The organism is Ktedonobacter racemifer DSM 44963 (genome assembly GCF_000178855.1).
GTDB lineage: Bacteria > Chloroflexota > Ktedonobacteria > Ktedonobacterales > Ktedonobacteraceae > Ktedonobacter > Ktedonobacter racemifer.
Genome location: NZ_ADVG01000002.1, coordinates 2,018,323 through 2,133,665, shown reverse-complemented (window position 1 = coordinate 2,133,665; position 115,343 = coordinate 2,018,323). Strand labels below are relative to the sequence as shown.

The window sequence follows — 115,343 nt, the reverse complement described above, 5'->3', positions numbered from 1 at the left end:
GTCCTGGGGTTTCCCGTCCAATTTAGCTCATCGCGCATCTCGTGGGCTATGGGTGGTTACGTGGTCGTGTGGGAAGTGAGGAGAGGGAGAGCGTTTACATAGAGTCTTTGTTACCCCTTACCAAACACCCTTCGCCTTCCTGATGAGGGGTGTATTTTGTGTGTTACTAGGAAAGATGATGTATCATTAAGCATCATAGATCATGCTATTTCTTTTGATTTCCCTAATCCTAGCTGTTACTCCTTATTCCTTCCTACGTTCTATTATTGCCATATTATTGATGGGTTTATATTCATATTGTAGAAAGAGAAAACCTATGTATCGACAGCCGGGGGGATACTATACGCCACCACCACCTCCCCCTCCAAAATCTTCTTTTATTAATCGTATGTCTAGCTGGTATAAAAGGCAGAGGAGAGGCTCGAAGATCGGTATTGGTTGCCTTGCCCTTGTCATGGTATTTCTGCTATGTACCTGTTCCTTAGCAGCAATTGGAGGAAACCAAGCCTCTCCTTCTACTAATCAAGTTGCTGCTGCTTCAACTCCTCAGAGCCAAGCGACAGCCAAGCCAACACAAGCTAAACCAACACAAGCTAAGCCAACCCCAACACCTACGCCTAGCCCTACGCCATCACCAACACCACAGCCACCAACACCTACTCCACAGCCGCCACCACCAACACCTACTCCACAACCAGCAGCGCCCGCAACGGGGGTGAATGGGAACCCCTGGGGGTATAACTTTAACCCAGGGAATGTGATCTACTCACCGCCTGGGGCGTTCTGCAGTTACTTTAGCTGCATTAGTAGCTTCTGGTCAGGAGGCGGCTATGTTATGGAATGCAATGACGGAATGTATGGTAAGTCAGGGGGTATTAGCGGAAGCTGCTCCCATCATGGGGGTAATATGAGGCCCTTGTATTCCCACTAGCCTCTTGAAACATTTAGAAATCAGGCTCCTAGACGTTTCCTCTAGGAGCCTTTTATGTGTGTGTAATGAGAACGTTTATCAGGGAGTCTGCCCACGGGAGAACCTGCGCATCTAAAATGAGACTGGGGAGACAGGTTCCTGCTCACCGTTCTCATTCTAGGGGTAGCACTACGTAAGCTTTTTACCCCTTGTACGTTCAAGGATAATCACTCAAGATCCAAGGTCGTCTGGTGATATGCACTGGTAGTTTGTAGCACAAAAGATACCCATATCCTGACAGGGTTTCAGACAACTCGACGTTTTTGCACATCTTAGAATGCGAGGCACCATTTCATAAACCTGTACCGAGACATGCAACCGACGCTGATCAGGGAAATATGGCACCAGTGGCACTGATCCGTTCACAGAGCGTTTCTAGATTTTTGTTGTACGCACCGTAATGTGATGCTCGTGCAATTCGACTGCAAAACGCTCTTGGATCATTGCGATCAGCTCATCGATGGAAATTGGCAAAATCCCTGTAGGAATATGCAGAGGAGTGAGGAAATTTGAGCGACGATGAAAATAAATATTGATTTGAACGGTAAGACGTGATAAGAAGGTCCTCGAATTTTGAGCGACAATGCGGGCGATAATAGCCTCAGAGTCCTGTGGGAAGATCCCTAAAGAGATGATGGACTGTCCAAATATGACCGTGTTATAAGGACCAAGAGAAGAAATTTCGTCCCATGCAACCATGGTAGGAACCTGTGTTCCGCCGAAAAGCTGAGTAAAGCAAAACCCTTCACGATCGATGCGTATAAAGTGTCGTTCGTTTTGCCAAAGCATCATCGAGCAAAGCAGACAGAGGATGGCGAAACCGATGAGCAAAATGGGCAGAAGTATTTCAGGGATGTGCCCCCAGTCAGCAATGAGCCAAACAATGCCGATACTGAGCATGGCACTACCGCCAATACCCAGATAAGAGATCATCTCTCTACTGGAGAGAGGACTATTTTGAGGACTATTTTTAAAAGGGAGAAGAATCTCCGTGTCGGTCACTTGCAAAAGAGCGTTCCTTTCCTGCGGATTTCCACCTGGTTGATGCGTGGAAATTGGGCAAAGCCATAAGCTGGAAATCTTTATCTCATCCACAATGTAGCAGAGGAAGGCGTCGCTGTCTAGATGTGCAAATGTGCTGAGTGGTCAGAACCCCTGTTTAAATAGCGTGAAGTCTTTCTTCTCCTTTGCCCACACGACGGGCTATATCTCTCTGAACGTAGGGGCGGCTCTCAAGCTCCCAAAGCTAAAGAATACCCTTGCACAACGCATCATGTCGGAAGAAGACACAGTTATGCTGATCGGGAGCCAGAAAGACAACCCTCGTAACCATGCCTTGCTACGCTTGCTCTATCATTGTGGCTTACGTGTCAGTGAGGTCGCGTCTCTTACCTGGGATGATATCACCCCACGCTCTGAAGGTGAGGCACAAATAACGGTCTTTGGTAAGGGTGGCAAAACACGGCAGGTACTTATATCAGCATCGATGTATAGCGAGCTTCTAGCCCTGAGAGGAGAGGCAGAAGGAAACAGCCCCCTATTCCGCTCTCGCAAAGGTGGTAAGGCTCTCGATACACGACAGGTAGAGCGCGTCGTAGCGGAAGCAGCTAAGAAGGCTGGTGTGAAGGGGAATGTTTCACCACACTGGCTTAGACATGCCCATGCTTCCCACAGCCTCGACAGAGGAGCACCTATAAACCTCGTGAGAGAGACGCTAGGACATGAGAACTTAGCCACGACAGGCAAGTATGTACACGCAAAGCCTAACCAGAGTAGTAGTAAGTTCCTTCCTCTGTAGAGGATTCTGAGATATGCAGAAGCAAGCAACATAACCAACCAGGGCGTAAAATTTTCTTAACCTAGTCTTGATGCTCATGTGCCTTCTGCAATGAAGTCTTAATGAGGTACAATGTTTAGAAGCACATCAATACACAGGAGAGCCTTTTTAGTGAATCAAAGAGCTACGCTTATTGTTTCAATCTCAGCAACGTCGATATTGTTACTACTCAAAGTCATTTTCAACTTTCCTGTCCACCAGTTGACTATTTATTGCACATTTGGCGTTATTAATGTAGGGAATTTGGCTTTGCTCCGATATAGAAACAAATAGCAGAATGTGTGGTATACACGTTTCCCTCTGGCATGGTACATTGCAATGCTAGGTATTCTGCTTTTTCGTTTGACTATTGATACAGCATTTGCCCTTATGCACAAAGATGCGGAGCCTATTTTAGATATTGCAACCTGGTTATAGCGTCTATCGCTCTCGTGGTGATGTGCGTACCAATCGCTGGCGCGCACATGAAACTCAACATCGCCACAGAGGCGCGGAGCCTGGAGGACCTGGCGCAGGCCAGCTGGGGCTAGTGGCGAGGACGATGCCAGGGGACGTAGGACCGCGTCGCGTATATCCGGCCCTTTAGAGCCTCCGGGGCGCCCGGCGAAGAGGAGTTGATAGGTCTCGCCCGTATCCAGAGGCAGAAGCGTATCTAGAGGCAGGCGCCACCAGCGACGCGCAACCTCTATCTCATCCGGTAGGTGCCTGTATGACTGCTCGGCAAGGAGAAGCATCGCTTACCGCTCTCTGCGCTTTTTCGTGGCGCTTACCGCTTTGAACTGTGCGATAGCGGCGCGGATGGCCTGTTCTGTTGCTTCAGCGATGGCACGAGCGCTCACCGCTCGTGCTTTCCCCGTAGATTGATGCTTAGGTGTTGTCATCGAAGAACCGCCTCCCACCTTCAAACTAACTTCGTCTACATTTCTGATCAATTGATGTTTACCTGAAACTGAGTTTGGACTGGATCATGTCCGGCCCGTGTGACCTTGACGTCAACCGTCCAGACGCCACTCATGCTAAAGGTCTGTTGCTTGTCAAAGACAGCGACATAGGTTGCGCTGTCGTTGCCTTTGACGACTGTCTGTGTTGTTCCCATATCCATGGCCACCATGTTGAGGGTGAGTGTTACCTGGGCATCGGTGACGGGTTGCCCCGCTGCATCTTTGATGGTCAGGATCGCGGTATTACTCTCGTTGAGCCTGGCTGGCGTCACCAGTAGCGAGAGCGAGAGATTGCCCACCTGGCGTGTCTGCGTAGTTGGCGCATTGGCTGCTTGTGAGGTGCTGGTGTTATAGTTTACCTCGGGATAGACAATAGGGGGTGCGTAAAAGGCCAGGAGCGCCAGGCAGAGCAGCACACCAGCGCCTATGATCGACTGCGCGCTGACCACCTGTTTGAGCGTGCGCCCGGTGTTAAGCAAGACGGACTGGCGAGCGCGACGTGTGGGTAGGTCTGAGGTAACGACCGGCAGGAAGAGCGCCTGGCGCATCAACTTAGGCCGTAACACCGCCATGCCGACCCAGCTTAAGATCAACATCAGCACGAGGAGCACAAACAGGACCAGCAACGTGCGCCCATAGGGGTCTTGCAAGAACGCCTCTCGGTTCGGAATGCTGGCTTCACAGAGGTAGAAACCGCTTGCCAGGAGCGCCGCGATACTACCAAGCTGGAAGGGCGTGAAGCGTCGCTGGATGACCACCAGGGCATCGGCGTAGTGATCGCGCTCGACTGCTGAGAGGAGCGGAAACAGGATAAAGCCCAGGTAGGTGAGCCCACCCAACCAGATGCCAAGGCTGACCAGGCTGATCCAATCGAAGAGGACCGCGCTGGCATGTGGTTGCAAGACCTGCGCGGCCTCGCTTGAGAGCGAACGTGTGAGCAGGATCAAGCCGCCCAGGGCGAGCCATATTGGCGCATAGCCATGTTGTGAAGAGGCGAGCCTGTTTGCCCTGCTCTCTTGATCGCGTGTGACCTCGCGCGTATCGTGTGTCAGGCTACGCGTCGTCCCTGGATTGGATGAACGCTTCCCTGGATTCGAGGCCTTCTTGCCTGGATTTGAGTCGGTAGGTTGCTTCAGTGAACTGGTAATGCTTGCGCCCGTCGTGTTCAGAGTGCGCGTCGAGCTAGTAACGATGCCGAGCTGCCCTGTGACTGGGCTGAGGGAGCCTGTGATTGAACCCAGAACGCCGGTGCGCGTGACCAGGCGCGGGGTGGGAGTGGCTGGATAGTTCTTCAGGCTTGTGCGCCGCGTCCAATAGAGGAGACCCATCGCGACGAGGATCAGCGCCAGGCGGATGATGAGTAGAATGCCATACGTGGTTTGCAGGAGCATCGCGAGCACAGAACTGACAGAGAAACTGCTATCAAGCGCCTGTGACATCTGAGCCACGCGCAGGATAAAGGTCACACTTTCGCCAATCAGCAGCGCGCATAAACAGAACCATTGTAGCGAGGTGGTGCGCTTGCGTGCTCTTTCGAGCAACGATTGGATACGTGATTGCCTGGCAAGAATCCAGTTCTCTGTGATGAGCAAGCCTATCCAGAAGGTGAGCGCAATGAGAACGAGCCAGTCCCAGCCCACGCTCAGGATGCTCAGAGTCGTGAACTGGCGAGAGCCACCTGTGCCATAGAGATTATTGCTTGTTGTTGGGCCAAGTACCTTCTGCCCCGAGATACCCAGGCTGGAGACCGCGACATCAAAGCCTATAATACCGTTGGTTGTTTGTCCATCATTCGCCGCGACCGCGACCCACTTGATTTCATAGCTACCTTCGGGCAGAGAATCGGGGGACTGGAGGGGAATGTTGAGTTGGCGTGGATTAGCATGAGAGACGCTGGCCTGTCCATCGGTGACATCGACAAGCGTTCCCTTCTGTAGTGAGTAAATATGAGCACTACTGAGCGTACTAATAGGGGCATTGAAAGTGATATGTGCGACGCTGGGGACTTTGGCGATCGTCGAGCCGTCAACCGGGTCAGAGCCAATGACGAAGGCGTGCGCCTGCGCGACTGGTGGGGGCGTGCAGAGTAGCCAGCCCGTATGCATCACCAGAGCCAGGATACATGAGAGTAAAATAACAAGCAGTCTGCGCTTTTGCATGATGACCTTGAAGCCTTACTTTTCTCTACCTACTTCTGATCCGAAAACCCTGAGCGCGAAGCGCTAGGCACGCCAGTGACGTTGGGTTTCGGAATAAGATCTTAAAAAACCAGCCAGTACATGCAGCTATCAGCTATAAGCATGTCTATATTGTAGAACAAATATATCTCAGTTTTACACGGACGGGAAGTTTAGATAGATGTATGTATGTGGATTGTACCTCAGGCAGGCGTATGTCGCAACATATTAAGGTTCTATATGTACGTGGGTACTGTTAGATAAGTTTCACCTGGATACTGCTGTGGCTCTGTTCTTGCTGCTCACGCTCAATCCGCTCCAGAAAGGTGCTAAGCGTAGCGAGATAGGCCTCTGGCTCCTCCAGGTGCGCATAGTGTGCGCTTGCTGCAAAAAGCACGAGCTGGCTATCGGGAATGCCCTGCTGTAGGATGGAGTACTGCTGATTGGTCATACCCTTGCAAGCTGGTTTCTGCTTCTGCATTCGCGCCTGCGGTGCTCAGGGTGAAGGGATGAGAGCAAGCTGGTCTCTGCTTTTGCATTCGCGCCTGCGGTGCTTAGGGTGAAGGGATGAGACGGCTGATTGGCTGGCTCCGCCAGCCAATCAGCCGTCTCATCCCTTCACCCCCGGTGAGCTTGCGAACCGGGGCAGATGGCAGAAGAGCTGTAAAACCTAGAGAGCACCCAGCGCTCTCTGGTTGATTGCTGAGCGCAAGTGTTACAATGAAGGTGAACTGGCCCTTGCCTACAGGAGTTGGCGAAGGCTGTAGTGAAAATAAGTGCATGTAGAGAAGCTAGAAAGAGGGTGCGATGACTGCAAGTTCATCCACGAAACTACGCGTAACAGTGTGGAACGAGTTTCGCCACGAACGCCACAGCGAAGAGGTTCAGAAGCACTATCCAGAAGGTATTCATAAAACTATCGCCGGTTTTCTCGGCGAGGCAGGCCTGGAGGTGCGCACTGCGACCCTTGATGAGCCAGAGCATGGCCTGACCCAGGAAGTGCTGGATTCAACAGATGTGCTGACCTGGTGGGGGCATATGGCGCATGGCGATGTCAGTGATGAGATCGTCGAGCGCGTGTACAAGCGCGTACTGGACGGTATGGGTCTGATCGTGTTGCATTCTGGGCATTTCTCCAAAATCTTTCGTAAGTTGATGGGCACAACCTGCGACCTCAAATGGCGCGAGAGCGGTGATCGTGAGCGCCTCTGGGTTGTTGCGCCAGGACACCCCATTACTGAGGGCCTGGGCGACTACTTTGAGATCGAAGAGGAGGAGATGTACGGCGAGCACTTCGACATTCCCACCCCCGAGACGCTAGTCTTTATTAGCTGGTTTACTGGTGGAGAGGTTTTCCGTAGTGGCGCCTGCTATACACGAGGTCGCGGCAAGATCTTCTATTTCCGCCCTGGCCACGAAACGCTGCCAACCTACCATAATAAAGATGTACAGCGCGTAATTGTGAACGGGGTGCATTGGGCCGCGCCCACGCCGGGACAGCCTCGCGTCTTTGGCAATACTCCCGCCCTGGAAGGCTCCAAATAAGCGAACTCTTGTTAATAAGCACGAGGCAAGCAATCATTGCTTGCCTCGTGCTTATTTATCACTGTACGATGGGAATGTCGATCCCCAATTGCGCGATTAAGCCTTTGATGCCGCCACCATAAATCTGCTCGATCTCGATACGCTGTATCTTCTCGTCACCCAGAATGTAGATGACATTCTCCGAGGGCATGGAGATGCTCTGGGCGGTTTGTGGGATTGGTGGCGTCCCTAATACTGGAATAATAAATGAATTACTTTGATAGCCAGTAACCTGCCAGGTTGCGCTGACCTTGTTTTCGCCCTCCTCCAATACATTGTGCAAATGATAGGTGAGACCAGGAAAACCCTCCTCAAGCGCGTGTACGACCTCTAAAAATCCATGTCGGTCCAGCGGCCTGGGGGTCCAGCCCGAGAAAACAAAGTTATCGGACAGGTAGCCCTCATAGACATCCTGCTCATTATTGTCGAGCGCCGACATAAACTCGCGCACAATATCGATCTCTCTCTCGCTCATCTTGATATGCTCCTCTCTATGCCAGGGATATTATAACGCTTCTAAGAGAGACACGCTTTGTGGAGGCGAGAAGTAGATCCCTGCTTGTGCTTACCACCCCTACTAAAAAGACGCTCCTCAAAGTTAGGCTGAGTAGTATCGCTGGGATAGAAATAAGACGAGCAAGTTAATAAGGTATTAGGACTAAAAACATTCATCTTGCCGATACGCACTTTAATGATCTATACTACATGTAGGAATAGCAGAGCTATAGATTATGCGTAGTGTTGTTGTGTAGTGTTAAGGAGGGGTGTATGCTGAGTCGAGGGATACAGCTATTTCTCGTTGTGGCTTTGATTGTGTTCCTCGTGTTTCTCTTCCGTCCAGAGTATATAGCGAATGCTGGTAATGCGCCGTTGAAGTCTGTAGATGGCTCCAATGCTTCGGGAACAGCTCAACTTATCCCCAAACAGAGCGGAGGTGGAAGCGACTTCCAGGTGGCATTGCAGGGTTTGAAAAACAACTTCGAGTACGTGGTCACTCTGGATAAGGGACGTTGTGGAGGCAGTTCAGTCGCAACAATTGGCACGGTGGCTTCAGACCAGGGAGGAAACGCCCTGGTAACGGTTGGGCACAATGATCTCAATGCCAACTTACAACAGGGATTGTGGATTGATGTGCGCCGGGGAGACGCCTCTGGACCGAGTGTGGCCTGTGGGCAATTGCAGTTGAATAGCCAGCAACTCGCGCAGTTTAATACCAGTCAGAGCAGCCAGGTGAACCCTCTGAGCACGAGTACGAGCAACGCGACTCCGACTACCAGCACCAGCAGTGGTACCATCTGGGATAATCTGCTCGTGGGCTTTCCACAAACAGGCGCGGGCCCTGGCAATAGTCATAGCTACGATAACTATACCTATCCCCGTAAGCGCTAGTAACCTTTGTTTACGAAAGAGAAGGACGGGGGGCATGCCCCTGGCCTTCTCTTTCGTAAACAAACTATTTAGCGTTTGAGGATTAAGACTTTGAAGCCGCCCAGGCCGCCCGGGCTGGTCAGCGCGGAGACGCGTTGGCGCACATTGTACCACTGGAGCAATTGTACCTGGCCCTGGTCGCTGGCCCGATTCTGGATATCATCGAGCGCGGCAAAATCGCGCTGACGGATACGTTCTAGTTCCTCGTAGATTCCCATGTCTGTGAGCCAGGCGCGCTGCGTCGTGAATTTATGGAGGCGCAGTCCCTGGCGCCTTCCCTCTTCAATGAGCGTGCTGAAGTTGACGTGCGCGGTAATATCCTGCTCTCCGGGGCGCAGTAAAGGGCGTTCGGTGAGTTGGTGCTGGTAGTAGCAAGCCAGCGTTCCGGTAAAGCGCTCAGGGATATAGTGCTGGCGCGCCAGGTCGCCGTAATCAATAGCCAGGAGAAAGCCGCGTCGCTTGCGTTTGGGATTTGAGCCGAGCAGGAGCTGGGCCGAGCGCCTCATCCAATGGCGAGCATCCAGGTTGATTTCGGCGCGCCAGCCATCGGGGTAGGTGCGCCAGGGAATCTTATAGTCATCCAGGTAGCTCGCGACCTCCTCGCTACTGGGTGCCTGGAGCAGCTCACCGAACCTCCCATTCTGTTCGCCTACGTAGACCTCATACAGCTCACTGCCACGCTTCTCAACGAGATGGACTGGAAAGGCATCCACCAGCTCATTGGAGAGCAGGACAGTAGGCGCCTGTTCAGAAGCGACTGAGAGGGCATCCTCACCCGCGCCGATGTCGCTGCTTACATAGTGCAAGGCCTGGTGAAAGGCTGGGTGTTCCTGGCTCGCCCAGGCGCGGATGCCCTCTCCTAAGAGGCCCCGATTGGCCCCCTGTTCCAGCACGAGAAAGTGTGCAGGTTGCTTGAGCATCTCCCACATCTGGAGCAGTTGCCGCCCCGTACAGTGGGCAAAGATTTCGGAGACATCACTACTGGTGAAGAAATCGCCCTCCCAGCCCACACGTGTCTTGCCGCTGACATAGTAGCCCTGCCCTGGTTCATAGAGGGCCATCCGCATATACTCAGCGAAGGGAATGGGGCCGTGCTGGCGTATGGTGTCAAGAATATGTGCTTGAAGTGGTGTGGTTGTATGCATGTGCTCTATGTGCCGAAGTTAACGACCAGCAGGTCGAGCGCCATCTCTGGCTCCAGGCGGCTACGCTTGAGTGCCGCGTCGGTATCCAGGAGCTGGCGATAGGTATGTTCAAGCTGGGCCGTACTAAAATTATGCACCTGGCGCAAGGCTTTCTCCGCCACAAAGGGTGCGATACCCAGGGTAGAGGCGACCTGTCCGCCGCGCATCCCCTTCTGGGCCAGTTCCTTGACCAGGAGCAGGGTGCGTACCTGGGAGGTGATGAGGCCTATCAGCTTGAGAGGGGCTTCCCCATCGGCCAGAAGGTCATGGAGAATATTGAGCGCCTGTTTGCGATTCTTCTGGGCCAGGGCATCGGTGAGATCGAAGATGCGTGCCTCCTGCACCTGCGCCGAGAGGGTACGTACCTCCTGCACGGTAATCGTGCCGCCTGGACCCACATATGTGGCCAGCTTTTGCAGCTCATTGGCCAGTAAGCGCAACTGATTGCCGATAAAGTTAGCGAGTAAAGCGGTCGCCTCGGGTGCGATCTTGACATCCAGGGTGCGCGCACGCGCGGTGATCCAGCGTTCGAGCTGTGCTCCCTGGGGCTGTGTGCTCAGCGTAGCTTTCCCATGTTGCTCTGCGGCCTTGACCAAGGGATTTGCCTTGTCCAGGGCTTCTTCAACGATGAGAATGAGCACAGTGCTCTCTGGCATCTGACCGACGTGTTCTGCTAGGGCCTTCTCATAGGCAGCACGCGTGAGGGCGCCACCCTTCGCGCCTTTCTTGCTACGCTTTCCCCTGGCACCTTTAGTGGCCTCCTCCTGCGGAGCAGCAGAGGTGGTTGAGGACTCTCCGCGTTTCTTCTTGGGGAGTCCATCAATAACCACCAGGCGCTGCTCAGAGAGAAAAGGCTGTGTTCCGCTGGCCATCATAATCGTTTTCAGATCCGCCGTCGTACCATCATAGGTATCCTGGTTGAAGCCGAAATCGCTTTGTTGACGCAGCTTTTTGAGAAGTTCGCGACTGGTGAACTCATCATCGCCATGCAGGAGGTAGAACATACGTGTGCAGTCTAAAGCCAAAAGGCTATTCGTGAGCGGGACGACGATAATCGCGGTTGCTTCTGCTTGCCACCAGAACGTCGACCAAAACACCGCCAGCCAGGCCGAGGATGGAGCAGAAGAGCGCCGAGGCGAAGAAGGCCGCACCGGGATTCGAGGAGAGCACAGGGGGATCAGAAACCAGGGTACCAACCCAGGCATAGATCGCTACAAAGCCAATGAAAGATCCCAGGAATGCTCCGAGAATCGCGAAGACGCGGTGCTTAATCGCGCTAAACCAGAACGCGAGAAAGAGCGCGATTGGCAGCGAGATGAGAAAACCAAAGAAATCACCAATGAAAATACCATCAAGTGGGTTGATATGCAAAGCCATTATAGCAGCCTCCTGAAGGATGGTTAGAGTTGATAGACTATGTTCCAAAACTATTTTCAATTATACGGCAATTTCGCCAGTGCGACAACTGAGGTAGAAATTGCTCAGAGAAAAGAGGGTGAGGTGGCGGGATTGGCGCAGCCAATCCCGCCACCTCACCCTCTTTTCTCTGAGCAGCTTATTATTGTCAGGGCCTAGACTGCGCTTGTTTGGGTTGCCTTGAGCATCTCCAAGCGCTTAAGGCGGCGTTGCATATGCCACTGTTTGAGGCTATGGCGTATAACGCTGAGCATAGAGACATCCTGGTGGGCGCGATAGAGTGCCCAGCCAATCTTAGGCAGGCTCAGGGCATCTGAGTAGACCAGGAAGCGGCTCTCCCAGGCGGGATGAAACTTCTTTTTGAAGTTGAAGAGTGACTGGTTCTTGGTGGGATCGCCAAAGCGATTACTCAGGAAATCGATGCTGCTCCCCAGGAAGGTATCATCATCCGCGTTAACATCACTGAGCGGTGCCAGGCCCAGGCTCATCATGGTCGCGCCCGTATTTTTGATGAATTCAATCGAGCGTGCAAGCAGTAGCTCCATGGTGCCAGGGGCGGGCTGTTCGGCGCGGCGCATCAGGTCAAGCCCCCAACCATTGCGACCATAGATGGGCACGAAAGAGACAAAGGCGTGAACCTTGTTATGGTCATCGACGGCAACGGCATAGATCAGCTCTTCATCACCCGTGGGATCAAAGTGCCCCATGCTAAAGCCCATCTCTGTGCCGCCTTTTTCATCGAGCCAACGCTGTGAGATGCCCTCCATCTGCGCAAGTTGTTCCAGGTCGGTCAAATGACCTTTGTAGAAGTCGATATGAACGTTGTCTTTCTCGGCGCGTTTGGCGCTTGAGCGTACATTGGCCATCGCCCCACCTTTCAAGGTAAAGGTCTGGGGGTTGATGACTGCATCTTCACCAATTTTAATCAGGTGCAGACCCAGGGTTTGATAAAGCCGTTTTAACTCATCACGGATCTGCCAGAAGACCACGGTCCAATCCTGCTTATTGCAGAATTCTACAAACTCACGCATGATAATGGGGAGTTCCGTCTCTGGTCCAATGGGGTCGCCTGCTACCACTGCTGTACTGCCCTCCAGGACATAGCTAATGACTGCTCGCCCTGAGGAAGAGAAGAAGTAGAGCTTCTCTTCGGTGAGCGCGAAGTAGGCGATGGAGTTTTTGCCGTAGAGATGGGCTAGCTCCCGGGCCTTGCGACGCTCAGTATGCGCAGGTAGGAAGGCGGCGGCCACGGGGCGGAAGATCTGGATCATACCATAGAGCACGGCACAGATGCAAAGCGTGCGCAGAATGGGCGCGAAGAGAAAGGCTGGCGATGACATCGGAACATGCAGGTGTGCGCGGGTAAAAATGCGGAAAATCAGGCCTGTAAAGCCGATGCGCCGCGAGATTGGTTCTAGATCGTCAAAGAGGGCCAGGAAGCCACCGATGGCGTAGAAGAAGACGATGCCCAGGCTTAGGACCAGGGCGGCGTAACCACGTAGAACCGAAGGTGGATCGCTGCGTGCCTGGAAGAAGCGAACTGAACAGGCTATCAAGATGGCCAGAACCATTGCACTAACGGTAGCCAGGATCGAGCCACCGCGAAGCACATGCAGAAAGATTGCAGAGAGGAGGAGCAGAAAAATGCTGATCAGCCAGGCGTGACGCTTCCCCCGTGCCAGGCCATACGAGAGCATAATGAGGAAAAAGCCCACTACAACGGTGAGTACCTGCGCGCGTAGTTGCGTATGGGGCAGCATCGCTGGCCACTGACCAAACTGTAAGATCCAATCAAACCTGGGCAGAAACGCTGAGAGCATATCTGAAAGCCCAACCAGGCATGTAATTACTGCCAGGGCATAGCACACAATATGTTTTAATGGTCGGTTGGCTGGGATGCGAAGTGAAACACTCTCTTTTTGCATAGAGCTATTACAGAAAGCGGCACCATACTCCGTGTCACCTGTTGAGGAAGGAAGGCCGCGCTCCTTTCTTTGACTGAAATTCACCCTTCCCTACGGAGAGGACATTTTGAATAGGGGGAATGTCCTGGAAACTCCCCATGTAAGCAGTTACTACACAAAGTATAATTATGTTCAAAACAATGTATTTTTGTGCCACAAAAATACATTGTTTTGGTGATTGTCTGGGTGCAGCGTCTCCTATTGATAATAGACGTATACCTACCCCAAAACGTCTCGTCTATATTACCGATTTGGTACAGGTGCTTGCAACACATCTATTGAGCAATGCGTATATAAGACAAGCAAAAGACTTGATGAAGCATGTATGCATAAGGCTATACAGCTAGGAAAATGAGGAGCAGGGTAATGATGCATCGAGCAACCTCTTTAGGCTTGAATGAGCGTGTTGAGCGTGTACTGGCGTACGCACTCTTCTGGGTTTCGGGCCTATTCTTTTTCTTTCTTGAGAAGAACCGCCAGGTTCGTTGGCACGCCCTACAATCACTCATTACTTTTGGGGCACTCTCCCTGGTGATTTACGGGGTCGGAATGTTACGAGCCATGTTGAACCTGATTCCTCTGCTGCGCTTGATCACGAATTTTGGCCTGGGCCTGTTTATTGATATGTTGTGGTGGGCCTGGGCGCTACTCTGGATCTGGCTAATGATTATGGCGTGGCTCAAGCCCGATTATCGCCTGCCCTTTGTAGGTGAGTGGGTGCGGCACATCATCTAGATAATAAATAAGAGTGTGTGCTGGTGAACTGGCTCTGCCAGTTCACCAGCGCACACTCTTATTTATTATCTCTGTTGGGATAGAGAAGCCCTAGAGCCAGGCCATAGGAGGCGTGGCGGAGCATATTTTGCCAGAACGAGCGCCAGCGGAAGAGGTGGGGCATCTCGCCATTGCGAATCAAGGGGTGGTACTTATCGGCCAGGGGCGTAATCCACCAGATGGCGAAGACGAAGGTCTCGCCAAAAATTGTGCCCCGTAGCCAGGCTGGTCCTGGCAAGAAGCGCTTGATGACCGCGGCATAGAGCTCCGCCAGGACCACACCATTCAGGAGGTGTAGCAGCCAGGCCAGAGCGGTGATGCGTTTGCTTCGCTTCTCGCCAGCGAGCATCCCTTCTAGAAAGCGTACATCGCTAAAACGGTTCCCGATAAGAACTTTATCGCTCTCCATGGCGATACTATAAATGAAGGTTGCTATAAGGCCTGCGAAGGCGGCTCGTCCGGGTTTCCAATCGCGAGCGAGCAAGCCTGGAAGCACCTTCCCTACTTTTTTCATATCGTCTCCATCTCTTCAATGTGTGCGGGACGTGCCTCTTGCTAAAAAGATTGCTACAATAGACCCACACAATGTAGCCAGGAAGTTTACTGTATCGTTATTGATATGACGAGATCCGCGCAGAAAGAGGGTCGGTGTCCCACAATTATGGACCCGGCGCTCGGTCTCTTTGGCGCATTGTGGACAATAGTACATGGCCTGGACGGTTGCGCCCAACAGGCTATCAAAGAGGCTACCAGTCAGGCCACTGAGCAGGGCGATAAGAGGTAGGCGGCGCGCAAAGCGATCTCTCGGCTGCATGAGCCAGTTGAAAAGGCCCAGAGAGAGTGCTCCCGCCGCCGAGGCCGTGGTTCCCAGGGGCGTAATCCCCCCCGAGGTACCTGGCGTTGTGATACGGCCATTCGTAATCAGGCGTGGAGCGTGAGGGCTGAGAACGCCTAGCTCCGTGGCCCAGGTATCGGCGTTGGCCGTGGCGAGCGCGCCTATATAGCCAGCGTGCAAGGCCTGGCTTGCCTGGGTATTGCTGCTAAACGCGTGTGCGCCTGCCAGGAGCGAAGCGACTCCACCATTGGCCATGACCTGGGCGAAGTCGCGTTGTGCGCCCTTGCTAAACTTGTCAGCGGCGGTGGCGGCCTTCTCTTGCGCGCGAAAGTGTGAAAAGAGGCTGGACGAGACAAAAAAGAAGATCAACGAGAGTCCCCAGGAGCTTCCTCCTAGCCCAAAAGTGGAGGTGCCGGTGATGACCGCGCCAGCGACTCCACTGCGATCAAGGGAGCGCCTGCGATAGGCGAGGGTACTAATACCCGCGCTTAAGAGCAGGCCAAGAGCGACACGAGGGAGCTGGTGTGTTAACATACTGGACAGGGGGGCCTGGTGCCTGGGAGCTCGAATCATGTCTTTTATGGCACACTCACGCCAGCGAGGCTGACCAGTAACTCTGTTATAGGTGCGTCTACATGCTTGGAGAAACATCAAAAGTACCTCTTAAAGAATTGTTTGCGCATTCTGTTACAGATTATAATCCTTATCAGTTTTATCATAGAGACAGACTTTGTTGACTGGCAAGGGGGAATCTGTTTAGCCGAGAAGAATGTACTCTTTATCAAACTGCCAGTCGTCAATGACCTCAAGCTCAACGTAGAGATGTGGCTGGAGTGGATCAATGTGCTTTGTAAGATGGATGTCGACAACCCGGTTATCATTGATGTTAAGTTCCTGGCAAAGCGCATCTTGAGTGATCTTGAGTCCTCCATCCAGGTCCCGTTTGAGCGGGGTGGAGAAGAAGAAGTCCAGAAAGAGTGCCAGATAACCTTGTTGAAATCGCTGTCGTAGTGCATCATGGAGTGTACCCTGGCGTTCGAGCGTGCGTATGGCGTCGCGCACCTGGCGCTTAAATTGGCGTGCAACAGCCGTGCTGACGCGGTGTCCATTGACCGTCGCATATTGCTCGTTGATGCTGGGTGGAAGCGGGAGGGTCAGACGGAGCAGAGCTGGCGGCTGTTCTGACATGGATGGTCTCCTGGTAGGTAGTACTTTTGGAATCGACAACGCGTGTATTGTATCATATCAGCATGCCTTATTATGCAAATTATCATACGTATCTGACCGACAATACGTCTGTGACCTGGCACCTGGAAATGGTTGGCTGCTATTTCACTGCTTAAAGATGAAGAAGCGGGTGCGTTCACCCGCTTGGAGACACACGCGTGTATGGAGAAGCTCTGAAGGGTAAAAGCAACTTTGGAACGCTGTAAGCGCGTCTCGTCAATGCGCCAGGGCTTCGCTTGCGCACAGCATAGTACAGCTAGAAGCATCTTGTTCTTGTGGTTGGGCGAGTATCCTAGCAGGAAAGTACATGGCTACGTTGTATAACAAGCGCGACTGGCGAAAGTGAGGAGTTATTGTGATTAGATGTAATCGTTGTGGGAATGTCTCCCCTGCTAGTGCGGGGCAGTGCCAGATGTGTGGTGCGCCGCTTGCTAGCAGTGTAGAAAATGGGCAGCCACTTGAAAACTGGCAGACGGGAAATATGGCTCCTAACCGGAGCGGGCAGGGCCAGCAGGAACTTCCCGCGTGGCTAGAATCGCTACGAGCAGGAGAGATGCCGGCTGCGCCTCCCAAGAGCCCCGCGAGCTTTACGGCTGGGGACTTGGTTGAAGAGGGATCGTTACCGACATGGATGCGTTCAGAGCGGGGTGAGACCGGAGAGGTGCCGCTACGTCCCTCGGGCTTTTCGGCCGCGACCACTGGCGAGGGGGGCATGCCCAAGCAGGGCTTCGACGCCAATTCCTTGATTGATGAGAATTCGCTACCGTCCTGGATGCATGAGGGGAAGAAGAATGAAAGCGCTCCTCTGCCTCAGGGCTTTAATGCCTCTAGCCTGGTAGATTCCGAGGCGCTGCCCGAGTGGATGCGTCAGATCCATCCGCAGGCTCAGGCTTCCTCGCCTATGACGCCTACTCAGCAGCCTGCGCCAGCCATGCCAAATATCGCGCAGACGCCGCAGCCAGCGTCGATGCCTCCAATGCCAGTTGTGCCAGAGCCATTCACACAGGCACCTTCTCCCTTCAATTCCACGCAGAATGCGGCTGCAGAGGTGAATTCCGGTGCTTTCTCGGCCAACTCGCTTATTGATCCACAGGCTCTCCCCTCCTGGATGAAGGAAAATGAGGCGGGCGGCGCTCAGAGCCCTGCTAGCGCACAGTCGTTTCAGCCAGGCTTTGCCGCTTCATCACTGGTTGACGCGAATGCGCTTCCAGGCTGGATGCGCGAGAATGCACAAGGTGCTCCATCGCAGTCGAACCCGGCAGCGAACACTGGGGGGGCTATCTCTGCATCGTCTTTTGTTGATGTAAATGCCCTGCCCAGCTGGATGCGCGAAAGTGAAAGCTACGCTCAGGGGAGCGCGTCCACAGGTCCGCAAAGTGCCAATCAGGCGAGCATGCGTGTACCCAGTCGTCCACGTAGTGAGGTGAGTTCCACCGAGGGTAGTGAAGTTGCAGCCAATGTCTTCGCTTCAATGCTAGGCGTGGCCTCGGCCGCGCCACAATTCCCCGGGCAGCCACCAATGCAGCCACAGCAGCCACAACAATTACAGCCAGGTTCGGTTCCAATGAGCAACGGTTCACCTTTTATGGGTGGAGCGCCAGGCGTTCAGGGTCCCGCCTCTGTGGGTATGCCACAGGGACCTACTTCCTCGCCAATGCCTCAGCCAGGTGGATATGCAGGGAGCGGTTCATTACCGGGTGGTATGCAGGGAGCAATGCCTGGTATGATGGGGCAGCCGCCACAGCCTCAGCAAGGTCAGAGCATGTCTGGTATTTATAATAATCCCTACGCCTATGGCAACGCGCCTGCCGCGAATCCTAATCCTTACAGCATGGGTGGAAACAGTCCGATGCCTATGGGAAGTATGGGGCAGATGCCAAATAGTACTAATAATATGCCCGGCGCGATGCCTTCACAAAGTGGTATTGGTCCAATGGCGGAGCCGTCCCGATTGGAGTCGCAGAAACCCGCGAAACGTGGGTTGTTCAATGCGATCCGCGAGCTATTCTTCCGCTAATTATTAGAAGAGTGGTTATCCAGATATGTACACACAATCCTATCCAGAGGTCGGACGGGGGCCAGCACAACACGCGCTGGCCAATTCATTGCTCGTCGCTGACTGTGGGACCGTCTTTACGAAGGTCTCACTTTTTGGGCTTGTTGAGGGCCAGTATCGCTTGATGGCGCGTGGAGAAGCGCCAACTACTATCGTACCTCCGCACGAAGATATAACCCGGGGTGTGATGCAAGCGCTCAACACCATTGAGTTCGTGACAGGCCGTAAGCTGGTGAAAGATGGCTTGGTTCTGACGCCAGAGCAGTCAAATGGCGATGGGGTGGATGCCTTTATTGCTACTATCAGCGCGGGTGGTCCACTGCGCCTGGTCGTTTTAGGTGCGGTCGATGCCAAATTAGAGAGTCTCGCTTCTCAGGCGATTTCAGGCCTGTACGCGGAGATGCACGTTATCCCGGCCCCCTCGTTTCAGGCGGCAACCTCGCGGACCCCTCTTTCAGTGGGAGCAGCGGGGACGGAGGAGAAAGCTCCCACCGAGACCTCCTCCTGGACACAGGAGCGCGTCACCAAAGAGTGGGAGCGCCAGCTGGCGCGTATGCGCGAGCTACAACCACAGGGAGCCTTAATTGTAGGCATGACTGATAGTCCCGCAGGCCCCAGTCCTCTGCAAGAGGCGTGCCAGTTGCTGACCAACGCGGATCGCCAGCGCAAAGAACTCGGGAGCAAGGCTGTCGAAGTGCCAACCCTGTATGCCGGGGCACCCCAATATGTAGAGGCCGTGCGGCGTATGCTCAATGGTGTCTCCACCGTGACACGCCTGGATGCGCTTACCGCTTCCGAGCAGTTGGGCCAGGTGAGTCTGGCTGTTGGCGGCCTGCATGAGCGCAATGTAATCCAGAGCTTGCCAGGGTATGCGCGCTTACAGGAGTGGTCTGGTGGGGCCACTCCTGTCGCAACCGCTACCTCACTGAGCAGTCTGGTGCGTTTCCTGGCGCAACACTATGCCATGAACGTGACCGCGGTTGATGTGGGTGGGCTGACAACAACAGTGATGCTGGCTGGTGAGCAGGGCGAATTTGTGCCCACCGTAAATGCTGGTATTGGTGTCGGGCCAGGCCTGAGCGCGTTGTTGCAGCGTGTTGGTTGGCAACGTGTCGGTCGCTGGCTACCTTTCGTGGTGACGGAAGAGGAACTGCGCCAGTACGCGCTAAATCAGATGGCGCATCCCGCCTCTCTCCCCACGAGTTCGCGCGAGTTAGCCTTTAGCCAGGCTTTTGCGCGTGAAGCAATGATGATCACCATGGAGGAGGCTCAGAAGGCCAGCAGCGATGAACTCAACTCTGATCTCATTCTTGCTACAGGCGGTATTCTGGCCCATACACCCAAATATAGCCAGGTGGCGATGATGCTGCTTGATGCGCTCCAGCCACGTGGTATTACGTCACTCGTACTGGATCGCACCATGCTGATCTCACAACTGGGGGCTGTTGCCGGTATCGCGCCCATCGCTGCGGTGCAGGTGAATGAGAATGATGCCGTTTCGCACCGCCTGGGAACCTGTGTGATCCCCTATGGCGATTTGAAACCAGGGCAATTAGCCGTGCGTGTTGGTGTAGTATATAATAACGGACGCCAGATTAATGTCGATGTAATGGCTGGCTCTATCGAGGTCATTCCTCTGAAGGTAAACGAGCAAGCCCTGTTGACCCTCTTCCCCGCGCCGGGCGTTGATGTGGGTCTTGGTCCTGGCGAGCGTGCGCGTGCTGCCGAAGAGATCGATGGTGGCCTGGTGGGCCTGATTATCGACGCACGTGGGCGTCCCCTGGCGCTTCCTGCAAATGATGTGGAGCGGCATGCCCGCCTCACACAATGGATGCAGGCGTTGAACGTCTAAGTGCCTTTCAAAATGGACGCGGGCGTGCGGTAGCACCCTGGCAATAAGCAGAGGCATCCGGGAGGTCAAGCCATGGCCAATTCTCTTGGTCGGTTGGTGGTTCCACGTATACAGGTGCAGCGCGAACGCTGGCCTGGTGCCCACACAATCAAAGCGATACCCCTGGTTCAGCCCGGTCAGGAAGTCCTGCCTGACCAACCTGTTTTGCAAATCGAAGCAACGAAAGCGCTTTATGAGCCGTCGGCGCGAGCATTGCTCGCGCCACGGCTTATTTCATCTTCACCTGGCTCACCTGAACTGGTGCTCTCTGGTCTCCGTGGGCGTGTTCTGGCTGTGACGCCGCGCAATGGTGTGCTTATTGAGAGTCGCGCGGCTGTTGTTCAGGGCTGCATGGGTGCGGGCTACCAGGTCGTAGGGAAACTGGTCATGTGGGATGGCAAGGCGATTAGCGAGGAGCTTCCTGGTTCGCTGCTCATTGTGCCCGGCCCGGCGAATCTCGCGTTACTGCACCAGGCCCTACAAGCGAAAGCCATAGGCCTGATTGCCAGCAGTATTGCGCTGCCTGACCTGGAAGGCTTTCTGCATACCGACCTGCTGCAACTCTTCGTCAGCCGGGATATTGAACTGGCCTCCTCTTATTTCCCGCCGTTAACTCTGCTTTTTACCGAAGGCGTAGGCGAGTTTCCCATGCCAGAGAGCTTGAAGGGCATATTGCAAAGCTATGAAGGCTCCTTCGCGCTCCTATCAGGTCTGACCTCCCTGGCGCATCGCCTGTTGCCCGAACTGGTGATCTCGCTGCCAGTGGAGGAGACTGGGCCTGATTGGCAGCCAGTTGTGCCCAAACATGCCTTAAAGATAGGTGTTCCGGTGCGTGTCATGGGGGGAGAGTACGCGGGTGTGAGTGGAATCCTGGACCATCTCTTTTCTCATGAGCAGCAGTTTCCCTCCGGCATTCGCACGCGTGCCGCGCGTGTGCAACTAGAGAGTGGAGCGCATATCATTGTCCCTGTCGTACACCTGGAACGTATCGGATGACGAGGTTATCCACAAATAAAGGTAGTTATCCACAAATTCACTAGTATTTTGTGGATAACTTGTCAAGCGTTTACAGCGTTATGTAGTAATATTGAGCTATGTGGGAGGCGCGGGGAGGCCGACGTGCTTCAGCAGCGTCGGCCTCCCCGCGCCTCCCGCCCTCTCTACTTCTCTTTGTGGCTAGAATTGGAGCAGGGAGTGCCCCGACATCTCTTTGGGTTGGGGAATATTCATCAGTTGTAGGAGGGTGGGGGCGACATCGGCCAGAATGCCGTCGGTGCGTAGTTTCGCCTGAGCCAGTTGAGGCGAGATCAGGTAGAAGGGGACCGGGTTAGTGGTGTGAGCGGTAAAGGGTTTGCCGGTATCGTAATCGATCAACTGTTCCGCGTTGCCGTGATCGGCGGTAATCAAGATGCTACCGCCAGTGGCGAGCGCGGCCTCAACAACCTGCCCAACCCCCGCATCGACGGCCTCAACCGCTTTCACGGCGGCATCGATCACTCCAGTATGTCCCACCATATCTGCGTTGGCGTAGTTCATGACCACGAAATCATAGTCGCCACTGCGAATATGCTCGATGGCGGTCCTGGTAATGCCAGCCGCGCTCATCTCAGGTTCCAGGTCATAGGTGGGAACTTTAGGCGAGGGCACGAGGTCGCGATCTTCACCGCTGAACGGAGTTTCGCGGCGCCCATTGATAAAGTAAGTGACATGGGCGTACTTCTCGGTCTCGGCGGTATGGAACTGGCGCAGGCCACGCTCAGCAATGACGCGTGCCAGAGGCATCTCAACCTCGTCTGCACGATAGGCTACCCCGGCATCCAGGCCTGCTTCGTACTCAGTCATCATGACAAAGGCCAGGTCGGTGAGTCTGGGGCCGCGCGCGAATTTTCCCTCGGCCTGTGGAGGCAGTTCAGGCATGACAAAGGCCTTGGTAAGCTGGCGTGCGCGATCCGGGCGGAAGTTATAGTGGATGACGGCATCTCCCGCCTGAACGGTAGCTACAGGCTTGCCATGCTCCATAATGACAGTTGGGAGGATAAACTCATCGGTCACTTTCTGATCGTATGACTGCTGGATGGCTTCCAGGGCTGAGCTGGCCTGCAAGCCCTCGCCCCTGGTCATCGCCAGGTAAGCCTTGCCAGTGCGATCCCAGCGGTTATCACGATCCATGGCATGGTAACGCCCGGAGACTGTCGCGACCCTGGCGGTGTGGTCGCCGCCTATCTCCTGTGCGCGGGCCTGTAAGCGTTTCATAAACTCGACCCCGCCAGTGGGCGAGGCGTCGCGCCCATCGGTAAATGAGTGGATATACACTCGCTCCAGGTCATGCATATGAGCCAGGGTGAGAAGGGCCTCCAGGTGGCTCTCATGCGCGTGCACACCGCCATTGCCGAGCAGGCCACAGATATGTAGTTGGGAGTTGTTTTTCTTCACATGCTCGATGGCCTTTAAGAAGGCGGGATTCTGAAAGAAACTGCCATCGCGAATCGATTCACTGACACGGGTATAGTCTTGCAGGACACGCTTGCCTGCGCCGATATTCTGGTGTCCAACCTCGGAGTTGCCCATCTGCCCCTCGGGAAGACCCACAGCCTCACCGGAGGTCTTGACCGCTGTGTGGGACCACACGCGCCCAAGTTTATCGAGGCTGGGGGTGCGTGCCAGCGCAATGGCATTCCCCTCGGTGCGCGGATTAATGCCCCAGCCATCCATAATGATAAGGACAAAAGGGCTTTTGTGTCCAGCTGGTGTAATACTCATATCAACAGAACTCCATCGAAGTTATTGTAGTGCTCATTTGCCCCTCCATTGTAGCATGCTGAGGAAGAGTAGAGCATTATGTTTACAGTAAAAGCAGAGGAGAGCATAGATGCCTCGTGCGAGGCATCTATGCTCTCCTCTGCTTTTACTGTAAATCTCTTTCAAGAGATCTCCAACATTTCTCATGGTAGCACGTATTTGATACGGAGGTTGCTCTAAAGAGGCTGAATCTGCTTGCGGAGAGTCGAAAACAGGCAAGGGGGCGTATAGTAAATAGAGTTGGGCATCCAGAAATATGTTACTCATACGTTGATTTGATAGAGCGAGCAGAGATACGTTAGTAATCTGTGACATGCTAGAAATTTCCTATGAGGTGCGATAGAGCTAAGTGGAGGAACTTGTACATATGCGTAGAGACCGAAAGTGGCCTTCTATGAGGAGGCATTTGGGACTGAGTTCAATGGCGCTGCTTGCCGCGCTGTGCCTTGTGCTTATGTCCACCTTGAGCGTACTGGCGAACTCTGTCAATATCTATGACAACGCCGGTGTGTTGAATCGAAGCCGCGTACAGAGCGCGGCGAATTCCCTGTCTTCCAATGTGAGCATCTATACGACTTCGAACTTCAACGGCTCCAAGTCGTCTTTCCAACAGACGACAGCCAGTAAGGTGAGTGGCTCCAATAACGTCGTCATGGCGATAGATACCACCCATCATTGGGTCTGGTTTGCGGGAAAGCCCTTTACAACTAACCAGTATAATGACGCCGCTAGCGCTTTTAGTAGTAATTTCCACGGTGGAGATTACACTGGCGCAACGGTTGCGGCCCTGCAATCGCTCCACAATGCTAATAGTGGCTTTATGGGCCTGGGCGCACAAAATGGAAGCTCCTTTGGCGGCTCGACGCTCTGTTGCTGCCTGGGCTTGCTGGTATTGCTGGGTCTGGGTGCCTTTGTCTTCTCGCGCAGGCGTCGGGGAGGCGGTGGCTTTGGTGGCGGTGGTGGTTTCGGTGGCGGCAGTGGCTTTGGCGGCCTCTTTGGTCGGCGCAATGTACCACCTTCGGGAGGCTATCCGCCCTACAATCAGTATGGACAGCCCTATCCACCCAACTATAACCAGGGTGGCGGGATGAATCCCTGGGCGGCTGGTGGCCTGGGTGCCGCGGCTGGTGGTCTGGTAGGCTATGAACTGGGCCGTGAACAGGGTGAGCGCGAGAGGCGCGAAGATGATTACGGTCAGGGCGGAGACTTTGGTGGCAATCAAGGTGGTGGAGATTTCGGCGGCGGCGGAGACTTTGGTGGTAATCAGGGCGGCGGAGATTTTGGAGGAGGTGGCGGAGACTTTGGAGGAGGTGGTGGAGACTTTGGAGGAGGCGGTGGCGACAGCGGTGGCGGCGGGAGCTTCTAAGCCATATATGGCTCTCGCAGAAACAAAAATATTGTCCGGGTTCGTTCCGAACCCGGACAATATTTTTGTTTTGTTTCTTACTGTTGCATGCCTGCCGTGTCAATGCGGCGGCGGCTGCGACGGCGCGCATATTCCGCGACCCTGATGCGGCTAAGTGCACGCTCCAGGGCTGCCTGAGCCTCAGCACGATCGTTCTGGCTGCGCGACTCGACGAGGCGCTCCTCCGCTAGGCGGCGGGCCTCCTGTGCGCGAGCTTCGTCAATCGTTTCGCCCTCTTCTGCGGCATCTGCCAGGATGGTCACGCGATCATGCGAGACCTCCAGGAAGCCACCGGAGACGAAGAAAGGCTCTTCGGCATCGCCCAGTTCGATACGCAGTTCGCCGGGCTTGAGAAAGGTCAGGAGGGCCGCATGATGCGGGAGAATGCCCAGACGGCCCTCGACGCCAGGAGCGCTTACCAGGGTAGCTTCCCCGTTATATAGCTCACGCTCGGCGGTGACAACCTCGACATGCAGGGTATTGCGTGTTGTCGTTGTTGCCATGTCTTACCCCTTCTTCTGATCAGCCTCGTACTCGGCCACGACCTCATCGATAGCACCCTTCATGTAGAAGTAGTTCTCAGGAATGTGGTCATGTTTGCCCTCAAGGATCTCCTTGAAGCTGCGCACAGTATCCTTCAGCTTCACATAGCGACCCTCGCGGCCAGTGAAGGCCTGTGCGACGGTCATGGGCTGTGAGAGATACTGCTCAAGCTTACGCGCGCGCGTAACGGTCAGCTTGTCATCTTCAGAGAGCTCATCGACACCCAGGATGGCGATGATATCCTGAAGCTCTTTGTAGCGCTGGAGGACCTTCTGGACGCCGCGAGCAACATCATAATGCTCATTACCCACGATCTGGGGATCGAGGATGCGGCTGGTCGAAGACAACGGGTCGACGGCAGGGAAGATCGCTTTCTCAGCAATCGAGCGCTCAAGCACGATGGTTGAGTCCAGGTGAGCAAAGGTCGTTGCAGGTGCGGGATCGGTGTAGTCGTCAGCAGGCACATAGACGGCCTGCATCGAGGTGATCGAACCCTTCTTCGTCGACGTAATGCGCTCCTGTAGCTCACCCATCTCCTCAGCCAGGGTGGGCTGATAACCCACGGCGGAAGGCATACGACCGAGCAGAGCGGATACCTCAGCACCGGCCTGGGTGAAGCGGAAGATGTTGTCGATGAAGAGCAGAACGTCCTTACCCTCTTCATCGCGGAAGTACTCGGCCATGGTCAGGCCAGTCAGCGCGACGCGGAGGCGGGAACCGGGAGGCTCGTTCATCTGGCCGAAGACCATGGCCAGGCGGTCGATAACACCGGCTTCGATCATTTCGTGGTAGAGGTCGTTGCCCTCGCGGGTGCGCTCACCCACGCCAGCGAAGACGCTATACCCGCCGTGACCCTTGGCGATGTTGTTGATCAGCTCCTGGATGGTGACGGTCTTGCCGACGCCAGCGCCACCGAAGGTACCAATCTTACCACCCTTCATGAAGGGGCAGATCAGGTCAATGACTTTGAGGCCGGTTTCGAAGATCTCAATGTTTGAGACCTGGTCTTCAAGAGTAGGGGCATGACGGTGGATAGGATAGCGAGGGGCATCCTCGACCTCTTCCTTGTTATCCACGGCCTGGCCGAGCACATTGAAGATACGTCCCAGGGTTTTAGGGCCGACAGGAACTGCGATAGGCTCGCCCATGTCGATGGCATCGAGACCGCGCTGTAAGCCATCAGTTGGACCCATGGCTACGCAGCGAACCCAGTTATTGCCAAGGTGCTGCTCAACCTCAAGCGAGAGGTCTTTCTCGGCACCTGCTATGCGGATGCGCACCTCGTTGTAGATTTCTGGCAGCTGGTTGGCGGGAAACTCGATGTCGATGACAACTCCCAGTACCTGTACAACTTTACCCTTTGTGCGAGTAGGTGTTGTAGTCATATATTTCTCCAGAGATAGAGGCATTGCGGTATCCTCCACATGCCTCTACCAGTATGCTTGCTTCTGTCTAGGTCTATCTCTAGACGGCTTCAGAACCGGCCACGACCTCAAGAATCTGCGTGGTAATAGCGGCCTGACGCGCTTTATTATAGGTCAGAGAGAGATCTTGAATAAGATCGTTCGCACTATCGGTCGCGTTTTTCATTGCGATCATCTGTGCGGAATACTGGCTGGCGACCATTTCCAGCAGAGCCTGGTAGACCAGGGTATCCACATAACGTGGCAGGAGAGCCTTGAAGATCTCCTGTGGGTTCGGCTCATAGATGTAGTCTTGCTTCTCGGCCTTCGCGCCTTCCTCAGACGTCGGCGGCTGCACAGGCAACAACTGGACCGTCGTTGGCTGCTGCGTCACCGTGTTGATGAATTTCGGATAGACCATGTAGACCACATCCACATCGCCATTGAGAAAGCTCTCAACCGCGACTTGAGCGATAGCCCTGGCATCACCCATGCTGGGACGGTCACCCAGGTTGACGAACTCGGCAACCATGTTCTGTTTCGTCCGCACAACAAAGTCACGACCTTTGCGACCAACCGCGACGTAGTCTACGGCGGGACGCTGGCCGTTTTCAGCCAGGCGTTGCTGCTCCTCAAGCACGCTGGCCGCAAGCTTGCGGTTGACGTTGCTGGGAAGCGCGCCACTCAGGCCGCGATCAGGTGAAATGACAATGTAGCCAATCTTGCGTACGGGTCGCTGCTTCAGCAGCGCTACCTCATCGCCCAGGTCCTCGGAGCCAACGGCCGCGAGGCGCGAGACAAGCTCGCGCAGCTGGTCGGCATAGGGGCGGGCCTGTGTAACCCGGTCCTGCGCGCGACGCATCTTGCTGCTCGCCACCATCTGCATGGCCTTGGTAATCTGAGCAATGTTTTTAATTGACCGAATACGCTGGCCAATTTCTCGAATCGATGCCATCAGCCTACCTCCTAGCGCGCCAGGGCGGTTTGCTTGTACTCTTCGATAGCGGCACCCAGCTTCTTCTGCAATTCGGGAGACATCTTATTTTTCTGTTTGACCGATTTCTCGACGATCTCCTGGCCGAGTGCTGGATAGGTGGTATCCAGGTAGCGGTAGAGACCACTCTCGAAGTCAGCGACTTTGTCCAGCTCGATATCATCGAGATAGCCATTGGTGGCGGCGTAAATGATGATGACCTGTTTCTCTACAGGAACCGGGCTGTACTGTGGCTGCTTGAGAATTTCTGTCAGGCGGCGGCCGCGATCAATACGTGCCTTGGTGGCCTTATCCAGGTCTGAGGCGAACTGAGCGAAGGCGGCGAGGCTGCGGAACTGCGCCAGGTCAAGGCGAAGTGTACCGGCTACCTGGCTCATACCCTTCGTCTGCGCGCTACTACCCACGCGGGAGACCGAGAGGCCGACGTTAAGGGCCGGGCGCTGACCAGCGTTGAAGAGGTCTGTCTCCAGGAAGATCTGGCCATCGGTAATCGAAATGACGTTGGTTGGGATGTAGGCCGAGATGTCGTTCGCCTTGGTCTCGATGATGGGTAGCGCGGTCAGCGAACCACCACCGTAATCCTCGTTCAGGCGGGCGGCGCGCTCCAGCAGGCGAGAGTGGAGATAGAAGACATCGCCAGGGAAGGCTTCGCGGCCTGGAGGGCGGCGAATGATCAGGGACATGTTACGATAGGCTTCAGCGTGCTTGGTCAGGTCATCATAGATGATCAGTGCATCGCGTCCGCTCTCCATGAACTCTTCACCTATGGCACAACCCGCGTAGGGGGCCAGGTACTTCAAGGGGGCGGGATCGGATGCGCCAGCGGCCACGATAACGGTGTACTCCATCGCGCCGTGCTGCTCCAGGATGGCGCGCGTGCGGGCGATTGAGGAGTTCTTCTGACCGATTGCGACGTAGATACAGAACAGGTCCTTGCCCTTCTGGTTGATGATCGTATCGATGGCGATAGCGGTCTTACCAGTCTGGCGGTCGCCGATGATCAGCTCGCGCTGGCCACGGCCGATAGGAATCATGCTGTCAATAGCCTTGATACCAGTCTGTACAGGAGTGTTCACCGTCTGGCGGGTAATAACGCCAGGGGCGACGCGCTCGACAGGGCGGGTCTTATCGGTCACGATAGGACCACGGTCGTCGATAGCCTGGCCCAGGGAATTGACCACGCGACCTAGCAGGGCGTCGCCGACGGGTACCTCAATGATACGACCGGTCGTGCGCACCTCGTCGTCCTCGCGGATCTGGGTGTAGTCGCCCAGGATTGGGCAGCTTACGGTTTCTTCTTCAAGGTTAAACGCCAGGCCAAAGAGACCTGTGCGGGGAAATTCTACCAACTCAAGATATTTTACATCTTGCAGGCCGTACACACGGGCGATGCCGTCCTGCACCGCAATAACGGTGCCGACGCTCGCGGTCGCCGTTGTTTCGGTGCCGAAGCCTGCGATGTTTTTCTCTATGATGGCACTGATTTCGTCAGCCCAAGATGCCATCGTATTCCTCCTAGTTTCGTATCCTAGTGGTCTGTCTGCTTACGGTTTCTTGTTGTCTGCTTTGCCGGTGCGCTTAGTCATTTCAAGCTTGTTTCAAGCTTGTTTTAAGCCCGTTTTCAGGCCGCATCCCGTAAGGGATGGCAGGACGAGAGCGGACGAAAGCGTGACAGGGGGTCTTCTCTACGAGACGTATCCAGCCGCTACCTCTACGGAAACCTGAGCGCGAAGCGCTAGCCACGATAGTGGCGTTGGTTTTCGCATAAGGAGCCAATGGGCGGATAGCGAAAGGGTAGTATCACAGTGGTGAGGAAGAGACCTCGCGCGCCTTAGCGTAGTGCCGGCTCTTCCTCAGAGAAAAAATCTCGACTGCTGGAAGCCGCTTCATTGAGCAAGCGTTGCTGCAAGGCATGCAAACGGAAACGCACGCTTCCATCAATGACCTGATCTCCCACACGAGCCACGACACCACCCAGAATGCTCGGATCGACCCGGGTCTGCATGATAACACTCTTCCCGGTTCGCTTCTCTAATGCTTGTTGCAAGACCGTGCGCTGCCCTTCATCGAGGGGCTGTGCCGTTGTCACCTCGGCGATTGCCTGATTGCGATAGTCCAGAACCAGTTGTTCCAGTTCGACAGCAATTTTTGGCATAGCGTCGACCAGTTCACGCTGAACGATCAACAGAGCGAGGTTGAGCGATGTCGGCAACACCCGAGGCTCGAGAGCCTGGCGCAGCGCGGTCTCTTTGCGCTTAGTCGGAACCTTTGGCTCGCGCAGGAGGTACGCCAGTTTACGAATCGAAAAGAGGCGTGCGATCTCCTTCACGTCCTCAAGCGTGCGATCAAGCGTATTCTGCTTGCGCGCGAGCTCGAAGATGGCTCCGGCATAGCGGCGTGCTACCGCTCCTTTTAACATTAGTTGTTCCTCGTCTGGTCAGTGGCAACGATAAAATCTTCCACCAGGCGGCGATTGTCTTTGCTATCAACGGATTTGTTGATGACTTTGCCGGCGGCTTCGATAGAGAGGTTGATTACCTGGCGGCTCAGCTCATTGCGAGCGCGGTTGGCCTCTTGCTGGATGCGAGCGATCTGCTGCTGCCCCACCTGCTCAGCGCGGGCCTGGGCCTCTTCGATGATGCGGTTGGCTTCTTGCTGTGCGTTCTTGCTGGCACGCTCGATGGTCTCAGCTGACTGGCGGCGTGCTTCCAGAAGGAGCTGCTCAGCGCGGTTATTGGCCTCAGCGAGATCTCTTTTGGCCTTCTCAGCGTTTTCGATACCTTCACGGATGATCGCCTGGCGCTTATCCATGATCTTTAGCAGGGCTGGGAAGCCCCAGCGCCACAGGATCAGGAAGACGACACCAAAGCTAATCAACTGCGAGATAAAGAAGGCACCGTTAATACCAAGTCCACCGCTGCTCGCACTCGCTTGAGCGAGAATAAGTGCTTGCATTTTTTTGCCTCCTTGATGGCGTTATGCCATCACTTGTCCCCTATACGCGACACGGAGACGCAGCTCATCGTGTCTGTCTCCACGTCTACGACTGGCTGTGTCTCTGTGTCGTGCGCATATAGGGAAGCCTCAGAATAAATAATTCAGGGCTAGACAAATTTGATGAGCAGAGAGACCAGCAGTGCGTAGATAGCAATAGCTTCGGCGAACGCCAGGCCCAGGATCAGGTTGGTCTGGATAACAGGGGCGGCTTCAGGGTTGCGGCCGATGGCGTTGAAGGCCTGACCGGCGGCGATACCAATACCAATACCAGGACCGATGGCTCCGAGACCGATAGCGAGGGCGATAGCGAGTTCTTTGTACATCTGAATAATCCTCCCTGGACGTTGCGTCCAGTAATTTTAATGTATAATTAATTTATGCAATCGCAGAGTGATTCCGCGAGTAGCAAGCACATTGAAAAGGTACGATACGTTGATGGGACGATGCAGTCCGCCCCACATGGCTCTTGCGCTCTTTTAGGCTAGGCGTGGCTCCCTGCTGCCGAGGTCTGACTGAGATCGACCTCCTCACCATGCTCTTCGTCGTGACCGTGACCGGTGACGGCGAGCTGCAGATAGATGAGCGTCAACAGGGCGAAGACAAAGGCCTGGACCGCGGCAACAAACAGTTCAAATGGGATGAAGATGACGTTTGCCACAGCAGGTAGCAGGAAGGCGAAGACCGCCAGCACGATGCTGCCAGCGAAGATGTTGCCAAAGAGACGGAAGGCCAGCGAAAGCACGCGGCTGAGTTCACTGACAATCTCGAGCAGGCCCACGAAGACTTCAATGAAGCCAGTCCCTGAGAACTTGAGCAGGCTACGAAGATTGATGTACTTCATAGTATGCTCTTTAAAGCCAAGCGTCGCGAAGCCAACGCACTGCGCGGTGATAACCGCGATCAGAGCCATCGCAATCGTTAGATTGAGATCGGTCGTGGCAGGGCGAATCCAGGGAATGAGCGCGTTTGAAGCGTCACCCCACAGGAGAATGCCTGGATGGGCTCCCTTGGGCAGTTCTTCCGGATTAATAGAACCAATCGAGTCGACACCAGGGATGACGTCAAGCAGGTTGGAAACCAGGATAAAGCAGAAGAACGTAGCGGCCAGGGGAAAGAACTTACGCGCGTTTTTCTTTCCTGTTATATTTTCGGCCAGATTCAGCAGAAATTCAACGATAACCTCCATGGCATTTTGCAGACCACGGGGAATCATATCACCTCTGCGTGTCGCGAAAAAGAAAAGAGCGATAAGTACGACAATGGAAATCCAGGTACAGAATAAGGTATTAGTAACCTGGAAACCTGCAATCGTGAAGATAACTTCCGGTGCGAGTTGTACGTGAGGAAGTCTCCAGAGATTCACGTGGCGTCCTCCAGTTGCGGCGGACCCTGCCAGCTGGATCTCCTTGTCAGTAAATAGCGGTTCCGTTTTGCTCCCAACAGTAGGCCCTGTATCCCTGGCTTATGTCCAGGATATGCAAAAACCTATAAAACCTGTGAGTTTTTTAACAAACGGTATGCACCGTAGATGCCAGAGATCAGGCCAAGCAGCAGCCCGAGCAGTATAAATAACGGTTTGGTGTGTAACCAACCGTCGAGCAAAGTTCCTACAACGGCAAGTAGAATAATGGGAACTGCGATAGTGAAGCCAAGCTGTCCAACTAACGCCAAGTTCGCCCAGACTGGGTTCGGCGGCTGTCGCTTCATCTTAAAAATCCCATCTATCTTCTCTTCTTATTGTACCTATGGGATTATAGCACAGGCAACAAAATTTGTGCAATGTTAGTTCTTTTTTCTCCCATGGCTTCTCAAAAGTCGCCCATTCCAGCTCGCAAGCTTGCTGTAGGTATAATTTAATGGAAGAGTAGAATGGGATGGGATGCGGGCCCCGCCCGCATCCCATCCCATTCTACTCTTCCATTAAAGGTAACCATGTTCGCGGTACCAGGCAATGGTATAGTGGATGCCGTCATTGAGTTCAACCTGAGGCGTAAATTGCAGCTCACGCCGAGCACGTTCGCAGCTATAGATGCGGCTATGCGTAAGAAAGTCGATCCGGCTGGTGGTCAGAGGGGCACTGGCCTCGCCTATGCCTGGCAGCCAGCGAAAGATCATTGCCGCACCATAAGCCATCCAGGTGGGGAGACTCAGCGGACAGGGGTGGCGTTTAAGAACGTTGGCAATTGTACCTGCTAGATCCGTAAAGCTGACCGGGAAATGTCCCGCGACGTTATAGCAGCGTCCAATGGCATGCGGGAGGCGTGCTGCCAGGAGAAATGATCGGCTCATATCATCGATGTAGATAGGGTGAATATAGGCACAGCCGCCAGCGATAGTGGCGGGCAGACCGCGAGCGACCTGGCGGAAGAAGCCGAGGAGGTGAAGGTCTCCCGGCCCATAGACCAGGGCGGGACGTACCACTGTGACGGGAAGCTGCGCTTCGGCATGAGCTTGTATCACCAACTCTTCTCCCGCCAACTTGCTTTGCTCATAGGGATTGGTCGGCGCGTATGGACTGGCTTCATCAACCGCGTTCAGGCCAGTGACGCCATAGACGCCGGTAGTACTACAGTGGACCAGGCGGCTCAGCCCTGGGAGGTCGCGACAGCACTGCAGGAGCACGCGCGTGCCCTCCACATGCGTCTCGAAATAGTGTGCTGCTGGAATGCTGGGATGGTAGAGGCGCCCTGCGAGGTGATAGATGACCTCGATATCCTTGAGCGCGGCCGCTACCTTGGGGGCTTCCAGCAGGTTACCCTGGAGAATCTCTACGCGTGTACCGAAGAGGCGATGAGCTTTATAGGCATCGCGTGCCAGGACACGCACCCTCTCTCCTTCCGCCAGGAGCCGCCCGACCAGGGCCGCACCCAGAAAGCCAGTCGCGCCAGTGACCAGGACCTTCATGAGCGCGCTCCTGAATAACCCTTGACGCTGATCGCCTGCTCAGGACAGGCCTCGTAGCAGAGCAGGCAGCGCTGGCAGGTAGTGTAATTGACCTTGAGTGTCTGGAGGTTGATGGCCTCGGGGAGAGGGCAGGCGCGCACACACTCGCCGCACCGGGTGCATCGCTCGCGCTCGATGACGGGGTGTGTACCTACCAGACCTGTACTATAGAGAGTGGTACAGAGATGTTTGCCGCGCTGGGCGAGCCAGGTATAGGGGTAGTCGAGGGGGTACATCAGCCAGAAGAGAAGACGGTAGAGGCTATTTTGCCGGGGAAGACGAAAGGTCTTGAGAGGTTGGGGCAGTTCGTGAGTAAAGTGTATCTCGGGCTGACCAAAGTGTTTCAGGGCCAGGCGCAGGTGAGGAATAGCGCGTGGTGACACATTCACCAGGCTACAGCAGGCCAGGTCGACGGCCAGGCTACTGCGACCAGCAACCAGGACCTGGAGATTCGCCTTCTCGCCATACAGGGGACCCTCGCCATCCTGTCCCACACTCCCATCGACAATGTTGAGATCTGCTTGCAGGCCCAGATTCATATCCACGATACATTGATCTATCCCCAGGGTATGCATCGCGCGACGGGCGGGTCTGGGAAGTAGCCCCATAAGGTTCTTCATGCTCAGTGTCATGCCAGAGACGACGTGGGTTTTTAAAACGGGCAGGTTGATCAGACGAGCATCATCCAGCAGGCGTGGGAGCTCGAAGGAGCGCAGGCGTTTCGCTCCCGTGGGATGCACCTCGCGCCACTCGCTCGTGCCGCCTTCGAGGTCCAGGCGAGCAATGCGAATCTTGTGGCGTGCGCAGAACCCCTCTACTCCCAGCAGAGTATAGGTCGCCTCGCGATCAAACTCTGTCCCTGGCATTTCGCAGAGCACAGGCTCGGCCCCGCAGGCGTGCACCTCCTCAGCCACGGCTTTGAGTACGGCGAAACTGGTGGTAGCTCCCGTCTCGGCACGCCTTCCCGCGACAAAGTTCGGTTTGAGTACCGCCACTTTCGCACCCCGCATTACCGTTTCCATGCCGCCTATGCCCGCGATGGCGCGGTGCGTTGCCTCTTCAATCCCCTCAACGGTACGTACAATGCTGACAGGCTGGTATCCAGCAGTTTTGCTTGCATCCATATCTCACTCTTCCCTTCCAACAAATCCCACTTCTCGTGCCCGCCACACCACCTACCAGAATATGATACCGGCTGTGTATTAATCATACTGCTTAAATATGCAGTTATCTAGATGCGTGGTACTTATAGATATTTGAGGTTTATATGCAAAATTATCTATTTAAGATCTGATTTGATGGATGAGAGAGCATGGCGGCCGCAGGTCGCCATGCTCTCTCATCCATCAAATCTTATGTTGAACCTGGTAGATGCTGATGTCATAGAAGTGTGCACGCTCAACGGAGTGCTTGAGGGCCTGCTGGAGGATGGAGCTGCCACCTTTAACTTCCCGGATCATATTGAGATGGAGTATGACATCGGGATCGACAAGGATGTAGTCAATATTCTGCCAGTTGTCTTTGAGCTGGTCGTGATAGATGGATGGATCAGTGGCAACGTTAAAGAAGAGTTGCGCTTTCGGAAAGGGAGAATGCGCTCCCACGGCCTCGCCTCCACTTACGCGCATATCCACAAAGTACTGGGGGGGAATGACGACAACAGTGTTGCGGGGCAGGTGCTCACGCATCCAATCCATGGCCTGGCGCTGCTCCTGTGCATAGTCGTGAGTATAGATGGGCTGGGCGTGCAGGATATCGTATGGGACTATGGCCGCGATAGCGAGCAGGACCAGGATACCCTGCAAAAGGGGTAAGCGCGTGACCTGGCTTATCCAGCGCGCCAGAGTAGCGCAGGTGAAGGCGCAGTTCATGGCTACGAGGGGAATGAGCGGAATAATGTAGTAGGGAAAGACGACCCCTCCACGAATGAAGAGCAGCCAGAAGCTGAGTGCCAGCAGGGAGAGGAGCAACTGATTGCGCTGGCGGAAGCCAAACACCAGGTTAAACACGGGCGCTACAATACTTATGACGACCAGGAGACTATCCAGCCCCATCCACTGGCTGAAGCTGGTGCCCAGGCTGCCTTCGCTCTGGGTCCGTTTTGTCTGCTCAAGGATGGTCTGTAACAGGCTCAAGTGCGCGTGGTTATCCCAGGGGAGATGCCATGTATAGGAGAAGAACTCGCCACGCATCAGAGCCATGAGAATCCAGGCCGAGCAGAGTGCTAGCGTGGTATAGCCAAATGCCACCAGCGCGAACTTGCGTTGGAAAGATGTCGTATACAGCCAGACAGCATATAGCATTGCCGGCATAAGGAGGATGAGCACCTCTTTAGAGAGAATGGCTATCCCCAGCGTGAGGGCCGAGAAGATGATCGCTCGCAGGCGGCTATTACCGGTGACGAGCAGGAAGAGCGAGAGCAAGAACCAGAAGATGGCGATATTATCGAGATAGATCTCACGCTGATAGGTGATACCAAGAGGTGTCAGCGCGAAGATAACCATAGCAAGCAGCCCCAGACTGCGCCGAGCCGAGAGGCGGCGTGTTATCAGGTAAACCAGGAGCGCGCTTCCCAATTTATAGAGTAAGACAATGGCGCGCCCTGTATTGAGCGCGTTGCCAAAGGCAAAGAAGCCATTGAAGAGTGGAATCCAGGTGGCAAGCTGGATCCAGCCCGCGGGTGGATGCGCGTAGCCATAAGCATAGGGCATGAGTTGTCCCTGGAGAATGGACCAGGCACTGGCTATATAGGTGCCCTCGTCCAGTTCGTAGCGTGGATAGTTGAACATATTATAGGCGTGGGCGAGACCAATTCCAACAAGAACCAGCAAGAGTCCAAGCGTCTCCAACCAGAGAGGGATCGGAAAGCGTGATCTTCGCGTTGTGTTGAGCGTGTCCAGACGAGGCATGCGACGTGTCTCGCTGTCGGCGATGCGTGTCTGTTGTTGCGGTAGAATCTTGGGGAGCGCGCTGGTTACCCCGGTTGGCTTGCGCAAGGGGTGGACACGTTGGTGTCTGCGATTGACTGTACTGACATAAAAGTTTTCCTGCTTATGTAAGATGAGCCGCCCCTGGGGCAAGGAGTGGGTCTGTGGCCTCTCAGGAAGCTGCTGCTCTGCACCTATACCTGGCCATGGAGTCGTTGGCAGGGATTGCGCCGGGGTATCTATATGTCTGCTCGCTTGCTGTTGTGTTTCATCTCTTACCACAAATCAACCACCTATCTAAATAAAAGTGTTTAGCTCTTTCTGTCTATGCTGACCAATATGGGCCGTTTTCTCCCAATTGGTCGCGCCCTGAATAAAGCGGGCGACCGCGCGCAGGGCGCCCAGGCCTAGAAGAAACTGGTAGGGAACCGAGGCGAAAAGCATGATGGCGGCCTCGCGTATACTCCATGAACGCCCATGCGCTTTAAGAAACTCATACAGCCCTGCCTGGTCGATAAAGATGCCCATGATAAAGATGTAGAGTGGCAAGAACGTCAATAAAGATATCCAGAGAGGTAATTTAATAAAGAAAAAGGTGAGCAGCGAAACTGGGACGAGCAGGGTAAAGAATGCCTGTACCTCTGGGAGCACCAGGACATAGAAAGCGAGCAGGCGTTGGTAGAGACTCTCCAGTTTTAGCCACTCGCCTTTGAAGAGAATCTGGATAAAGCCCTGGTTCCAGCGAGTCCGTTGCTTGATAAACTGCTCAATAGTGTGGGGGGTCTCCTCGCGTGTCACAAACTCATCGTCGTAAATGACGCGCATGCGTGCGTGGGAGAGCGCCAGGCGAATGCCCAGGTCGGCATCTTCGGTCAGGCAGGTCTCGTCCCAGCCACCCAGAGTCTCCATCAGTTCGCGCCGGACGAAGACGGTATTGCCACCAAGGGGCGTCATGCCTACGTTGGCGAAGAAATGCAGGGAGGATTTAAACCAGAAGAAGTATTCGAGAACATTCAGGAAGCAGAACCACTTCGTGTTGTGGTTCATTAATTGTACCCCACTCTGGACCACGTCGATGTCCTCAGTAAGCATCGTGGTATTGATAATGTTGAGGATATCCGGGTGAGGCTCATCCTCGGCATCAAAAATCGTCACGACATCGCCGCGTGCGACCTGGAGCGCGAGGTTGAGTCCATGCGGTTTATTGATGGGTTTGTCATTAAAGACCAGGAGTTGTACATTGGGGTCACCTAATTCATCGATCTTGGCCTGGGCTTCGGCAATGGTGTTGGGATCGTCCTCGCGACAGATAGCGATAATTTGTAATAAATCTTTTGGATAGTTGAGATCATAGATTTTCTGCATTGTTTCGCGTAGGACCTCTTCCTCGTGGCGCGCCGGCAGCAGAATAGTAAAGGTCAGGCAGGGATCGAGGTAGACGGTCGGGGCGCTATTGAGCCAGGCATGTTCTGGCGTTTCCCAGATGAAGAGACGCAACCGAATATTGAAAATGGCTTGTACGGCCATAATAAACGCAATAAGTAGATAGACACCTTCGAGAATGGTAATAAGAATGCTCACACGTTCTTTCTCCGCTTAGGTATAGAGATATGCGCAATAAAGCGTCGTGTATAGCGACACATGAATATTTAAACGCATTACTCTAAATAAAGGAACAGCATGGGAAAAACGTCATGCTTAAAATGCTTGAAAGCTAGCTAGAGCGTGCGTTTTATGCGTCACTGCTATATAGTGAGTGGAGAGACTTGCGCACCTGTGATGATTTCGGATAGACTGAAAAAGATGGAGCAGGGGTGTCCACAATAGGCCTTCACAAAGTAGTTAAGGAGTTGAGTATGGCGCAAGGTCTGCAAGTAGTCAGTACGTTTCCTTTTTCTTCCGCCTCACAAGCTGTGTTAAGTGAGGCCGCGGGTAAGGAGATCTTATGCCTTAGCGATAGTGATGAGTTTGAAGCGAGCCTGGGCGAGGCCGATGTGCTTTGTGCCTACAAAGTACCCACGAATTGGCGCGAAATGGCGCCGCGCTTACGCTGGTTGCAGGCGTCGGGAGCCGGTGTGGATGGTCTGCGCATAAGTGGTATCCTGGCGGCCGATAGTGGGGTACAGGTCACAACGGCGGTGGGTATCCATGCCACCACCATTGGCGAGTACGTGTTCGCGAGTATGCTTATGTATAATCGCTCCTGGCCCACGATGGTGCGTTTACAGGATCAGCGCATATGGCCACGAAGCGCGAACTGGTATAAACTGGGGGGACGCGAACTGGCGGGACAGACGCTAGGGATTATTGGTCTGGGGAGTATTGGTCAGCGCGTGGCCTTCCTGGGCCAGGCTTTTGGCATGCGGGTCCTGGCGACCAGACGCACGGTACAGGCGGGGGCGCACCAGGAGCATGTAGATCAGCTTTATCCTATGACGCAGTTGCATGCTATGCTAAGCGAGTGCGATTATGTCGTGGTCGCTGTTCCATTGACGGCCGAGACTGAGCACCTGTTGGGTGAGGCCGAGTTTCAAGCGATGCGCCAGTATGCCTACCTGGTTAATGTAGCGCGTGGGCGCGTGGTGGATGAGCGAGCGCTTGTCAGGGCGTTGCGCGAGGGATGGATTGGAGGCGCGGGCCTGGATGTAACCGAAGAAGAGCCTTTGCCTGCCGAGAGTCCCTTGTATACGTTAGCGAATGTCATTCTGACCCCTCACATCTCGGGCGAGAGCGTGCATTATGACCAGCGTCTCGCCGCGCTTTTCGCGGAAAACTTGCGGCGCTATCGAGCGGGCCAGTCACTACAGAATAGATATGATCCCGCGCGTGGGTACTAGCTTGAGATTAGCTTGCTCCTGGTTCTGGCGCTTATAGCGTCGAGGGAGAAGGTCTGTAGAGGGCACGATAGTTCATTTAGAAGGAAGAGGCTTGTATGAGCAATGATCTTGGTCGCATCGAGACACTCGGTGCGGATGCAGTGGGTATGCCCGGGCAGCGACGTTTCCGACTCTATGCCAGGAGTGGGCTTGGATCAGCGGTTGTGTGGATGGAGAAGGAACATTTGCGCACCCTTGCCGAGACCCTGGAAGGTATTCTCGGCGTGATTGCGGATGGCGAGGTCTTGCGCCTTGAGGCGCGTCCAGGGGGCTTGCCATCTCCCACAGGAATGCCAGGAGATTTTCCGCTTACGCCAACATACGATTTTCAGGTGGGGCAGATGAAGCTCAACTTTGATGAGCATAATGAAATGTTTCTGTTGAGCCTGGCCCCAATGGAGATTATTGAGGAGCGCGGGGAGCCGCAGGCACTCATTCTAGAGGATGAAGCTGTTGTGCTGCGTTTCTCACCCCAGGAGGCCTTAGAGCTCTCAAATGAGATTGGCCTGGTAGTGGCCGCGGGTCGCCCAGTCTGCCCCTTCTGCCATATGCCCCTGGATGGTGGTCCCCATGCCTGTGTCAAGCAGAACGGACACCATAAGATTGTGCAGATGGAGATTCAGGATATCGATGAGGATGAAGAAGAGTAAGAGCGCATGATGACGCGCTCTTACTCTTCTTTTATCGACTACCTGAATAGCGAGCATTACTCAATACAAAGGTATTTATTCGCTTTTTGGAGATACGTCTCTTCGTTTGCCTCGATCATAAGCTTGTGCAGTACCACTAAATCGCTATCGGGCAGCGATTCCACGGGTTGTAGGCAGAGACGCATGATCGCGCGACCATGTTCGAACACCTGCACATAGCCACTATGGCGTGGTACACGATACACGCGATGCGGAGCCGTAGGGCTTGGGATTTCCAGGTACCCATACCAGAAGAGCTGCCGAAATTGCTCATGGGTGAGAAGATCGCGCAGCAAGTGACTAGCTCTACGCTCCGCTCGTGACCATCCCTTCACATAGGGCTGAAAAATCAGCCAGAGTATGGGAGAGATGGCCAGGGCAATTGCGAGCCAATATAGGGCCGTCAGCATCGGGGTACCAAGTTTATCCACCAACCACTCTTGGCACTAGAACGATTTGTTCCGCGGTGGCATCAAAGGCTTCGATGCGTTCGGCTGGTTTGCCAGGATCGAGGCGGAAAGCGGTCGCGCCTCGTGCACGCTCTTGGGCAAAAATGCGCTCAGCTTCTTGAATTGCAGCCACAGCTTCAGCATCACCCGCGAGAACTTTCTGCTCGTCCCAGGTGAGACGGTCGTCACCACGCCGTGACATCACCCGTAACATACCCACAGTCGTTCCTCCTTCGTAGTCTACGCCATTTTTGGATGGCAGCTTCCAACGAATGTCGTGGAACAACCTTGGCGTCCGTTAGCAAACGGTGAGGGCGCGGTATATCTCAATGAGCATATATGGCTCGCCCTCGCATTGCTGGTTGTTCCTCCTGGCGCAGGAGCCCATGGAAATCTTACATGGGGAGGAAGCGCCCATACTCCTTGTGTGCGTGCCTTGCTAGTTGTCCATGTATAACAAGTATACCAGAGCACCCTACAGACGACCGGGACAAGCTTCAGGCAGGCGTTGGTGGAAACACTTCCCTGCGTGCTGTATAAGAGGCACGCATAGTTCCGACTCTCGGTTTGATCCTCAGGCTTGAGGTTAGCCGACGCGCTACGACATACAACATTAGTATACGGTACGCGATGAAGTACAATGCATGAAACATGCTGTAATACTATTGTACGCGAATACCCTTCATCCGTCAATCGTTTGCGCCTGCCTGTTATCTTAGAAGCTTGCTTGCTGCACCTGTTTTCGCACTTGCGGTATTCATGGAGAGAGGGTATGGATGTGTGGTGTGGGCGATCGCCCACACCACACATCCATACCCTCTCTCCATACACCTCTTTAGACGGCGTTTTGGAGCTTTGTACCGCATTCAGGACAGAAGCGGGCTCCTGCTTATTTTGCAGTTACCACCGAGATCGCGGCCGTACCAGGACCAGTATGTGTGCCTAGCGCTGCGCCTAGCTTCCAGATGGCAATATCGCCAGAATAGATGGGCTTAAGGGCTTCCGATAGTTGTTGCCCAACCTCTTCACTGGACTCAGCAATGGCCAGATATTCGATCGAGCCTAGCTCCTGAAGAATCTGCGCGACGCGGGCATAAGCCTTGCCGCGCGTGCGCGCGCGCTCAACTGGAACGACGACCCCCTCCTTCAGGGAGATGATAGGTTTAATGTTGAGCACATTGCCCAGCATTGCTGTTGCGCCACCAATACGTCCACCGCGCCTGACGTACTCTAAGGTATCGAGAACTGCGAAGATGCGTGTCCGCTCCAGGCGATCGACGAGGTGCGCTTTTATCTCTTCAAGTCCCAGGCCTGCCTGCACCTCTTCTGCGGCCTTAATTACGGGATAGCCCATACCCACACTAACACTTGTAGAGTCAACGATCTCAATGGGGATTTTCCGCAGATCTTCTGGCAGGGCGTCGCGCGCGGTACAGGCCGATTGATAGGTGCCACTTAGCTGAGAGGTGAGATGGACCGAGAGGATGCCGGTTGCGCCTTCTTGAATCAAACGCGTAAAGGTCTCTTGAAAGCGTGCGGGCGCAGGCTGCGATGTGCGGGGAAGCTCTTTGCTTCCTTGCAATTTCTGATAAAATGCCGCGTTATCCATTTCGACATTGTCGAGGTAGGCGTCATCGCCAAAGGCGACGGTAAGTGGCACGATTTCAATGCCGAGTGCCTTTGCTTGCTCGATAGGCAGGTCTGAGGTGCTGTCGGTAACGATACGAACGGTCATACTGGCCTCCTGGCAGGAAGAAGCGGCGTTCTCTCACGAGCATCAACTCTGATGAGTGGTGATAGTACTAGAACGCCTGCTGCTGCCTTTGTAGTGTAGTGGGTGTAGCTTGAACGGGTAGGTATCTTGCACAAGCACCTGCCTGTAGCAGTCCTGGCATGCCAGGTGCATAGCAGGCGGGTGCCTGGGGTTCCCTTATTCTGCCGAGAGAATGTAGGCGTAGTAGGGCTGGCCTCCGCTGACAACCTCAATCTCAAGATGTGAGTGGAGCTGCTTGAGCCGTTTGCAGGTTGCGTGTGCCTCTTCGGCGGTAACTTCTGCTCCATAGTACATTGTAACTATTTCATAGTTATCGATATGCATGCGTTGGAGCGTATCTTCGAGCACGGGCTGCATCTGCTGACCGGCAACGGCCAGGTTTCCATTGATGACACCGATGAAATCGCCTTCACGCACGCTGATGTTATGAATATTGACGGTGCGTACCGCGGTAGTGATCTCGGCGGTCTGGATGGATTGAGAAGCTTCTTTCATTGCCTGGCAGACGTCCTCGAAGTCATCCTCGTAGTTATAGGCCATCAGCGCGGCGATGCCCTGGGGCATTGTTTTGCAGGGAATGACAAAGACTTTTTTCTGCGTCAGGCCATCGACCTGCTGCGCGCTTAAGATCACGTTGCTGTTATTGGGGAGGATGATCACCTGCTGCGAGGGGGCGTTTTCTACGGCGGCGAGTAGCTCTTCAATGCTGGGGTTCATGGTCTGGCCGCCCGAAACGATTGATTGGACGCCCATGCCCCTGAAGACCTCTTCAAACCCCTCGCCCGAGGCGACGGCTACCAGGGCGATAGGTACCTCTTTTTGTGCAGCCAGTTCTGGCTCTTCATCTTCGGCGTGCTCGGCCGCGCTCTCAGCGGCGTAGGTCAGGCTCTGTTCCTGCAAGTTCTCAATATTGATATCGTTCAGGCTACCGAGGCTGACGCCATAATCAAGGATTTTGCCGGGCGTGAGCGTATGAGTATGGACCTTGAGGAGGGTCTCGTCGCCTGCCACCACTGTTGAGACGCCCCCCATATCAATAATGGCCTGGCGAATGCCTTCGACGTCCAGATTCTTGCCGCTGAGCAGGAAGACGACCTCGTAGCCGAACTCTTCCTCAACCGTGACACGCCCTTTTTTGGCGGCACGCTCTTTTTGCTGGAGCAGTGGTTGCAACTGGGTGACGGTTGCAGCGGGGCTAGCGGCCTCACCACGAATGTAGCGCAAAATGCCCTCCAGAATTGTGCAGAAGCCCTGTCCGCCCGCGTCAACGACGCCTGCCTGTTTCAGCGTGGGCAACTGATTGGGGGTATTGGCAACGGCCTGGCGTGCGGCCGAGACCGCTTCTTGCATTAAACCGACCAGGTCATCATCGCGTTCCGCGCTCTGTTTGGTTGCCTCAGCGGTCTCGCGTACAACCGTTAAAATAGTGCCCTCAACGGGTTTGATAACAGCGCGGTAAGCCAGACGCTGGGCTTGTTGAAAGGCTTCAGCCAGATCAGTGGCGGAAAAGGTTGGTTTCCCCTCTAGACCCTGGGCCAGTCCACGCAACGTCTGCGAAAGGATAACTCCTGAGTTACCACGCGCGCCCAGCAGGGCATCGTGGGCGAGGCGTGCGGCCACAGCCCCCGCGGAGGTTTCTGTCGTTTCTGCGATATTGCGGATGGCTGAGCGCATAGTGGCTGACATGTTGGAACCAGTATCCCCGTCGGGAACGGGAAAGACATTCAGGGCATTGATGGTTTCGCGATTTTCTTCCAACCACGCCGCGCCTGCCAGGATCGCTTTCTTGAGATCCTGACCATCAAAAACACTGATACGTCTGGCCCGCTGTCGGATTGAGCGCGGTGAGTGTTCCTGCATAGCGTCTGTGCTACCTTTTTTACTGTTTTTCTTGTGTGTCAGGTCCATGAAGGAGGCCCTGGACATTCACGTTGACTTGAGCAACGGGCAGACCCAACATCTTCTCAAGTGAGAATTTGACGCTGCTCATGATATTGTGTGCTATTTCGGAGATGCGCAATCCGTACTCTAGCACGACATAGATATCTACAATGAGCTGATCATTGACCACATTGACCCGCACTCCCTGATTCACATGTTGTGTTGAGAGCAAGATAGGCTCTCCATAGTGGAGGCGTGGGGAAGCCAGTCCTAGTACACCATAACACCCAGTTGTAGCCTGTACTACAATCGTATGAATGGCGTTAGGAAGGACTTCAATTTTACCTCGGGGGTGAGAGCTGGATTGTGGTTTTAGAGCATGTGCTTTTGGCATACGCAATTGTCTTCTCTCTTGCCAAATTAGCCTATATGGGTTATACTCGCATAACGTGCCAGGGATTCCCAGGCGAAGCACGAGTTGTCCTCTTGACAACGTAGATGTTTCAGCTTATCATCATTCTGGTTTTGCGACTATGGCAAACGGGTGTTAGCCCGAACTCCCTCGGCAGTAGCACAAGGGAGTAGCCACTGAAGCAGTATACCAGAGACCTCGATCATAAATCAAGCAGCAGCGGAACGTGTGTCGGCAGGCATGGACTTTATGGCTGTCGGAACCTCTTATATGACAAGCAGGTATCTATCACAAAGTATGTTTCCGTCGCAATCTGGTAGGAAGGAAGAGTAACATGGCAGCAGGTCGTTGTGATGTCTGTGAGCGCAAGCCCATGTATGGTAACAACGTGCCACACTCTCAGCATCGTACGCGCCGTCGCTTCGTGCTCAATGTACAGCGTCGTCGCCTTGAGGTGAATGGTACCGTGCAGAACGTCAATATCTGCACACGCTGCATGCGCACCATGAGCAAATTGCCGAAGGTGCGCTAAGCAGGCAGGCAGAAAAACAAGAAGGTACCCACAAAGGTTACTTCTCTCCCAGCAGGGAGGTGGTCTTTGCGGGTACCTTTTTGCGTAGAGAAGATTGGTTATCTAAGATATGACCTGGACCTTCGGCTCAGGTCCAGGTCATATCTTAGATAACCGGAATAGCTTTGCGGCGATCCTCGAAGCGGGTGCGCAGTTGTCCACAGGCGGCGGCGATATCATCGCCGCGCTCCGCACGCACGCTATTACTGATGCCACGTTCAAAGAGAATATTGCGGAAGGCGCGAATGGCGTCTGGACCTGGGGGGCGATAGCCAGCCGAGGTCGCATTCACGGGAATACAGTTGACGTGCGCGAACTGCTTGAGCGGGGCCAGCAGTTCGGCTAACTGCTGAGCGCGCTCCGGCGTATCATTGACGCCTGCCAGCAAGACATATTCAAAGGTGACCTGCCTTCGTGTTGCCGCGATATAGTCCTGGCAGGCAGCAAGCAGCTCTTCCAGCGGATACTTGCGGTTGACAGGCATGGTCTGGCTGCGCGCCTCATTGGTGGGCGCGTGGAGGGAGATGGCCAGGTTGACCTGGAGCTGCTCCTGGCTCAATTTGCGGATGGCTGGCACCAGGCCAACGGTTGAGACGGTCATATGCCGCGCCCCCAGGTTGAAGCCTGCGGCACTATTGAGGATGCGCAGGGCCTGGAGCACATTGTCGTAGTTGTGTAGTGGCTCGCCCATGCCCATCAAGACGATATTGGTGATGTGATCGATAGGTGTACTACCGGGAAGACCAGCCGCGCTCCAGGGGGTGGCGCGTAGCTCGCGCGCGAAGTGGAGCACCTGGGCGATAATCTCGCCTGATTGTAAGTGGCGATCAAAGCCCATCTGGCCTGTGGCGCAGAAGGTGCAGCCAAAGGCACATCCCGCCTGGCTAGAGACGCAGATGGTGGCGCGTGCGCTACTCTCGCCCAGGGGGGGATAGAGCATCAACACCGACTCGATCAATTTGCCATCGGCGAGTTCTAGCAGAATCTTACGTGTGCGGTCATCTTTCGAGCTCACCTCGCTGCGCACGACGAGTGGGCCGATACAGGCCTCCTCTTCCAGGCGCTGACGGAGCTTCAGCGGCAGGTTCGACATGGCCGCGAAGTTGTCGACAAGCTGCTGGTAGATCCAGCTATAGATCTGCTTGGCGCGAAAGGTAGCCTCGCCTCGCGCGGCTAGCCACTCCTGCAACTGCGGCAGCGTCAGCGTGAGCAGATCGGTTTTAGGTTGTGTCTGTTGTGTCATATTCATATCTGTTGTCGGTGTTGGAATCATAGTCCGTATATTATACTGCCTCAACCCGACTTCGTCCAATGTTAATTGGCTTCAACTCTGAGCTCGATAGTTTTTATTTTTGTCCAATCTTGTATATCGTTGAGCATACGAATTTATCGTATCTGCTGTCAAAGCTGCTGTCAAATTTGGGAGATTTTCGTTAGTTAACTCTGTTCTTGTGATTTTCAAGATCTGCATTGGTAGTCTCTTCTGAAATGTTGTTGAAGAAGGTCTGAAGCTCATTTACAATTTTATCAACATCACTTTCGAGATAGAATCCGTGTTTCCTTCCTGGTGAAACTATACGCTTTATTTTACCTTGTTGTACGTAGTTAGCTATCATTGCTCCACTAATATTGAGTCTTTCTTTGACTTGTGTAGAGGTCAAATATCCCTTTGGTGGTTGTTGTCTTGGCATTTTTTTACTTTCATTTGTATTCATTGGTTATAACGATACAGTCCTATTGGCTTGCCATTGATACTCATAAGAAGGTTAGAAGCTGGTTTATCTATTCTATTTCTAGCCTTCTTATAGTGGAGATGGGGAGAGTTGAACTCCTTTTGATGGGTTTTTAGTGCGGCTTCCATTGGTCTCCTATAGGCTTCTTGAGCCGGTTTATGGGATTATTCTTGCCTATTCTTGTCTAACTTTTTCGATGTCTGTTGAGCGGTTTTGCTCTCACTTTTGCTCTCAATTACTGTTGATTGATGTCTATTTTTCTTTGTATCCCAAAACAAACTTGCCTTTATATTCCTCCCTAGCGTATGCCTCAGGTTGGAGCGAGACTCCCAGGTCATTCAGATCAGCGACTGTCAGTGTCTCAGTATCAAGATCATCTTGGCAATAGTAGTATCGCGTGTCAGGTTCTACCATGACGCGATGATAGGCGCTCCCTCGCCTGTTACTTGAGAGTTGCTCCAAGGGGTCAACCTCGAAAAAGTATCTGGCCCAATAGAGCATGCAAGGCCACTTACTCTTGTCCTCACCTTTCAGTCCCCACCATGCTCCTCGAAATGCGAACAACCCCTCCTCACGTGTCACCTTGACACTGCTTGGTTCTAGCATGCGGATCTGCTCGTTACCTTTGTAGGGATGCAACTCTACCAGATCATACAATCTTACCTGAATAGAGCTCTGATCTATGGGATGAATTGAAAACTTCCCCTTGACCACCGAGAGGACGGAATGACCGGCTCCATCAGCCATATCTACAGAACCTGATGGTGAGAAACTCAATCGATGAAAGTAGTCGGAGAGGTGTGGGTTGGCCACAAGCGTTTTACACAAAGGGAATGCTACTTCAATCTCTTCTTGCATTCATTTTTCCTCGATAACGTTGTAAGCGAATCTATCAGAGATGCTCTTTTCATGTCCTCATTCTAACTGCTCTTCCTCTTTTTACACAAGAGTTTTCTCGGGCCTGTACTAGGGCGTAAGCTAGTATGTATCTCCTTTCTTTTAGACTCGCTCTTCACAATCCGTACCCAGTAAATGCTCCATCTTCCTTGTACAGTTGCTCGATCTCTTGGCTCGAAAATATTCGCCCTTTCGTCTCAAAGCTATCAACGACGCATGGCCAATGCTGACAGCAAGTATAGGCAAAGCGGACGGCTAACCGCTGACTGCCTGGTTCTCTGCCAAGATGGATATAGATCCAGGTTTGAAACTCACCGCCGAGCAACGCTTTGGTCTGGTCGAGTAACACGATGTCGTCCTTATCTAAGGGATTGCCTTCATCATCAAAGACCCCATCATAGCAGGGTATACGAAAGACATATACATAGGCCTCCCCATCAATGAAGCCTCCGAAGTACCCCGCTGCTGATCCTGGCGTCAATCTTCCATCGGCCTGAAGGATAACTCCCGCCAGCTCTTCTTCTGTGATGTCGTAGCTACTGTAGTGCCCTACTCCAGCACTCATAGTTTGAAAGGCTCCTTTTTTAGAAATATGTGATGCTCTATTATATCTTTTTGCTCGGGGAGAGTTGAATTCCACGACACGAGAAACTAGACACTCTTCTGATGCGGTTCCATCGGCTTGTTAAGCGGAAGGACGTTTTATTTTTGTCCAATCGTGACAAGTCGAATTTAGAAGAGTCTAACCTCTAAGATGTCAAAATGGATGTCAGAATTGCTACTCTATGGCTTTAATCAGCCTTCATTATCTCGTGCAGCAGATGTGTCTTTTATGACTGTGAAACGCATATTTCGCGATCCGTATAAAGAGTTTTCAACGGTTCTCAAAAATTGGTGTTTAGACTAATTTTGTATGAAGCGGCCTGGGGAGCGGACTGGATCCATTTAGCTATGAATTGTATGAAACCGCTTCCCGTCTGGCTTTACAAGAATTTAGTCTAAACGCCAACAAAAAGAGAGGAGAATGTAGGCAAAGCGTGGCAATATGCCCATAAAGTACTCAAGTACATTCTCATAGACAGATGCGAAAAAATGTTCTATACTAGAAGAAATAAGAGGGTTTAATATATGCCAGGAGCTGTGGGCAATGATTCGCGCGCATAAGATACGCCTCCATCCAACTGAAGAGCAGAAAGGCTATTTTGTCAGAGCTGCAGGTGTTTCTCGCTTTACCTGGAACTGGGCACTGGCAGAATGGAACCGACAGTATCAAGCGGGCGAGAACCCAACAGCCTTGAAATTGAAGAAGCAATTCAACCAGATCCGACGGCAAGCGTACCCCTGGACCTGGGAGGTCACCAAGAATGCCTCCGATCAGCCCTTCCTCGATCTGGCAAAAGCCTGGGCTGCTTATTTTGACGGCTTGAAACAGGGAAAAAAGACCGGTCGGCCCACATTCAAGAGCAAGAAGAAAAGCAAACTGAGCTTTTATCTCGCCAACGATCAATTCGAGCTTGGGGACCATCGGATCTGGATCGTGCGCCGTGTCGGTGCAGAGAGTAATACCTGTCACAGACAGGAGAGGTCGAGAGTGAAAACCTCTAGGACAAGAGCTAACCCGGAGGGGAAACCCAAAGGCGACTGTAGCATGCTCATAAAGCGAGAAATATCAGAAGGCATGTATGATAGAGTCTCGCAAGTCCTGTGTGCATGAAGCCCCGCTAGGGGGAGAGGTGAAACTGGCCAATTGTTGAACCTACGTTTCCGTGCGATGAAATGCGCATCCATCCTACCATGCCCAAAGGGATGACACTGAGAATACATCATAGGGGATCCAGATGATGGAAACACTCTCTCCAGTGAGCAGCGGGTAATGAACCCGATAGGAAACAAACGGGCACCTAAACACACTCAACGTTCTCTTTGCGCAAAAGCGGGATCGCCTAAAAGACGCGAGTCTCATGGCGACGGAGTTGCCATAGTAGTGCGCCTTTGTGTCACAAATGTCTCTCTTACCCGTCGGGGTAAGCTCACTAGAGCAAGGTGAGTAACACAGCGACTTACTCGCTCTCTTACGAGAGCGGGGACACCTTCACCCGAAAGGCGTGAGGGGAAAATAGCATGTCGTGCAAAATGCTGGTGAAGCTCCAGTCCCAGGAGCCAGAGGGAAGTCAAGTGAAGCTGTATATGGTGAAGTCTTGATTGGCTGAATCCAAGTCACGGCGGAAATGCGGCAGCCCACAGGAACGGGATAATCGCCTGTGTCCAACGTGCAGGGGAACGGTACTATTTTCTCTGCAAGCTCTCGTTGGAGCCAGCCCTCACGGAGAGGGAAATGACGAAATGGGCACCTACGTACAGACTGAGACATTTGATGGAACTGAGGGATTGCCTAAACTCCGTAAGGAGCAGGGTAACGGAGCGGCCATAGGAGTTTCCCCATGTGGGAGACAAAGGGTCGCAGGAGGCCAGACTCAAAAGTGGCGGTTGACATGGATGTGTCATAAGACCGCTATGGGAGCGGTGTTGAAAAGACACGGGCCTCTGGAGAGCTTAATGCATCGAAAGGGTGCACGTTAAGTTCGGAGGGGAGGGGTTGATGCTCCCGAGTAATCGGGACTTGGCCTCTTACCCTACCTCAAAGGCTTGGAGTAATGTCCGAGACATGGGGAAGGGCAACAGGTTATATGGGAGCGGAAAGGCAAGGGACGCGAAATGCGAAGAGCCAAACCTGAAAACTCCCAGAAGCTGGAGAGCCGGATGCTACGGAAACGGGCATGTCCGGTTCGGTGGGGGGCCGAGGGAAAAGGGCTGCCACAAGGCAATACCTCGCCCGCGGCCTACCCAACCCCAAGCTCGGCTGGGTGAATATGGCCGAGAAGTTGCGCTTTGTGGGCAAGGTGACAGGTGCGCGCATCACCAAAACGGCAGACTGGTGGTTTGTCTCGATTCAGGTCGAACTTCCAGATGCGATCCCGGTGAACAAACCGGCTGCATGTGGCATCGACGTCGGACTGAACCGACTGGCAACCTTGAGTACAGGAGAGGAAGTCGAGAACCAAACCTTCCTCAAAACGGCGCTCAAAAAGCTACGTCAGGCCAACAAACGCCTGCATCGCCGCACACTCGGCTCGAAAAACCGGGAGAAAGCACGCGGCAGATTGCACGCCTGCACTACCGAATCACCTGCATGAGAGATGATGTGCTCCACAAGCTGACCACCCGGCTCGCGAACTGCTATGGGATCATTGGCATTGAAGACCTCAACCGGAAGCGGGTTGCTCAAGAATCGTAAGCTCGCTCGTTCGTTCTCGGATGCGTCATTAGGCAAACTCTTGAACATGCTGAAGGCGAAGGTGGAGCAACGAGGTGGGCAAGTTATCAAGGTAAACCGTTTCTTTGCTTCCAGTAAAACCTGTCACGGTTGCGGCTGGAAGTGGGAAGACATGCAACTCTCAGATCGGGTGTTTCTCTGTCAGAACCCTCACTGCGCGTATGCTCAATTCGAGCAGGATAGAGATTATAACGCCTCTCTCAATATCCTGGCGGAAGCCCTCCGCTTGATCGGGCTCATTGATCAAGCCGTCTCCGGTACTGGCTCGGACGAAGACGCAAAATTGGCTGTGGACGCGGGGTAAGACCAAAAATGTGCTGGTTACATTGAGGCACCTACGGATGAAGCAGCAACAACGAACGATGTGAGAGAGCTATGCTCGCATACGTTTTCCTACATTTATCGGAGCAGGTTACGAAAACGACATTAGAGAAAATAGCAAGGGCGCTTCATGTGAAGGTTGCTGACTTAATAGAAGAGATTGCAGATAGTGGTGATTAGGAGAATAAAGCCTGGGCGAATACCCAGGCTTTTAAGTTGACACTGTATTGATTTATTTATTGCTTGCTATTGTACGATAATGGTAGCTGTCATTGATGGATGGACGGAACAGTGGTAACTGAAGGTTCCAGCCTTACTAAAGGTAAAGCTAAAACTATTGCCAGGGGCAAGCGCATTAGAATTGAAGGCTCCCTGGTCAGCTGTGACTGTGTGAGTCACGCTATCGTTGTTTGTCCATGTCACTTTGGTTCCCACTTTGACCGTGAGATTATTTGGGGTGAAAGCGAATTGCGCGATGGAAATACTATTCCCGCTGCTGGGGACTGTGGTTGGTGCTGTAGTGGGGACTGTGGTTGGTGCTGTAGTGGGGACCGTAGTGGGTGTTGTGGTTGTTGGTGCGCTAGTAGTTGCGGAGGCGCCACCGCATGCCGCCAGCGCCAGCAAAAGGCTAACAACAAATAGACAAAGCCAGGCTTTGGTCGCGGCGCTTGTGAGGTCTTTCTGGTTCATCTTTTTCTCCTCAGTTGTGAGATACTTTGTTGTATGCGTGTTGTCAAATGAACAAGGATACTTTACCGACAAGATGTTTTCTCTCGAGAAGCTTTTGCAAATGCCTATCACATTCAAGTTCCAAGGCATAACACGAACACCGCACCATATAGCAGAGTATGCTTTCGTAAACTCATAGTCTCTATTCTCCATAAACTAGGTCTTCAAACCGTGAACACAGATGAAGAATGCAAAGGCTGTCAATCCATAGAAGTATTTCACTTCTCCCCAAATAAATACATCCTTTCCCTGAATTACACCTGAAAATCTCCCACTATATTCCACAACTAATGCAGTTTTATTGCTTAGACTTTCCGTTGTATTACCTCCTCCAGGACGACTTTGGCCTCGCGCTCGCGCTGGGCGCTGCCTATGTGGATGATGAGCTGTTGGAGATGCTCGGGTTGAAGTTGCCCCAGGGCATGGGCCTGGATAATGAGGCGGGGGAAGCGCGCTTCGATGATTTTGAGCAGGATGTGATGCAAATTCTGGCACTGTTGAGCCTGTAGATCTGCCTGGACCTGAGCTTTGATCTCCTGGTAGATCCAGGTGTTATGCAAATCATGATATTTGCTTGCCATCGAAATTATCTCCTCTCTTCACCCTGGAAACTATACGTGCTTTATTTCTCTTATACCGCCCCCGGCTGGAAAAGCGGAAAGTCTGTCGAGAGAAGACGCGCAACCCTTTTGCGACTGGGAGAATTTCCTACTTAGCAGCGGGGAGAACGCAGTTGCTACGGAGCAGCGTCTGACTTTTTCTGTTTTGGGACGTATTATCAAGAGAACCATTTTGCTATGAGGCGTGGTAACAGCGGTACAAACGCAAACGTAGTAAGGTTAGCTGGACGTATTGGGGAGATTGGTAGAAAGTCTGGTAGACCATGGTGCAGAGTACAGATCAAGCGCAAAACGCTCAAGTATCCAGTAAGAATAAGAATAGTTCCGGTCGTGTGCGACGTGTGTTGCGCAACCGCAACTTCTTATTGCTCTGGTTGGCACAACTTATCTCCTTGACGATTCTCAATGCCACAAACTATGGCGTGATCGTGCTCGTCAACAATGTGACGCAATCGGTCTTTATGGCTGGCCTGGCTATTATTTCGTTTACCCTACCTGCCATCCCTTTTAGCGCCATCGCGGGCGCGATTGTGGATCGCTTGAATAAGCGCCAGGTGCTCTGGGTGAGTAACATCTTACGCATGGTGACGGTGCTGCTGATGTTCGTCTGCATTGTCTTCAACAGGAGCAATCTCTGGCCCCTCTTCCTGCTGACCTACTGTACCTCGCTGATTGGACAGTTCTTTATTCCCGCCGAGGGGTCGTCTATTCCCTTGCTGGTCGGCGAACGCGATCTGATGCCCGCTCTCTCGCTTTTTAATATCTCCATCACTATTTCGCAGGCCCTGGGGTTTCTTATTCTTGGGCGCCTGGTAACCTCGCTCTTCTCACCCTTTACGGTATATATAGGCAAGCTGGCCTTTAATGTGCAATCCATCGATATGCTTTTCCTGCTGGTCGGCGTGCTCTACGCGGTCTGCGCTGGCTTAATTCTGCTTATCCCATCGCGTTGCTTTGCCGAGTCGCACCTCAAGCAAGAGCGGGAGCCGCGTGGAGATCGGACGGTGAAGGAGACGCTGGCACGCCTCTGGGCAGACCTGGGTCAGGGCTGGCGCATTGTGCAGGTCGATAACCTGCTCTTCTTCTCGGTGGTGCAGCTTTCGGTTGTAGGTATCCTACAACTCCTGATTGGTGAGCTGGCGGGTACCTTTGTCCAGCAAGTGCTGCACCATCCACCCGAGGATATGGCCTTGATCCTGGCACCAGCGGGTATTGGTTTAGTGGGTGCTTCGATCCTGATGACCCCGCTGACAGAGCGGATTGGGCGTATACGTTTGACGTTGATCGGGTTTATCTCGCTCGCGGTAGGCTTCTTACTCTTGCCAGCCATGCAGTGGCTCTCGTTGCGCCTGGACCCGGTGCATGGTGCATCATCCTCCTGGCTGCTCTGGTCGGTCATTCTACTGGTGACATTGCTGGGCGTGGCTATGGCGTGCGTGAATATTCCTACAAACACGATTATGCAGGAGCGGGCGCCTGAAAATGGGCGTGCACGTGTCCTGGCTTTTCAGTTTATGCTGTACAATGCCGGCTCCATCCCCGTCTTGCTTTTCGCGGGTGCGATTGCGCAGTTTCTGGGCTTCAATCTTTTGATAGTGGTGCTGGCGGTCTGTATGTTCTTCTTCTGCTTCTGGGCCTCGCGCTTTGGCAAACGTCAGCCTGAACGCAGGTTGCAAGCAGATTCTACTCCCAATGAGCAGCAACGCCCCTCATGAAGATGTTTGCAGAGCCACAAAGTGGCGAGAACTCGTATTCATAGGCTACCTTCTGGTGCTGGAAAACCTATTTGTGACGCTTGTTCTGGCTGTCGCGTTTTCGTATAATAAGAAACTCATTTTCGAAGAAACTCATTTTTGCTACTATGCCTGCCTTATAATTGGGTGCTTGCCAGGCGGAGGAAGAATATGCCTGATCTATTCCATCTGAGTGTGATTGATATTCTGTTTGTGCTGACCGTTCTCCTGATGGTGTTCAATGGTATTCGCAATGGTGCGATATTTAGCCTGATCAACATTATTAGCATACCCATAGGCTGGTTTGTCGCGTACGCCTATGGGCCAGAGTTCATCTCGATCATGGCCTCTGACGGGTTCGCGGCTACTCCGCTGATTGCCTTTCTGGCGCTGTTTCTCGGCGTTGTGCTGATCTTTCATATCGCGGCAACGCTTATTCGTGGCACGACGCACCGTATTCCAGGCGTTGGCCTGGGGGATGCGTTGCTGGGTGGACTGGTAGGTTTTGTGGAGTCCTGGCTCCTCTGGCTGTTGCTCCTCATTGTGCTGGGAAATTTCCTGGCGAGCGCACAAAGTGGGGTCCCTCTGGGCATGCACGTTGATGCCGCGCAGTTGCGGGCCTGGCATGATTTTTACAATGACGCGGTCAATAACAGCCTTTTTGCCCGTGTGAACGCATTCTTTGTTCACGCGCTACCGCCACTACCGCAGCCTCCAAAGAGCTTCCTATCACCAATCCACTAGTAGGTAGTTGTGGAGAGGGAATAGAAGCGTGTGGCGTGAGCTAAGCTCACGCCACACGCTTCTATTCCCTCTCCACAACAATAGTTTGCGTTTCCCCTGAAGCTAGCGTACAATGAGCAGAGAGGCCAAAGAATGTAGCGTGCATGTAGAAGATCGGAGGACGTTACGACACATCGTTTGATCGATACCGGAATACGTCGGGGTCCAGAACGGGCTTACCTGGTGGCAGTTGAAGCTGATGAGCAAGAGGGGATGTGGGGCGCTGAGGACTCGCTTCAGGAATTAGAGGCTCTGGCAACGACTGCGGGCGCGGCGGTGCTAGGACGCATGATTCAACACCTGTCCCAGCCCGATGCACAGACCTATCTGGGCAAAGGCAAAGCCCAGGAACTGGTGGCACTCGATCAACAGCTCCAGCTCGATGTTATCATTTTTGATGATGAACTTACCCCCACTCAACAGCGTTCACTCGATAAGATGCTGAACGCGCGCGTCATAGATCGCACGGCTCTTATCCTCGATGTCTTTGCGCGACGTGCTTATTCCCACGAAGGTCGCCTTCAGGTAGAACTGGCCCAGGCCGAATATCGCCTGCCACGCCTGGCGGGCAGTGGGACTTATACCCGGCAGGCTGGTGGTTCCCTTGGTGGTGGTGGTGTAGGTGGCGCGATTGGTGTGCGAGGTCCAGGTGAAACTCGGTTGGAACTGGATCGACGCCGGATTCGCAGCCGTATTTCCGCGTTACGCAAGGAGATTGAAGAGGCCCGGAGTCAGCGCGCTCTCCAGCGCAAGCAGCGTGTGGCCCAGGGGCTTCCCGTGGTTGCGGTCGTAGGCTATACAAACGCGGGCAAGTCGACGCTGTTTAACGCCCTGACGGAGGCTGGCGTACTGGCTGAAGATAAGCTCTTTGCCACGCTGGACCCGGTGACGCGTCGGCTCTTGCTGCCCAACAATCAAGAGGCCCTGCTCTCCGACACGGTTGGCTTTATCCAAAAGCTGCCAACCCAGTTGATCGCCGCCTTTCGCGCCACGCTTGAAGAGGTGATTGAGGCTGACCTGTTGCTTGAAGTCGTCGACATCAGCCATGAGAACGCTTTTGAGCAGAGCGAGACGGTACACGATATTCTCGATGAGCTGGGAGCAGCCGCGAAACCCCGTGTGACCGCGCTCAACAAAATTGACCTGCTTACCGACCCCGATGCTCTTGATCCCAGTCTCTACAGCCACGCTGTGCCCATCTCAGCGGCTGAAGGCAAGGGCCTGGAAGAACTGTGTGCTGAAGTGGCTTCCGTACTTGCGGATACGATGGAGCAGCTAACGGTCTTACTCCCCTTTAGCCGGGGCGACCTGGTAGAACTGTTTCATCGTCGCGGCCTGATTGCCCATGAAGAACATGAAGATGAGGGGACGAGACTGGTGGGGCGTCTCCCCCGCTCGCTCGCAGGCTATTACTTCCCCTATATCCAACCCCTTGCCTGAACAATGGCTTGTTTCTCCTCAGCACCTGCGGTGCTTCGTACTTAGGGTAAATATGTGTGGTGGCAGTGTGGCTCCGCCACACTGCCACCACACATATTTACCCTAAGTACGAAGAGGTGACTGTGCCTATGACCCGATGTGCAAACTTGCGCAAACAGGGACGAGCGACAGAGCCGGAATGCAGGAACAGGGTCCAGGGGCAGAGCCCCTGGCGGGGTTTGGGGCTTCCTTTCCGCTCACCTGAGCCGACAGGCTAGGTGCGAAAGTGCCGCGGCGCCCCCGAATGGGGGTTGGTGAGCGGAATAAGGAACCAGTCCCCAATTTATTTCCCCCTTGCCGCCGCAGGCGGCAGAAACAATTTGCACATAGCATCACTCAGGAACGAGGCATAACAAGAAAATAGCAGGCAGATAGTTACAAGGGCTATGAACTGTACAGAAAAATACTAAATGTGATATGGTAAGAGGCGATACTCTCAAATATATACCTGTAGAGTATGGGTATTAATTGCTAGATGTTTTTGCTATTCTTTTGCTGAAAGTGCCAGGGAAGCGCTATGGCTGAACTACATCCTAAGTTGAAGAGTCGACCGATACCTCTGCGTGTCCGCTTGCGTGCTGCACCCAGTGTTGAGCAGCATGAGCGTGCTCAGGTGGCTGAAGAGCAGGCTATAGCGGAAGTACTCTCCACCCAGTCCATGCCCAATGGTGAGGCCAAGGGATTATTTTCCTATGCCCTTGATGACGTCTCGCAGCGGCGGGGCCTGCATATCAAGGAGCTGCTACGCCTGGGGAATCTCTTGCATGCTGACCTGCGCCTGGACGAGGTGCTCCAGCAGATTGTGGCCTCAATCGCAAATTGTACCGGATTTCGCGCACTGGCCATTAACCTGGCCTATGAGCAGGAGCAGGTGACACGTGTGGTGGCCTGCATTGGTGTCTCAACGGAAGATATCCAACGCTTGAGGGAGAATCCAGAACCGCTTGAGGGGATGCTGGCCCTTATGCGTCCTGAATACCAGGTCAGCCAGAGCTATTTTATTTCACATACCCAGCTCCAGGAGAAGTTCGCGGACATCGTCAGTGTCCCGGCTGGCATGCTGGATAGCTATGAAGAAGGACGCTGGCATCCTGAGGATACGTTGCTCATCCCACTGTACAGTTTACGCGAAGAACAACTGCTCGGTATTCTCTCACTTGGGGACCCGGAAGACGGCTTGATACCATCGCGGGAGAATGTTGAGCTGGCGGAACTTTTCGCTCAGCAAGCCACGATTGCTATCGATAACGCGCGCCTCTTTCAGCAGCGCGAGGAGGAGCATCGCGCCCTGGAAGAGGGGGTGGCACACTTGCGTGAGGAGATGGAACAACTGCGAAGCGGTGATTTACGCGTGCGCCTGCATTCCCAGCACGAGAAACTCCAGCCGATTGCGGAGTCAATTAACACCGTGGTGGGCGAGATTGGTTCTCTGCTGAGCCGGGTACAGATGGTGACGCAGGCGGTGGACGAACATACACGCAGTGTGCGCCATAGCTCGGAGTCGCTGGCACGTAACATCGCGCAGCAAGAGCGGCAGGTCAATCAAATTTCCACCGTTATTGAGCAGATTGCCGAGCAGATGCAGTCGGTCTCACAGAAGGCAGCAACGCTTTCGCAAACACTCATGGAGTCAGTTGAGGTGACTAAGGAGGCGCAGGGAGCCGTTGATCGTGCCGTGGACGGGATGAGCATGGTGCGTGAATCGACCCTGGAGTCAGCGCGCACTATGAAGGCCTTGAGCGAGAGCTGTCAGCAGGTGAACGAAGTGGTATCGGATATCTCCGATCTCTCGGTGCGGATGCATCATGTGGCACTCAATGCCGCAATCGAGGCCACACGTGTGGGTGAACGTGGGCAGGGATTTGGCCTGGTTGCCCAGGAGATGCGCACTCTGGCAAGCCACGGTAGCCTGTCTGCTCGTAAGGTTGGTTTCTCTATTCGCAGCATTCAACATGAGACCACGGCGATGTCGCAGAGCGTGGAGCAGAATACGCAACGTGTTGTGATGCAGACCGAGCTAGTGATGCAGACCGGAGTGGCCCTGGAAGCAATTGGCGCCGTGACTGAGGAGTTTTCGAGTCTGGTAAAGAGTATCTGTGATACGTCTGAGCAGCAGATGCAGGGTGCGCAACTGGTGACGGGCTCTGTGCAAGAGATCTTGCGTATGACAGGTGATATCACACAACATACACGCGAGATGCAGAGCTCTTTGAACCACTTATTAAACCTCTCTGATGCCCTACGTTCGCGGATGTCTGTCTTCCGTATTTCATATGATCTCCAGATGTAGCAAGCGATTTCTCGCCTTCCATAGGAATATGGCATGGCAAGAGGGAGGACGGGGTCCAGGGGCAGCGCCCCTGGCGGGGATTGGGGTGTCCCCAAGTTCCTCCTTACCCTCTTGCCGCCGTAGGTGGCAGAAACAACTTGTACATCAGGTTAAGTAGGAAAAACTGCTCAACAAGTAATGATGCGATTCGGCGTTTACAGAGAAAGCCCAATTTCGACGATAGAGTTTGTAATAGCCAATTTACGAACTCGTTTGGGCCAGCGTCTTTATCAATTTGTGGCGGAGCAAGCGTGTTTTTCCAGCCTGTGGGTTACGCATCCCTTCAGTGTAGATGGCGTGTGGACCTGAAGTGTAGAACTGTTCTATGTTATTTGTTAGGGGAGCTTTTTGATGAACGCTGCGAGTAGTCCTCCAAGCTTCGGCTCTATTCGGTTTATAGCCGGGCCTTTAAATGGCCAGGTCTTTCAGCTAACGAAGACCTCTCTGGATTTTGGGCGTGATGGAGGCAACGATATCGTCGTGCCAGACCCCAAGGTATCACGTCGTCATGCACGCCTGTTCTGGAATAATGGCAACTGGTTTGTCGAAAATCTTTCCAGAACGAGCAATATTCTGTTGAATCAAGGAAAGGTTCAGCAGGGGACTTTGGCGCTTAATAGTGTTGTCACTCTTGGTGAAGATAGTTCTTTTGTCGTGCTGGCGTTACAAGCTCCCCCGCCTCACGTGGTCTCGAATGCGCCCCCACTTGTCCTTTCGGCCCAATCCGCGGCAGTCCAGGTTCCTCCTACGCCGGCGCCTCCAGGCCCAGCACATATAGCCAGTGGAAATCCACCCGCAATACCCGCTTCTATGGGAGCTCCTTCTCCCATACCCCCGGCAAACGGGGTCCAATTTGGTCCGATCGGCGCTACACCGCCGCCTTCGCCGGTTCCTGCTCAGCCTTCTGCCGCTGATCGTACCGCGATCGAGGGGATGCCTACGCTTGAGATTAGCAGTAATGTGCAGTACGGGACGCAGAAACAGGCCTTGTTGAAGCCCGTCATCAATATTGGGCGAAACCCGTCAAGCGATATCGTCATCAATGAGCCAGTTGTTTCAGCCTATCATGCGCAGGTTATTCGTGAAGGTAGCGATTGGGTGCTGGTACATCCTCATCCTTCGCGTGGCCGAACACTGAATGGCCTGCTCTATCAAGGCCGGATTATCCAGGGCGATGAGCAGTTTCGTAAGCCGCTTGTGCATGGCGACATTTTTCGTATTGGCGACGAACATGGTACCCTGGTCACGCTAACCTATGATGATGGTAGTGGTGTCTCCCAGGAGATGCCGCCAGATATTCATCCTATCCCGCTGAACACTCCGGTCATTACCATGGGGCGCGCGCCAGATAATATGGTAGTGCTGAATCATCCCCTGATCTCTGCGCACCATGCACACCTGGAGCAGGGACCAAATAATACGCACCGCATTATCGACCACAATAGCACGAACCATACCTATGTGAATGGGCAGCGCGTCTCGCAGCAGGCGCTTAAGACGGGCGATGAGATCCGTATTGGCCCCTATCGCCTGACCTATACAGGCACGCAACTGACGCAGTACGATGAGAGCAGTAGTATTCGTATCGATGCGCTCAATCTGAACAAGCGCGGCAATAATAATGTGGTGCTCATCAACGATATCTCGCTCGTCATCCCGCCACGCAAGTTTGTGGCCCTGGTAGGTGGTTCAGGCGCGGGCAAATCGACGCTCATGGATGCCTTGAATGGCTTGCGCCCGGCACAGCAGGGGACCGTACTCTACAATGGACAGGACTACTATCACAACTTGTCGGCCTTTAGTACGCAACTTGGCTATGTCCCACAGGACGATATCGTCCACCGTGAGCTAACAGTTGAGCGCGCACTCTACTACGCGGCCAAGATGCGCCTACCAAGTGACTTTACGAAAGATCAGATTAACCAGCGTATCAACGAGGTGCTGGAAGATGTGGAGATGACTGAGCGCCGGAAGCTCTTGGTCAACAAGCTTTCGGGCGGGCAGCGTAAACGTGTCTCTATCGCTCTGGAACTCCTGGCGAATCCAAGCATCTTCTTTCTGGATGAACCAACCTCGGGCCTTGACCCAGGCCTGGATCGTAAGATGATGTTCCTCTTACGGCGCCTGGCCGACCGTGGGCGTACGATTATCCTGGTGACGCACGCGACAAATAATATTAACGCCTGTGATTATGTCTGTTTCCTCTGTCAAGGAGGGCGCCTGGCCTACTTTGGTCAGCCCAACGAGGCCAAGACCTACTTCAATAAGACCGACTTTGCGGAAATCTATAGCTCTCTGGAGCCATCGAAGGATCACCCAACTATTCCGGCTGAGGCCGAAGAGCGCTTTAAGGCTTCGCCCCTGTACTATAAATATGTTGTGGCCCCCTTGAACGAGGGCCAGGCCAAGCGTGCCAGCATTCCGCAGTCCCAGAACCAGATCAAGCGAGCCAGGGGGGGGAATCCCTTAAAGCAGTTTATAATCATGTCGATGCGTTACATCGAATTGCTCAAGAACGATCCCGGCAACCTGGCGCTGCTCTTGCTTCAGGCCCCGATCATTGCCCTATTACTGGTCGGCATTATGCGCTTTGAAATTGGGACCGGCCTGTTTGAGCAGAAGAATACTGTCCAATGTCGCACGCAGATTCTGACGAATCAAGGACCACTGGCCCTGCCCGAGGCGAAAACCAAGGAGAGCGTGGATTGTGGCACGGTGAAGAGCTTCTTGCAGGATAACCAGGCGGGTCAGCAATTTGTGAAGCAGAAGAGCAATAATGTCGATACGGCCCTGCAAGATTTTATCGTGCCCGGCCTGGGCTTTAATGGGGAGACCTTGCTCTTCGTCATGGCCTTTGCCACTGTTCTCTTCGGCTGCATCAATGGCTCGCGTGAAATCGTCAAGGAGGCCCATATCTACCGGCGCGAGCGCGCGGTTAATCTGGGTATCATCCCCTACATGTTCTCAAAGATCGTGGTGCTGGGGATTCTGTGTCTCTTCCAGAGCGCGGTGCTGCTGTTTATTGTCGAACTGGGCGAGCCTCTGGTGACAAGTGTCTTTCTGCCGCCCATCTTAGAGGTATATATCACGTTGGTGCTGACCTCTCTGGCGGGCTTGATGATTGGCCTGGCTATCTCAGCGCTCTCGCCGAACAATGACCGCGCTGTAAGCTTTGTCCCAATTATTCTGATCCCGCAGGTCATCTTCTCAGGCGCGATTATCCCCTTTAAAGATAAGGCCATGCAGGCGCTCGCCTTCCTGTTCCCCACGCGCTGGGCCATGACGGCGCTTGGTTCCTCGGCGGGCCTGCACAGCGATAAGATCAATGGCGACAAACTGTTTGGCGATGACTTTACCTTCCATGGAACCATCTTCTCTACCTTTAGCCATACAGATGCGGTACAGCGTATTCTGATGTCCTGGGCCGCTCTGGGTGTCTTTATAATCATCCTGACGATTGTGGTTGGAGTCTGTCTCAAGAGCAAGGACGTGAAGGTATAACTCATTAATTAAAGTAAAAAGATGTGATGGAGCTAGCGTCCATCACATCTTTTACTTTAATGGCGATACCAGAACTGGTCCCAGGCATGCCAGAAGGTGTCGGCGGTCGAGGTCACGGTGCGCGGACCCTCGATCTTGACGCCGGGCCGGTTGACAAAATCGCGCGCGTTATCGGACGAGGCAAGCTCAACTTTAAAGGTAACCGGCCCCTCGAATTTCAGGGGTTTGGGCCAGTTCTTTAAGCTGAGGGCCTGGGCCACGCGCATCTCGATGAGCGAGCAGGCATCTTTAGGTGCCATATTGACGGATGAGAAGCGTCCCAGGCCCTTTTTTACCTGTGCTGTGACCACCTCTGTCCCCAGCAATTGCTGAACCTCGCGGCAGGTCGCGGCATCGCCAGAGGTGAAGGCGACGGGCACATCCCAGCAGCCTGCAATCGCGGCCAGGATGCCGCTCTCTCCCACCAGGGTTCCATTGATCGAGGCGTTATGCCAGGACTCGCTTGAGACGGTGTGGCAGAGAACGCCATCGGGGACGCCCGCCATGGCGTGAGCGCCAACAAAGAGAATCGCGTCACACCCTTGCTCAAAAGCCTCGATATACCTGGCCCAGGGGTGACCGAAGACGTACTCTGCGCCCGACTCCAGGCGTTCAGGAACAAAGCTCTTAAAATTATGCGCGCCGCCCGCACCGTGACAGTCGACCACGACCACGTCACGCGCTCCTGCCGCACGCGCTCCACGGACCGCCGCGTTCATTTCATCGGTGTAGAGCTTGCGACATTCTTCATAAATAGCTGTGCCGCTGGAGACCTGCTCCCACGTTTCGATGCAAGAGACGCCTTCCATATCGCAGAAAATAACTACACGCATACTCTCCTCGCTTTCATGCTTATAAATAAATAATGAGTAGGTGGTGTGGGGAGCCATGACAGGCTTCGTCTGTCATGGCTCCCCACACCACCTACTCATTATACCCATTTACGCACGTTTGCTGCGAGGGCGGGTGCGTCGCTGAGGGCGCTGCTTAATCACGGGAGGATCGTATTCGCGGTAGACGCGTTTGCCTATCCGCCAGCCTATAAAGCCACAGACAATGGCTCCCAGCACGGAGAGGGGAACGAGCCAGGAATAATTCTGTATAGGTTGATTAGTGATCAGGAGTGAGAGGCCGACGGTCAGCATGAGAAATGCCATCAGGCCAATAACTGAACCGAGGCAGCAGCCTAGTGGGCCTCCGCTGGGTTCAAAATCTTCAGGGAAAAAAGGGCGTGGCGCGTCAGAGGGAGCCTTTTCGCTTTCTGAAGCGTCCTTCTTCTCGCCCTCAAGGGAGGCAGAAGCTTCTTCTACCTGTGGCTCTGTCTGGGGTTGCTCGTTATCTGGTGCTGTGGACACGAAGCGACTTCCTCCTGCTTCTGGACGTGAATATAAAAAAAGATATCTGGCCCGCGCTATGAACCTAAAAGGTGCCGAACTGGCGATCACCTGCGTCGCCCAATCCAGGTACGATATAGCCCTGGTCGTTAAGGCGCTCGTCGAGCGCGGCGATGTAAATGTCTATGTCTGGATGGGCCTCGCTCAGCTTGAGTAAGCCGTAAGGGGCCGCGATAATACAAACGAACGAGATGCGCTTAATACCCTTGGCCTTGAGGATATTGACTGCGTCAATGGCGGAGCCGCCTGTGGCCAGCATGGGATCGACGGCGTAGCAGATTTGTAGGTCGACCTTGTGAGGCAGGCGATTGTAGTACTCCAGTGCCTGGAGTGTACGCTCGTCGCGCCGTAGGCCCAGGTGCCAGATCTGCACATCATGTAAGACCTCGCGGAAGCCTTCGGCCAGGCCTAGTCCCGCGCGCAGAATAGGTGTGATACCAATGCCACCAGCGAGTTTGTAGCCTTGCATCTGCTCCAGGGGCGTCTCAATGGTCTTCTCCCGCAAGGCCAGCCCCGCTGTCGCCTCGTAGGCAATCAGGCTCCCAATCTCCTTGACCAGGCGGTAGAACTGCGAGGTGGGCGTCTCCTTATTGCGGAGCAAGGTCATTTTGTGCGCCATGACCGGGTGCCGGGAAATATGCACGCGTGGTAGCTGTAAAACTTCGGTGCGGCCAGGCTGAGGAATGCCCTGCATTGGCAGTTGAGGTCGCTCCTCCTGGCTGGAAATGTTCGACATAAAAATTTCTCCTTCGACATGGCAGCAGTAAATTCTCTGGAATTGTAGCAAAGATAGTGAGACGCGTCGAGCCCATATATGTTTTGATCCTGTGTTTTGATCCTGGCTTCATGGTCGCTTGCAACATATTTTCGCTACTAGCAAGCTATCCCCGTATCCTCCTATAGATGGCTGTTTATTGTTATACGTACAGGGAACTATGCTATACTACGCCCATATGGTTATAGGAGCATGTCAAATCACGTTGCATCTACCAGGATGCCACTCGCTAAAAGAGAAGCGTCAGATCGTCAAATCTGTCGTGACGCGGGTACGTAACCAGTTCTCTGTGGCTATTGCCGAGGTGGAAGAGCTTGACCGCTGGCAGATCACCAAAATTGGGATCTGCTATGTAAGCAATGATGCCCAGCATGCACGTGAGGTACTGGATCATGCCCGCCGCTATATTGAAGAGACACGTCCCGATATTTTGATTACTCACGCTGAAACTGAAGTTTTTCATTGGTAAAATAAATTATGTCATCACCAATGCTACAAACCGGGCAGAGAGATTCAGACATTTCAGTCTCTGTGCTCGGTATTCGTGTGGATCGCCTCACACAGCACCAGGCCCTCGATTATATTGATCAGCTTATCTCCCTGCGCCGTGAGCATAGCGAAGAGGTTCGCTGCCAGCAGGTTATTACCGTCAATACGGAATTCGTAATTGAGGCGCGGCGTAACACTGCCTTTCGTGCATGTATCAATGAAGCTGAACTGGTGGTACCAGATGGTATGGGCATCGTCTGGGCGACGCGCTACCTGGGTAGGCCCGCGCCTGAGCGTGTGACTGGCACAGACACTTTGCCTGAACTCGCAAAGCTATGTGCCGCCAGGGGGTACCGTCTCTATCTGCTGGGGGCCGCGCCGGGGGTCGCGGAGAGCGCCGCTGAACGCTTGTGTGCCCTGGCGCCCGGTCTACAGATCGCTGGCACCTACGCTGGTTCGCCAGATCCCACCGAAGAGGAGCCTATCCTGGAGCGTATTCGCCAGGCGCAGGCTGACGTGGTCTGTGTGGCTTATGGCGCTCCGGCCCAGGAACTCTGGATCTATCGCAACCTCTCACGCCTCCCGGCGGCGGTCGCTATGGGCGTAGGCGGGGCGTATGACTTCCTGGCGGGACGCAAGCTACGAGCGCCTAAAGCGATGCAGCGGATGGGACTGGAATGGCTCTATCGGCTCTACCGCGAACCCTGGCGTATCTGGCGTATGCTGGCCATTCCTCGCTTCATGATACTGGTCTTACTCAAAGGACAAAAAAAGGCATGACGATACAAATCACCGATTCCGCGCGCCTTAAAGCAGTTATCGCGGCTTTTCAGGGGAAACGGGCGCTTATTATTGGCGATATGGTCGCGGATGAATATCTTATTGGGCGCCCAACTCGTATCGCGCGTGAAGCCCCTGTCTTGATCCTCGACCTATACGAGGAGCGCACTATCCTGGGTGGGGCGGCTAATGTCGCGGTCAATGCCAACGCGCTTGGCGCGGAGGTCTTCCTGGCTGGAGTCGTGGGTGACGATATCGTGGGCAAGCGTCTGCGCCAGGCGATTGAGGAACTGGGTATGCACCAGGAGGGGGTTGTGACCGATAACACACGCCCAACCTCGACGAAAACGCGTGTCATGGCCGGTAGCTCCCAGGTGGTACGCCAGCATATTGTGCGCGTGGACCGGGTGAACAAGTCTGATATCTGTGAACCCAGCAAGAGCCAGCTCTGTGACTATATTCGCGAAGCGCTACCGAGCATGGACGCCGTCGTGCTCTCTGACTATGACCTGGGTATGATCAGTCCAGAGATCATCGAGATCTGTGTGCCCCTGGCGCGTGAGTTGAACAAGGTGATTGTCGTTGACTCTCATGGCTCATTGAGTCGCTTCCAGGGAGTAACGGCGCTGACACCGAACCAGCCAGAGGCGGAGAGTGCTCTGGGGATGATGATTGAGACGCTGGAGGATTTGAACCAGGCTGGTGCCCGTCTTCTTGAAGAATGTAACGCTCAGAGCGTCCTGATCACACGTGGAAGCGAGGGAATGAGCCTCTTCGAGTTTGGTAAAGAACCGTTGCATATTCCCATCTATCCGCTGCCACATGCAAGCGAGATTGTCGACACCAATGGAGCAGGCGATACGGTTGCGGCAACCTTTACCCTGGGGCTGGCCACGGGGGCATCCAAGGCGGAGGCCGCCTACCTGGCAAATGCCGCCGCCGCGCTGGTTGTGCGCCGCCTGGGTTGCGCCAGTAACACTCCTGAAGAGTTGAGGGGAATTTTGGCATGAGCAAAGAGATGATCGAGACGCGGAGCAAGGTGCTATCGCGTGCGCAACTGGCGCTAGAGGTCGTGCGCCGCCAGGAAGCGGGCGAGCGGGCCGTCTTTACCAATGGCTGTTTTGATCTGCTACACCTGGGGCATATTCGCTACCTGCAAGAGGCACGCAGCCTGGGTGATTTCTTGATCCTGGGGCTGAATAGCGACGAAAGCGTGCGGCATCTGAAGGGGCCAACGCGCCCCCTGGTGCCCGAGTTAGAGCGTGCCGAATTGCTTGCCGCCCTGGCTTGCATCGATTATGTCACGATCTTTGGCGAGCCTACGGCCAGCGAGTTGATCGCGACCCTGGAGCCAGCGATCTATGTCAAGGGTGGAGACTACGCGGGGAGCGTGCATGGCGTGGACCCTGAGAAACTGCCCGAGGCCCGGATCGTCTTTGGCTATGGGGGCGAGGTAAGCCTGATCTCCTACCTTCCTGGTCACTCAACCACGGAATTGATCCAGAAAATTCAGCGGCTATAATCATAAGTCATCCAGTCAGTAAAGATGAAGGGGTGGGCATAGAGCAACCGCAGGTTGCTCTATGCCCACCCCTTCATCTTTACTGACTATTTTAACCCTCTACATGAGTGAAGAGGTCGTTCTCGCCCATGGTGTCGTTGCCCACGCGTGATGTGGCCAATTGATAAAATTCGGTGCTGCGCAGTTTGCGCTGAAACTCGGGAAGCATTTGTGCGACAGGGTTGCTGGGATTAACCTGGGTGCGATGCTGGGAGGCCGCGAGCACTTTGTCATCTTGCCAGCGCTCAACATCCAGGACGACATTGATTTGTTCATCGGTAAGCCCCAGTGTTTGTGGGTCAGCATTCTTAAAGGGACCGCCTGGTTCTTGCTCTTGTAACCACTCTGTCATTGTGAGAATTTGCTGGCGCGTCATACCTGTATAGTAGAGTTTGGCGGCTGAGTGCGCGGGTCCCAGGTCTGGATAGAGCGCACTATCAGCGGCAGCATGAAACGCGCTGGTAGTGTAGCGGTAGATAGCCAGGTGATCGGGATGCCCATCTGCTCCCGTTTCGTCGAAGGTGACAATGACCTGGGGGCGAAATTGGCGGATAATTTGTACCAGTTTGCCAACCACTTCTGCCGGGCGAGCATGGATAAAGGCGCGAGCATGCTGATTATCTGGTGCGCCTCGCACTCCAGAGTCGCGGTAGCCCAAAAACCACAGGTTATTCACTCCAAGAAGGCTGGCGGCCATGCGCATCTCTTCTTCGCGAATCTCATCTAGATCGTCTCGTGTTTTGAGCAGAGGGTCAGAGATTTCGCCCACCTCACCACGGGTAGCAAAGATCAGGCCGGTCTCAATGCCAGAGGCGTGATAGTGAAGCAGGGCACCACTAATGAATCCTTCGTCGTCGGGATGGGCAAAAACGCCGAGCAGTCGTTTCGTTGACATGGTTTCTTTCCTTTGCGTTTTTCTGCCTGGATGAAACTCCTTTTAACTGTATCGTATTCTAGGAAGCCCTGTCAACAGCAAGGAAACAGCTTAAGAGTTGGTTATGTTGCAGTGTGTGTCGCGGTCTTCGCTTGCGACGCACACTGCAACATAACCAACCTTTACTATACTCTATTACTCATCCCTTTAGATTAGAGCGAATAACCGCTGTAATACTCTATGTTTCCTATGCTAAATATGCTACACTATATATGGTGAGGCGAATAAGGCACCTGAGGAACAAATCAAGCGTGCTATGATGGCAAGCCATGTAAGCCCTTCTTGATAGAAGCCAGACAACTTTGAATAAGGAGTGAGCGGCAACGATGTCACGTTCGATTCTAGATAAAGAATTGCAAGAGTTGGATGCGCAAATTATCCGCCTGGGGACGATGGTGGATGAGGCCCTGGAGAGAGCTTTGGAGGCCTTAGCGGCTGGTGACCTGGCGAAAGCTGGTATGGTCATCGAAAATGATGCATTAATCGATAGTCTGAGAGCCGCAGTGGAGGAGCGTGCCATTCGCCTGTTGACCCTACAGCAGCCACTGGGTGGGCGTGACCTGCGCTATCTGGCCTCGGTGCTTTCGATTGCGGGCGATCTTGAGCGCACTGGTGATGGCGCGGCTGGTATTGCGCAGAATATCCTGCGTATGACACCTCTGCGTGGGGATACAATGCCCCATGTCAAGATGGAGACGACTGGAATCAAGGATGCGGGCAGCGGAAATACAATTACGGAAGCCTCGATCATGAAAGGCATTCTCGACCTGGGGAAAGAGGCGCGTCGTGTCTTACAGGGCACCATTAAAGCCTTCAAGGATCGCGATGTGAAGGCCGCACGCTACATCTGGGAAGAAGATGATGTCGTAGATGTGCGTTACCATATGGTCCGTCATGACTTGATGGCCATGATGGGAGGCGCGCACGCAGTCCCAGCTCTCCTCAACGATTCCTTGATTCTCCAGCGCGCCACGTATCTCCTCTGGATGGCCCATAAACTTGAGCGCGTTGGCGATCACTGCGCCAACGTTTGTGAGCGTTTGCTCTTTATTGTCGAGGGTGATTCTTATGTACAGAATCTACCTCAGCAGGGGAAAGAGACGAAGCCGCAGATATAGGGCTTCAATTAGAAGGAGTATGGGAATGTGGCTGGGCTAAACCCAGCCACATTCCCATACTCCTTCTAATTTGTTATTGTTGAATGGCGCTCCAGAACTTGTTGGCCAGGACGGCATAGCCTGCTGCGCTTGGATGAAAGCCATCGCCGCTCACAAATTCAGGATGAGCCGTTAGTTCGCTCTGTTCGGCGAAGAGATCCACGACGGGATCATGGTAGCGCGCAGCCTCATGCGTGATGCCAGCGTTCCAGCGCTTAATCTCCTGCAGGATGCTAGCCTTCTGCGCGGGTGTACGTCCTCCAAAGCTGGGGAGGAGCGTCAGGTCTGGTAAATTTGCCAGTACGATGCGAGCATGGGTACCTGTCTGGAGCTGATCCAAAAGCGTATGTAGATCGCTCATATAGCTCTCATAGGTCACACCATCTACAAAATCATTAGCGACCAGCCAGATGGTAATCAGCTCTGGCGAAGTCGAGAGGGCCAGGGGCAGCTCGTTCGCGAGCGCTTTATGCAGGGTGCTGCCGCTGACGCCGAGGTTGATGAAATGTGAACCACGTGGCAGGTGCTGTGCGATACGTGGCGCATACCCCTGGGTCTCTGGATCGGTGCTGCCGACCCCTACGGCATCCGAGGCCCCAAGGGCCACATAGGTGAGGGCCTTGCCATTCAGCAACTGTTTCCCATTCACGGGCCGCGTTGGCGTTGGCCGTGCGCTTTGATTGCTGCCTCCATTACAGGCGCTACAGAAGAGGAGCAGAGCCAGCAGGCAGATACCCAATAAAGCACTGCCGGGTCGAATACGTTGTCTCATATGTCCCTTGCCAATTGCAATAGGTATTCTTGAGTATTAAATAGCTCACTTCTCATTATTGTAGCGTATTTAGACATCCATCTACCAGGGCGGCCCCTCTACAAAGAAGCGGAGGGATGGGTGTGCGGGCGAATCGCCCGCGCACACCCATCCCACTCCTCCTTACAATTATGCACGTGTATCGCGGTCTACTACAGCGAGCTGGCCGCTCTGGATGTCGATGACCAGGCCATGGATGGGGATGCGGGGCAGGTAGGGACTCTGACGAATGACCTCGACGACCTCGTGGACATTCATATGAACATCATGAAAGGCACCAAGCCAGCTTAGAAGCCCATTAAGATCGCCCAGATTTTCGCGCTGGATCAACTGTTGCGGATCGACTCCTAGGGCCTGCATAGAGGCAGTGAGCACAGTGGGATTCACGTGTGCGAGGCCGCATTCCGTATGGCCGACGACGAGCACTTCGCGTACGCCAAGGAGGTAGACACCACCTGCTAGGGAGCGAATAAGGTCGTTGGCGCCCCCGGTCCGCTCTAGCTGTGAGATAGTGGCGCCTGCCGTACGTAGCTCCAGGACATCTCCCCGCTGAAGCCCAAGGGCCTGCTCGAACATTGTCACCAGGCGACAATCCATGCAGGTGACGACGGCTGTGCGCTTACGCGGTGTATGACCAATGAGCGCGGGTCGCTGGGTCTGTAGAAAGCGCTCGTTATTAGCCAGAATTTCCTCTAACATAAATGGCAATCCTTTCATAATTTCTCATGCGCAGCTTATTAGCTTGTAGGGTCCATGCTGGCATGGACTGACGAGCGAAGCGATATCCCTCCCGGTGACGAGGCCCAGCTTGTGAGCACCTGAGTCCATGCCAGCATGAACCCTACACATAAGGTGAATAGACCACACTTATTTCTGGGTTAGGGTGTGGTGCGTCCTGGCAGCCGCAAGGCTGCCAGGACGCACCACACCCTAACCTTGGCGAGCGCCGCAGGCGCGAGAAGTGATGCGAAAAAAGTGCACATAAAGCAAGGCTTCAAGAAGAGAGACGTTGATCAGGCTCTGGAATAAGAACGTTAACTCTTACAGAAAGCAATTACAGCTATTTCATGTTCGTATAGAATAAGATAAAGTAATAAATGTTTGCATGTTTTTGTTGTATACTTATGCTCATATACAAATATTTTTCGTTTATTTTGGAAGGGAAATGTTGTAGTGAAGAAAAAGGTATTGATCGCGGAAGATATTCGTTCATTGCGTGTAGTGTGTAAGCATATTTTGCGCGGAAATGGATATAACGTCCTGGAGGCGCGGACGGGTGAAGACGCCTTCTGGCTTAGCCTCTATGAGCGACCTGAACTCGTCATTACCAGTGGGACCTTGCGGCGGACCAATGGCATATTGCTCACACGGGCGCTGGCTACCCATCGGGCGACGTCAAATATCCCCTTGCTCTTTGTGGTGGGTACGCCCTCTCAAGAGGAGCCGAGTTTTGTCGATCACCAATTACAAGATCCACAAGACTCATTGAATATCTACACACCCCTGTATACACCCCTGGACTCGAAGGACCTGTTAGTTTCGGTCGAAAGGTTCCTTGAACTTACAGGGCAATGGGAGGGAGAACAACAGAAGCGGGCCTGATAGCCCTGTGGACTCCAGGCTGTGCGCGAACGCGCGTGTCTATCTGTACGAAACCCTCCAGATATGCTATAGTGTCAAATATATGCCACTTATACGCTGACATAGAAGGTGGAATATTACGTCATTGAAAGATAACGTACCATTGGTAGAATCAGACAAACTGGAGCATGATAAGCCTGGCTATCTTGGTCCTACGCCCCCAGTGGGACAGTTGCCTCCCAAGGGAGAACGGCTCTGGATTGAAAATTCTGAACAGCTTTTGCACGCGGTAGAACTACTTAAGCAATCACCTGTAGTGGCGATAGACGCGGAGTTTACACAGGTACGCTCCCTCTCTGCGGAGAGTAATGGCAGTACCGTTCCGCGCCTGGCGCTATTGCAACTGGCTATTGAGAAGCAGTGCTTCGTGGTAGATACTCTCCGCCTGAAAGATCTCTCACCGTTGAATACAGTGGTGAGCGATCCTGATGTCATAGTTTTGCTGCATGGAGCGGGGGCTGATCTGCGGGTCATGGCCGAGCGAGGCGTGTTCGTGGCGCACTACTATGACCTGGAAGCGACGAGTCGCTCAGTCTTTGGGCAGCATGAGTCTTCGCTGGCAGCGATGCTCTGGCGGGCCTTTCATATGCGACTGGATAAGAGCTTGCAGCGAACAGATTGGACGCGGCGTCCCTTGCCACCGGCTATGGTGGCCTACGCGGCGCGTGATGCCGAGGCGACATTGGCCCTATATTCCTGGCTGGGCCAGCATTTTCATGCCGTTCTCCAGTTGCATGAATATCCTGGCCAGACGGAGCAGGCGGCATCCTGGATCGAGCCTTTTCTGCGTGGGACCGCGCATACCTCGCCCGAGATGGCGGTAATGGAGGCCAGGGCCGAGGGAATCATTCGTAACAAGGCTCAGATCTATGCCGATTGTCGCTATGCCCTGGCAAATGTGATCCATCCTATTCGGCGCAACCGCTTGTTGCGCCTGGTCGCTGATCTCATGCTGACACGCATGGCGCCTGATATTCTGCCACTGTTGCAGGCCTCGACCTCTGATGAGCGGGCTGGAAGCGCGCGTACACTGGGACGCCTGGGGATTAAGAGCGCACTAGAGCCACTACGCCTTCTGCTGCAAGATCCAGTGCAAGACGTACGCAAAGCCGCAGCCAACGCCATCCGCAATCTGGATGAGCGCGATCCGCACCAGCAGCGAACCATGCCGACACGTACAGCGGATGGTACGCGCAGTTGGGTTATTGAGTCGAATGAAAGCGAGCAGGCGAGCGCGAATGCTGGTGACGAGAACGACTGGAAGTCGCGCCTGCGCTCCATGATGGACGCCTAGTTTACATGAAAAGGGGAGTGGTGGTGGGCTGGCTGCGCCAGCCCACCACCACTCCCCTTTTCTATTACCCTACTTAGGCGCGGCGTGGAAGACGCGTGCCAAGCCAGACAAGAAATAGGAGCCCGGAGAGAATACTGGCCTGTCGAAGGCGCGTGGCCCAGAACACCTCTTGCTCCGGATCGCCCCCGCCCAGGCGTAGCAGGCGCGCAACTTTTAGCGAGACGGGATAAGCAACCTCTCCATCGGGAGCAGATGCATGAGAAGAAAGAATGATGAGATCGTCCGTCTGTGGGTGCGTTGAGGCTGGCTGCTGCTCCTGGTGCTGGCGAAGTTGCTCGGCTAGTGCGATAAAAAACTGTTGTGTAAGCAACTTGGCCGCTCCACGTGTGACGAGCGGAGGAACGAGTTTGCCGAAGGTAATATTGCCTTTGTATGCCACAATGATGTTCCCATGGCGCTCATTCAGATGAAGCGTCCCTTCGCCGCTGATGGCGTTGGTCGTTTCGGCACCCTCCAGGGTAAAGTGGCAGTAGTAAGGAGCGTGCCGGTCGGTAATCGTGAGCTGTCCTGTATACGTTCCCGCGAGTGGCGCTTGCTGGATTGTGAGCGAGACAGCATAGGTCTCCTTCCCTCGCTCCTCAATCTGAGTCAATCCGGGAAGGGCGTGTCGCAGGACGGCTTTGTCTGTTAAGCACTGCCACACCTCTTCTGGTGATGCTTGCAGCGTGTACGTGCCCTCAATATTCATAAGCCCTGGGTGGCAGAAATCCGTCTGCCTGCTGGCGACGGGAGGAGCCACCCGCTCCTTTCCTTGTTCGTAGTTTTAGTCATCACTACATACAATGAAGAATAGTAGTCATGACTGATGCCTTGTCCTACAAGGGATGAGTCTGTGATAATGCCCTGTTTTCGCGCTTAATGAGTGCGCTAGCTAGCATGTCGATACTAGTAAAGTTAATAATGACTGTGATCATTAACTATTATAGGGGAGATGCGAAGATGTCGCAACCGCACAGCCAGAAAACCAGGGCTTCCTCCTTCTCCTCTAGTTCTTGCCTCGGGGTAAGGGTATGTGTGCATGCTCCTGAGGTACCGCAGGTGCGATAAAACTCCAGTATGTGTGCGTGAAAAAAACGGCTTTGCCGTTTTTTTCACGCACACATACCCTTACCCCTGAGCGCCGTAGGCGCGAAGGCGCTGCTTGTAAATGCTTGCGTTCGTTTAGCACAGGGTGTATACTACTGCGGTATAAATGCGTGAGGAGGTAGTCGGGTCTTTGCCCCACCTCTGTAAGGAGCTTAAGAAGCAATGAAAGTAATTCTTTTAAAAGATGTGCAGGGTCTGGGTAAAGCCGGCGACCTGAAAGATGTCGCGAACGGATATGCTCGCAACTTTCTCTTGCCCCAGCAGGTAGCGGCTGCGGCGACTCCCAGCCTGCTCTCAAACCGCACACAGCGTATCGCCGCTGAGAAGCGCAAACAGGAAAAGTTGGAAGAGACGAATCGCCAGCTTGCTGAGCGTCTGGGCCAGGTCTCGCTCACCTTTAAGGCGCGAGTTGGTACGCAGGGTCGCCTCTATGGCTCGATTACAAGCCAGGATATTGCTGCCGCGTTGCGCGATGCTGAGAAGCTGACCGTAGATCGTCGCACTATCGAGCTTGCTGAGCCTATTCGTGCCCTGGGCACTTTCCAGGTCCCCGTCAAAATTGCTCCTCAACTGGAGCCTAAATTGACAGTAAGTGTCGTGGACGAGGCCGCCAAGTAAAGAACCAGGAACTGCAAAGTCCACGCTCCACGAGGAAGGAGAGAGCCCTGCCAGCTGGTGGCTGGCAGGGCTCTCTCCTTCCTCGTGGAGCGATTATTTCCCCTCGTAGCGCTCTGTGATATCACTTCCTGGACGATATGCGTTATGCTTGATGTCGCGCATGACACGGGGCAGATGAGGGAGCAGGTCAGAGGCTAATAAACCCGCATTACCCAGTTCCGCGCTGACACGCTCGCCCGCGCTGCTGTGGATGTAGACCGCCAGGCTGGCAGCGTCAAAGGGGGCGAGTCCCTGGGCCAGGAAGCCTGTGACGACTCCCGCCAGGACATCACCGGTGCCAGCGGTCGCCAGGGCAGCGTTCGCCTTCCAGTTCAGGCGTACCCGTCCATCGGGATGGGCGATGATCGTGCAGGCCCCTTTCAGCACAAGCGTTACCTGCCACTCCTGAGCCTTCTCCCTCGCCAGCGCCAAGCGATCAATCGAGCCACCTGAGACCTTTTGCCCTTTGCAGAGGCGGCTCATTTCGCCTGGATGGGGCGTGATGATTGTCCCCTCGGGGAGGAAGGTCCACCAGTGCTCCAGGGCTGAAAGGTTGTTGAGTCCATCAGCGTCGATCACGAGGTGGGGACGCTTCTCCGTCGGTTCTGAGCGCAAGTATTCCAGGACTTGCAGAATTGTCTCGCGGGTCTCAGACGATTGTCCCAGGCCTGGACCCATAAGCAAGGCGCGATAACCCGGCAGGTGGTCGCTGAGAGCCTGGGTGCGCTCATGCGTCTTGCCGCGATTCAGTTCGCTGGTGGGCCCCTCGGGCAGGATGGCAAAGGTGGCTTCATGGAGAGAACTGGCATAGATGGGAAGGGTTTTCTCAGTCACGGCCAGCGTAATCAAACCAGCGCCCACACGCCCGGAGGCACTACCAGCCAGATAGGCGGAGCCTGGGTAGGCTGCTGAGCCACAGAAGAGCATGACCTTGCCAAAGGTGCCCTTATTGCTGTTAAGGGGCCTGTGAGGAATGTAGGAGCGGCAGAAACCCTGGTTCAGCATCTCCGTCTGGAGATGGCTCTCTAAGTCCGTGGGGAGCCCAATAGAGCCCACATGCAGCTCACCGATATACTCACGGGCGGGAAAGAAGAAGAAGCCCAGTTTAGGACAGGCGAGCGTGATGGTCATATCGGCCTTGAGCGTCCCAGGATCGACCTCGCCGGTATCGGCATTGACCCCGCTAGGCAGATCAATGGCGACGATTCGCAGTTCTGGGCGCTGCTCGCCTTCACGTTTTACGCGCTCAAGCAAGGCACGCATATCATCGCTCAAGGGACGAGAGGTGCCTGTGCCCAGCAACGCATCAACCACATAATCCGCGCTCTGGAGCACTGACTCTAGCTCTTCGCTGGTATGGCGTTCATCGATATCCTGCCCCCGCACGGTTAATTTGTGTTGCTTCCAGGCGTAATAGCTGACCAGTGCGCCTGCTTTGACCAGGTGTTCAGCCATTACCATACCATCACCACCATTATTGCCGGGTCCGATCAGGAAGAGAACTTCGAGGTCGTTGATTGAATGGTGCGGAAGGAGTTGCGCCATGAAGATGTCTGCGGCGCTACTGCCTGCATGCTGCATAAGGATAGGGGATGTCAGACCGTGCTGGCGTTCTGCCTGAGCTTCTAGTTCTCTCATCTCCTCGATGGTAACGATATGCATGACGGCCCTCCAAGCCTTCGAAACGTGTGAATGTGTGGATTGACATTGTTGAATTCGCTCTTTGTACAATACCTATTGTACTGAGTCTACTTTAATCTCTAATACGAATACCAGCCCCCGCTAGCTTCTTTTTCCTTCGCGCTGTGACCTCGCTGCATCTGAATGCCAGGCTGAAGACAGAGGAGTCCTCAGCAATAATTCACAAGCCCTGGGTCTGGCACTTTTACTCGTTTCCTTCAGAGGCAAATGTTGATATAATATGTGTTACACAAATTTGGATCCTGGCCTGAAGGACCAGGGAAAGTATTAATTGCTTCGGGAGGTTCATTGTAGTGCAATGTAATCGTTGTGGGGCTACATTGTCCCCAGGCGTGCCAACCTGTCCTTATTGCGCCAATTCAACACCTTATAATACGGGCTCTTCCCCTCAGAACGCCTATACACCACCACCACCACCACCATCAAACTCATACGGCCAGCCGCCGTACGCTCCGCCTCCGCAGGTTCCATATGGACAGCCAATCATGGTACCAGTCATGGCGCAGCCGCGGAAACAATCAGGATGCGCCATCGCGGCAATTATCGTACTCGTCGTGCTGCTCGTTCTTACATGTGGCATTAGCGGAATCTATATTGCTGTCCAGAATAACAAAACCGCAACTATGAATCAGGACGCCACAGCGACAGCAGACGATGTCACAGCAACAGCATACTCAGTGCAACTCACACCTACGCCATATCCACCCTATACCGAAAGCGATTCACCTTCGAGGGCCACATTCTCCGAGGCCGCGCAGCAGGTGATTCCTACCGCGCAACTGGCAAATGAGGTTGATAGTCAGCAACGGCCAGTCACGCTGCAATCGAAGTTCCAGAGCGGCCAGACGGTCTATCTGTCCTATAAATGGGCACAAGGAAACACTGGCTATGTCCAAACCCGCTGGTATGTCAATGGCGAAATGAAAGATAAAGCCATGTCCAAGTATATCAATCAATATGCCGATGGTTATGGATATTTCTCGGATAGTTTTTCTACCTATGACGTCACTTTTCAAGGAACTGTAGAAGTTTTCTGGTGCCAGGATGCTGGCTGCACGCATGGCGGACTCGCGTGGGTGCGCCCGTTTAGCGTGATCGCCAGCTAGCCAGGATAGAATGCTTTCCATAGACGAGAAGAAGCGCGCGGGCAAGCCTCAACCTGCCCGCGCGCTTCTTCTCGTCTATGGAAACAATTATATCTTGCGCCTGGCGTTCTTCCGTTTAATATTGGGATTTACACCTCACCCACAATAAATTCCGAAGGCCGAGTTAAATTGACACCTTATTGGATGTATTATTCTGGTTTTAGTTGGATATATATGGATAGGATTTGCTTGGTGTGACAAAAAAGATCGGCTTGTGGGGCTTGTTGAGTAGAGTGTGTTGGATTATCTATTTGATAGCTGCTATACTGGCGCATATGAAACTTGCTTTAAAGATCACTCCACAACGGAGCACACAATACATGCACCTGGCGGACACCCTGGCCCTGCCAGAATTGCTGGTCAGCCCCCTACGGACTGAGATGGTCGCGGCGCAGCGCATAGAGCTGGCCGGACAGGGGTATGTTCTGGTCGAACTGAACGCCGGGACGACGCTGACACCCTGGCACCTGGATATACTAGGGCGCCTGGGAGCTACAAGCGAGATCTATGAATATTTTGAGTGTATTAGCGATGTGGAGGGACCATTACTGCGCCCACTTGCCTCACCTTACACGCCTTTTGTTCCTCATGAAATCGCGGAGGCGCGGCGTTACAGAGGCAAGACCAACGAACTCTTTACCCAGGTTTTGCTCAACGTAGCCGTCTTCTCTGGCGCGTATGCGATGCAGAGCACTGAGCGCCTGCGCATCCTTGATCCTCTGGCGGGTGGAGGCACCACCCTCTTTCTCGCCCTGGCCGCGGGCTACGACGCCTTTGGCATCGAGCTACAACGGCAGGATGTCGAGACCACCGCGGGGTATGTACGCCAGTACCTGACCGGCGAGGGGATTCCCTTTAAGGAGACGGATGAGCGGGGGCGCAAGGTGGGGCGGCGCTACCAGTTCGAGATTGGTCGCAAGGGGCAGAAGGTCACCAGGGCCAATGCGGATAGTACGCGGGCATTTGTACTCGCGCATGGAGATACGGGAGAGGCGCTCGCGCACATGCGTGAGATTCCAGGCGGACCCCGTATGCATGCCATTGTAGGCGATCTGCCATATGGCATACAGCACTTTGGCGAACTCTCCGATCTCTTGCAGAGGGCGCTCCCCACCTGGGAGCAGATGCTGCTTCCAGGTGGAACACTTGCCCTGGCCTGGAACGCAACGCGTATTGAACGTACTGAAATGGTTGAGCTTGTAAGCCGTGCGACGGGCCTGCATGTCCTGGACGAACCGCCCTATACGCAACTGGTGCATGCCGTTGATCGTGTGATTAAGCGACGCGATATCCTGGTTGCCGTCGCAGACTAACCACCATTCCCAAAATGCCCCCCTCCTATCTGGGAAGAGTCATCTCCCTAGCGACCCTCAAGGGTAGGAGGATATAGAAGGAAGAAACATTACCTCTATGGTCCTCGGAGAAAGGGGATGTGTGTAGAAGAATCCTGGCACGGGCAGCCCTCCAGGAGAAAGGGGATAAGAGCCATCTCCCCAGCGGTCCTCGGGGCAAGGGGATGTGTGGAAGAGCCATCTCCCCAACGGTCCTCGGGGCAAGGGGATGTGTGGAAGAGCCATCTCCCCAACGGTCCTCGAGGTAAGAAATGGAAAGCCCTGCCAGAAGCTCTGACAAAGATGCGCAGCGTGGACAAAGTAGCTTATAATGAGGGGAGAATCTCACATTTTTTAATCTTCCCATTATAAAAGCTTAATGTTTCCTATAGCAGAGCTGTTCCAGGGAAACGAGCAAAAAGCGATAAAAGCTAGTTATTGAGGTGCTTAATGCGTAATGTCCCAAATATCTTAAGTATCAGTCGTTTGATCTCAACGGTTATTGTGTTTATATTGGTTCTGGTCGATCAGCCGTGGGCGTACCTGGTCGCGACCGTGTTGTTTGCGCTTTCGGCGGTGACTGATTACTTTGATGGTTACCTGGCTCGGCGCTATAACCTGGTCTCGTCGCTGGGAGTGTTTCTCGATTTGACCGCCGATAAAGTATTTGTCGTATCCATTCTTATTGCGATGATAGAGGTTCGCCTGGTCTCCTCATGGATCGTATTTATCATCGTGACGCGCGAGTTTATGGTATCTGGTTTACGCTCCATTGCAGCCGCGCGTGGCAAGGTGATTCCCGCAGGCAAATGGGGTAAGCAAAAGACCTTTATTACCCTGATCGCTATCGGGGTCGTCTTGCTGGCCAAGGGACTGGGGGCGCATCTGTTGTCGCTCTTTCCCTGGCAGGTGGCCTTCAACAGTCAGACCCTGGTCTTCAATGAACTCCTGCTCTTTATTGGAGATATCCTCCTGATTGTTGCCACCATCTGGACCATCTTCTCTGGGATTGAATATACTGTTGGCGCGATACCCATTTTCCGCGAGGAGATTAAAGAAGAGAAGCAGAATAGCACCCTCTAGCTTCTAGCTCTCGTTTCTCTGGGAGTATTAACATGCGTTAATAGGACTTCTCGCCACTGCGTGGCTCGCAGGGGTAATGGATATGGGGTGGACATGCCGCAGGCATGTCCACCCCATATCCATTACCCCTGCGAAGCGTCCCTCTAGTTTGCGTTTGGCGTCGTATCGACTTTCTGGCCGAGTTTGCGCTCAGTGCCGGAGAGCAGGCGTTTGATATTGTCGGCATGGAAGATGATGACCAGGGCGGGGGAAATAATCAGGAAGAGCAATTGCTGGATCGTCACATGGGCGAAAAAGTGAGGGTTGCCCTGACTGATTAGAAAAAAGGTGAAGCCGCAAATAATGGTGCAGGCTGAACCGAGAACTGAACCAAGCGAGACATAGCGTGAGAGGATGATTGTTCCCACGGTGACAATCAGGCATATGAGAAAGATGGTGGGAGAGATGACCAGAAGCGCGCCACCACCGGTCAGCACACCGCGACCGCCCTTGAAGCCGATAAATACGGGATAACAATGGCCGAGCAGGGCCAGGATGCCAGCGATGGGTGGTCCCCAGCCACCAGCATTGAGAGCCGGAACCAGGAGGGCGAGCAGAGTGGGGCCAACTCCTTTAGACAGGTCAACCAGGAAAACAATGGCCGCTGGCCCCTTGCCGAGTGTACGCAGAACGTTGGTCGCCCCAATTTTATGGCTACCATAGTCGCGAATGTCAAAATCTTTCCCGCGTAAGATTTTTCCCATCCAGTAACCAGTAGGAATTGAACCCCATAAGTAGGCAATAAGTGCGCTCAGGATCACTGAAATAATGATACCAGGCATGAGAGCCTCCTCAAAATAAATAGCAGGCATTATAATATGTAAACGCGTGCTTTAGCAGCGTTGTCTGGAGCAGCGCCGTCTGGAGCAGCGTTGTCTGGTGGATCACCTCCTCCGCCTGCCCCCGACTCATTATAGTTGGAATGCGCCGAAATTACCAGATCATCAATGAAGAGCGACTACAGACGCCAGCTCCCATCGCGCATCCACTGGATATTGTCGTTTACAAGATGCTTGCCGACACGTGCCTTGAGCGCCAGGAGCGTACCAGGAATAACTTTGTCGCGTGCCTGTAAGGTCTCAGGATCACCTATAAGCAGGTGAAGGAGCGTGATATGCTCATTACTAGCAATGTGTGTGCGCACGAGCTGTGTGAGGGTAGGGGCATCGTCCACTCCCTGCTCAATGCTATTTTTACAGAGGAGGAGGCAGTTGTGGAGCAGAGTGGCTGCCTCACGCTCCTGGAGACTGAGGAGCAGCGTGTGACTGCTCATGGCTAGCCCATTTTGTTCACGTACCGTTGGAATGAGACGTAAACTTACATCAATGTGCAGATCATGTATAATTTTATGTATAATCGCGGCTTGGATAGCATCTTTTTGTCCCAGAAAGGCAATATCGGGACGTACAATAAGCAGAAGTTGACCCAGGGCCGTGGCGAACTCATTGAGGGCATTGTCTGTGCAATGCGCTGGCACCAGTGCCTCCTGGATAGAGCCGCCAAGGCGAATATAAGTCGCATATGCTGCTGGAAAGAGATCTTCCCAGCGGGGCGTGAACACCACGTCAACATCGCTTGCTGTGAGCAAACGCAGGCTCTCTTCCAGGCCGTGGGTGCTCATGGCCGTGTCACTGCAGGCATCAAAGGAGAGTGGAGTTCGTAAAAGACACACGACAGTGCTTTCGCAGTGCCCACGCGCGGTCACCAGGAGCGCTTGATGCCCGGCATGCATGCTCAGTTCATTTGTGATGGGGATGAAGCCAACACTTCCTCGTGTGAGCCAGCCGCGAGCGGTTTCGATCATCTCGTCGATTTCTTCTATAATACGCATAACCGTTTCCTGCGAAAGAGTAGATAAAGTATATTCCGTAGTGTGCTAAACGTATCGTGGGGTGGCAGGTAACGTTGCCACTACAATGTACCTCGTTATCCTAAGGAGGTTTTGCTATGAGTCAGATAGGTGTTGTGTTACGCAGAAGTATGCGCCTGCTGCTCCTGGTGCTCGCAAGTAGCGCTGCTTTTATCCTGGTCTATATTTTGCGAAAGAATGTGTTCAAGTCAGCGCCAGTGAGCGAAGAGAATGAAACGATTACCCTGCCTCCCATCTCACTCGCCACGCCGTCCACGTTTGTACCTGCCGCAAGCAGTGAAGCCGCTTTGGAGAAGGTAGCCGCGCAGTCTAACCCTGCTGTCAACACTCCTCTGACTTTAAGCGAGGAGCTTGTCCCGCCGCTGGCGCGTTCCATTCAGCCGCCAGAGGTGGTAACGGATGAAGATGTAGAACTGGCCACGCTCGACCCGGCGGTCTCGGCGCAAACCGAGACCATTGCGGCCTCAACCCCGAATGATTCACTGCCTGCTGACACCTCTGATATAATTGCTCAGGCGACCCCGGAGGAGAGCATCCAGCCTGTGTCCGCTCCCGAGCGCCAGGATGAGGTGATATCAGGCCTACTGGAGCCAGTATCGGCATCAGAGCCACAAGCGAGCGCTGAGATGGCTGTGGCTTACTGTGTGAAGTGTCGGACCAAGCGTGAGATGCAGGCGCCCGAGCGTTCAGTCACGAAAAATGGGCGGAGCGCCCTGGTGGGACATTGTCCTGTCTGTGGTACCAGATTATTCCGTTTTACTACGGGCTAAATCTGACCTTATCTGATTCACAAAAGTGAGGCTTACCCTCTCAGCAGGCGGAGAATAAGGGAAGCATGGCGCTCTAGATGAGGAATGAGCACAAGCATTTAGACATGGTCTGTGTATACACAAGATGAAATATACAAGATCGCGCCAGAATAGTGAAAATTTGTCCAGAAATTACTTGACGTAGTGAAAATGACAACGTATAATCTCCCTCATGTGTTTGGACACCTGTGTTTCTGTTGATCATGAAACACAGTGAAGCATCGCCTCGAAAAAATAAAAGAAAAATGGCAGTGGCGACAGGACGTTGCATACAAGCTAAAAATCGCAACGCTGCCTGGCTGTCTCCACGTTCATCCTCTTTTACCAGCGAAGACAAAATGGTAGCCGGGGTGGAGAAAAGGGTGCTACCTCTCGATAATAATGTAGAGAGGTCATGGATGGCGCGCGATGGTTGTGCGAGGGTCATGATGCAAAAGAGATATGAATAACATTTTTCACACAGATCTTTGAGGCGGGTATCTGGAATAAACCGGCTAGTTGGTTGAATTCGCGATACCAGGAGGAATTTTACAATGAGTATTGGTGGACAGAGTGAAACGAATTCAGAGCGTAAGGTAGTTCGTCTGACCCCACAGGGCTATACCAAGAATAAAGAACGTCTGGACTACTTGCGCAACGTAAAACGCAGGGAGGCTGCCGACTACGTTCATGAGGCTAAAGAGGCCGGTGATATTAGTGAGAGCAGCGCGTATGAAGATGCCAAGAATGAGCAAGCCAAGGTTGAGGGCGAGATCATTGAGCTTGAGCACCTGCTTGCAGTCGCCGAGGTGATTACGCCTGAGTCACTTGACCGACACGATGGAACGGTACGCATCGGCATGAAGGTTGAGCTTGAGAGTGAGAGCGGCGCCAAGCGCGTGTTCAAGATCGTAGAGACCTACGAAGCGGATCCAAAGTCTGGCCTTATCTCAGATCAATCTCCTGTTGGCAAAGCCTTGATGGGACATAAAGAGGGTGACGAGGTCACCGTGACGACCCCTGGAGGTGTGACCGGCTACACAATCCTCTCGATTACCACAATGTACGAATAGCGCCTGCTGCATTTGTTGCGTAGGGGTGTGTTGTGTCGGGTTGGCGAAGCCAACCCGACACAACACACCCCTACTCTATTCTTAGAAGACGAACTTGCCGTCTTTGGAGAAGAGCTCGCCGTCAACTCGAATCTCGCTGCCGCTGCGCAGGTCACAGACCATATCCCAGTGCAGGGCTGAGGTGTTCTGCCCGCCGACCTCGGGGAAGCCGTTGCCCAGCGCCAGGTGAACGGTCCCGCCCATCTTCTCGTCGAAGAGGATATTCTTGATGCAGCGATCCACGTCGCGGTTATTGCCAAAGGCGAACTCGCCCAGGCGGCGCGCCCCCTCGTCCAGGCTAAGCATCTGGTCCAGGTAATCCTGCCCCTGAGCGGCAGTAGCCTCAACCACGACGCCGTTCTCGAAGCGCAGGCGGACATCCTCGACCGAGCGACCATTGAACGCCGCCGGGAAGCTATAGCGGATATAACCATTGGCCGAGGTTTCGACCGGGCTGGTGAAGAACTCGCCACCGGGGAAGTTCTTCTTGCCATCGTCGTTGATGAAGCCGCGACCCTCGATGGAGAGCGTCAGGTCGGTATCCTGCCCCTGGATGTGAATAGTGCGCTTGCCTTTGAGCCACTCGACGTAGCGCTCCTGCTGGCGCGAGAGCTCTTGCCAGCTTGCCACTGGATCTTCATCGTTGAGCTTGCAGGCCTTGTAGACAAACTCTTCAAAGTCGCTCAGCGACATGTTAGCGTCCTGGGCATAGGCGCTGGTCGGGAACATGCAGATGTTCCAGCGCAGCGAACCTTCGGCTGAGCGCCTCATATAGGTCCCGGTCAGCTCGCGACCAGCCTTCTGGGCGTAGGCCAGGCGTGCGGGATCAACTCCACTCATGCCCCTGGTATTCTCATCACTCAGGATATTGATCCAGGTCTCGTATTCTTCGATGATATGGCGCATGCTGGGCGCGATATAGTCGAGTTGCTTGTCAGAGCCTTCTTTGAGCACAATCTCCCTGATGCCTGGCAGACTGACAAAGGTCTCAACAAAGGCGCCGGAGCGAACTGCCTCACGCGCAATCTCGCGTACCAGGGGGGCCGCGAGCGGCGAAGATTGGATCGCCAGGCGATCTCCCTCTTTGATGGTTGTCGAATGGTGAACGAGCACCTTTGCCATGCGCTGTAAACGAATATCACTCATAAGTTCTCTCCTTTTGAAAAAATCTTTATATGGTTAGTATATGCCAATTTATGGATGTAAATCACCTGCGTTTTCAGCGACCATAGCCGTCTCTGGCTGGCCTTCATGAGCAGGTAACAGAAAGAGGCTCAGTATGCCTGCCAGGACGATCAGGCCACCGCACAGGCCGAAGAGTATGTCGACGCGTACTAATTGCCCCAGAAAGCTTGCCAGGGTCGCAGAGAGCAGGCTAAAGCCAAACATGGAAGTATCAAGAACTGACTGAACACGGCCCATCATTTTTCCTGGTGTGACGCCCATAATCAAAGGCCCAAAGCCAATGTTGAGTCCAGCCTGGGGGATACAGATCAGGAAATTTAAGATCACAGCGGCCAGAAAAATGGTCTGGAACGAATAGACAATCAGTCCAACGCCAAGGAGCATAACGCCCCAGGATACCATCGCCTTCGGCGTAATCCTCTTACCTAAGAGACCGCAAACGACGGCTCCCACCAGGACGCCCACGCCGCCAGCGGCCATTAAGGTGCCGTAGAGTGAGGTTGGTGAATGTAGGCGTTGCGCGACAAAGATGATATCGAGCGAGTTGAGCGCGCCTGCCCCGAGCATAGCCAGCAGTGATATAAGGATCAGGACGAGCAGTGTGCGGGTCTTACGCACAAAGGTGAGGCCCTCCTGAAACTCGCGTAAGACCAGTTGTAGCCCCTGCTGTGAATTGGCCTCCTGGGCCTGATAAGCGTAGGGATGGACCTGCTCACGTGGAACACGCATCAAGCTGACGCAGAGGGCTGAGACACCAAAGGAAAGGGCGTTGATTGCCAATGCCAGCGTTGGGCCTACAAGGGTATAGAGCGGGGCGGCAATGGCGGGACCCAGAATGAAAGAGATCGCCATCAAGGTCTGGCTTACGGAGGCGGCCTGTCCCCGTTGCTCTTCTGGCACGATGGCCTGGAGCAGGGCTGCCTTGGCGGGCATAAAGAAGCGTGAGAAGGCTCCCAGCACAAAGACGCTCACATAGATGGCGGGGAGCCGCAGAGCGCCCGCAACCAGGAGCGGAATCAGGGTCAGCGCGGCGCGTGCAATATCTGCTGTAAGCATTGTCGTGCGCCGGTTCCAGCGATCTACAAAGACGCCCGCAAATGGTCCCAGGAGAAAGATAGGGGCGTATTCCGCTACCCAGATGCTACCTACAGCGCCCGCCTGGTGGGTGAGATCATAGATCCAGACCAGGAGGGTTGTCGTAAAAAAGAAGTCCCCAACATTAGAGATGCCCTGAGCGCATGCTAGTAAGACAAAATTGCGATTGTGGACAAGCCCTCGCCTGGGAATTGACGCACCAGTCCTGGCGCTTTCAGCCAGTGTGCCCGTTATAACCGGGCCTGGACTCTCGATTTGCATATGAATTTCTCCTGCGCATTCCCTGCTAGGGAAGAAGCAATTTATGGTTGGTGGCGGATACTCATCAGGTAGTCATAAACGTCTGGCGCGGCCTGTAGGCGTCCAACGAGACTGAATTTTTCGATGGTTGACTGAACGAGTTCGAGTGGGACATCGCCGGCGATGCTACAAAGCCCTACGATACTTAGATGCAGGTGTTTATTCTGTTGCAGCGCCTGCTCTAGCTCATGTCTGTTGATATGGCGAACCCCAACCGAGACTTCCTGTTGCGGTTGCTGTGGTTGTACATCGGCTATGAGTGCTGCTGGCATTGCTAGCTCTTTTTGTTGTTCGGGATAGCTGAAGAGCACATGCATGAACTCTTGCTCACCTTCAATCCCACGCGGTTTTTCGTACGTTTCATAGAGCTCGTTGATGCGCTTCAAAAGCTGGTGCATCTCATCGGTCGTCATATAGAGATGAGTCAGGACAAAGGCTAGTCCTGCCCCTGGCTCCTGTGTGCTTTGCATGGAGTGCTGAAAGGCAGCAAGGTATCCATCACGAGCCTGGTTCAAGAGCTGGCTGATGCCCTCGGCCGCCTCATCCTGTGATGCTGAAGAAAAGAGGCTCTTCGAGACATTGATGTTGCGCGCGACGGCCTGGTAGTACTTTTCCAGGATGCCGCCTTTTTCGCGGGTCTCAACCAGCTTGAGCAACTGCACCTTCTCTAGCTCCCGCACATGGTAATGAATCTTGGCTGGAGCCATGCCCAGCAACTCAGCCAGTTGCGTGACGGTCAGAGGCTTCTCTTTTAAATTGTCCATGATGCGCACGCGTAGCAGGTCGCTGATGGCACGCAACTGTTCCAGGCTTGTGATCTCATAAACATCAAGCATTCTTTATCATGCCACTTCTTTCTATCGATCAAAAATTTTTGATCATGTAAGAAGAATAAACTATACGCTCGGACTTTGTCAAGTCCATTAAGCAGGGGTGTATCGCCGAAAAAGGGACCGCAGCGTTTCGCTGCGGTCCCTTTTTCGGCGATACAATCTAATACATGCGTTTGGGCTTGCGCCTGCGCTCGGGTGGGAGCAGGACATCCAGGGCGTCATCGACGGTGACGATGCCTTGTAAGGCGCGCTGGTCATTGACAACCGGGACGGCAAGCAGGTTATACTTGGCGATCTTCTCGGCTACCTCGTGTGCGCCGGTCTCTGGGACCACGGAGATCAGGTCGACCTCCATGAGCTGGTGTAACTGCTGGGTTGGTCCGGCAATGAGTAGCTCCCAGAGCGAAACGACGCCTACCAGGGGACTCTCCTCGTCCTCTTCGTTCTCGACGCAGTAGACGTAGGCCGTGCGCAAGCCATGCTCGCGTGCATTGGTACGCACCGCCTCCAGGGCCTCTTGTATCGTACGCGTCTGGGTGAGCGCGAGAAAATCAGTGGTCATCAGGCCGCCTGCGCTATCATCGGCATACTCAAGCAGTTCCTGTACCTCTTCTGATTCTTCGGGCGTCATACGGTGGAGGAGTTCCTGCGCCCGCTCCTCGGGCAGACGTGCGATGAGGTCAGCGGCCTCGTCTGGTCCCATGGTTTGTAGGATATCGGCGGCTCGCTCTGGCTCAATATTTTCCAGGATATGGCTTTGCCGCTCGGTATCTATCTCCTCCATGGTGGCCGCAGCCGTTTCATCGTCGAGTCCCTCGATGATGCGTGCTCCCTGGCCGGGTGTAAGCTGGTGGACTATTTCGGCAATATCCGCCGGGTGCATTTCGGCCAGGTGACCTGAGAGGATGCGCTGAACGTGCGGCGCCTCTTCTTCTTCTAGACCTTCCTTCTCGTCCTGGGCGCCTGGACGTGGTTGTCTAATGAGCTCGATCTGTTGCCAGGGAAGGGGAACGGAGGGGTAGTCACGGCCTTTCGAGCCAAGGAGCCAGGAAGGGGCTAAGCGGCGAACAAGCCCGAAGGCGCTATTGTCGATTCCGAGGATGCGCCAGCTCTCATCTAAGCAGACGTCGTTGACACGAACTGCCTTCTTGCGTTTAATATCGATAACCTGCTTATCGAGCACTTCCTGGGCAAGGGATATCTCATCTGGCTCTTCAACGAGCTCACGCGAGGCACGCGTTAACTGCTGGAGAGGGGTGTTCAGGCGCAGTGCCCCCTCGAACCAGCTAACGTCACGAAGAGGAACGCGCCAGCGCTGTTCCTCTTCGCTATCGATAAGCAGCGTGCTAGGATAGGCAGGCTCGTCGCTGCCCACCAGCTTTGCTGGCAGTAACACATCAACAATACGGCCTATCCGCGTATCTTGCGCGTTCTCGACCGGTGTGCCAAGTAACTGGCTTAAGTACAACATAGTCTGTGTATTTTGTCTCCCTTTTGGTGCAAAGGGGCATCTGGCACGCCGGGCAAGTCCAACCGTTAGCGGTTGGTTGCCAGCGTATCTTTTTCTTCCTGTGTGCCCTCTTGCGATTGTTGTTGCTGCGCTATTGTAACACTGGCACCTACGAAATCGCGGAAGAGAGGATGTGGCCGTGTGGGTCGGCTCTTAAACTCTGGATGAAACTGGGAGGCGACGAACCAGGGATGATCCTTAACCTCAATAATTTCAACCAGGCTGTTATCGGCTGAGCGACCACTGACGACGAGTCCGTGTGCCTCCATGCGTTTGCGATACTCGCTATTGAACTCATAGCGATGGCGATGGCGCTCGAAGACGATAGGCTCATTATAGGCGGCGTAGGCCTTCGTATCCCTGGTGAGGCAGCAGACCCAGTTGCCCAGGCGCATCGTGCCACCCTTATCCGCCACCTGGCGCTGGGTAAGCATCAGGTCGATGACAGGGTTGGGCGTCTGGGGATCGAACTCGGAGCTATTGGCCTCTTTAAGTCCAAGCACATTGCGTGCGAACTCGACGACCGCGACCTGCATACCCAGGCAGAGACCCAGGTAGGGGATATTGTTGCGTCGCGCGAAGCTGGCGGCCTTGATCTTGCCTTCGATGCCGCGATGGCCGAAGCCACCAGGAACAACGATACCAGAGAGACCCTCCAGGACCTCGGCCTCATTCATCTTCTCAAGCGCCTCGGAGTTAATCCACTTGATGCGCACGTCGACATCATGGAACCAGCCAGCATGGTGTAGCGATTCCGCCACCGACATATAGGCGTCATGCAGCTCGACATATTTGCCGACGAGGCCGATGGTAACCTCCGGGCGTGGACTCTTGATCTTTGCCACGAGCTTCTTCCACTCGTCCCATTTGGTATCTGGGGCTTGTTGGGGGAGGCCCAGTTCCTGCACCAGGTACTCACCCAGACCAGCCTCTTCGAGGACCAGGGGAACTTCATAGATGGTATCCGCGGTAAGCAGAGGAATGACCGCGCGCGCCTCAATGTTACAGAAGAGCGCGATCTTCTCGCGTAGCTCGTCGCTGACCTCGTGGTCGGAGCGGCAGAGGATTACATCGGGCTGAATGCCGACGCGCAGCAACTCTTTTACGCTATGCTGTGTTGGCTTGGTTTTCAGCTCTTTCGAGGCACCCAGGTAAGGGAGCAGCGTCACGTGCAGATAGAGCACATCGCGACGACCGACATCCTTACGCATCTGGCGAATGGCCTCCAGGAAGGGCTCGCCCTCGATATCACCGACTGTACCGCCGACCTCAACAATGACAACATCTGCATCAGAATGGCGCGCAACCGCGTGCATCCTGGCTTTGATCTCATTTGTGATATGGGGGATAACCTGAATCGTGCCGCCGAGATATTCTCCGCGTCGCTCTTTGGCGATAACAGAGGCATAGACCTGCCCGGTCGTGATGTTATTGGCCTGGTATACGGGCTCGTCGGTAAAGCGCTCGTAGTGTCCCAGGTCCAGATCTGTCTCGGCACCATCATCGGTGACGAAGACCTCGCCATGTTGATATGGTGACATCGTGCCAGGATCAACGTTGATATAGGGGTCCAGCTTCATGAGCGAGACAGAGACTCCGCGATTCTTAAGAAGACGGCCCAGAGAGGCAACGCTGATGCCCTTACCTACCGATGAAGCCACCCCACCTGTAACAAAGATAAATTTTGACATGCAAAAAACCTCCTCAAGCCGGAGCCTTTCCGTTTATGCAAATGAAACGATTACGTTGCAGCCTGCAACTTGCTGACGAAAGACGATGTACAAACTAAGATTGCGCGAAGCTAGGATCGTGGCGTGAGCAGTACGATCTGCGTTTCTACTGGAAGTGTGCCTGGTGTAACAACAAACTTTGGTTGTGGTGCCGGTGGCTCAACACCCATCTCTCGGCAGAATTTATTGAGGGCGCCGGCGCTTTCTTCTAAGGCAGAGTTGTAGTGCATCGGAATGACGATGCGAGGTTCTACTTGGCTGATGACTTCCGCGGCCTGCGTTGCATGAATAGTGCTTTGTCCACCAATGGGAATCAATAAGATATCAGCATCGGCGACTTCCTCGAGTTGCTCTTCTTGCAGGGTATGTCCCAGGTCGCCCAGGTGGCAGATTACCAGGCCATCCATGTGGATCACGTAGATGGTGTTGCGCCCGCGCTCCTGTCCCCGTTTATTATCATGATAGGAGGCAATGCCCGTAATCAGCACATCGCTCACCTCATATTCACCAGGACTGCGTACAACACGAGGATTACCACCGATGGCGGCGCTATTGTTATGTCCGGGATGATCATGACTGATGGTGACGATGGAGGCACTGATCTTACCCAGCGAGGAGCCTTGCTGAGGAGTGAACGGGTCTGTTACGAGTGTAACTTGCTTGCCACGAAGTTGGAAGCAAGCGTGACCGAGCCAGGTTATTTCCATAAGCTTTTGCTTTTTCGCTTTTCTACATAAGATCGGGCGGGGACCAAATGTCCTCGCCCGGATTGTATTGTACCATATAGATAGGTCACCTACAAGGGCATAGCCTGTTTTGCCAACAGGCCTGAATGGTGTATGTAATGTGCTAGTCTCCATCATCGACAACAGCTCAACGCTCTTTAATGGAGCAATTACCAAATTGTAGGGTCCAAGCTGGCTTGGACTCCGAGCGAAGCGATTCCACCACCACACGAGGTGGCTTCTCATGCTGGTCCCTACCGCTTGGGAACGCGCCTCGCGCGATAACTTCTTGCTTGCTGGCGTAGAGCTGGGGCAGATCTATGTCGGGGTTCTTGCTGGAATGTACAGCCTGCCAGATATGGTGTTCCCGGTGGTAGAGATAATCCAGGTAGCCTTGTAGGCGCGCATAGCTCTCAAGCACGACCGCCCCTAATGTCCAGAGAACCCTGCGTGGCGTGCCAAGCGCATACCTGTGTGTGGCAAGCAACTGGCGTATTATGGGGAGCGCGCGCATAGTTGAGGCCTCGTAGCGTTGCTGCTCTTTGACCTGCAAATGGCCGGCATAGATCCGCCGTCGCTGGTGGAGAAAGTCTTTAATCGTGAGTGGACCTTTGTTATAGACTACGCAGTACGGCTCGTAGTAGAGTTGATAGCCAAGCTGCGAGATCAGGGCCTGGAGCGAGATCTCATCGACGGCGCTCCTGATGGGGATGCCTGCGACCACATTCCGAAAGGCTACGATCTCTCCTAACTTGGGTGCCTGCTCCGCCAGGCGGTCGTGCAGGTGCCAGAGCAAATGGACGACGTGCCCCATGAATGTGTGTGGGTTATTGACCGGTATCGGTCTGCCCCCAACCATGCCGATATGTGTATCTAGCAACGGTGCGCAGAGATGCTCCAGCGCTTCGGGAGCAGGAATGATATCGCCTCCCAGTAAGACGACGATCTCGCTTTCGACGTGCGCAAGGAATAAGTTGATTGCTGAGGCCTTCCCCTCGCGCTGTTCCTGGATATAGAGTTTCACTCGTGACTCATGCGCGGCAAAGTCGCGCACGATGGGAATCGTACGATCTGTGCAACCGCTCGCGACGATGATGATTTCGTGGATATCGAGCGTGGTGCTCTGTTGTGCGAGCACGGCCTGGAGTGTGCGCGCGATATTCGCCTCTTCATTGTAAGCCATAATGCCGACGCTACAGCGTAGGCGCTGAGGCTGCCGGACGCTGCTTGTCTGATAGGGTTCAGATCTATGTAGATGTGCTTCCGCGATAGGTATCGCCATAACCCATAGTCCTGCCATTCTAGATCTACTCAAAAGTACTCACGCACTCTCAAATAGATTCAATTGCTGCACTTGCCCCTCACAGGAAGCCCCCATGACTTCGACACCGCTTTGGGTCGCATGCAGCACACCGCACCTTTCGGTGTGTGGCGCTCGCCGCGCAAAGAACCTCGTCAGGATATTGTGTGCGCTGTTTTCATCGCGGTCCATGACGAGTCCACATTCCACGCAACCGTACGTTCTCTTCCACAGGGGCATGGCTTGCAGATTCCCACAGCCACTACACTGCTTGGAGGTGTTGCGCTCATCTAAGAAATGGAGCTCTTTCCCATACAACTGGCATTTGTAGGTGAGCATCTGGACAAAGGCATACAAGCCCCAGTCATTGAATACCGCTCGGTTGAGCTGTTTGTTGCGCTCCTGATGCTCTTTCATGACCATTTGTCTCTGGGAAAGATCGCCCACGACGACAGTTCTCTCAACCACTCGCCGGGCAATGAGATGGGATGCCTTATGCAAGCTATCCCGTTGTTTGTTGCGTTTCTTCTGGGAAACGCGCTTGTAGACCTTGCTTAAGTGAAGGTAACGACGTGATTTTTTCTTGCACTTATCACGCTTGGAGCGGATTTTATCGAGTTGTTTATTGTACCAACGTGCCCCTTTGAAGCCGCCAATAGTATAGACTCCGCCTTGCTCGTTGACGCCTGTTGCCAGGGTCTTGATGCCGAGGTCAAAGGCAACCGTTCCATCCGTTTCACACGGTTTCTCGTTACGCTCTCTGGTAAAAGAGGCAAAGTAGTTGCCTCTGCCATCGCGACTAATCGCAACCTCTTTGAAACCCTCTGGTGGCGCTTCTGTCAGGCGTGCAACGATGTTGGGATACTGTTTGTTTTTGCCCTTGCCCCCGGTGGGCAACATCAGTTTCTCCCCTTCAATTTCAAGGTACATCGCAGGATAGCAGAGCGTGAAAAAGCAGTGACGAGGGCGCACTCTTGGGAATCCAGGCGTTTCACCTGCTTTCACCCGACGAAAAAAGGCTTTCATGGCTCCATCAAGACGATAGTAGACTTCTGCCAGCAACTTTCCATAGACCTGATTGAGTTCAGGATCATGAGCACGACTCTCAGCCAGCGTCTTCTTGCATTCGTTGAAGCGCCATTTCTCCCCGTTTTGTAGTCGCATCACCCACCAATTGTAAAGTCCTCTGCATTTTCCTTGCATGAACTCAAGGGTGGCGGCGTCTTGCTCAGAGAGCTCAATGCGAATCTTTTTGCAAAGCAGCATCTTTAATCGCTTTCTTGTAGGAGCGCAGCCCAGGAAGTCGAGCAGAAAACACGGTGACGATAGCGATGAGATCGCGCACCAGTTCTTGCTCTGGAGAAAGATTCTCGCCATTGATGACAATGAGTTCGGTATGGTGCCGCTCGCAAAAGGCTTCAAAGTATTCGTAGCCAAAGCGAACCAACCGATCCCGATGAGCAAGAACAATCCGCCGGACCTGACCAAGTTCAACCAACTCCTTCCACTTATCGGAAGAGCGCGCATAGCTCTCCGACTTCCCCCCTTTGTTACCGAGACAAGTATACTGCACATTGCATGCTAACAAAGCCTTTTATAGTACCCCTGGCGCTATTTATGAACAACATGTAATTGTATAGTTCTATGTGAAAGGGCTATTGGCACGGCTGCCGGGCAATCTGCCCGGCAGCCGTGCCAATAGCCCTTTCTTGCATCTCGACTGAAGGCTGGAAGTATGGTATAATCACCTCCACCGAGGACGTTTTTTCCTTCTCGGTTGCTTTGATCTTCAATCGTACCTGTGTTGGTAAAAAGCGCCTGTTTTGAGCCAGCCCATACGAAAGAGAGGAATACTCTTGTTACAGCAGTGGCTTCCTGCGATTCGCATTGTTCAGATCATCCTCTGCTTTGCCGTGATCGTCTTTATCCTTTTGCAGGCACGTGGTGCTGGTCTGGGCAGCGCCTTTGGTGGCAGCAGCGCTGGCTCAGTCTTTAAGACGCGCCGTGGAGTAGAGCGCCTGATCTTCAATCTCACGATTATTTTCGTGGTGTTGTTCGCGCTAATTTCCATTCTCAGTGCTGCCCTTATTCGGTAACGCCTTTACCCACATGTATAGGGTGCGCCAGCAGAGGATTGGGAACCCTGGCTCTCGACGTATACTGCCTCCAGTATGGGTCAGGGGTTTGTATATCCTCTGCCTGGCGATGCTATTCCTGGCTGGTTGTTCTTCTCCCTTAACAGGACAGGAACATAATGGCAAGCTGGCGATCCAGGCAGCGCCGCAGGCGCGTATGACCTATGTCGCGATTGGGGCCTCCGATACCTATGGCACTGGCAGCAAAAATCCCCGCACCGAGAGCTGGCCAGCCGTTCTCTCACGCATGCTTGCTCATAACGGAGATGGCAAGATGCAGGAACAGAGCCTGGGACAGAATACTGTCCGACTGATCAACCTTGGCATTCCAGGTATGGACGCTCATGATGCGCTTGGCGTTGAGCTACCAGTCGCCATCGATGCCCATCCCAACTTGATTACTGTCTGGTTGGCGGTTAATGACCTGGTCGATAATGTGCCTCCCTCTAGCTATGCCCAGGACCTTGAGCACCTGCTGCAAGATTTACAGACTAAGCTTCCGCATGTGCGGATTGTCATCGCAAACGTCCCCGATTTAACTCTTCTTCCTCGTTTCAATTCGACCGATACCACACAACTCGCGCGTTCAGTTGCTAGCTATAATGCTGTTATACAGTCTGTTGTAGATCGTCACCATGTAGTGCTGATTGACCTTTTCCAGGCCTGGCAGGAACTAACCTCGCATCCAGAGTTTATTAGCGATGACGGTTTTCATCCAAGTGCTGCGGGGTACGCGCGTCTAGCTCAGCTGTTCTACCAGGGCATGAAACAACACAGGATCATATGACAGCTCTGTTTGGTATTCCAATGGATCGCTTTGCGCTGGCTCTGATGATCATCACAGGGGTGATCGTTGTCGTCGTGCTGCTTCTGGCGCTGACCAACATGCTCTTCTTTAAGATTGGTGTGCGCAATATCCCACGACGGCGTTCACAGATGTTCCTGATCATTGGCGCTTTGATGCTTTCAACTACCCTCCTCTCCAGCGTGTTAACGACTGGCGATGTCTTAACCTCAACTGTGCAGACGGTGGCGGTCTTCAATTGGGGCAACGTAGATGAGCTCGTCGAAGGCGGCTCGGGTACTCTGGGCGTGTACTCGGAGCGTATCTACCAGCGCTTGCAGACGAGAGCGCAGCAGGAGCCCGATATTACGGCTCTGGGCGCGGCATTACGCATGCAGAATATTCTTATCGCCGATGAAACCTCGCGCCAGGTTCGCTCCAAGGTTACGGCTTTGGGGATCGTTCCCGATAGCGAACTGGGCTTTGGTGGCATGACTGACCAGGGAACCAGGCAGCATCGCACTATTCGCGAACTGGGGAAGAACGAGGTCTATCTCAATATCACTACGGCCCAGTTCCTCAATGCCAGCAGCGGCGACACGCTCTATCTCTACTCCCAGGACTGGCCTGGTAAGCGCTTCCAGGTGCGTGTCGCGGGGATCGTCAGCAACGATGGCCTGGTGGGAGATAACCCCTTTCTCCTGGCGAATGTACAGATCGTGCGCGGCTTCCAGGATCTCGACGAACCCGTGATCAATCAAATTTTCGTGCGCAACCGCAGCGGGGCAGAGCCTGTTGGGACCTCGCTCTCCGACGTAGTTTCGGACAAGCTTGAGCGCATGACCCCACGCTCAGTCCACGTGATTCAGGTCAAACAGCAGGGGGTGGAGAATACGCAGAAGGCGGAGGATATCTTTTCGCGGATCTTTGCCCTCTTCACCCTGTTTGCCCTGGCGATTGGCCTGCTGCTGATCCTGCTTATCTTTGTGTTGCTCGCGGCAGAACGGCGCAAGGAGATGGGCATGGCGCGCGCTATTGGCGTGCAAAGGCATCACCTGGTCTTGATGTTTCTCTTTGAGGGCGCGGTCTATGACCTGCTGGCCTCCTTCGTTGGCCTGCTCTTTGGCGTTGGTGGTGGCGCGGCGCTGATCTGGTTCTTACGCCCATTGATGGCGCGTTTTAACTTTCCGCTCAAATTTAGTGTGCAGCCACGTAGCTTTATTATTGCCTATTGCCTGGGAGTCATATTTACCTTCTGCTCGGTTGTTTTTTCCTCCTGGCTGGTGAGCCGGATGAATGTCATCGAGGCCCTGCGAGATCTGCCCGAGTCTGGAAAACAGGTGTCGTTGCGTGAGTCATTGCAGCGCGCCTGGCAGATGTTGCGCCTGCTGGTGCGCTCTGGAGAGACATCTATTGGCAGCAAACCCACATCACGGAGGCGGCAGGCGCGGCGCATGACACTTGAGGTTTTGCCCGAGGCGGCTGGTGGGCTGGCGATACTCCTGGTGGAGATTGGCCTGGTGCCGCTGGTGCTTGGTTGGTGGCTATTTCGCTTAGGGCTACAGCAACAACAGGTGTTGTCCTTCTCTTGCGGCATATCGCTGCTTGTGGTGGGTATTGGACTGGGGATGCGCAGGCTGGTAACATGGTTGTTAGATATCTTCAACTGGCGAGTGTGGAGGCGCGAGAACTACGCGGCCTCGCGCCGGATTTCTGGTGGCCTCTTTGCCGCGCTGGCGGGCTTGCTGCTCCTGGGATATTGGGCGTTGCCCTTTGATATTCTGGCCATCCTGGGCTTTCATCGCTTTCAGGGAGGCATTGAGATCTTCTTTGTCGCGGGTATTATGATGGTGCTGGGGGCGACCTGGGCGCTGATCGCCAATGCGGGTTTGCTTATCGCGCCGTTGTTGCGTATGTGGACGATTGTTCCACGTCTCTACGCCACGATGAGCCTGGCTGCGGCCTACCCGCTACACCGTCGCTTCCGTATGGGCCTGAGCGTGGTCATGTTTAGCCTGGTTGTGTTCGCCATGACCGTGATGGCTGTGATTACGAACTCCGTGCAGAACAGTTACGCCGATATCGATCAACAGACGGGCGGGTATGATATTCAAGCGACCGCCTATTTTAAGTCGTTGCCGGACCTCTCGACATCGCTTGCCGCGCATGGTTTTGCCACCTCTCAATTCTCTGCTATCGGAATGCGGAGCGCGACGGAGGTTGGCGTAATGCAGTTGAGCGCGAATGCTCCCCGCTGGAGCATCTATCCAGCACAGCTTGTCGATGGCGGCTTCTTGCAGGGCTATGGTTTGCATCTCTCCGCGCGGGCGAAGGGATTTGAGAACGACGCAGCCATCTGGGCCGCGCTACAACAGCATCCTGACTATGCCTTGATTGATAGCAGCGCCCTGCCATATCGCTCACCTTTTCCAGTCTATGATCCATCGGTGCCAGCTCCCAGCGAGTACACTGTTCCCGCCACACCACCCAATATTGATCCACAGACCGCTTTCTCGCTCAGTGGTGTTGCGCAAGGAGACAGGAGCTTTTCCGCAGTTCCACTCTGGCTGGTCGGTCCAAGCACCAAAGAGGCGATGAAGGTAACAGTCATCGGGGTTGTAGATAACAGTGACGCCTCTCATTTTGGCCTCTATGTTCCCCGTTCCGCCGCCAGCGTTCGGGCCTTGACGGGTGCCTCATTTACCAGTGCCCAACCCCAGTTGCAGACCTACTATTTTAAGGTCGCGCCCGGCCAGGATAAGCGGGCGCTGGCACTGGCGCTGGGTTCAGCCTACCTCGATTATGGGCTGGAAACAACCGTACTCGAAGATGTAATCTGGCAGCTACGTGGCCCGCGAATATTGTTGAGTAATGTCTTGATTGGCGTTGTAGGAGTGACGCTCTTACTGGGAGTGGCCGCGCTGGCCATTACGGGAACGCGCGCCGTTATTGAGCGTCGTCAACAGATTGGTATGTTGCGCGCGCTTGGGTGTAGCAGGAGCATGGTGCGCTGGGCCTTTCTGCTGGAGTCATTCTTAGTGGGTGCCTTTGGCAGCGTTCTGGGTATTGGTTTAGGGATTATCTTATCACGCAACATCTTTGCCGCTAACTTCTTTGAGCAGTATCAGACCGGGTTGACCTTTACGATTCCCTGGTACTACCTGGCCGCCATTGCCGGGATCGCGCTGTTGGCCTCCTTCCTGGGAGCCTTGCTCCCGGCCTGGCAGGCTGGCCGAATTGCGCCAGCGGAGGCGCTGCGCTATCAGTAAGGCGCTGCCTTCAGGCTCCTTCATAGGCTAGCAGAAGTACTAGTGTTCTAGCTTTCTGCTGTATCTATTTGCGCTTTTTTGTTATTAATAATATAGTAGTGGCCAATGGATCGTTTGTAATTGTTTATGCGCAAAATTGTCACAATCAGCATCTTTTTTGTGCTTGCTCACAGGTTCAAGGGTGGGTACGTACTGATGTTTGGAAGCTCCTGGCATGGGACATCTAGGGCATAATAAGCCAGGCGTGCAACGTTTCGCGGTGGTATGCGTCTTATAGATTGATAGGCAAGAAATTTCACCCTATAGCGAAGGCTCTCAGAAATGGGAGTGTGTTTTTGTACATTGTTTGTGGGGAAAGCATGCCTGGTAGCGGGCGAAGCGCCTGGCTACCGGTATACCCAGGATGCAGTAAACGTTGAAATACTGCGTATCCGAAGGGTGATTATGCCCGGCGGGTTCCTACGAAAGCGGAAGCCTTATGCACCTTACTCAAGAGGTCGGTATGGTTGTACAAAGATATGGGCGTTTCCTGTTACATGAGGTGTTGGTGAGCAAGGGAGAGCGTCTGCGCCATACCGCTTTATTGCAAATTACGGTATCTCAGGATTCTGGGAATGATATTGTCATTGCCTACTTGCCGACGCGTTTTGGTTCGCTGGCATCGGTCAAAGAGCGCACACATATCTGGCTAATGGAGCAGGCATGCCAGATTGAGAAGACGAGGCGCTGGCTCAGGGAGACCTGCGATCCTGAAGTAAAAGCCAAGTTTCAAGCGCTTCTAGATATTTGGGAGCCATGCTATCGTGAAGTATCGCTGGCTCTGGCTGAGTTAGATAACATGACCCTGGCGAGCGATAATTAAAGCGTATAGCTCGCCAGGCTATTGCATAGCCGCCGGTGGCTCTTGCTCTGGATACTGCGTTGATGGCTGCTCGTATTCCCAGGGTGAGGGCCTGTTCTGTGAATAGAGCGGTGCTGAATCCACCGGAGGCGTGTCCAACCCCTGGTAGCCTCGTTCGTAGCGCGATGCTTGTTCATGTACCTGCGGTGAGGCTGACATGGGTTTGCTGACATAGATAACCGTAGTCGGTTTGCGTAGATGAAGCCAATCATTTTTCCAGGCTGTGTAGAGAAGGAAGAAGAAGCCCACGACAGCGAGCGCGATGAGCCACTGGCGGAAGATCCAGTAGGCCCCCCAGAAACAGATCCACCATGTCCACCAGTTCGTCTGTCTAGAAGAATGTGTTTGACAACTACGCTGTTTGTGCTTCGCCGTAGATCGCATGTTGCCAGGCCTTCCTGAGTATGGAGGGTCATATGCCCTGTGGTGCTCTGCTACAAACTCCTTACACATGTATTCTTTCTTCTCTATTGTACCATACGTCATTGCCGGGAAAACGCCGCCGGAGAGATCACTACGCTCGCAATCCATGCCAGCATGGACCCTACATATTACCAGTCAAGAGCATGATCAGGTCGCGGTGTGCAGCGTCTTCCATAGAATGAAGCCTGTGCCGAGCAGTAATAGGATGGTCAGGGGCCAGGGCCATGCCCAGCCTATGCCCAGACCCTCGTATGGTAGGAAGGCCAGGCAGGAGGGAAGAATGATTAAAGCCAGGAGCAGGAGGATGCTCAACCAGCGTGTCTGTTCTCTCCAGAGGAGGCTGCCGACCGGAGGCGCCAGTTCTGGAAAGAGGGTCAGGTGGGCCGTGGAGGTGAGCAAGAGGGGGACCGCAAGCTGAACCCAGGAGAAAGGGATAGTCAGCGAAAACCAGAGCAGGTGTTCTAGCAGGGCTGTAAAGCACCAGCCGCAGAGAAAAATACTGGTATAACAGAGCCAGCGCCCGCGCCTGGAAGGCTTGTGAGCAAGCGGCATCTGGGGTAAAGAGGAGGAGGAAGGGATCTTCTGACGTATTATCTGTGGCGGTCTCTGTTCGCTCGATCCTGGTCTCATGGCCTGCTCCTTCTTATTATGCCTATCTATACAGTGCGACCTTACCCTCATCATAGCAAGAGGCATAAAGTTTCATAAAGGGATATGCTCAAGCCCTGGCAGCCTTTAGGCTGCCAGGGCTTGAGCATATCCCTTTATGAAACTTTATGCCTCTCTATGCGACTTTAAGGCCAGTCCAGGAGCCTGTAGCATGCGTTAGCAGTTTATTGGTACCAGGAATATCACAGGTATATGATTGAGAGCCATTGTCAAAGGTGCCTTTTGCCGTGCTGGGTCCATCGAAGTCTCCAGTCAGGTGCAGGGCCGTGTTGGCATTATCAAGCGCGCACTTAAAGGTTCGCCCCTGTTCCGTAATTTCGAGGCTATCTTGCAAGAGCTTCTCTGTATAGTCGACCTTACCGCTTTTATAGTTACCATCACATTGGGAAGCAATAGTCTCGCGAGTATTGGCCCCACTAGCAGAGGTGTCGGTCGCGGTATGAGGCTGCCCATCGGCGTACTGTGTGCAGATGCTGCCGCCTGCGGGATCGGGGCGGCCTGTCACGATAAGTGTGGCCTTGCTTGTAAAGGGTTTGCCGCTCTCGCTATCCTGGCCGATGAGCAGAACCTCCAGCTTGAAACTCTGATCATCTGAGGGAGAACCTTTGGGGCCTGGGGTATGGGCCTGCCCTTCAGAGACGACATGAATAGGAATACCATCTTTGGTGGTATATCCGCCGGCATCCTTGGCGGTCAGGGTGTGTTGACCGATGCTCCAGCCCGTATCAATTTTGAGATCGCTAGAGACCTTGCCATCTTTATCACTCAGTACTGGCGGCTGGCCTGCGATAGGATTGCCATCCAGGAGGAAGGTAATGTCTGAGCTATTGGAGAATTGTTGCCCGGTCACATGCAAGCTGGTACTTGTCGAACCTGCGGGTACACTCCCGACTTTATAGCTGCTCGTCACGTTAATGATTGGCTTGGGACGAGTGAGTTGATAGACCGCATAAACTCCTATGCCTCCCAGCAGGAGCACGACGATCAGGAGTCCGATAGTTACCTTGCCTGCGGTTGTACTCAGCCAGGATTTTTTCTGCTGCGGCGGGGGATAGGCGCCCGCGGGATAGGCACCTGGGAAGGCTGGAGGTGTTCCGGCAGGTGGGAGTGGTGGGTATCCCGGTTGTAAAGGCACGCTCTGCTGCTGTTGAAAGGCACCGGGTTGATATGGTGTGGTGGGAGGAGGATATCCACCCGGCTGATAGGGTGTAGCCTGTGGCGCGGGTATGCTCGGTTGCACAGGCGCGGGTGCGGCGGGAGGGTATGCCGCGCCTGGCATAGAAGCGGGTGGCGCGTAGGAACCACCTGGGGCCATTGGTGCTCGTGGAGGCATTTGAGGAGGAGCCGCATATCCTGCTGCTGGAGTAGATGGGGCCGCCGCTTGAGGCCTTTCTGCTTCCACGGGCGCCCCAAAGTGCTCACCGCCACCATAGGCCGTTTTCGCCTCCTCTTGTCTGGCTGGTTGCTGGCCTGGGGCCTCTTGTTCCTTGGCAGGCTGAAACTCCTGAAACGAGAAATCATTGGCGTTATCGCCCGGCTGAGATGCTGCGGAAGTGCTCGCGGCCTGTGGGGGAGTGCCCCGGACCGTCTTAGCATCAGCGAGGGAGCGGTCTTCATTGAACGATGGATTTTCGTTGAAAGACGGAGTTTTATGAGCCAGAGCCGGAGCTTCTACTGGCTGGGGAGGGGAAACAGGTTGCCCGCAGTTGCCACAGAAACGTGCGCCATCTGAGGGGACTTCCGCTCCACAAGCTTGGCAGTGTAGCATGAATGCATCCTCCAATATACCTGGGATGTGCTTTGTGTGTGTTTTTAAGTAGGTGGTGAATAAGTGCGCTCTGGTCCAGAAGAAGGTGTTGAGAGCCTGGACGCTCGTATTGCTAAAGGATAATGTGCAAATATGCTAGGAGTATAGCATATTTATCGGCTTTGCGCACCTTGCTTTTCTCTTCAAACAGGTCTTTCCAGTTCTTGCCTCATCTCGCTACTCTCCCCTCGGGGAAAGAGGTGTTGATGGAAAATGGCTCTGCCATTTTCCATCAACACCTCTTTCCCCGTAGTCTGCCTAACTAAAAACTGGGGCCACCGCCCCATGTGCCGCTCTCTGCTTGCGTTGTGAGACTAATATCATATGGTGTGCAGGTCGCTGTCGTTGCTGGAAAAGTATAAGTGCCACTGAAACGTTGATTGGATCCGTAGGTACCTTCTACTTTCAGGCTCTCATAAGGTGTCTTTGTCTTGCAGGTAAAGGTGACACCCTGCGTGACGAAGGTCGTCTCTTCCTGCTTCATGGTTTCAGTGACTTCGAGTTTGCCGCTTTTGTAGGTACCGCTACAGGTGGTCGCGAACTTAGTCGTATACGGTGTGCCATCGTCGAGTTTGCCTGTATCGGTGACGACATGACCATCGTCACCCTCAAAGCAAGCTAATCCCCCCTGAGGATCGGGTTGACCAGTAACTGTAATGTTGAGATCAGTATTCTTATTTGTTTGCCCACTGATAGTGAATGATTTATTGTCGGCTGGTGCTCCACCGGGTCCTGGCGTACCTGCCTCGCCCTGTTTAACAATGTTAATCGCGACCCCTTTGGCGGTCGTATAGCCGTCACCATCTTTGGCTGTCAGTGTGTGCTTGCCGGTGACCCATTCTTCTTTGACTGTGAGTACAGCATCAGCTTTGCCATCCTTGTCGCTGATGATTTGTGGCTGCTCTGGAAGACGGTATCCATCCATCAGAATAGTGATTGGGGAGCTTTTGGTGAAATCGGAGCCTTTGAAGGTGAGACCAACATTGGTTGAGCCGGTTGGCAAGGCATTGACTTTATAAACACTGTCGATGCTAATGACCGGCTTGGGGCGCGTAATTAAATAGATATAGTAACTCGTTGCGCTGCCACCGATCAGGAGGACCAGGAGAATAGCGGCAATTAAAATTTTGGCGGGCGTACTACTGAACCAGGAGCGTTTGCGCGGGGTTGGCGCGGGAACTGGTGGGTAGTAGGGGCCGTACGGTGAGCTGGCCTGTGGGGGGAAGGCTGAGGGCGCACCCTGGGGACCGTAATAAGGCGCCTGCCCTGGTATGGGAGGGTATATATTCTGCGGCGACGAGACAGAATGTATCGCGGCAGGATCGTAAGCTGCTCCCGGCTGTGGCACAGGTGCCTGTGGGGGGAAGACCCCACTCTGTGGCTGGTAAACAGATGCTAGCGGCCCGTGTTCGGCTGAAGAGGGCATCGCCACGGTTGGTTCATTGGCTGTTATGGCGTTTGCCTCTACGGCACTGTTGGGAATACCCGATGCAAATTGCTCAGATGCGGACTGCGCATTTGTAGCTTCAGGCATATGGACCGCTGGCATGGCATAATGTGAGACTTCTTTGCCCTGATAATGCTCCCCTGAAAGGGCTGTTGCAGCTTCTTTGGCTGGCATGAACTCCTGAAAGGAAAAGGCAGGAACTGGATCTGCATCTATGGGAGTCATAGTACCGCTGGTGGCTGTGGGTGGTATCTGGGATTTGCCACAATTGTCGCAGTACTGAGCGTGCTCTGAGGAGAGGGCAGAGCCGCAGGCATAGCAGTAGTGCATACTGTTTTTTTCCTCAATCCAGGCCGTTCTCATCGGCTGGACGTTTTGCTTCACTCATAACTGGTGCATTAGCGGAGTCAGGGAGAGATATTAGGAAGCTCTCTCTCATTTAAGGAGAGAAGGTATTACATATTCCCTGCGCCCATCAGGGAGATGCAAGGTGCTGTGAGTGAAAAAATAATAATAATATAGAATCAAAAGAGAAAAATATTTACACTCATAAAGATGAGATGTATCGAAGTATAGCATAGAAATATATAGTTTGTATACATATTTATAGAAACTGAAACTGTCTCTATTTAACTCTGCCAATGGACATAATTGGTGGTAAAAGTTGCGTACATCGGCAGAATATAATAGCATAGGACCATGGTATTATTTTATTCAATTGAGGTTTTAGCATGAAGCAACAAGGCATAGGTTTAGGTTTAGGTTTAGGTTTAGATTTAGAGACGATGACGGCGCAGGATGTCGTTGATCGCCAGTTACAGGCGTATAATGCCCATGACCTGGAGGCTTTCCTGGCGTGTTACAGTCCTACTGTAATGGTAGCTTTGCATCCTGGTGGGCAGATACTTGACGAGGGCCTGGAGGCGTTGCGCCTCTCCTATGCCAAGCTCTTTACTGAGTGTCCACATTTGCATGCACATATAACCAGGCGTATTACCTCGGAGAATCTCATCATTGATGAGGAGGAGGTAGAAGGTCTGGTGGATGGCCCCTCTGTCCGCTCCATTGTCATGTATGAGGTCGCAGACGGCCTGATTACGAGAACCTGGTTTGTCGAGTAAATGTTGTGTGAACGCAGGCTAGCCAAGCAAGGCTTTAAACATGACTGCCTCTTGGATAGCGTTACCTTTTCGCACAAAGAGGGCGAGGATGCCATCTTCGCTCCCTTTATCGAAGGTAGGGGTATAGCTAATGGTGGCGTGAAAGGTTGTGCTACTATTTCCGGCGCTCGTGGTGCTGGCACTACCAATTTCGCTGTACAGGTGATCGAAGACCTTTACCTGGCCGCTGACGCCGTTTGGGCCCTTGCCTGTGAGCGTAAAGTTGCGCGCGAGGTGGTCCAGGGGCGTGGGTTGGGTTATGAGTAGAGCATCGCTGTCGACCTGGGTTACGAGCCAGATGCCATCAGATCGGCCCTCCAGGCGGCTCAAGGTGACAGTAATCGTACCGCCATCCTGTCCCGCGTTCTTCAGGCTTACTGTGGCATCTATCCCTTGCTGCTTCAGGATGCGAGCTTGACTTGCTCCTGACCAGTTTAACAGGTTGCTGGCCATGTGTTGCGCAACCTGGCGCGGATCCAGCTTCCACTGCTCTCTGCCTCTACTCACCTGCTGTTGATCAGTTTCTGCCTGGTAGCGCGTCAGGTCAGGATAGAAGCCACGAAACGCGACGGGCAACATGCCATTCGCGCCCGGCGCCCATTTGAACTCGCGATACAGGTCAGGCTGGACCGAATCCGAAGACTGGCCTTTATTGATGCTGGAGTTCCAGTCTACCTCGCGGGTGATAACGGTATTATAGCCACTGATGCGGGCGTCGCCCTGGTAGAGTGCTTTGAGTTCCAGAATCTTTGTGGGGGCCGGACCTGTGACCTGGTCATACACATAAATATCTTTGACGCCCCCGCTTGCGCCGTTGTAGTCGACCTCGACCAGGGCTTGCAGGGTATCGTTCCCCTCCAGGTGTCCGCACGAGACTTTCGCGATGTTGTTCTGTTCACGTTGAATGCCAACAACGGCGTTCCAGTAATCCGTTGAGGCAGCGGTTGTGGGGCAAGGCTGTGTGCCCAGGGCAATCGTTTTTGTGGTTGCTGGCACATTGCGCTTAACGATGTGTTGTGTACCCGTCGTGGTTGTAGCTGCCTGGGCGCTTCCACAACTGGCGAGGAGCAGGAGGAGAAACAGGCTGAGCACGAATCCGGCAAAGGGTTGTCTATGTGAGTTAGTATGTCTACGCTGATTCTCTCGGACCTCTCTATACATGATTCCTCCGCTGCCTTGTTCGCGCTCTACTATATTCTCTCTATGCTAAACGGCTCGCCCTTGCGGTCTACTCTTCTAATTCGTTGCGTTCACTTTATGGCGCGCCAGATCTTCACCTGTTTATCATCTCCACCGGACGCGATTGTGGTTCCGCTTGTGGGCGACCAGGCCAGGCCATATGTGGTTGTCTGCAAAATATTAGTATAGAGCCTATCGCCCTCGAAGGGCGGCCAGATCTGGATCGTGCGATCATCGCCTCCCGAGGCGATGGCGGTCTCCGTCGATGACCAGGCAATGGCATTGACATTGCCTCTATGTCCAGTATAGACTCTGGCTTTCTCACCGCTGACAATACTCCAGACATGTACCTGGCTATCTTTGCCACCGGATGCCAGGTAATTTCCATGAGGGGACCAGCTCAGCGCAAGCACTGAGTCGCTATGCTGGTGGTTGATGACTGCCTGCTTGCTTGCCACTTCCCAGATGACAACGCTATTCTCGTTCAGGGCGGAGGAGGCAATTTGTGCGCCTTGAGGTGACCATGCCAGCGCGGAGATGCCATGGGCATGTCCTTCGTAACGTTCGAGGAGATTACCACTGATTGGCTCCCAGAGCTGGATAGTGGTATCTTTGCTGCCCGAGGCCAGTGTCTGCCCATCGGGCGACCACGAGAGCGCGCTGACGGCTTCACTATGTCCGGTATACTTCTGTGTAAGCTTACCACTCAAGGGATTCCAGACATGAACAGTACTATCGTCGCTGGCGGAGGCCAGGAAGCGTTCATCAGGCGACCAGGCGACCGCATTTACTCTCCGTGTGTGTTGGCGGTAGCTTGTGATGCGCTTGCCTGTCTGTGTCTCCCAGACATTAACTGTGCCATTGGCGCAGCCGGAGGCGAGATAGGTCCCTTTGGGAGACCAGCTTAGGGCCAGCGCAGTCGCGTCCAGCGCGAATGTGCGCAAAACGTATCCAGGAGTATTGGTAGGCGTCTTCGATTGAGCTGGGGGAGGCGTGGTTTGATGGCTAAAGAAGAAAATACTGCCCGCGCTTGCGACAAAGGCGGCGCCCGCCAGACCAAGCAGCACATTGCGCCGGGTGAGATTGGCTAGCTGGGCTTTTGTGTTCTGTGTCACACGCTTTTTGATGTGTTCAAAATCTTTCGTTGAGCGTGCCAGGTCAGAGAGAGGCGGTTTGGACTGTGGCAGACTCAGTCTCTGAGTCTCATGTGACGCGACCTCTTCCTGGTGTTGGCGGTTGATAAGAGAGGTATGATGGACGCTTGCGGGCGTCGTTATATTCAGACCGGAGGCCTCTCCAAAGGCACGCGCGAACTCCTGCACTGTCGCGTAGCGTTGATTGGGATCTTTCGCGAGTCCCTTCATAATGACCTCTTCTACGGCCGTGCTAATCATAGGATTGCGTGCCCTTGGAGAGGGGGGAATGACATTGAGGTGCTGGAGGAGGAGCGAGCCAGGGTTTCCACGGTAGGGGCGCTCGCCGCATAGCCATTCATAGACGGTGAGCGCGAGTGAGTACTGGTCACTGGCGTAGGTTGGTTTCTCCATCCATTGTTCAGGTGCCATATAGAAATAGGTACCTGCCAATCCGGGCATACTCAACTGGCTGATCTCGGCGTTATGGTGGCTGATAAAGGCAATGCCAAAATCACTGAGGATCAGCTCACCTCGGCGATTGAGTAAGATATTCTCTGGTTTGACGTCGCGATGGACAATACCCTGGCTATGGGCATAGTCGAGGGCATCGGCAATCTTTTCCAGATAGGAGTAGATCAGGGTTGGTTTAAGGATACTGCCTTCTGGATGGCGTCTGCGTAACGTACCATAGGGCAGAAACTCCATAATGAGATATGGTGTTCTTTCATCTACGCCGAAACGTTGGACCTTGACGATATGTGGATGGCGCAGGCTGGTAACAATACGGCTTTCTTTATAGAATTTGCGAATTTGAGCTTCATCAAGTTGTCCAGGTAGTGTGTGAAGCAGTTTAATTGCGACGAGTTCCTGGGTCTGTATATGTTCTCCACGGTAGACCTGGGCGAAGCCTCCCTCGCCCATTAACCGTGTGAGCCGGTAATCGCCTATACGCTGGCCTACACGAGAGTTGCCTTCAGCCATAATAAAATACGTCTTTCCTCTTCTGCATGTTTTGCGGGAGCCCTCTCCCTCCTCTACTCGCGTTATCTACACCCATCCACTTCCCACTGCATGCGATCTGGCGGCGTTATCTGGTGAATTTCCCCTGTTTTTAACGATATCTCAAGCTTGTATTCCCCTACTATTAGTTAACGCGACTTTACTACGGTTTTGTAGGATGGTGCTTGTTTTTACAAGGTGAAAGTACGTTGCTCATAAAGAGCGCTATTGGAAAATTCTATTTTCACGTGTGCCCATGTGTAAGTACGTTTACGATTATAATAGGCTCTACCTTCTATGTAAAGAGCATAACCTGCCGCTCCTACGTCTCTAGTAAGTAGCCTCGCCCGCTTTGATATTTATGCAGATATTCTCTTTATATAGATCGAGGCGGTCGCCTGAGTCTCTAGAAAAAGTGCTTCAGCGTTTACCATATAAGACTCCGAAAGGAAGTTCCCCCTACGCGCTGTTCTCAGCGTCTGCGACGCTTCGCAGGGTCAGATTGTGTGATGGCAGGGCTGGCGAAGCCAGCCCTGCCATCACACAATCTGACCCTGCGAGCCACGAAGTGGCGAGAAGTTTTGAGGTAGATATCTCTACATATGAGGAACGGTTTTTGTGAACTAGTTTATAGCGTAGCGTGCGGTTATATCTTACTATTGGAAGAGAAATCCCATGCCTATTGGACTTTTGTTTTATAATAGGTAATTGATTGAATAGATCTATTCACAAGATTGTATTGTGTCCTCTTTTTCATATTTCTGTTTTTATCAAGCTATTTCATCGCTTGTCGTTCAACTTTCAAAAGGAGAATCCGGTTTATGGCTTACGATCCCAACGCGCCAGGTAACAACCCGGGTGGAATGCCACCTCCCAATACACCGTATGGTCCCACAAATTATGGTGCGCCGCCGCCGCCACCTCCGGGACCGTCTGATCCCTATCAATCGCAACAGCCTTACAATCCATACGCGCCTTCGACGCCATCCTATCCCCCTGTCCCAAATCCGAACAGTTCGCCCGCGTATCCTTCGCAGCCTGGGATAAGTGGTGCAGGATATAATGATCCTACTTATGTCTCGCCGTCAGCTCAGGGGTACCAGGCGCCTCCGGTGCAGCCAGGACCGAGCTATCCTGGCTATCCTCCTGTGAATCAAGGCTATCCACAACAAGGCTTTGTACCACCACCACAAAAGAAAGGGTCATCGGGCGGGAAAATCGCCCTGATCATACTGGCGGTCGTTGTTGTGCTGGCTGGTATTGGTATCTTTAGCGCATCGGCGTACAATACATCTCAGGGCAATGCGCATGCCACGGCCACGGCCCAGGCGCAAGGTGCCAAAGCCACAGCGAATGTCCAGGCGACTGCGACCTATATGGCGTCGCACTTCCCTTTTAGTAGCAAGCTGATACTCAATGATTCGTTGAGCGGTAACAATCCTGCGCATGGTTGGATGTCTGATAAATATTGCTCGTTCAGCAATAGTATGTATCATGCCTCAGAAACGAAGACCAGTACGTTTGTGACCTGTTCTGCTAAGAGCACAAACTATACCGACTTTTCTTTTGAAGCAACGATGCAGAACTTCATTGGTAATGCAGGTGGACTCGTCTTCCGTGGGGACGAAGATCAGCAGAACTACTACCTTTTCCTGGTCTTCTATGATGGCTCATTTGGCTTCTATAGCTATAGCACGTCATCCCATACGAAAAAGATTATTACCGGCAACGTGGATAACTTTAGCATAACTAAGCCCATTCGCCTGGGCGTAACGGCACAGGGGAACTCATTTAAGTTCTTCGCCGATGGTCAGCAGATTGGCCAGGCCACGGATAGCACCTACTCTCATGGCCAGGTGGGAGTTGCGGTTGACAACGATGCCTTAATTACTGAGGCTAACTTTAGCAATGCTAAGGTGTGGCAACTCTAGGACACAACCAAAAGAAGGTTAAGAGCGACAAACCGCTCTTAACCTTCTTTCTTTTTGCTTGCTATAACTTCTTTGTCTGACGATCAGGATCGGCGCCAGTTAAAGGCGACATTGATAATGATAACTGCGAGTGAGATGATACCAAGACCGATCAGCCTGGCTACGGTGGAAATGGGGTTGAGGTCATCTCCGCCGCTCAAGAGAATCGCACTGATGGGTACAAACATGACCACAGAGACAATGCCCAGGGCCAGGCGCTGCCCCGAAGATACGCCCTTGCTGGTGAAGTGTGTCTGCCCAATCTTCTGGGCGCTCATGTCATAGCTGGGTGGTTGATAGGTCTGGCTGCTTTGCGGCTCGCTGGCTGGCTGATCTGTATAGGCGTTAGCCTGGTAGCCGCGATATTCATCATCTTGTGGATACATCTGTTGAGGCATTCTGCGCTTTTCCTTTCGCGTCGAGCATAAGGTGATGCATATTTTTGAATCCCAGTGAATCCCGGCGAATCCTGTAGAATCCTGGCTACCAGTCTTTACGTATGAGCTTGAGAAAAGTTTAGGTTCGGCAGGCTAGGCCTTGCTCATTGAGGTGCGAAGTGCCTCTTTCTCGACTTCTTGTGCCAGGCTCACAATCGCGCCATCCATCGCGCGTAGTGGTTTCTCCAGAACTGATCCGTGACCAGTTGCCAGGCGCGAGGGTTCCTGGAAGCGCAGCTTGCGTGCGCTCTCCAGCGCCGTGAGCTTATGCCAGGTTGCCAGCGCGGGTAGGGGGAAGAGCAGGCGCATGGTTCCAGCGGCCGCTGTTCCACCCAGAGTTTGAAAGGCATCGCCTACGATTAATGTCTGATCGCGTTCGTCGAGAAACGAGGCGTGCCCTGGTGTATGACCTGGGGTCGCGAGCACACGCAGCGAGCCAACATGCTCGCCCTCGCGCAGAAGCTGCGTGGGCCTTGTCGTGACGATTGGATAGCTTCCCTTGAGAGGAACCTGGGCTTCATGTGCCCCCAGTTCTTTGTTGCCAGCCAGCAAACGTGCCTCGCGCTCAAGCAGCATAATCTTTGCCTGGGGAAGCGCCGCATGCAGCTCATCAAGTGAGCCAACGTGATCTCCATGGGCGTGCGTGAGCAAGATACGCGTAATATTCCTACCCAGCTGGCGTGCCGCGTCAATGATTTGCTGACCCGAGCCAGCAATCATCGTATCAATAAGGGTGAGGCCATCCTCTTCGAGGACAAAATAGCAATTAAAAATACCCAGCTTGGTCAGTTGTACCAGGTATTTTCCATGTGTCTTGATCTTCATTAAATTATTTCTCTACTTCTAGCGATGTGCCTTGATCGCTGATGCGATAAAATAAACTCTTCTATATATGCACACATATTTACTCTAAGTGACCCCCCCTGGTTTTGTCAAGGAAAGTAGGCAAAATTTGCCTTGACAGGGTGTCCTTCTCTTGCTATGCTTTATCTGGACAGAGAAAATATAGCAGTTCGTAATATCCCCTCTGCTTGAGCATAACCCTGGGAGTGCGTTCTTCGTAGAAGAGAGTAGTCAGGAGAAACGTATAGAAGAAGAGTAGCTAGACGATCAGGTAGTGGCTGTCGCCTTTGCTGCTGTTCCACTGGAGAATAGAGTATGTGGTATAACAACAATTACAGGCGACCTCCCCGTATGCGTAGGCGCTTCTTCTTTCCTTTTGTCATTCCTTTTATCTTTTTAGTATCGATGCACTCTTTTAATGTTTTCTTCTTAACGCTGCTGGTCATGGGAGTCGTGGCCCTCATTGCTACGCTCGTCACTCAAAACGCGAACGCAGGTCGTAACTCTTACCGTCCACCTATGCAGAATCAAGCGCCGCCAAATCCACAGGATTACCAGAATCCATACTATCAGCCCTATCAGAGTCCGGACCAGGCGACCTCTTATTATCAGCCATATCGCCAGGGGTATCAAGTGCAGCAGCCACAGGCAGCCAGCGCAGATTCCGCTCAAGATGTAGCCGCAGATCAGTACCAGCGCTCTACTGCTGAGCAGTATGAACAGCCGCTTGCTAACTATCCCGAGCCCATGCCACCTATGCAACAGTAAGCGCCAACGGCCTATGCATGTACTTCATATCCGAAAACCCTGAGCGCTAAGCGCTAGTCACGCCAGTGACGTTGGGTTTCGGAATAAGATCTTAGTGAAAGACAAAAAGCACGACTTCTCTTTGTTTTAAAAGAGAAGTCGTGCTTTTTGTCTGACTGGTTATAGGTGGATTAAGGGATTAGATTGGTATCTGCGTCGAGGGCCAGGACGAAGCGCGCGATAAGCTCTGCGACCTCGTCAACATCTTTGAGCGAAACCATCTCTGAGCCGGTGTGCAGGTAACGGCAAGGGATGCTGAGCAGACCTGTCGCGATGGGGCCGCGTGCGACCTGGATCGCATCGGTATCTGTGCCGGTACCGGCGGCCGAGGCCTCAACCTGGTAGCTGATGCCTGCCTCTTCCGCGGCCTTGACAAGGCGCTCATAGACGGGAAGATTAATATGTGCGCCGATAGTCAGGATGGGGCCAGCATTCATCTTCAGATCGCCCATACGATTTTTTGGAGCGCCGGGGATATCTGAGGTTGGGGCCACATCGACCGCGATGGCGATCTGTGGGTTGACACTATAGGCGCTGGTGCGCGCGCCGCGCAGGCCGATCTCTTCCTGTACAGCCGAGACAAAGAATACGCCTGCCTTCAACTGCTCGCGTTTGGCATGGATACGGCGCATCGCCTCTACCACTGCAAAGACACCGGACTTATCGTCGAGCGCTCGCGAGATGATGATATCCTTATGCAGCGTCTCCAGCTCCGCGGCACGTGTGCCAACAGAGCCAACTTTCACGCGTTCAAGCGCCTCTTCCTTACTGGAAGCACCGATATCGATCCAGAGGTCCCAGAGCTTAGGAGCCTTCTCGCGCTCCTCAGCCGAGAGGCTGTGAACGGGTTTGCGACCAACGACACCAGAGACGATACCCTTGGAAGTGTGGATGTTGACGCGGTTCCCTGGTAGGGTAGAGGCGTCGAACCCGCCAATGGGGGCGAAATAGAGATAGCCCTGCTCATCGATGTGGCGGATGAGAAAGCCGAGTTCGTCGCAGTGGGCTTCTAGCATGACGCGTAGCTCAGCCGAGGCATTGAGGGCCGCGATTACATTGCCATGTACATCGGTATGTACTTCATCGGTATACTGCTGTATCTCCTCGCGTACGACCTGCTGAGCTGGGCGCTCAAATCCAGAAGGGCTGGGGCTAGCGACCAGGCGACGGAGAAATGCAACACGTGACTCGTCCATAAAACCTCCAAACTTCTTCTCCGAAAACCCTGAGCGCGAAGCGCTAGACACGCCAGTGGCGTTGGGTTTCGGAATAAGATCAACGTTGTGTCTTGAAAAGAAATAATCTCGAATGGTAACTACTCACCTACTCTGGCACCTAACTTGTTCCAGGTGAGTTTCGTTAGGGTTAGGGTGTGTTGACAGCGCGGCGGAGCCACGCTGTCAACACACCCTAACCCTAACGAGCCACGCTGTGGCGAGAAGTCCTGAGTAGATACATTGTTTGATAGTGAACAAGAACGAGCGACCCTGAGGTAGCTTCTGTAGCTCTGAGGTACTCTTTTCTGCCAGAGCCAGGGAAGTCGAACCTCCAGGGTCGCTTAGAGACGCGCAAAAATGTTTGTTCTGCCAGTGGTTAGCGAACGAACTGTTTTAAAACTTCGTCCACACCTGGATGTGAGCGATTTAGGCGCAGGTCCTCGGCTCCAGTGGGATCAGTCTGTACCAGAAGAATATTTTGCTGAATACATGTATTGAGCAGTTCGCGTGCTGACTCGCGTGTTAAGCGGCCACGGAAACGATTCTTTGGGTTGACTGGATCACCAATGAAGTTAGAGACGCCAATAATTGTACGCCATGACCAGTTGCGGTCGATATAATCGAGGAACTGGATGAACAAAGGATCAAGCACATCCATAGTGGGAGCGCCATAGGGTGCCTGAGGGTACTGGGCGTTTCCAGGATAGTTTACGGCGGGCATCGATCCTGTATTACCGCTTGAATATGGAGCACTCGGAATGGGTAACGAGCCAGTATTACCTGACACGCCATTGGATGTGAGTCCCCCTGGCACAAGGGGAACAAACTGGTTCGCGCTGCTTATTAGATCTCGGCTGACGGTTCCTGGAATACCGACAACAATAACATTTTTGTTCAAACGTAGCTTTAGACGAGCACTGATACGCGTGAAATCTTTATCGCCTGTCATTAAAACAAAGGTTGAAATGGTAGGTCGATCAAAGACGGTCTCAATAATATCCATCAGCATATTCAGATCGACGGTGCTCTGTACCACAGTACTTTGCACAATCGTGCTGTTTCCGGAGTTCACGGCGGGCATATGACCAGTGTTTCCGGTATGAATAGTGGAATATCCTAAGGGACCTGTGTTGCTTGGGGCCAGAGACGTCCCGGCTGGTTGAGGTGTCTGGTCATATGGACGTTGTTGATAGGAAGAGGGGCGAAACGCCTCACGATTCTGATAATCATTTGAAAAATCTTCATCGGGGATGTGTTCGTCGTCGAAGTTCTCTTCTATCTCATCTCTAGCTGAGGGAAGCGCATCATCTGTCTCGTCAGGCCATCCCT

General features: G+C 53.7%; 103 protein-coding genes and 3 pseudogenes (1 of these 106 running past the window's edge). 39 read left to right on the top strand and 67 right to left on the bottom strand.

Translation table 11 applies throughout. The annotated features are described in order from the left end of the window. Positions 1-1,345: 1,345 nt before the first annotated feature. Entirely contained in the window at positions 1,346-1,978 is a 633-nt protein-coding gene (locus tag KRAC_RS25445) for a hypothetical protein (RefSeq protein WP_007912131.1), read from the bottom strand. 265 nt (positions 1,979-2,243) lie between these two features. On the opposite strand from KRAC_RS25445, the gene KRAC_RS25440 reads away from it, so the two are divergent. After that, the gene (locus tag KRAC_RS25440; RefSeq protein ID WP_274532136.1) at positions 2,244-2,768 is read left to right on the top strand and encodes a tyrosine-type recombinase/integrase; all 525 of its coding nucleotides are present in this window, start codon (positions 2,244-2,246) and stop codon (positions 2,766-2,768) included. A gap of 248 nt (positions 2,769-3,016) precedes the next feature. Here KRAC_RS25440 and KRAC_RS79685 read toward each other — a convergent pair whose 3' ends face one another. From KRAC_RS79685 to KRAC_RS25430, 4 genes are all read right to left on the bottom strand, one after another. After that, positions 3,017-3,541, bottom strand: coding sequence for a DUF2851 family protein (locus KRAC_RS79685; RefSeq protein WP_007912130.1), 525 nt, complete (start codon positions 3,539-3,541; stop codon positions 3,017-3,019). 3 nt (positions 3,542-3,544) lie between these two features. Beyond that, positions 3,545-3,688 (bottom strand): hypothetical protein, encoded by a 144-nt coding sequence (locus KRAC_RS71625; protein WP_007912126.1) that lies wholly within the window; start codon positions 3,686-3,688, stop codon positions 3,545-3,547. Between the two features lie 47 nt (positions 3,689-3,735). Continuing rightward, positions 3,736-5,907 (bottom strand): copper resistance CopC/CopD family protein, encoded by a 2,172-nt coding sequence (locus KRAC_RS25435; RefSeq protein ID WP_007912125.1) that lies wholly within the window; start codon positions 5,905-5,907, stop codon positions 3,736-3,738. A gap of 274 nt (positions 5,908-6,181) precedes the next feature. Further along, the gene (locus tag KRAC_RS25430; protein ID WP_040444142.1) at positions 6,182-6,376 is read right to left on the bottom strand and encodes an alpha/beta fold hydrolase; all 195 of its coding nucleotides are present in this window, start codon (positions 6,374-6,376) and stop codon (positions 6,182-6,184) included. A gap of 356 nt (positions 6,377-6,732) precedes the next feature. Between KRAC_RS25430 and KRAC_RS25425 the strand changes: the two genes are divergently transcribed. Continuing rightward, on the top strand, positions 6,733-7,470 hold the full coding sequence (locus tag KRAC_RS25425; RefSeq protein ID WP_007912123.1) for a ThuA domain-containing protein: 738 nt from the start codon (positions 6,733-6,735) through the stop codon (positions 7,468-7,470). A gap of 58 nt (positions 7,471-7,528) precedes the next feature. Here KRAC_RS25425 and KRAC_RS25420 read toward each other — a convergent pair whose 3' ends face one another. Next, a complete protein-coding gene (locus KRAC_RS25420) occupies positions 7,529-7,984 on the bottom strand; it encodes a nuclear transport factor 2 family protein (RefSeq protein ID WP_007912122.1) in 456 nt (151 codons plus the stop codon). Positions 7,985-8,277: 293 nt separating this feature from the next. On the opposite strand from KRAC_RS25420, the gene KRAC_RS25415 reads away from it, so the two are divergent. Continuing rightward, entirely contained in the window at positions 8,278-8,898 is a 621-nt protein-coding gene (locus KRAC_RS25415) for a hypothetical protein (protein WP_007912121.1), read from the top strand. A 68-nt stretch (positions 8,899-8,966) separates the two neighbouring features. Here KRAC_RS25415 and KRAC_RS25410 read toward each other — a convergent pair whose 3' ends face one another. From KRAC_RS25410 to KRAC_RS25395, 4 genes are all read right to left on the bottom strand, one after another. Next, positions 8,967-10,082, bottom strand: a complete 1,116-nt coding sequence (locus KRAC_RS25410) for a class I SAM-dependent methyltransferase (RefSeq protein WP_007912120.1) — start codon at positions 10,080-10,082, stop codon at positions 8,967-8,969. A gap of 5 nt (positions 10,083-10,087) precedes the next feature. After that, the gene (gene holA / locus KRAC_RS62465) at positions 10,088-11,146 is read right to left on the bottom strand and encodes a DNA polymerase III subunit delta (RefSeq protein WP_157507042.1); all 1,059 of its coding nucleotides are present in this window, start codon (positions 11,144-11,146) and stop codon (positions 10,088-10,090) included. Positions 11,147-11,150: 4 nt separating this feature from the next. Then, entirely contained in the window at positions 11,151-11,498 is a 348-nt protein-coding gene (locus KRAC_RS25400) for a hypothetical protein (RefSeq protein ID WP_007912118.1), read from the bottom strand. Between the two features lie 194 nt (positions 11,499-11,692). After that, positions 11,693-13,462, bottom strand: coding sequence for a bifunctional lysylphosphatidylglycerol flippase/synthetase MprF (locus KRAC_RS25395; protein WP_040444139.1), 1,770 nt, complete (start codon positions 13,460-13,462; stop codon positions 11,693-11,695). Positions 13,463-13,867: 405 nt separating this feature from the next. On the opposite strand from KRAC_RS25395, the gene KRAC_RS25390 reads away from it, so the two are divergent. Continuing rightward, positions 13,868-14,236, top strand: coding sequence for a DUF4870 domain-containing protein (locus KRAC_RS25390; RefSeq protein WP_007912115.1), 369 nt, complete (start codon positions 13,868-13,870; stop codon positions 14,234-14,236). A 58-nt stretch (positions 14,237-14,294) separates the two neighbouring features. Here the strand turns inward: KRAC_RS25390 and KRAC_RS25385 are convergent, their stop codons facing one another. From KRAC_RS25385 to KRAC_RS25375, 3 genes are all read right to left on the bottom strand, one after another. Then, complete coding sequence (locus KRAC_RS25385) at positions 14,295-14,789, bottom strand: DUF6789 family protein (protein WP_007912114.1); 495 nt, start codon at positions 14,787-14,789, stop codon at positions 14,295-14,297. Between the two features lie 15 nt (positions 14,790-14,804). Continuing rightward, on the bottom strand, positions 14,805-15,761 hold the full coding sequence (locus tag KRAC_RS25380; protein ID WP_007912113.1) for a DUF92 domain-containing protein: 957 nt from the start codon (positions 15,759-15,761) through the stop codon (positions 14,805-14,807). A 105-nt stretch (positions 15,762-15,866) separates the two neighbouring features. Beyond that, the gene (locus tag KRAC_RS25375; RefSeq protein ID WP_007912112.1) at positions 15,867-16,298 is read right to left on the bottom strand and encodes a RusA family crossover junction endodeoxyribonuclease; all 432 of its coding nucleotides are present in this window, start codon (positions 16,296-16,298) and stop codon (positions 15,867-15,869) included. Between the two features lie 394 nt (positions 16,299-16,692). Between KRAC_RS25375 and KRAC_RS25370 the strand changes: the two genes are divergently transcribed. The 3 genes from KRAC_RS25370 (at position 16,693) to KRAC_RS25360 (ending at position 21,280) form a co-directional block, all read left to right on the top strand. Beyond that, complete coding sequence (locus tag KRAC_RS25370; RefSeq protein WP_007912111.1) at positions 16,693-18,354, top strand: hypothetical protein; 1,662 nt, start codon at positions 16,693-16,695, stop codon at positions 18,352-18,354. Positions 18,355-18,379: 25 nt separating this feature from the next. Next, positions 18,380-20,245, top strand: coding sequence for a glutamate mutase L (locus tag KRAC_RS25365; RefSeq protein WP_007912110.1), 1,866 nt, complete (start codon positions 18,380-18,382; stop codon positions 20,243-20,245). A gap of 72 nt (positions 20,246-20,317) precedes the next feature. Continuing rightward, a complete protein-coding gene (locus tag KRAC_RS25360) occupies positions 20,318-21,280 on the top strand; it encodes a hypothetical protein (protein ID WP_007912109.1) in 963 nt (320 codons plus the stop codon). Between the two features lie 180 nt (positions 21,281-21,460). On the opposite strand, the gene gpmI is transcribed toward KRAC_RS25360, so the two are convergent. Further along, entirely contained in the window at positions 21,461-23,044 is a 1,584-nt protein-coding gene (gene gpmI / locus KRAC_RS25355) for a 2,3-bisphosphoglycerate-independent phosphoglycerate mutase (RefSeq protein ID WP_007912108.1), read from the bottom strand. A 445-nt stretch (positions 23,045-23,489) separates the two neighbouring features. Between gpmI and KRAC_RS70265 the strand changes: the two genes are divergently transcribed. Continuing rightward, positions 23,490-24,449 (top strand): hypothetical protein, encoded by a 960-nt coding sequence (locus KRAC_RS70265; RefSeq protein ID WP_157507039.1) that lies wholly within the window; start codon positions 23,490-23,492, stop codon positions 24,447-24,449. Between the two features lie 77 nt (positions 24,450-24,526). Here the strand turns inward: KRAC_RS70265 and KRAC_RS25345 are convergent, their stop codons facing one another. The 13 genes from KRAC_RS25345 to KRAC_RS25285 all read right to left on the bottom strand — a co-directional run bounded on the left by KRAC_RS25345 (position 24,527) and on the right by KRAC_RS25285 (position 37,876). Beyond that, the gene (locus KRAC_RS25345; protein ID WP_007912105.1) at positions 24,527-24,991 is read right to left on the bottom strand and encodes a F0F1 ATP synthase subunit epsilon; all 465 of its coding nucleotides are present in this window, start codon (positions 24,989-24,991) and stop codon (positions 24,527-24,529) included. A gap of 3 nt (positions 24,992-24,994) precedes the next feature. Next, a complete protein-coding gene (gene atpD / locus KRAC_RS25340) occupies positions 24,995-26,416 on the bottom strand; it encodes a F0F1 ATP synthase subunit beta (RefSeq protein ID WP_040444906.1) in 1,422 nt (473 codons plus the stop codon). A gap of 79 nt (positions 26,417-26,495) precedes the next feature. Beyond that, positions 26,496-27,389: an ATP synthase F1 subunit gamma gene (gene atpG / locus KRAC_RS25335; RefSeq protein ID WP_007912096.1), complete on the bottom strand. Its 894-nt coding sequence runs from the start codon at positions 27,387-27,389 to the stop codon at positions 26,496-26,498. A gap of 11 nt (positions 27,390-27,400) precedes the next feature. Continuing rightward, entirely contained in the window at positions 27,401-28,933 is a 1,533-nt protein-coding gene (gene atpA / locus KRAC_RS25330; protein ID WP_007912094.1) for a F0F1 ATP synthase subunit alpha, read from the bottom strand. A gap of 326 nt (positions 28,934-29,259) precedes the next feature. Further along, on the bottom strand, positions 29,260-29,847 hold the full coding sequence (gene atpH, locus KRAC_RS25325) for an ATP synthase F1 subunit delta (RefSeq protein WP_007912092.1): 588 nt from the start codon (positions 29,845-29,847) through the stop codon (positions 29,260-29,262). Beyond that, a complete protein-coding gene (atpF, locus tag KRAC_RS25320; protein ID WP_007912091.1) occupies positions 29,847-30,383 on the bottom strand; it encodes a F0F1 ATP synthase subunit B in 537 nt (178 codons plus the stop codon). Before atpF ends, atpH begins: the two co-directional genes overlap by 1 nt. A gap of 149 nt (positions 30,384-30,532) precedes the next feature. After that, positions 30,533-30,748 carry an ATP synthase F0 subunit C gene (gene atpE / locus KRAC_RS25315; RefSeq protein WP_007912083.1) on the bottom strand — a complete coding sequence of 72 codons (216 nt, stop codon included), beginning with the start codon at positions 30,746-30,748 and terminating at the stop codon, positions 30,533-30,535. A 158-nt stretch (positions 30,749-30,906) separates the two neighbouring features. Continuing rightward, positions 30,907-31,788, bottom strand: a complete 882-nt coding sequence (gene atpB / locus KRAC_RS25310) for a F0F1 ATP synthase subunit A (protein ID WP_007912081.1) — start codon at positions 31,786-31,788, stop codon at positions 30,907-30,909. A 122-nt stretch (positions 31,789-31,910) separates the two neighbouring features. Next, complete coding sequence (locus KRAC_RS79680; RefSeq protein ID WP_007912080.1) at positions 31,911-32,132, bottom strand: AtpZ/AtpI family protein; 222 nt, start codon at positions 32,130-32,132, stop codon at positions 31,911-31,913. A gap of 213 nt (positions 32,133-32,345) precedes the next feature. Next, complete coding sequence (locus KRAC_RS25300) at positions 32,346-33,329, bottom strand: NAD-dependent epimerase/dehydratase family protein (RefSeq protein ID WP_007912079.1); 984 nt, start codon at positions 33,327-33,329, stop codon at positions 32,346-32,348. After that, complete coding sequence (locus tag KRAC_RS25295) at positions 33,326-34,492, bottom strand: DUF362 domain-containing protein (RefSeq protein WP_007912077.1); 1,167 nt, start codon at positions 34,490-34,492, stop codon at positions 33,326-33,328. Before KRAC_RS25295 ends, KRAC_RS25300 begins: the two co-directional genes overlap by 4 nt. A 222-nt stretch (positions 34,493-34,714) precedes the next feature. Beyond that, positions 34,715-36,577 carry an ArnT family glycosyltransferase gene (locus tag KRAC_RS25290; protein ID WP_007912074.1) on the bottom strand — a complete coding sequence of 621 codons (1,863 nt, stop codon included), beginning with the start codon at positions 36,575-36,577 and terminating at the stop codon, positions 34,715-34,717. Between the two features lie 15 nt (positions 36,578-36,592). After that, positions 36,593-37,876: a glycosyltransferase gene (locus tag KRAC_RS25285; RefSeq protein WP_007912067.1), complete on the bottom strand. Its 1,284-nt coding sequence runs from the start codon at positions 37,874-37,876 to the stop codon at positions 36,593-36,595. Between the two features lie 275 nt (positions 37,877-38,151). On the opposite strand from KRAC_RS25285, the gene KRAC_RS25280 reads away from it, so the two are divergent. Further along, positions 38,152-39,132, top strand: a complete 981-nt coding sequence (locus KRAC_RS25280) for a D-2-hydroxyacid dehydrogenase (protein WP_007912065.1) — start codon at positions 38,152-38,154, stop codon at positions 39,130-39,132. A gap of 95 nt (positions 39,133-39,227) precedes the next feature. Next, positions 39,228-39,821 (top strand): DUF3090 family protein, encoded by a 594-nt coding sequence (locus KRAC_RS25275; RefSeq protein ID WP_007912063.1) that lies wholly within the window; start codon positions 39,228-39,230, stop codon positions 39,819-39,821. Positions 39,822-39,877: 56 nt separating this feature from the next. On the opposite strand, the gene KRAC_RS25270 is transcribed toward KRAC_RS25275, so the two are convergent. The 5 genes from KRAC_RS25270 to KRAC_RS25250 all read right to left on the bottom strand — a co-directional run bounded on the left by KRAC_RS25270 (position 39,878) and on the right by KRAC_RS25250 (position 44,358). Continuing rightward, complete coding sequence (locus tag KRAC_RS25270) at positions 39,878-40,291, bottom strand: hypothetical protein (RefSeq protein WP_007912062.1); 414 nt, start codon at positions 40,289-40,291, stop codon at positions 39,878-39,880. Further along, the gene (locus tag KRAC_RS25265; protein WP_244422240.1) at positions 40,284-40,523 is read right to left on the bottom strand and encodes a hypothetical protein; all 240 of its coding nucleotides are present in this window, start codon (positions 40,521-40,523) and stop codon (positions 40,284-40,286) included. The genes KRAC_RS25270 and KRAC_RS25265 overlap by 8 nt, the downstream gene beginning before the upstream one ends. Before the next feature lie 675 nt (positions 40,524-41,198). Next, entirely contained in the window at positions 41,199-42,044 is an 846-nt protein-coding gene (locus tag KRAC_RS25260; protein ID WP_007912056.1) for a DegV family protein, read from the bottom strand. Between the two features lie 195 nt (positions 42,045-42,239). After that, positions 42,240-43,943, bottom strand: coding sequence for a DAK2 domain-containing protein (locus KRAC_RS25255; RefSeq protein ID WP_052568568.1), 1,704 nt, complete (start codon positions 43,941-43,943; stop codon positions 42,240-42,242). A gap of 19 nt (positions 43,944-43,962) precedes the next feature. After that, a complete protein-coding gene (locus tag KRAC_RS25250) occupies positions 43,963-44,358 on the bottom strand; it encodes an Asp23/Gls24 family envelope stress response protein (RefSeq protein WP_052568566.1) in 396 nt (131 codons plus the stop codon). Between the two features lie 352 nt (positions 44,359-44,710). Here KRAC_RS25250 and rpmB point away from each other — a divergent pair, with 352 nt between their 5' ends. After that, entirely contained in the window at positions 44,711-44,908 is a 198-nt protein-coding gene (gene rpmB, locus KRAC_RS25245; RefSeq protein WP_007912051.1) for a 50S ribosomal protein L28, read from the top strand. Between the two features lie 145 nt (positions 44,909-45,053). Here rpmB and rlmN read toward each other — a convergent pair whose 3' ends face one another. The 4 genes from rlmN to KRAC_RS25225 all read right to left on the bottom strand — a co-directional run bounded on the left by rlmN (position 45,054) and on the right by KRAC_RS25225 (position 48,142). Further along, entirely contained in the window at positions 45,054-46,190 is a 1,137-nt protein-coding gene (gene rlmN / locus KRAC_RS25240) for a dual-specificity RNA methyltransferase RlmN (RefSeq protein ID WP_040444129.1), read from the bottom strand. 190 nt (positions 46,191-46,380) lie between these two features. Beyond that, positions 46,381-46,638 (bottom strand): MerR family transcriptional regulator, encoded by a 258-nt coding sequence (locus KRAC_RS25235; RefSeq protein WP_157507036.1) that lies wholly within the window; start codon positions 46,636-46,638, stop codon positions 46,381-46,383. Positions 46,639-46,932: 294 nt separating this feature from the next. Next, the gene (locus KRAC_RS25230) at positions 46,933-47,538 is read right to left on the bottom strand and encodes a hypothetical protein (RefSeq protein ID WP_007912042.1); all 606 of its coding nucleotides are present in this window, start codon (positions 47,536-47,538) and stop codon (positions 46,933-46,935) included. A gap of 154 nt (positions 47,539-47,692) precedes the next feature. After that, positions 47,693-48,142, bottom strand: coding sequence for a hypothetical protein (locus KRAC_RS25225; protein WP_007912040.1), 450 nt, complete (start codon positions 48,140-48,142; stop codon positions 47,693-47,695). 582 nt (positions 48,143-48,724) lie between these two features. On the opposite strand from KRAC_RS25225, the pseudogene KRAC_RS25220 reads away from it, so the two are divergent. The 3 genes and pseudogenes from KRAC_RS25220 to KRAC_RS79675 all read left to right on the top strand — a co-directional run. After that, positions 48,725-49,114 (top strand): annotated as a pseudogene (locus KRAC_RS25220) (helix-turn-helix domain-containing protein); the annotation flags it as partial. A 1,312-nt stretch (positions 49,115-50,426) separates the two neighbouring features. Then, a pseudogene (locus tag KRAC_RS66470) lies at positions 50,427-51,215 on the top strand (RNA-guided endonuclease InsQ/TnpB family protein); the annotation flags it as partial. Positions 51,216-51,286: 71 nt separating this feature from the next. After that, a complete protein-coding gene (locus KRAC_RS79675; protein WP_420795818.1) occupies positions 51,287-51,412 on the top strand; it encodes a helix-turn-helix domain-containing protein in 126 nt (41 codons plus the stop codon). 66 nt (positions 51,413-51,478) lie between these two features. Here KRAC_RS79675 and KRAC_RS66465 read toward each other — a convergent pair whose 3' ends face one another. Further along, complete coding sequence (locus KRAC_RS66465) at positions 51,479-51,922, bottom strand: cupredoxin domain-containing protein (protein WP_007912038.1); 444 nt, start codon at positions 51,920-51,922, stop codon at positions 51,479-51,481. A 344-nt stretch (positions 51,923-52,266) separates the two neighbouring features. After that, complete coding sequence (locus KRAC_RS25200; RefSeq protein WP_007912036.1) at positions 52,267-52,542, bottom strand: hypothetical protein; 276 nt, start codon at positions 52,540-52,542, stop codon at positions 52,267-52,269. A gap of 302 nt (positions 52,543-52,844) precedes the next feature. Here KRAC_RS25200 and KRAC_RS25195 point away from each other — a divergent pair, with 302 nt between their 5' ends. From KRAC_RS25195 to KRAC_RS62445, 5 genes are all read left to right on the top strand, one after another. After that, entirely contained in the window at positions 52,845-54,296 is a 1,452-nt protein-coding gene (locus tag KRAC_RS25195; protein WP_007912029.1) for an MFS transporter, read from the top strand. A 189-nt stretch (positions 54,297-54,485) separates the two neighbouring features. After that, positions 54,486-55,058, top strand: a complete 573-nt coding sequence (locus KRAC_RS25190) for a CvpA family protein (protein ID WP_007912023.1) — start codon at positions 54,486-54,488, stop codon at positions 55,056-55,058. Positions 55,059-55,235: 177 nt separating this feature from the next. Then, a complete protein-coding gene (hflX, locus tag KRAC_RS25185; RefSeq protein WP_007912021.1) occupies positions 55,236-56,537 on the top strand; it encodes a GTPase HflX in 1,302 nt (433 codons plus the stop codon). A gap of 556 nt (positions 56,538-57,093) precedes the next feature. Next, entirely contained in the window at positions 57,094-58,866 is a 1,773-nt protein-coding gene (locus tag KRAC_RS25180; RefSeq protein ID WP_007912020.1) for a methyl-accepting chemotaxis protein, read from the top strand. 390 nt (positions 58,867-59,256) lie between these two features. Next, on the top strand, positions 59,257-62,406 hold the full coding sequence (locus tag KRAC_RS62445) for an FHA domain-containing protein (RefSeq protein ID WP_007912019.1): 3,150 nt from the start codon (positions 59,257-59,259) through the stop codon (positions 62,404-62,406). 56 nt (positions 62,407-62,462) lie between these two features. On the opposite strand, the gene KRAC_RS25170 is transcribed toward KRAC_RS62445, so the two are convergent. The 3 genes from KRAC_RS25170 to upp all read right to left on the bottom strand — a co-directional run bounded on the left by KRAC_RS25170 (position 62,463) and on the right by upp (position 64,533). Further along, a complete protein-coding gene (locus KRAC_RS25170) occupies positions 62,463-63,278 on the bottom strand; it encodes a M55 family metallopeptidase (RefSeq protein ID WP_007912018.1) in 816 nt (271 codons plus the stop codon). A gap of 108 nt (positions 63,279-63,386) precedes the next feature. Continuing rightward, a complete protein-coding gene (locus KRAC_RS25165) occupies positions 63,387-63,800 on the bottom strand; it encodes a hypothetical protein (RefSeq protein ID WP_007912016.1) in 414 nt (137 codons plus the stop codon). A gap of 64 nt (positions 63,801-63,864) precedes the next feature. Further along, positions 63,865-64,533: a uracil phosphoribosyltransferase gene (gene upp / locus KRAC_RS25160; protein ID WP_007912014.1), complete on the bottom strand. Its 669-nt coding sequence runs from the start codon at positions 64,531-64,533 to the stop codon at positions 63,865-63,867. A gap of 241 nt (positions 64,534-64,774) precedes the next feature. On the opposite strand from upp, the gene KRAC_RS25155 reads away from it, so the two are divergent. Genes KRAC_RS25155 through KRAC_RS25140 form a run of 4 tightly spaced genes read left to right on the top strand, consistent with a single transcriptional unit; the run spans position 64,775 to position 67,405 of the window. Next, positions 64,775-65,083 carry a DUF503 domain-containing protein gene (locus KRAC_RS25155; protein ID WP_338010123.1) on the top strand — a complete coding sequence of 103 codons (309 nt, stop codon included), beginning with the start codon at positions 64,775-64,777 and terminating at the stop codon, positions 65,081-65,083. Positions 65,084-65,091: 8 nt separating this feature from the next. After that, on the top strand, positions 65,092-65,883 hold the full coding sequence (locus KRAC_RS25150) for a WecB/TagA/CpsF family glycosyltransferase (protein ID WP_007912010.1): 792 nt from the start codon (positions 65,092-65,094) through the stop codon (positions 65,881-65,883). After that, positions 65,880-66,893, top strand: a complete 1,014-nt coding sequence (locus KRAC_RS25145) for a bifunctional heptose 7-phosphate kinase/heptose 1-phosphate adenyltransferase (RefSeq protein ID WP_007912003.1) — start codon at positions 65,880-65,882, stop codon at positions 66,891-66,893. The genes KRAC_RS25150 and KRAC_RS25145 overlap by 4 nt, the downstream gene beginning before the upstream one ends. Then, complete coding sequence (locus KRAC_RS25140) at positions 66,890-67,405, top strand: adenylyltransferase/cytidyltransferase family protein (protein WP_007912002.1); 516 nt, start codon at positions 66,890-66,892, stop codon at positions 67,403-67,405. The genes KRAC_RS25145 and KRAC_RS25140 overlap by 4 nt, the downstream gene beginning before the upstream one ends. 91 nt (positions 67,406-67,496) lie before the next feature. Here KRAC_RS25140 and KRAC_RS62440 read toward each other — a convergent pair whose 3' ends face one another. Beyond that, on the bottom strand, positions 67,497-68,339 hold the full coding sequence (locus KRAC_RS62440) for a PIG-L family deacetylase (RefSeq protein WP_007912001.1): 843 nt from the start codon (positions 68,337-68,339) through the stop codon (positions 67,497-67,499). Positions 68,340-68,704: 365 nt separating this feature from the next. Here KRAC_RS62440 and KRAC_RS62435 point away from each other — a divergent pair, with 365 nt between their 5' ends. Next, positions 68,705-69,496 (top strand): phosphate signaling complex PhoU family protein, encoded by a 792-nt coding sequence (locus KRAC_RS62435; protein ID WP_007912000.1) that lies wholly within the window; start codon positions 68,705-68,707, stop codon positions 69,494-69,496. Positions 69,497-69,569: 73 nt separating this feature from the next. Here KRAC_RS62435 and KRAC_RS25125 read toward each other — a convergent pair whose 3' ends face one another. Together KRAC_RS25125 and KRAC_RS25120 are read right to left on the bottom strand one after the other, a co-directional pair. Next, a complete protein-coding gene (locus KRAC_RS25125; RefSeq protein ID WP_007911999.1) occupies positions 69,570-70,307 on the bottom strand; it encodes an SGNH/GDSL hydrolase family protein in 738 nt (245 codons plus the stop codon). 168 nt (positions 70,308-70,475) lie between these two features. Next, positions 70,476-71,045 carry a beta-class carbonic anhydrase gene (locus KRAC_RS25120; protein WP_007911996.1) on the bottom strand — a complete coding sequence of 190 codons (570 nt, stop codon included), beginning with the start codon at positions 71,043-71,045 and terminating at the stop codon, positions 70,476-70,478. A gap of 474 nt (positions 71,046-71,519) precedes the next feature. Here KRAC_RS25120 and KRAC_RS25115 point away from each other — a divergent pair, with 474 nt between their 5' ends. Both KRAC_RS25115 and KRAC_RS25110 read left to right on the top strand, forming a co-directional pair. Then, positions 71,520-71,948 carry a response regulator gene (locus tag KRAC_RS25115; RefSeq protein WP_007911995.1) on the top strand — a complete coding sequence of 143 codons (429 nt, stop codon included), beginning with the start codon at positions 71,520-71,522 and terminating at the stop codon, positions 71,946-71,948. Between the two features lie 142 nt (positions 71,949-72,090). Beyond that, positions 72,091-73,281, top strand: coding sequence for a HEAT repeat domain-containing protein (locus tag KRAC_RS25110; protein WP_040444119.1), 1,191 nt, complete (start codon positions 72,091-72,093; stop codon positions 73,279-73,281). Positions 73,282-73,354: 73 nt separating this feature from the next. Here KRAC_RS25110 and KRAC_RS25105 read toward each other — a convergent pair whose 3' ends face one another. Further along, positions 73,355-74,080, bottom strand: coding sequence for an SRPBCC family protein (locus KRAC_RS25105; RefSeq protein WP_040444116.1), 726 nt, complete (start codon positions 74,078-74,080; stop codon positions 73,355-73,357). A 509-nt stretch (positions 74,081-74,589) separates the two neighbouring features. Here KRAC_RS25105 and rplI point away from each other — a divergent pair. Then, the gene (gene rplI / locus KRAC_RS25100) at positions 74,590-75,045 is read left to right on the top strand and encodes a 50S ribosomal protein L9 (RefSeq protein ID WP_007911992.1); all 456 of its coding nucleotides are present in this window, start codon (positions 74,590-74,592) and stop codon (positions 75,043-75,045) included. Between the two features lie 93 nt (positions 75,046-75,138). On the opposite strand, the gene KRAC_RS25095 is transcribed toward rplI, so the two are convergent. Continuing rightward, positions 75,139-76,746, bottom strand: coding sequence for a bifunctional ADP-dependent NAD(P)H-hydrate dehydratase/NAD(P)H-hydrate epimerase (locus KRAC_RS25095; protein ID WP_007911991.1), 1,608 nt, complete (start codon positions 76,744-76,746; stop codon positions 75,139-75,141). 524 nt (positions 76,747-77,270) lie between these two features. Between KRAC_RS25095 and KRAC_RS25090 the strand changes: the two genes are divergently transcribed. The 3 genes from KRAC_RS25090 (at position 77,271) to pgsA (ending at position 80,344) form a co-directional block, all read left to right on the top strand. After that, a complete protein-coding gene (locus KRAC_RS25090) occupies positions 77,271-77,891 on the top strand; it encodes a hypothetical protein (RefSeq protein WP_007911990.1) in 621 nt (206 codons plus the stop codon). A 233-nt stretch (positions 77,892-78,124) separates the two neighbouring features. After that, on the top strand, positions 78,125-79,243 hold the full coding sequence (locus KRAC_RS25085) for a TRM11 family methyltransferase (RefSeq protein WP_007911988.1): 1,119 nt from the start codon (positions 78,125-78,127) through the stop codon (positions 79,241-79,243). Between the two features lie 468 nt (positions 79,244-79,711). Next, positions 79,712-80,344 carry a CDP-diacylglycerol--glycerol-3-phosphate 3-phosphatidyltransferase gene (gene pgsA / locus KRAC_RS25080; RefSeq protein WP_007911986.1) on the top strand — a complete coding sequence of 211 codons (633 nt, stop codon included), beginning with the start codon at positions 79,712-79,714 and terminating at the stop codon, positions 80,342-80,344. Between the two features lie 143 nt (positions 80,345-80,487). On the opposite strand, the gene plsY is transcribed toward pgsA, so the two are convergent. Further along, positions 80,488-81,165 (bottom strand): glycerol-3-phosphate 1-O-acyltransferase PlsY, encoded by a 678-nt coding sequence (plsY, locus tag KRAC_RS25075; RefSeq protein WP_007911985.1) that lies wholly within the window; start codon positions 81,163-81,165, stop codon positions 80,488-80,490. A gap of 176 nt (positions 81,166-81,341) precedes the next feature. Next, positions 81,342-82,214 (bottom strand): pantoate--beta-alanine ligase, encoded by an 873-nt coding sequence (locus KRAC_RS25070; RefSeq protein ID WP_007911983.1) that lies wholly within the window; start codon positions 82,212-82,214, stop codon positions 81,342-81,344. Between the two features lie 116 nt (positions 82,215-82,330). Here KRAC_RS25070 and KRAC_RS66460 point away from each other — a divergent pair, with 116 nt between their 5' ends. Together KRAC_RS66460 and greA are read left to right on the top strand one after the other, a co-directional pair. Further along, positions 82,331-83,023: a DUF5679 domain-containing protein gene (locus KRAC_RS66460; RefSeq protein ID WP_007911981.1), complete on the top strand. Its 693-nt coding sequence runs from the start codon at positions 82,331-82,333 to the stop codon at positions 83,021-83,023. Positions 83,024-83,595: 572 nt separating this feature from the next. Continuing rightward, on the top strand, positions 83,596-84,114 hold the full coding sequence (gene greA, locus KRAC_RS25060; RefSeq protein WP_007911979.1) for a transcription elongation factor GreA: 519 nt from the start codon (positions 83,596-83,598) through the stop codon (positions 84,112-84,114). An 81-nt stretch (positions 84,115-84,195) separates the two neighbouring features. Here greA and KRAC_RS25055 read toward each other — a convergent pair whose 3' ends face one another. The 9 genes and pseudogenes from KRAC_RS25055 to KRAC_RS25015 all read right to left on the bottom strand — a co-directional run. Next, a complete protein-coding gene (locus tag KRAC_RS25055) occupies positions 84,196-85,299 on the bottom strand; it encodes an aminopeptidase (protein WP_007911977.1) in 1,104 nt (367 codons plus the stop codon). Positions 85,300-85,347: 48 nt separating this feature from the next. Next, positions 85,348-86,694, bottom strand: coding sequence for an MFS transporter (locus KRAC_RS25050; RefSeq protein WP_007911976.1), 1,347 nt, complete (start codon positions 86,692-86,694; stop codon positions 85,348-85,350). A 41-nt stretch (positions 86,695-86,735) separates the two neighbouring features. Further along, positions 86,736-87,569, bottom strand: coding sequence for a helix-turn-helix domain-containing protein (locus KRAC_RS62430; protein WP_007911974.1), 834 nt, complete (start codon positions 87,567-87,569; stop codon positions 86,736-86,738). A gap of 157 nt (positions 87,570-87,726) precedes the next feature. Then, entirely contained in the window at positions 87,727-89,037 is a 1,311-nt protein-coding gene (locus KRAC_RS25040; protein ID WP_007911972.1) for a magnesium transporter MgtE N-terminal domain-containing protein, read from the bottom strand. A gap of 65 nt (positions 89,038-89,102) precedes the next feature. Further along, complete coding sequence (locus tag KRAC_RS25035) at positions 89,103-90,767, bottom strand: CTP synthase (protein ID WP_007911971.1); 1,665 nt, start codon at positions 90,765-90,767, stop codon at positions 89,103-89,105. Between the two features lie 110 nt (positions 90,768-90,877). Continuing rightward, on the bottom strand, positions 90,878-91,513 hold the full coding sequence (locus KRAC_RS25030; RefSeq protein ID WP_007911959.1) for an MBL fold metallo-hydrolase: 636 nt from the start codon (positions 91,511-91,513) through the stop codon (positions 90,878-90,880). A gap of 166 nt (positions 91,514-91,679) precedes the next feature. After that, complete coding sequence (locus KRAC_RS25025) at positions 91,680-92,813, bottom strand: glycosyltransferase family 2 protein (RefSeq protein WP_007911957.1); 1,134 nt, start codon at positions 92,811-92,813, stop codon at positions 91,680-91,682. Between the two features lie 39 nt (positions 92,814-92,852). Then, a complete protein-coding gene (locus KRAC_RS25020) occupies positions 92,853-94,097 on the bottom strand; it encodes an RNA-guided endonuclease InsQ/TnpB family protein (protein WP_007911955.1) in 1,245 nt (414 codons plus the stop codon). Beyond that, positions 94,069-94,332 (bottom strand): annotated as a pseudogene (locus tag KRAC_RS25015) (IS607 family transposase); the annotation flags it as partial. The pseudogene KRAC_RS25015 and the gene KRAC_RS25020, both read right to left, overlap by 29 nt. A gap of 355 nt (positions 94,333-94,687) precedes the next feature. On the opposite strand from KRAC_RS25015, the gene secG reads away from it, so the two are divergent. From secG to KRAC_RS24995, 4 genes are all read left to right on the top strand, one after another. Continuing rightward, positions 94,688-94,927 carry a preprotein translocase subunit SecG gene (gene secG / locus KRAC_RS25010; protein ID WP_007911954.1) on the top strand — a complete coding sequence of 80 codons (240 nt, stop codon included), beginning with the start codon at positions 94,688-94,690 and terminating at the stop codon, positions 94,925-94,927. Positions 94,928-95,015: 88 nt separating this feature from the next. After that, entirely contained in the window at positions 95,016-95,753 is a 738-nt protein-coding gene (locus KRAC_RS25005; protein ID WP_040444109.1) for an SGNH/GDSL hydrolase family protein, read from the top strand. Further along, entirely contained in the window at positions 95,750-99,019 is a 3,270-nt protein-coding gene (locus tag KRAC_RS25000) for an ABC transporter permease (protein ID WP_007911952.1), read from the top strand. The genes KRAC_RS25005 and KRAC_RS25000 overlap by 4 nt, the downstream gene beginning before the upstream one ends. 502 nt (positions 99,020-99,521) lie before the next feature. Beyond that, complete coding sequence (locus KRAC_RS24995) at positions 99,522-99,881, top strand: hypothetical protein (protein WP_007911951.1); 360 nt, start codon at positions 99,522-99,524, stop codon at positions 99,879-99,881. An 18-nt stretch (positions 99,882-99,899) separates the two neighbouring features. Here the strand turns inward: KRAC_RS24995 and KRAC_RS24990 are convergent, their stop codons facing one another. The 4 genes from KRAC_RS24990 to KRAC_RS24975 all read right to left on the bottom strand — a co-directional run bounded on the left by KRAC_RS24990 (position 99,900) and on the right by KRAC_RS24975 (position 104,596). Further along, a complete protein-coding gene (locus KRAC_RS24990; RefSeq protein ID WP_040444107.1) occupies positions 99,900-100,304 on the bottom strand; it encodes a hypothetical protein in 405 nt (134 codons plus the stop codon). 186 nt (positions 100,305-100,490) lie between these two features. Next, complete coding sequence (locus KRAC_RS24985) at positions 100,491-100,973, bottom strand: hypothetical protein (RefSeq protein WP_007911949.1); 483 nt, start codon at positions 100,971-100,973, stop codon at positions 100,491-100,493. A 154-nt stretch (positions 100,974-101,127) separates the two neighbouring features. Further along, entirely contained in the window at positions 101,128-102,780 is a 1,653-nt protein-coding gene (locus KRAC_RS24980; protein ID WP_007911948.1) for a zinc-ribbon domain-containing protein, read from the bottom strand. 301 nt (positions 102,781-103,081) lie between these two features. Next, the gene (locus KRAC_RS24975; protein ID WP_007911947.1) at positions 103,082-104,596 is read right to left on the bottom strand and encodes a hypothetical protein; all 1,515 of its coding nucleotides are present in this window, start codon (positions 104,594-104,596) and stop codon (positions 103,082-103,084) included. A 401-nt stretch (positions 104,597-104,997) separates the two neighbouring features. On the opposite strand from KRAC_RS24975, the gene KRAC_RS24970 reads away from it, so the two are divergent. Continuing rightward, entirely contained in the window at positions 104,998-105,387 is a 390-nt protein-coding gene (locus tag KRAC_RS24970) for a nuclear transport factor 2 family protein (RefSeq protein WP_007911946.1), read from the top strand. A gap of 18 nt (positions 105,388-105,405) precedes the next feature. On the opposite strand, the gene KRAC_RS24965 is transcribed toward KRAC_RS24970, so the two are convergent. After that, positions 105,406-106,587 (bottom strand): hypothetical protein, encoded by a 1,182-nt coding sequence (locus KRAC_RS24965; protein WP_007911945.1) that lies wholly within the window; start codon positions 106,585-106,587, stop codon positions 105,406-105,408. Positions 106,588-106,676: 89 nt separating this feature from the next. After that, on the bottom strand, positions 106,677-108,722 hold the full coding sequence (locus KRAC_RS24960; protein ID WP_007911944.1) for a WD40 repeat domain-containing serine/threonine protein kinase: 2,046 nt from the start codon (positions 108,720-108,722) through the stop codon (positions 106,677-106,679). An 839-nt stretch (positions 108,723-109,561) separates the two neighbouring features. On the opposite strand from KRAC_RS24960, the gene KRAC_RS24955 reads away from it, so the two are divergent. Further along, complete coding sequence (locus KRAC_RS24955) at positions 109,562-110,671, top strand: hypothetical protein (RefSeq protein WP_007911943.1); 1,110 nt, start codon at positions 109,562-109,564, stop codon at positions 110,669-110,671. Between the two features lie 83 nt (positions 110,672-110,754). Here KRAC_RS24955 and KRAC_RS24950 read toward each other — a convergent pair whose 3' ends face one another. After that, a complete protein-coding gene (locus tag KRAC_RS24950) occupies positions 110,755-111,108 on the bottom strand; it encodes a hypothetical protein (RefSeq protein ID WP_007911942.1) in 354 nt (117 codons plus the stop codon). 132 nt (positions 111,109-111,240) lie between these two features. Beyond that, positions 111,241-111,972 carry an MBL fold metallo-hydrolase gene (locus tag KRAC_RS24945; protein WP_007911941.1) on the bottom strand — a complete coding sequence of 244 codons (732 nt, stop codon included), beginning with the start codon at positions 111,970-111,972 and terminating at the stop codon, positions 111,241-111,243. A 333-nt stretch (positions 111,973-112,305) separates the two neighbouring features. Between KRAC_RS24945 and KRAC_RS24940 the strand changes: the two genes are divergently transcribed. Continuing rightward, a complete protein-coding gene (locus KRAC_RS24940) occupies positions 112,306-112,758 on the top strand; it encodes a hypothetical protein (RefSeq protein ID WP_007911940.1) in 453 nt (150 codons plus the stop codon). 170 nt (positions 112,759-112,928) lie between these two features. Here the strand turns inward: KRAC_RS24940 and KRAC_RS24935 are convergent, their stop codons facing one another. Both KRAC_RS24935 and KRAC_RS62425 read right to left on the bottom strand, forming a co-directional pair. Beyond that, positions 112,929-113,993, bottom strand: a complete 1,065-nt coding sequence (locus KRAC_RS24935; RefSeq protein ID WP_007911939.1) for a M42 family metallopeptidase — start codon at positions 113,991-113,993, stop codon at positions 112,929-112,931. 397 nt (positions 113,994-114,390) lie between these two features. Then, positions 114,391-115,343, bottom strand: partial view of an NYN domain-containing protein gene (locus KRAC_RS62425; RefSeq protein WP_007911938.1) — the 3' portion only. Its footprint extends 403 nt past the window's final position; only the last 953 of its 1,356 coding nucleotides appear in the window; its start codon lies off the right edge, out of view — the gene reads right to left on this strand; it ends in the stop codon at positions 114,391-114,393.

Bases quoted from the DNA above. Each gene is read 5' to 3' on its own strand.
- KRAC_RS25440 (WP_274532136.1), top strand. From the start codon at position 2,244: ATGTCGGAAGAAGACACAGTTATGCTGATCGGGAGCCAGAAAGACAAC.
- KRAC_RS79685 (WP_007912130.1), bottom strand. From the start codon at position 3,541: ATGCTTCTCCTTGCCGAGCAGTCATACAGGCACCTACCGGATGAGATA.
- KRAC_RS71625 (WP_007912126.1), bottom strand. From the start codon at position 3,688: ATGACAACACCTAAGCATCAATCTACGGGGAAAGCACGAGCGGTGAGC.
- KRAC_RS25435 (WP_007912125.1), bottom strand. From the start codon at position 5,907: ATGCAAAAGCGCAGACTGCTTGTTATTTTACTCTCATGTATCCTGGCT.
- KRAC_RS25430 (WP_040444142.1), bottom strand. From the start codon at position 6,376: ATGACCAATCAGCAGTACTCCATCCTACAGCAGGGCATTCCCGATAGC.
- KRAC_RS25425 (WP_007912123.1), top strand. From the start codon at position 6,733: ATGACTGCAAGTTCATCCACGAAACTACGCGTAACAGTGTGGAACGAG.
- KRAC_RS25420 (WP_007912122.1), bottom strand. From the start codon at position 7,984: ATGAGCGAGAGAGAGATCGATATTGTGCGCGAGTTTATGTCGGCGCTC.
- KRAC_RS25415 (WP_007912121.1), top strand. From the start codon at position 8,278: ATGCTGAGTCGAGGGATACAGCTATTTCTCGTTGTGGCTTTGATTGTG.
- KRAC_RS25410 (WP_007912120.1), bottom strand. From the start codon at position 10,082: ATGCATACAACCACACCACTTCAAGCACATATTCTTGACACCATACGC.
- KRAC_RS25400 (WP_007912118.1), bottom strand. From the start codon at position 11,498: ATGGCTTTGCATATCAACCCACTTGATGGTATTTTCATTGGTGATTTC.
- KRAC_RS25395 (WP_040444139.1), bottom strand. From the start codon at position 13,462: ATGCAAAAAGAGAGTGTTTCACTTCGCATCCCAGCCAACCGACCATTA.
- KRAC_RS25390 (WP_007912115.1), top strand. From the start codon at position 13,868: ATGATGCATCGAGCAACCTCTTTAGGCTTGAATGAGCGTGTTGAGCGT.
- KRAC_RS25385 (WP_007912114.1), bottom strand. From the start codon at position 14,789: ATGAAAAAAGTAGGGAAGGTGCTTCCAGGCTTGCTCGCTCGCGATTGG.
- KRAC_RS25380 (WP_007912113.1), bottom strand. From the start codon at position 15,761: ATGTTTCTCCAAGCATGTAGACGCACCTATAACAGAGTTACTGGTCAG.
- KRAC_RS25375 (WP_007912112.1), bottom strand. From the start codon at position 16,298: ATGTCAGAACAGCCGCCAGCTCTGCTCCGTCTGACCCTCCCGCTTCCA.
- KRAC_RS25365 (WP_007912110.1), top strand. From the start codon at position 18,380: ATGTACACACAATCCTATCCAGAGGTCGGACGGGGGCCAGCACAACAC.
- KRAC_RS25360 (WP_007912109.1), top strand. From the start codon at position 20,318: ATGGCCAATTCTCTTGGTCGGTTGGTGGTTCCACGTATACAGGTGCAG.
- gpmI (WP_007912108.1), bottom strand. From the start codon at position 23,044: ATGAGTATTACACCAGCTGGACACAAAAGCCCTTTTGTCCTTATCATT.
- KRAC_RS25345 (WP_007912105.1), bottom strand. From the start codon at position 24,991: ATGGCAACAACGACAACACGCAATACCCTGCATGTCGAGGTTGTCACC.
- atpD (WP_040444906.1), bottom strand. From the start codon at position 26,416: ATGACTACAACACCTACTCGCACAAAGGGTAAAGTTGTACAGGTACTG.
- atpG (WP_007912096.1), bottom strand. From the start codon at position 27,389: ATGGCATCGATTCGAGAAATTGGCCAGCGTATTCGGTCAATTAAAAAC.
- atpA (WP_007912094.1), bottom strand. From the start codon at position 28,933: ATGGCATCTTGGGCTGACGAAATCAGTGCCATCATAGAGAAAAACATC.
- atpH (WP_007912092.1), bottom strand. From the start codon at position 29,847: ATGTTAAAAGGAGCGGTAGCACGCCGCTATGCCGGAGCCATCTTCGAG.
- atpF (WP_007912091.1), bottom strand. From the start codon at position 30,383: ATGCAAGCACTTATTCTCGCTCAAGCGAGTGCGAGCAGCGGTGGACTT.
- atpE (WP_007912083.1), bottom strand. From the start codon at position 30,748: ATGTACAAAGAACTCGCTATCGCCCTCGCTATCGGTCTCGGAGCCATC.
- KRAC_RS79680 (WP_007912080.1), bottom strand. From the start codon at position 32,132: ATGAAGCGACAGCCGCCGAACCCAGTCTGGGCGAACTTGGCGTTAGTT.
- KRAC_RS25300 (WP_007912079.1), bottom strand. From the start codon at position 33,329: ATGAAGGTCCTGGTCACTGGCGCGACTGGCTTTCTGGGTGCGGCCCTG.
- KRAC_RS25295 (WP_007912077.1), bottom strand. From the start codon at position 34,492: ATGGATGCAAGCAAAACTGCTGGATACCAGCCTGTCAGCATTGTACGT.
- KRAC_RS25280 (WP_007912065.1), top strand. From the start codon at position 38,152: ATGGCGCAAGGTCTGCAAGTAGTCAGTACGTTTCCTTTTTCTTCCGCC.
- KRAC_RS25275 (WP_007912063.1), top strand. From the start codon at position 39,228: ATGAGCAATGATCTTGGTCGCATCGAGACACTCGGTGCGGATGCAGTG.
- KRAC_RS25265 (WP_244422240.1), bottom strand. From the start codon at position 40,523: ATGTTACGGGTGATGTCACGGCGTGGTGACGACCGTCTCACCTGGGAC.
- KRAC_RS25260 (WP_007912056.1), bottom strand. From the start codon at position 42,044: ATGACCGTTCGTATCGTTACCGACAGCACCTCAGACCTGCCTATCGAG.
- KRAC_RS25255 (WP_052568568.1), bottom strand. From the start codon at position 43,943: ATGCAGGAACACTCACCGCGCTCAATCCGACAGCGGGCCAGACGTATC.
- KRAC_RS25250 (WP_052568566.1), bottom strand. From the start codon at position 44,358: ATGCCAAAAGCACATGCTCTAAAACCACAATCCAGCTCTCACCCCCGA.
- rpmB (WP_007912051.1), top strand. From the start codon at position 44,711: ATGGCAGCAGGTCGTTGTGATGTCTGTGAGCGCAAGCCCATGTATGGT.
- rlmN (WP_040444129.1), bottom strand. From the start codon at position 46,190: ATGACACAACAGACACAACCTAAAACCGATCTGCTCACGCTGACGCTG.
- KRAC_RS25235 (WP_157507036.1), bottom strand. From the start codon at position 46,638: ATGCCAAGACAACAACCACCAAAGGGATATTTGACCTCTACACAAGTC.
- KRAC_RS25230 (WP_007912042.1), bottom strand. From the start codon at position 47,538: ATGCAAGAAGAGATTGAAGTAGCATTCCCTTTGTGTAAAACGCTTGTG.
- KRAC_RS25225 (WP_007912040.1), bottom strand. From the start codon at position 48,142: ATGAGTGCTGGAGTAGGGCACTACAGTAGCTACGACATCACAGAAGAA.
- KRAC_RS79675 (WP_420795818.1), top strand. From the start codon at position 51,287: ATGCTCGCATACGTTTTCCTACATTTATCGGAGCAGGTTACGAAAACG.
- KRAC_RS66465 (WP_007912038.1), bottom strand. From the start codon at position 51,922: ATGAACCAGAAAGACCTCACAAGCGCCGCGACCAAAGCCTGGCTTTGT.
- KRAC_RS25200 (WP_007912036.1), bottom strand. From the start codon at position 52,542: ATGGCAAGCAAATATCATGATTTGCATAACACCTGGATCTACCAGGAG.
- KRAC_RS25195 (WP_007912029.1), top strand. From the start codon at position 52,845: ATGGTGCAGAGTACAGATCAAGCGCAAAACGCTCAAGTATCCAGTAAG.
- KRAC_RS25190 (WP_007912023.1), top strand. From the start codon at position 54,486: ATGCCTGATCTATTCCATCTGAGTGTGATTGATATTCTGTTTGTGCTG.
- KRAC_RS25180 (WP_007912020.1), top strand. From the start codon at position 57,094: ATGGCTGAACTACATCCTAAGTTGAAGAGTCGACCGATACCTCTGCGT.
- KRAC_RS62445 (WP_007912019.1), top strand. From the start codon at position 59,257: ATGAACGCTGCGAGTAGTCCTCCAAGCTTCGGCTCTATTCGGTTTATA.
- KRAC_RS25170 (WP_007912018.1), bottom strand. From the start codon at position 63,278: ATGCGTGTAGTTATTTTCTGCGATATGGAAGGCGTCTCTTGCATCGAA.
- upp (WP_007912014.1), bottom strand. From the start codon at position 64,533: ATGCAGGGCATTCCTCAGCCTGGCCGCACCGAAGTTTTACAGCTACCA.
- KRAC_RS25155 (WP_338010123.1), top strand. From the start codon at position 64,775: ATGCTATACTACGCCCATATGGTTATAGGAGCATGTCAAATCACGTTG.
- KRAC_RS25150 (WP_007912010.1), top strand. From the start codon at position 65,092: ATGTCATCACCAATGCTACAAACCGGGCAGAGAGATTCAGACATTTCA.
- KRAC_RS25145 (WP_007912003.1), top strand. From the start codon at position 65,880: ATGACGATACAAATCACCGATTCCGCGCGCCTTAAAGCAGTTATCGCG.
- KRAC_RS25140 (WP_007912002.1), top strand. From the start codon at position 66,890: ATGAGCAAAGAGATGATCGAGACGCGGAGCAAGGTGCTATCGCGTGCG.
- KRAC_RS62440 (WP_007912001.1), bottom strand. From the start codon at position 68,339: ATGTCAACGAAACGACTGCTCGGCGTTTTTGCCCATCCCGACGACGAA.
- KRAC_RS62435 (WP_007912000.1), top strand. From the start codon at position 68,705: ATGTCACGTTCGATTCTAGATAAAGAATTGCAAGAGTTGGATGCGCAA.
- KRAC_RS25125 (WP_007911999.1), bottom strand. From the start codon at position 70,307: ATGAGACAACGTATTCGACCCGGCAGTGCTTTATTGGGTATCTGCCTG.
- KRAC_RS25120 (WP_007911996.1), bottom strand. From the start codon at position 71,045: ATGTTAGAGGAAATTCTGGCTAATAACGAGCGCTTTCTACAGACCCAG.
- rplI (WP_007911992.1), top strand. From the start codon at position 74,590: ATGAAAGTAATTCTTTTAAAAGATGTGCAGGGTCTGGGTAAAGCCGGC.
- KRAC_RS25095 (WP_007911991.1), bottom strand. From the start codon at position 76,746: ATGCATATCGTTACCATCGAGGAGATGAGAGAACTAGAAGCTCAGGCA.
- KRAC_RS25090 (WP_007911990.1), top strand. From the start codon at position 77,271: ATGGTACCAGTCATGGCGCAGCCGCGGAAACAATCAGGATGCGCCATC.
- pgsA (WP_007911986.1), top strand. From the start codon at position 79,712: ATGCGTAATGTCCCAAATATCTTAAGTATCAGTCGTTTGATCTCAACG.
- plsY (WP_007911985.1), bottom strand. From the start codon at position 81,165: ATGCCTGGTATCATTATTTCAGTGATCCTGAGCGCACTTATTGCCTAC.
- KRAC_RS25070 (WP_007911983.1), bottom strand. From the start codon at position 82,214: ATGCGTATTATAGAAGAAATCGACGAGATGATCGAAACCGCTCGCGGC.
- KRAC_RS66460 (WP_007911981.1), top strand. From the start codon at position 82,331: ATGAGTCAGATAGGTGTTGTGTTACGCAGAAGTATGCGCCTGCTGCTC.
- greA (WP_007911979.1), top strand. From the start codon at position 83,596: ATGAGTATTGGTGGACAGAGTGAAACGAATTCAGAGCGTAAGGTAGTT.
- KRAC_RS25055 (WP_007911977.1), bottom strand. From the start codon at position 85,299: ATGAGTGATATTCGTTTACAGCGCATGGCAAAGGTGCTCGTTCACCAT.
- KRAC_RS25050 (WP_007911976.1), bottom strand. From the start codon at position 86,694: ATGCAAATCGAGAGTCCAGGCCCGGTTATAACGGGCACACTGGCTGAA.
- KRAC_RS62430 (WP_007911974.1), bottom strand. From the start codon at position 87,569: ATGCTTGATGTTTATGAGATCACAAGCCTGGAACAGTTGCGTGCCATC.
- KRAC_RS25040 (WP_007911972.1), bottom strand. From the start codon at position 89,037: ATGTTGTACTTAAGCCAGTTACTTGGCACACCGGTCGAGAACGCGCAA.
- KRAC_RS25035 (WP_007911971.1), bottom strand. From the start codon at position 90,767: ATGTCAAAATTTATCTTTGTTACAGGTGGGGTGGCTTCATCGGTAGGT.
- KRAC_RS25030 (WP_007911959.1), bottom strand. From the start codon at position 91,513: ATGGAAATAACCTGGCTCGGTCACGCTTGCTTCCAACTTCGTGGCAAG.
- KRAC_RS25025 (WP_007911957.1), bottom strand. From the start codon at position 92,813: ATGGCGATACCTATCGCGGAAGCACATCTACATAGATCTGAACCCTAT.
- KRAC_RS25020 (WP_007911955.1), bottom strand. From the start codon at position 94,097: ATGCTGCTTTGCAAAAAGATTCGCATTGAGCTCTCTGAGCAAGACGCC.
- KRAC_RS25000 (WP_007911952.1), top strand. From the start codon at position 95,750: ATGACAGCTCTGTTTGGTATTCCAATGGATCGCTTTGCGCTGGCTCTG.
- KRAC_RS24995 (WP_007911951.1), top strand. From the start codon at position 99,522: ATGGTTGTACAAAGATATGGGCGTTTCCTGTTACATGAGGTGTTGGTG.
- KRAC_RS24990 (WP_040444107.1), bottom strand. From the start codon at position 100,304: ATGCGATCTACGGCGAAGCACAAACAGCGTAGTTGTCAAACACATTCT.
- KRAC_RS24985 (WP_007911949.1), bottom strand. From the start codon at position 100,973: ATGAGACCAGGATCGAGCGAACAGAGACCGCCACAGATAATACGTCAG.
- KRAC_RS24980 (WP_007911948.1), bottom strand. From the start codon at position 102,780: ATGCTACACTGCCAAGCTTGTGGAGCGGAAGTCCCCTCAGATGGCGCA.
- KRAC_RS24975 (WP_007911947.1), bottom strand. From the start codon at position 104,596: ATGCACTACTGCTATGCCTGCGGCTCTGCCCTCTCCTCAGAGCACGCT.
- KRAC_RS24970 (WP_007911946.1), top strand. From the start codon at position 104,998: ATGAAGCAACAAGGCATAGGTTTAGGTTTAGGTTTAGGTTTAGATTTA.
- KRAC_RS24965 (WP_007911945.1), bottom strand. From the start codon at position 106,587: ATGTATAGAGAGGTCCGAGAGAATCAGCGTAGACATACTAACTCACAT.
- KRAC_RS24960 (WP_007911944.1), bottom strand. From the start codon at position 108,722: ATGGCTGAAGGCAACTCTCGTGTAGGCCAGCGTATAGGCGATTACCGG.
- KRAC_RS24955 (WP_007911943.1), top strand. From the start codon at position 109,562: ATGGCTTACGATCCCAACGCGCCAGGTAACAACCCGGGTGGAATGCCA.
- KRAC_RS24950 (WP_007911942.1), bottom strand. From the start codon at position 111,108: ATGCCTCAACAGATGTATCCACAAGATGATGAATATCGCGGCTACCAG.
- KRAC_RS24945 (WP_007911941.1), bottom strand. From the start codon at position 111,972: ATGAAGATCAAGACACATGGAAAATACCTGGTACAACTGACCAAGCTG.
- KRAC_RS24940 (WP_007911940.1), top strand. From the start codon at position 112,306: ATGTGGTATAACAACAATTACAGGCGACCTCCCCGTATGCGTAGGCGC.
- KRAC_RS24935 (WP_007911939.1), bottom strand. From the start codon at position 113,993: ATGGACGAGTCACGTGTTGCATTTCTCCGTCGCCTGGTCGCTAGCCCC.